At 69.0% G+C, this 112,621-nt stretch carries 103 protein-coding genes and 17 pseudogenes (1 of these 120 only partly in view); 46 read left to right on the top strand and 74 right to left on the bottom strand.

All coding sequences use genetic code 11. The features are described from left to right. Positions 1–94: 94 nt before the first annotated feature. The 10 genes and pseudogenes from OH809_RS39485 to OH809_RS39440 form a co-directional block, all read right to left on the bottom strand. Complete coding sequence (locus tag OH809_RS39485; protein ID WP_406416285.1) at positions 95–922, bottom strand: ATP-binding cassette domain-containing protein; 828 nt, start codon at positions 920–922, stop codon at positions 95–97. Next, positions 919–1,968, bottom strand: a complete 1,050-nt coding sequence (locus OH809_RS39480) for an ABC transporter ATP-binding protein (protein WP_406416287.1) — start codon at positions 1,966–1,968, stop codon at positions 919–921. Before OH809_RS39480 ends, OH809_RS39485 begins: the two co-directional genes overlap by 4 nt. Continuing rightward, positions 1,968–2,918: an ABC transporter permease gene (locus OH809_RS39475; protein ID WP_406516150.1), complete on the bottom strand. Its 951-nt coding sequence runs from the start codon at positions 2,916–2,918 to the stop codon at positions 1,968–1,970. The genes OH809_RS39480 and OH809_RS39475 overlap by 1 nt, the downstream gene beginning before the upstream one ends. Continuing rightward, entirely contained in the window at positions 2,915–3,856 is a 942-nt protein-coding gene (locus tag OH809_RS39470) for an ABC transporter permease (RefSeq protein ID WP_406416291.1), read from the bottom strand. The genes OH809_RS39475 and OH809_RS39470 overlap by 4 nt, the downstream gene beginning before the upstream one ends. Positions 3,857–3,890: 34 nt before the next feature. Further along, the gene (locus tag OH809_RS39465; protein ID WP_406416293.1) at positions 3,891–5,474 is read right to left on the bottom strand and encodes an ABC transporter substrate-binding protein; all 1,584 of its coding nucleotides are present in this window, start codon (positions 5,472–5,474) and stop codon (positions 3,891–3,893) included. A gap of 335 nt (positions 5,475–5,809) precedes the next feature. Then, positions 5,810–6,187: pseudogene (locus tag OH809_RS39460) on the bottom strand (CoA transferase subunit A); the annotation flags it as partial. A gap of 173 nt (positions 6,188–6,360) precedes the next feature. Further along, positions 6,361–7,530 (bottom strand): CaiB/BaiF CoA transferase family protein, encoded by a 1,170-nt coding sequence (locus OH809_RS39455; protein WP_406416295.1) that lies wholly within the window; start codon positions 7,528–7,530, stop codon positions 6,361–6,363. Further along, positions 7,530–9,173 (bottom strand): SMP-30/gluconolactonase/LRE family protein, encoded by a 1,644-nt coding sequence (locus OH809_RS39450; RefSeq protein ID WP_406416296.1) that lies wholly within the window; start codon positions 9,171–9,173, stop codon positions 7,530–7,532. Before OH809_RS39450 ends, OH809_RS39455 begins: the two co-directional genes overlap by 1 nt. Before the next feature lie 9 nt (positions 9,174–9,182). Continuing rightward, the gene (locus OH809_RS39445; RefSeq protein ID WP_406416297.1) at positions 9,183–9,983 is read right to left on the bottom strand and encodes an enoyl-CoA hydratase/isomerase family protein; all 801 of its coding nucleotides are present in this window, start codon (positions 9,981–9,983) and stop codon (positions 9,183–9,185) included. Then, positions 9,980–10,459: a VOC family protein gene (locus tag OH809_RS39440; protein ID WP_406416299.1), complete on the bottom strand. Its 480-nt coding sequence runs from the start codon at positions 10,457–10,459 to the stop codon at positions 9,980–9,982. The genes OH809_RS39445 and OH809_RS39440 overlap by 4 nt, the downstream gene beginning before the upstream one ends. A 6-nt stretch (positions 10,460–10,465) precedes the next feature. On the opposite strand from OH809_RS39440, the pseudogene OH809_RS39435 reads away from it, so the two are divergent. Beyond that, positions 10,466–11,345: pseudogene (locus tag OH809_RS39435) on the top strand (RNA-guided endonuclease InsQ/TnpB family protein); the annotation flags it as partial. A 54-nt stretch (positions 11,346–11,399) separates the two neighbouring features. Here the strand turns inward: OH809_RS39435 and OH809_RS39430 are convergent. Beyond that, on the bottom strand, positions 11,400–12,935 hold the full coding sequence (locus tag OH809_RS39430) for an acyl-CoA synthetase (protein ID WP_406416300.1): 1,536 nt from the start codon (positions 12,933–12,935) through the stop codon (positions 11,400–11,402). Positions 12,936–13,096: 161 nt separating this feature from the next. Between OH809_RS39430 and OH809_RS39425 the strand changes: the two are divergent. From OH809_RS39425 to OH809_RS39405, 5 genes and pseudogenes are all read left to right on the top strand, one after another. Further along, a pseudogene (locus OH809_RS39425) lies at positions 13,097–13,543 on the top strand (aspartate/glutamate racemase family protein); the annotation flags it as partial. Between the two features lie 28 nt (positions 13,544–13,571). After that, complete coding sequence (locus OH809_RS39420) at positions 13,572–13,718, top strand: hypothetical protein (RefSeq protein ID WP_406516337.1); 147 nt, start codon at positions 13,572–13,574, stop codon at positions 13,716–13,718. A gap of 78 nt (positions 13,719–13,796) precedes the next feature. Continuing rightward, positions 13,797–14,804 carry an LLM class F420-dependent oxidoreductase gene (locus OH809_RS39415; protein ID WP_406416303.1) on the top strand — a complete coding sequence of 336 codons (1,008 nt, stop codon included), beginning with the start codon at positions 13,797–13,799 and terminating at the stop codon, positions 14,802–14,804. A gap of 9 nt (positions 14,805–14,813) precedes the next feature. Next, positions 14,814–15,929, top strand: coding sequence for an acyl-CoA dehydrogenase family protein (locus OH809_RS39410; protein ID WP_406416305.1), 1,116 nt, complete (start codon positions 14,814–14,816; stop codon positions 15,927–15,929). Then, positions 15,926–17,098: an acyl-CoA dehydrogenase family protein gene (locus tag OH809_RS39405; RefSeq protein ID WP_406416306.1), complete on the top strand. Its 1,173-nt coding sequence runs from the start codon at positions 15,926–15,928 to the stop codon at positions 17,096–17,098. The genes OH809_RS39410 and OH809_RS39405 overlap by 4 nt, the downstream gene beginning before the upstream one ends. 3 nt (positions 17,099–17,101) lie before the next feature. Here the strand turns inward: OH809_RS39405 and OH809_RS39400 are convergent, their stop codons facing one another. Beyond that, positions 17,102–17,887, bottom strand: coding sequence for an IclR family transcriptional regulator (locus OH809_RS39400; RefSeq protein WP_406416307.1), 786 nt, complete (start codon positions 17,885–17,887; stop codon positions 17,102–17,104). 344 nt (positions 17,888–18,231) lie between these two features. On the opposite strand from OH809_RS39400, the gene OH809_RS39395 reads away from it, so the two are divergent. Beyond that, complete coding sequence (locus OH809_RS39395) at positions 18,232–18,372, top strand: hypothetical protein (RefSeq protein ID WP_406416309.1); 141 nt, start codon at positions 18,232–18,234, stop codon at positions 18,370–18,372. 600 nt (positions 18,373–18,972) lie between these two features. Here OH809_RS39395 and OH809_RS39390 read toward each other — a convergent pair. Then, a complete protein-coding gene (locus OH809_RS39390; protein ID WP_406416310.1) occupies positions 18,973–19,677 on the bottom strand; it encodes a TetR/AcrR family transcriptional regulator in 705 nt (234 codons plus the stop codon). A gap of 209 nt (positions 19,678–19,886) precedes the next feature. Here OH809_RS39390 and OH809_RS39385 point away from each other — a divergent pair, with 209 nt between their 5' ends. The 4 genes from OH809_RS39385 to OH809_RS39370 are packed head-to-tail and all read left to right on the top strand — an operon-like array spanning position 19,887 to position 22,570. Then, a complete protein-coding gene (locus OH809_RS39385) occupies positions 19,887–20,450 on the top strand; it encodes a VOC family protein (RefSeq protein WP_406416312.1) in 564 nt (187 codons plus the stop codon). 1 nt (position 20,451) lies between these two features. Beyond that, positions 20,452–20,823, top strand: coding sequence for a hypothetical protein (locus OH809_RS39380; RefSeq protein WP_406416313.1), 372 nt, complete (start codon positions 20,452–20,454; stop codon positions 20,821–20,823). 44 nt (positions 20,824–20,867) lie between these two features. Then, positions 20,868–21,449, top strand: coding sequence for an NADPH-dependent FMN reductase (locus OH809_RS39375; protein WP_406416315.1), 582 nt, complete (start codon positions 20,868–20,870; stop codon positions 21,447–21,449). Beyond that, the gene (locus OH809_RS39370) at positions 21,446–22,570 is read left to right on the top strand and encodes a hypothetical protein (protein WP_406416317.1); all 1,125 of its coding nucleotides are present in this window, start codon (positions 21,446–21,448) and stop codon (positions 22,568–22,570) included. Before OH809_RS39375 ends, OH809_RS39370 begins: the two co-directional genes overlap by 4 nt. 13 nt (positions 22,571–22,583) lie before the next feature. On the opposite strand, the gene OH809_RS39365 is transcribed toward OH809_RS39370, so the two are convergent. Both OH809_RS39365 and OH809_RS39360 read right to left on the bottom strand, forming a co-directional pair. Next, a complete protein-coding gene (locus tag OH809_RS39365; protein WP_406416319.1) occupies positions 22,584–22,910 on the bottom strand; it encodes a hypothetical protein in 327 nt (108 codons plus the stop codon). Positions 22,911–23,028: 118 nt separating this feature from the next. Beyond that, complete coding sequence (locus OH809_RS39360; RefSeq protein WP_406416321.1) at positions 23,029–23,814, bottom strand: IclR family transcriptional regulator; 786 nt, start codon at positions 23,812–23,814, stop codon at positions 23,029–23,031. A 260-nt stretch (positions 23,815–24,074) separates the two neighbouring features. On the opposite strand from OH809_RS39360, the gene OH809_RS39355 reads away from it, so the two are divergent. The 8 genes from OH809_RS39355 to OH809_RS39320 all read left to right on the top strand — a co-directional run bounded on the left by OH809_RS39355 (position 24,075) and on the right by OH809_RS39320 (position 30,409). Then, a complete protein-coding gene (locus tag OH809_RS39355; protein ID WP_406416323.1) occupies positions 24,075–24,632 on the top strand; it encodes a transposase domain-containing protein in 558 nt (185 codons plus the stop codon). 317 nt (positions 24,633–24,949) lie between these two features. Continuing rightward, on the top strand, positions 24,950–26,371 hold the full coding sequence (locus tag OH809_RS39350) for a Rieske 2Fe-2S domain-containing protein (RefSeq protein ID WP_406416325.1): 1,422 nt from the start codon (positions 24,950–24,952) through the stop codon (positions 26,369–26,371). Further along, positions 26,368–26,958: a 3-phenylpropionate/cinnamic acid dioxygenase subunit beta gene (locus OH809_RS39345; RefSeq protein WP_406416326.1), complete on the top strand. Its 591-nt coding sequence runs from the start codon at positions 26,368–26,370 to the stop codon at positions 26,956–26,958. Before OH809_RS39350 ends, OH809_RS39345 begins: the two co-directional genes overlap by 4 nt. Continuing rightward, the gene (locus OH809_RS39340) at positions 26,955–27,275 is read left to right on the top strand and encodes a hypothetical protein (RefSeq protein ID WP_406416328.1); all 321 of its coding nucleotides are present in this window, start codon (positions 26,955–26,957) and stop codon (positions 27,273–27,275) included. The genes OH809_RS39345 and OH809_RS39340 overlap by 4 nt, the downstream gene beginning before the upstream one ends. Positions 27,276–27,419: 144 nt before the next feature. After that, positions 27,420–28,202 carry a 3-(cis-5,6-dihydroxycyclohexa-1,3-dien-1-yl)propanoate dehydrogenase gene (gene hcaB / locus OH809_RS39335; protein WP_406416330.1) on the top strand — a complete coding sequence of 261 codons (783 nt, stop codon included), beginning with the start codon at positions 27,420–27,422 and terminating at the stop codon, positions 28,200–28,202. A 49-nt stretch (positions 28,203–28,251) separates the two neighbouring features. Further along, on the top strand, positions 28,252–28,449 hold the full coding sequence (locus OH809_RS39330) for a ferredoxin (protein WP_345680796.1): 198 nt from the start codon (positions 28,252–28,254) through the stop codon (positions 28,447–28,449). Further along, entirely contained in the window at positions 28,446–29,681 is a 1,236-nt protein-coding gene (locus OH809_RS39325) for an NAD(P)/FAD-dependent oxidoreductase (RefSeq protein ID WP_406416332.1), read from the top strand. Before OH809_RS39330 ends, OH809_RS39325 begins: the two co-directional genes overlap by 4 nt. Next, positions 29,678–30,409 carry a class II aldolase/adducin family protein gene (locus tag OH809_RS39320; protein ID WP_406416334.1) on the top strand — a complete coding sequence of 244 codons (732 nt, stop codon included), beginning with the start codon at positions 29,678–29,680 and terminating at the stop codon, positions 30,407–30,409. Before OH809_RS39325 ends, OH809_RS39320 begins: the two co-directional genes overlap by 4 nt. A gap of 111 nt (positions 30,410–30,520) precedes the next feature. Here the strand turns inward: OH809_RS39320 and OH809_RS39315 are convergent, their stop codons facing one another. The 3 genes from OH809_RS39315 to OH809_RS39305 all read right to left on the bottom strand — a co-directional run bounded on the left by OH809_RS39315 (position 30,521) and on the right by OH809_RS39305 (position 31,413). After that, positions 30,521–30,787 (bottom strand): hypothetical protein, encoded by a 267-nt coding sequence (locus OH809_RS39315; protein WP_406416336.1) that lies wholly within the window; start codon positions 30,785–30,787, stop codon positions 30,521–30,523. Continuing rightward, positions 30,784–30,984: a hypothetical protein gene (locus OH809_RS39310; RefSeq protein ID WP_406416338.1), complete on the bottom strand. Its 201-nt coding sequence runs from the start codon at positions 30,982–30,984 to the stop codon at positions 30,784–30,786. Before OH809_RS39310 ends, OH809_RS39315 begins: the two co-directional genes overlap by 4 nt. Positions 30,985–31,179: 195 nt before the next feature. After that, entirely contained in the window at positions 31,180–31,413 is a 234-nt protein-coding gene (locus OH809_RS39305; RefSeq protein ID WP_406416340.1) for a hypothetical protein, read from the bottom strand. Between OH809_RS39305 and OH809_RS39300 the strand changes: the two genes are divergently transcribed. Next, positions 31,381–31,731: a cytochrome P450 gene (locus tag OH809_RS39300; protein ID WP_406416342.1), complete on the top strand. Its 351-nt coding sequence runs from the start codon at positions 31,381–31,383 to the stop codon at positions 31,729–31,731. The two genes, OH809_RS39305 and OH809_RS39300, sit on opposite strands and share 33 nt — an antisense overlap. A 169-nt stretch (positions 31,732–31,900) precedes the next feature. On the opposite strand, the gene OH809_RS39295 is transcribed toward OH809_RS39300, so the two are convergent. The 17 genes from OH809_RS39295 to OH809_RS39215 all read right to left on the bottom strand — a co-directional run bounded on the left by OH809_RS39295 (position 31,901) and on the right by OH809_RS39215 (position 52,506). Continuing rightward, a complete protein-coding gene (locus tag OH809_RS39295) occupies positions 31,901–32,695 on the bottom strand; it encodes an enoyl-CoA hydratase (RefSeq protein WP_406416343.1) in 795 nt (264 codons plus the stop codon). Positions 32,696–32,734: 39 nt separating this feature from the next. Next, positions 32,735–34,330, bottom strand: a complete 1,596-nt coding sequence (locus OH809_RS39290) for a long-chain-fatty-acid--CoA ligase (RefSeq protein WP_406416345.1) — start codon at positions 34,328–34,330, stop codon at positions 32,735–32,737. 224 nt (positions 34,331–34,554) lie between these two features. After that, entirely contained in the window at positions 34,555–35,316 is a 762-nt protein-coding gene (locus tag OH809_RS39285) for a 3-hydroxyacyl-CoA dehydrogenase (protein WP_406416347.1), read from the bottom strand. Between the two features lie 30 nt (positions 35,317–35,346). After that, a complete protein-coding gene (locus OH809_RS39280) occupies positions 35,347–36,513 on the bottom strand; it encodes a thiolase family protein (RefSeq protein ID WP_406416349.1) in 1,167 nt (388 codons plus the stop codon). An 88-nt stretch (positions 36,514–36,601) separates the two neighbouring features. Next, positions 36,602–37,408 (bottom strand): crotonase/enoyl-CoA hydratase family protein, encoded by an 807-nt coding sequence (locus OH809_RS39275; protein ID WP_406416351.1) that lies wholly within the window; start codon positions 37,406–37,408, stop codon positions 36,602–36,604. Between the two features lie 392 nt (positions 37,409–37,800). Next, a complete protein-coding gene (locus OH809_RS39270) occupies positions 37,801–38,700 on the bottom strand; it encodes an SDR family NAD(P)-dependent oxidoreductase (protein ID WP_406416352.1) in 900 nt (299 codons plus the stop codon). 230 nt (positions 38,701–38,930) lie between these two features. Further along, positions 38,931–39,395 (bottom strand): nuclear transport factor 2 family protein, encoded by a 465-nt coding sequence (locus OH809_RS39265; protein ID WP_406516149.1) that lies wholly within the window; start codon positions 39,393–39,395, stop codon positions 38,931–38,933. 162 nt (positions 39,396–39,557) lie between these two features. Further along, a complete protein-coding gene (locus tag OH809_RS39260) occupies positions 39,558–40,238 on the bottom strand; it encodes an ABC transporter ATP-binding protein (RefSeq protein ID WP_406416355.1) in 681 nt (226 codons plus the stop codon). After that, on the bottom strand, positions 40,235–42,997 hold the full coding sequence (locus OH809_RS39255) for an ABC transporter permease subunit (protein WP_406516148.1): 2,763 nt from the start codon (positions 42,995–42,997) through the stop codon (positions 40,235–40,237). The genes OH809_RS39260 and OH809_RS39255 overlap by 4 nt, the downstream gene beginning before the upstream one ends. 182 nt (positions 42,998–43,179) lie before the next feature. Then, a complete protein-coding gene (locus OH809_RS39250; RefSeq protein WP_406416358.1) occupies positions 43,180–44,457 on the bottom strand; it encodes an ABC transporter substrate-binding protein in 1,278 nt (425 codons plus the stop codon). Between the two features lie 661 nt (positions 44,458–45,118). Further along, positions 45,119–45,955, bottom strand: coding sequence for an SDR family NAD(P)-dependent oxidoreductase (locus OH809_RS39245; RefSeq protein ID WP_406416360.1), 837 nt, complete (start codon positions 45,953–45,955; stop codon positions 45,119–45,121). 209 nt (positions 45,956–46,164) lie between these two features. Continuing rightward, the gene (locus tag OH809_RS39240) at positions 46,165–46,632 is read right to left on the bottom strand and encodes a nuclear transport factor 2 family protein (RefSeq protein WP_406416362.1); all 468 of its coding nucleotides are present in this window, start codon (positions 46,630–46,632) and stop codon (positions 46,165–46,167) included. A 124-nt stretch (positions 46,633–46,756) separates the two neighbouring features. Continuing rightward, positions 46,757–47,632 (bottom strand): aspartate/glutamate racemase family protein, encoded by an 876-nt coding sequence (locus tag OH809_RS39235; RefSeq protein WP_406416363.1) that lies wholly within the window; start codon positions 47,630–47,632, stop codon positions 46,757–46,759. Positions 47,633–47,886: 254 nt separating this feature from the next. After that, positions 47,887–48,948 carry a phosphotransferase family protein gene (locus OH809_RS39230; RefSeq protein WP_406416365.1) on the bottom strand — a complete coding sequence of 354 codons (1,062 nt, stop codon included), beginning with the start codon at positions 48,946–48,948 and terminating at the stop codon, positions 47,887–47,889. Next, complete coding sequence (locus OH809_RS39225; RefSeq protein ID WP_406416367.1) at positions 48,945–50,108, bottom strand: acyl-CoA dehydrogenase family protein; 1,164 nt, start codon at positions 50,106–50,108, stop codon at positions 48,945–48,947. The genes OH809_RS39230 and OH809_RS39225 overlap by 4 nt, the downstream gene beginning before the upstream one ends. 29 nt (positions 50,109–50,137) lie before the next feature. Continuing rightward, positions 50,138–51,316 carry a CaiB/BaiF CoA transferase family protein gene (locus tag OH809_RS39220; protein WP_406416369.1) on the bottom strand — a complete coding sequence of 393 codons (1,179 nt, stop codon included), beginning with the start codon at positions 51,314–51,316 and terminating at the stop codon, positions 50,138–50,140. After that, complete coding sequence (locus OH809_RS39215) at positions 51,313–52,506, bottom strand: acyl-CoA dehydrogenase family protein (protein ID WP_406416371.1); 1,194 nt, start codon at positions 52,504–52,506, stop codon at positions 51,313–51,315. Before OH809_RS39215 ends, OH809_RS39220 begins: the two co-directional genes overlap by 4 nt. A gap of 354 nt (positions 52,507–52,860) precedes the next feature. On the opposite strand from OH809_RS39215, the gene OH809_RS39210 reads away from it, so the two are divergent. The 4 genes from OH809_RS39210 to OH809_RS39195 all read left to right on the top strand — a co-directional run bounded on the left by OH809_RS39210 (position 52,861) and on the right by OH809_RS39195 (position 56,071). Next, complete coding sequence (locus tag OH809_RS39210; protein ID WP_406516147.1) at positions 52,861–53,619, top strand: SDR family NAD(P)-dependent oxidoreductase; 759 nt, start codon at positions 52,861–52,863, stop codon at positions 53,617–53,619. Between the two features lie 292 nt (positions 53,620–53,911). Continuing rightward, the gene (locus tag OH809_RS39205) at positions 53,912–55,555 is read left to right on the top strand and encodes a long-chain fatty acid--CoA ligase (RefSeq protein WP_406516146.1); all 1,644 of its coding nucleotides are present in this window, start codon (positions 53,912–53,914) and stop codon (positions 55,553–55,555) included. 34 nt (positions 55,556–55,589) lie between these two features. Next, positions 55,590–55,919 carry an FAD-dependent oxidoreductase gene (locus tag OH809_RS39200; protein WP_406516321.1) on the top strand — a complete coding sequence of 110 codons (330 nt, stop codon included), beginning with the start codon at positions 55,590–55,592 and terminating at the stop codon, positions 55,917–55,919. Between the two features lie 2 nt (positions 55,920–55,921). Beyond that, the gene (locus OH809_RS39195) at positions 55,922–56,071 is read left to right on the top strand and encodes a hypothetical protein (RefSeq protein ID WP_406416377.1); all 150 of its coding nucleotides are present in this window, start codon (positions 55,922–55,924) and stop codon (positions 56,069–56,071) included. 385 nt (positions 56,072–56,456) lie between these two features. Here the strand turns inward: OH809_RS39195 and OH809_RS39190 are convergent. From OH809_RS39190 to OH809_RS39175, 4 genes and pseudogenes are all read right to left on the bottom strand, one after another. Next, a pseudogene (locus OH809_RS39190) lies at positions 56,457–57,020 on the bottom strand (3'-5' exonuclease); the annotation flags it as partial. Positions 57,021–57,077: 57 nt separating this feature from the next. Beyond that, complete coding sequence (locus OH809_RS39185; RefSeq protein WP_406416378.1) at positions 57,078–58,163, bottom strand: integrase core domain-containing protein; 1,086 nt, start codon at positions 58,161–58,163, stop codon at positions 57,078–57,080. Between the two features lie 112 nt (positions 58,164–58,275). Continuing rightward, the gene (locus OH809_RS39180; RefSeq protein ID WP_406416380.1) at positions 58,276–59,268 is read right to left on the bottom strand and encodes a helix-turn-helix domain-containing protein; all 993 of its coding nucleotides are present in this window, start codon (positions 59,266–59,268) and stop codon (positions 58,276–58,278) included. Between the two features lie 137 nt (positions 59,269–59,405). After that, positions 59,406–63,140: a S8 family peptidase gene (locus OH809_RS39175; RefSeq protein ID WP_406416382.1), complete on the bottom strand. Its 3,735-nt coding sequence runs from the start codon at positions 63,138–63,140 to the stop codon at positions 59,406–59,408. A 381-nt stretch (positions 63,141–63,521) separates the two neighbouring features. Between OH809_RS39175 and OH809_RS39170 the strand changes: the two are divergent. Continuing rightward, positions 63,522–64,186, top strand: a pseudogene (locus tag OH809_RS39170) (ISL3 family transposase); the annotation flags it as partial. On the opposite strand, the pseudogene OH809_RS39165 reads toward OH809_RS39170, so the two are convergent. Beyond that, positions 64,175–64,327, bottom strand: a pseudogene (locus OH809_RS39165) (stress response protein); the annotation flags it as partial. The pseudogenes OH809_RS39170 and OH809_RS39165 overlap by 12 nt on opposite strands. A 346-nt stretch (positions 64,328–64,673) precedes the next feature. On the opposite strand from OH809_RS39165, the gene OH809_RS39160 reads away from it, so the two are divergent. Next, positions 64,674–66,551, top strand: a complete 1,878-nt coding sequence (locus OH809_RS39160; RefSeq protein ID WP_406416384.1) for a TerD family protein — start codon at positions 64,674–64,676, stop codon at positions 66,549–66,551. A gap of 109 nt (positions 66,552–66,660) precedes the next feature. On the opposite strand, the gene OH809_RS39155 is transcribed toward OH809_RS39160, so the two are convergent. Next, on the bottom strand, positions 66,661–67,344 hold the full coding sequence (locus OH809_RS39155; RefSeq protein WP_406516145.1) for a DUF6308 family protein: 684 nt from the start codon (positions 67,342–67,344) through the stop codon (positions 66,661–66,663). A gap of 118 nt (positions 67,345–67,462) precedes the next feature. On the opposite strand from OH809_RS39155, the gene OH809_RS39150 reads away from it, so the two are divergent. Further along, a complete protein-coding gene (locus OH809_RS39150) occupies positions 67,463–68,209 on the top strand; it encodes a vWA domain-containing protein (RefSeq protein WP_406416388.1) in 747 nt (248 codons plus the stop codon). A gap of 448 nt (positions 68,210–68,657) precedes the next feature. Here OH809_RS39150 and OH809_RS39145 read toward each other — a convergent pair whose 3' ends face one another. From OH809_RS39145 to OH809_RS39135, 3 genes and pseudogenes are all read right to left on the bottom strand, one after another. Then, complete coding sequence (locus OH809_RS39145; RefSeq protein WP_406416390.1) at positions 68,658–69,143, bottom strand: cupin domain-containing protein; 486 nt, start codon at positions 69,141–69,143, stop codon at positions 68,658–68,660. Between the two features lie 54 nt (positions 69,144–69,197). Beyond that, positions 69,198–70,322: an aldehyde dehydrogenase family protein gene (locus OH809_RS39140; RefSeq protein WP_406416392.1), complete on the bottom strand. Its 1,125-nt coding sequence runs from the start codon at positions 70,320–70,322 to the stop codon at positions 69,198–69,200. Between the two features lie 49 nt (positions 70,323–70,371). Next, a pseudogene (locus OH809_RS39135) lies at positions 70,372–70,740 on the bottom strand (DUF6882 domain-containing protein); the annotation flags it as partial. Positions 70,741–71,054: 314 nt separating this feature from the next. On the opposite strand from OH809_RS39135, the pseudogene OH809_RS39130 reads away from it, so the two are divergent. After that, a pseudogene (locus tag OH809_RS39130) lies at positions 71,055–71,303 on the top strand (IS6 family transposase); the annotation flags it as partial. A 75-nt stretch (positions 71,304–71,378) separates the two neighbouring features. Here OH809_RS39130 and OH809_RS39125 read toward each other — a convergent pair. The 10 genes and pseudogenes from OH809_RS39125 to OH809_RS39080 form a co-directional block, all read right to left on the bottom strand. Beyond that, positions 71,379–72,137 (bottom strand): IS6 family transposase, encoded by a 759-nt coding sequence (locus OH809_RS39125; RefSeq protein WP_406416394.1) that lies wholly within the window; start codon positions 72,135–72,137, stop codon positions 71,379–71,381. 34 nt (positions 72,138–72,171) lie between these two features. After that, positions 72,172–72,389, bottom strand: a pseudogene (locus tag OH809_RS39120) (transposase); the annotation flags it as partial. Between the two features lie 116 nt (positions 72,390–72,505). Further along, the gene (locus OH809_RS39115; RefSeq protein ID WP_406416396.1) at positions 72,506–73,537 is read right to left on the bottom strand and encodes a hypothetical protein; all 1,032 of its coding nucleotides are present in this window, start codon (positions 73,535–73,537) and stop codon (positions 72,506–72,508) included. Between the two features lie 66 nt (positions 73,538–73,603). Continuing rightward, positions 73,604–73,750 (bottom strand): hypothetical protein, encoded by a 147-nt coding sequence (locus tag OH809_RS39110; RefSeq protein WP_406416398.1) that lies wholly within the window; start codon positions 73,748–73,750, stop codon positions 73,604–73,606. Between the two features lie 48 nt (positions 73,751–73,798). Then, on the bottom strand, positions 73,799–73,933 hold the full coding sequence (locus tag OH809_RS39105; RefSeq protein WP_406516144.1) for a hypothetical protein: 135 nt from the start codon (positions 73,931–73,933) through the stop codon (positions 73,799–73,801). Positions 73,934–74,091: 158 nt separating this feature from the next. Then, a pseudogene (locus OH809_RS39100) lies at positions 74,092–74,904 on the bottom strand (IS701 family transposase); the annotation flags it as partial. Positions 74,905–74,907: 3 nt separating this feature from the next. Further along, positions 74,908–76,601: pseudogene (locus tag OH809_RS39095) on the bottom strand (ISAzo13 family transposase); the annotation flags it as partial. A gap of 73 nt (positions 76,602–76,674) precedes the next feature. Continuing rightward, positions 76,675–77,043, bottom strand: a pseudogene (locus OH809_RS39090) (transposase); the annotation flags it as partial. A 614-nt stretch (positions 77,044–77,657) separates the two neighbouring features. Then, positions 77,658–78,014 carry a hypothetical protein gene (locus OH809_RS39085; protein WP_406416401.1) on the bottom strand — a complete coding sequence of 119 codons (357 nt, stop codon included), beginning with the start codon at positions 78,012–78,014 and terminating at the stop codon, positions 77,658–77,660. 76 nt (positions 78,015–78,090) lie between these two features. After that, the gene (locus tag OH809_RS39080; RefSeq protein ID WP_406416403.1) at positions 78,091–78,678 is read right to left on the bottom strand and encodes a hypothetical protein; all 588 of its coding nucleotides are present in this window, start codon (positions 78,676–78,678) and stop codon (positions 78,091–78,093) included. A gap of 120 nt (positions 78,679–78,798) precedes the next feature. On the opposite strand from OH809_RS39080, the gene OH809_RS39075 reads away from it, so the two are divergent. The 4 genes and pseudogenes from OH809_RS39075 (at position 78,799) to OH809_RS39060 (ending at position 81,684) form a co-directional block, all read left to right on the top strand. After that, a complete protein-coding gene (locus OH809_RS39075) occupies positions 78,799–79,002 on the top strand; it encodes a hypothetical protein (RefSeq protein ID WP_406416405.1) in 204 nt (67 codons plus the stop codon). A gap of 307 nt (positions 79,003–79,309) precedes the next feature. Then, a pseudogene (locus OH809_RS39070) lies at positions 79,310–80,314 on the top strand (IS5 family transposase). Between the two features lie 187 nt (positions 80,315–80,501). Then, a complete protein-coding gene (locus OH809_RS39065; RefSeq protein ID WP_406516320.1) occupies positions 80,502–80,798 on the top strand; it encodes a transposase in 297 nt (98 codons plus the stop codon). 10 nt (positions 80,799–80,808) lie between these two features. After that, positions 80,809–81,684 (top strand): LLM class F420-dependent oxidoreductase, encoded by an 876-nt coding sequence (locus OH809_RS39060; protein WP_406416407.1) that lies wholly within the window; start codon positions 80,809–80,811, stop codon positions 81,682–81,684. Positions 81,685–81,850: 166 nt separating this feature from the next. Here the strand turns inward: OH809_RS39060 and OH809_RS39055 are convergent, their stop codons facing one another. Beyond that, a complete protein-coding gene (locus OH809_RS39055; protein ID WP_406516143.1) occupies positions 81,851–83,599 on the bottom strand; it encodes a hypothetical protein in 1,749 nt (582 codons plus the stop codon). Between the two features lie 513 nt (positions 83,600–84,112). On the opposite strand from OH809_RS39055, the gene OH809_RS39050 reads away from it, so the two are divergent. From OH809_RS39050 to OH809_RS39040, 3 genes are read left to right on the top strand one after another with little or no spacing between them, the layout of a single operon-like run. Further along, positions 84,113–84,454 carry an ArsR/SmtB family transcription factor gene (locus OH809_RS39050; RefSeq protein ID WP_406416410.1) on the top strand — a complete coding sequence of 114 codons (342 nt, stop codon included), beginning with the start codon at positions 84,113–84,115 and terminating at the stop codon, positions 84,452–84,454. A gap of 3 nt (positions 84,455–84,457) precedes the next feature. Then, a complete protein-coding gene (locus OH809_RS39045) occupies positions 84,458–84,964 on the top strand; it encodes an SRPBCC family protein (protein WP_406416412.1) in 507 nt (168 codons plus the stop codon). Continuing rightward, complete coding sequence (locus OH809_RS39040; RefSeq protein WP_406416414.1) at positions 84,964–85,584, top strand: dihydrofolate reductase family protein; 621 nt, start codon at positions 84,964–84,966, stop codon at positions 85,582–85,584. Before OH809_RS39045 ends, OH809_RS39040 begins: the two co-directional genes overlap by 1 nt. Here OH809_RS39040 and OH809_RS39035 read toward each other — a convergent pair. From OH809_RS39035 to OH809_RS39020, 4 genes are all read right to left on the bottom strand, one after another. After that, entirely contained in the window at positions 85,563–87,167 is a 1,605-nt protein-coding gene (locus OH809_RS39035; protein WP_406516142.1) for a hypothetical protein, read from the bottom strand. The two genes, OH809_RS39040 and OH809_RS39035, sit on opposite strands and share 22 nt — an antisense overlap. Positions 87,168–87,749: 582 nt before the next feature. Continuing rightward, positions 87,750–88,052, bottom strand: coding sequence for a transposase (locus OH809_RS39030; RefSeq protein ID WP_406416417.1), 303 nt, complete (start codon positions 88,050–88,052; stop codon positions 87,750–87,752). Between the two features lie 464 nt (positions 88,053–88,516). Beyond that, complete coding sequence (locus OH809_RS39025) at positions 88,517–89,536, bottom strand: hypothetical protein (RefSeq protein WP_406416419.1); 1,020 nt, start codon at positions 89,534–89,536, stop codon at positions 88,517–88,519. A gap of 651 nt (positions 89,537–90,187) precedes the next feature. Continuing rightward, positions 90,188–90,412 (bottom strand): hypothetical protein, encoded by a 225-nt coding sequence (locus OH809_RS39020; protein WP_406516141.1) that lies wholly within the window; start codon positions 90,410–90,412, stop codon positions 90,188–90,190. Between OH809_RS39020 and OH809_RS39015 the strand changes: the two genes are divergently transcribed. Continuing rightward, positions 90,411–90,797, top strand: a complete 387-nt coding sequence (locus tag OH809_RS39015; RefSeq protein ID WP_406416422.1) for a hypothetical protein — start codon at positions 90,411–90,413, stop codon at positions 90,795–90,797. The genes OH809_RS39020 and OH809_RS39015 overlap by 2 nt on opposite strands. Before the next feature lie 317 nt (positions 90,798–91,114). Here the strand turns inward: OH809_RS39015 and OH809_RS39010 are convergent, their stop codons facing one another. Genes OH809_RS39010 through OH809_RS38990 form a run of 5 tightly spaced genes read right to left on the bottom strand, consistent with a single transcriptional unit; the run spans position 91,115 to position 93,929 of the window. Beyond that, positions 91,115–91,657: a hypothetical protein gene (locus tag OH809_RS39010; RefSeq protein ID WP_406416424.1), complete on the bottom strand. Its 543-nt coding sequence runs from the start codon at positions 91,655–91,657 to the stop codon at positions 91,115–91,117. Positions 91,658–91,679: 22 nt separating this feature from the next. Then, on the bottom strand, positions 91,680–92,510 hold the full coding sequence (locus tag OH809_RS39005; RefSeq protein WP_406416426.1) for a large ATP-binding protein: 831 nt from the start codon (positions 92,508–92,510) through the stop codon (positions 91,680–91,682). Next, on the bottom strand, positions 92,507–93,175 hold the full coding sequence (locus tag OH809_RS39000; protein WP_406416427.1) for a hypothetical protein: 669 nt from the start codon (positions 93,173–93,175) through the stop codon (positions 92,507–92,509). The genes OH809_RS39005 and OH809_RS39000 overlap by 4 nt, the downstream gene beginning before the upstream one ends. Further along, positions 93,172–93,660, bottom strand: a complete 489-nt coding sequence (locus OH809_RS38995) for a hypothetical protein (protein WP_406416428.1) — start codon at positions 93,658–93,660, stop codon at positions 93,172–93,174. The genes OH809_RS39000 and OH809_RS38995 overlap by 4 nt, the downstream gene beginning before the upstream one ends. Next, the gene (locus tag OH809_RS38990) at positions 93,657–93,929 is read right to left on the bottom strand and encodes a hypothetical protein (RefSeq protein ID WP_406416430.1); all 273 of its coding nucleotides are present in this window, start codon (positions 93,927–93,929) and stop codon (positions 93,657–93,659) included. The genes OH809_RS38995 and OH809_RS38990 overlap by 4 nt, the downstream gene beginning before the upstream one ends. Before the next feature lie 77 nt (positions 93,930–94,006). Here OH809_RS38990 and OH809_RS38985 point away from each other — a divergent pair, with 77 nt between their 5' ends. Both OH809_RS38985 and OH809_RS38980 read left to right on the top strand, forming a co-directional pair. Continuing rightward, on the top strand, positions 94,007–94,603 hold the full coding sequence (locus OH809_RS38985; RefSeq protein ID WP_406416432.1) for a hypothetical protein: 597 nt from the start codon (positions 94,007–94,009) through the stop codon (positions 94,601–94,603). Next, positions 94,600–95,076, top strand: coding sequence for a hypothetical protein (locus OH809_RS38980; RefSeq protein WP_391727557.1), 477 nt, complete (start codon positions 94,600–94,602; stop codon positions 95,074–95,076). Before OH809_RS38985 ends, OH809_RS38980 begins: the two co-directional genes overlap by 4 nt. 592 nt (positions 95,077–95,668) lie before the next feature. On the opposite strand, the gene OH809_RS38975 is transcribed toward OH809_RS38980, so the two are convergent. Then, positions 95,669–96,331 carry a hypothetical protein gene (locus tag OH809_RS38975; RefSeq protein WP_406416434.1) on the bottom strand — a complete coding sequence of 221 codons (663 nt, stop codon included), beginning with the start codon at positions 96,329–96,331 and terminating at the stop codon, positions 95,669–95,671. A gap of 230 nt (positions 96,332–96,561) precedes the next feature. Here OH809_RS38975 and OH809_RS38970 point away from each other — a divergent pair, with 230 nt between their 5' ends. Further along, entirely contained in the window at positions 96,562–96,966 is a 405-nt protein-coding gene (locus OH809_RS38970) for an effector-associated constant component EACC1 (protein ID WP_406416436.1), read from the top strand. 7 nt (positions 96,967–96,973) lie between these two features. Then, on the top strand, positions 96,974–98,443 hold the full coding sequence (locus OH809_RS38965) for a caspase domain-containing protein (protein ID WP_406416438.1): 1,470 nt from the start codon (positions 96,974–96,976) through the stop codon (positions 98,441–98,443). Positions 98,444–98,447: 4 nt separating this feature from the next. Here the strand turns inward: OH809_RS38965 and OH809_RS38960 are convergent, their stop codons facing one another. The 5 genes and pseudogenes from OH809_RS38960 to OH809_RS38940 all read right to left on the bottom strand — a co-directional run bounded on the left by OH809_RS38960 (position 98,448) and on the right by OH809_RS38940 (position 103,292). Continuing rightward, entirely contained in the window at positions 98,448–98,711 is a 264-nt protein-coding gene (locus tag OH809_RS38960; RefSeq protein WP_406416440.1) for a hypothetical protein, read from the bottom strand. Positions 98,712–98,773: 62 nt separating this feature from the next. Continuing rightward, complete coding sequence (locus OH809_RS38955; protein ID WP_406416442.1) at positions 98,774–99,310, bottom strand: GNAT family N-acetyltransferase; 537 nt, start codon at positions 99,308–99,310, stop codon at positions 98,774–98,776. Positions 99,311–99,333: 23 nt separating this feature from the next. Continuing rightward, positions 99,334–99,726 (bottom strand): annotated as a pseudogene (locus OH809_RS38950) (hypothetical protein); the annotation flags it as partial. Positions 99,727–100,384: 658 nt separating this feature from the next. Further along, positions 100,385–101,623: an IS256 family transposase gene (locus OH809_RS38945; RefSeq protein WP_406416444.1), complete on the bottom strand. Its 1,239-nt coding sequence runs from the start codon at positions 101,621–101,623 to the stop codon at positions 100,385–100,387. A 270-nt stretch (positions 101,624–101,893) separates the two neighbouring features. Further along, a pseudogene (locus OH809_RS38940) lies at positions 101,894–103,292 on the bottom strand (IS1380 family transposase). A 294-nt stretch (positions 103,293–103,586) separates the two neighbouring features. Here OH809_RS38940 and OH809_RS38935 point away from each other — a divergent pair. Then, a complete protein-coding gene (locus OH809_RS38935; RefSeq protein ID WP_351201534.1) occupies positions 103,587–103,757 on the top strand; it encodes a hypothetical protein in 171 nt (56 codons plus the stop codon). Positions 103,758–103,964: 207 nt separating this feature from the next. On the opposite strand, the gene OH809_RS38930 is transcribed toward OH809_RS38935, so the two are convergent. After that, positions 103,965–106,250 (bottom strand): family 20 glycosylhydrolase, encoded by a 2,286-nt coding sequence (locus tag OH809_RS38930; RefSeq protein WP_406416447.1) that lies wholly within the window; start codon positions 106,248–106,250, stop codon positions 103,965–103,967. 502 nt (positions 106,251–106,752) lie between these two features. Here OH809_RS38930 and OH809_RS38925 point away from each other — a divergent pair. Beyond that, positions 106,753–106,896: pseudogene (locus tag OH809_RS38925) on the top strand (IS5/IS1182 family transposase); the annotation flags it as partial. A 12-nt stretch (positions 106,897–106,908) separates the two neighbouring features. Here OH809_RS38925 and OH809_RS38920 read toward each other — a convergent pair. Next, positions 106,909–107,706 (bottom strand): transposase, encoded by a 798-nt coding sequence (locus tag OH809_RS38920; protein WP_406424726.1) that lies wholly within the window; start codon positions 107,704–107,706, stop codon positions 106,909–106,911. 477 nt (positions 107,707–108,183) lie between these two features. Here OH809_RS38920 and OH809_RS38915 point away from each other — a divergent pair, with 477 nt between their 5' ends. Continuing rightward, a complete protein-coding gene (locus tag OH809_RS38915) occupies positions 108,184–109,425 on the top strand; it encodes an IS110 family transposase (protein WP_406516140.1) in 1,242 nt (413 codons plus the stop codon). A gap of 33 nt (positions 109,426–109,458) precedes the next feature. Here OH809_RS38915 and OH809_RS38910 read toward each other — a convergent pair. Then, positions 109,459–109,764, bottom strand: a pseudogene (locus OH809_RS38910) (transposase); the annotation flags it as partial. Between OH809_RS38910 and OH809_RS38905 the strand changes: the two are divergent. Further along, positions 109,646–110,182 (top strand): hypothetical protein, encoded by a 537-nt coding sequence (locus OH809_RS38905; RefSeq protein ID WP_406416450.1) that lies wholly within the window; start codon positions 109,646–109,648, stop codon positions 110,180–110,182. The pseudogene OH809_RS38910 and the gene OH809_RS38905 sit on opposite strands and share 119 nt — an antisense overlap. Here OH809_RS38905 and OH809_RS38900 read toward each other — a convergent pair. Then, on the bottom strand, positions 110,148–110,402 hold the full coding sequence (locus OH809_RS38900; protein WP_406416452.1) for a hypothetical protein: 255 nt from the start codon (positions 110,400–110,402) through the stop codon (positions 110,148–110,150). The two genes, OH809_RS38905 and OH809_RS38900, sit on opposite strands and share 35 nt — an antisense overlap. A 212-nt stretch (positions 110,403–110,614) precedes the next feature. On the opposite strand from OH809_RS38900, the gene OH809_RS38895 reads away from it, so the two are divergent. Together OH809_RS38895 and OH809_RS38890 are read left to right on the top strand one after the other, a co-directional pair. Beyond that, on the top strand, positions 110,615–111,133 hold the full coding sequence (locus OH809_RS38895; protein WP_406416454.1) for a hypothetical protein: 519 nt from the start codon (positions 110,615–110,617) through the stop codon (positions 111,131–111,133). Between the two features lie 515 nt (positions 111,134–111,648). Further along, on the top strand, positions 111,649–112,621 hold the 5' portion of the coding sequence (locus tag OH809_RS38890; protein WP_406416456.1) for a glycosyl hydrolase family 95 catalytic domain-containing protein. Its footprint extends 1,865 nt past the window's final position; only the first 973 of its 2,838 coding nucleotides appear in the window; it begins with the start codon at positions 111,649–111,651; its stop codon lies off the right edge, out of view.

Raw genomic sequence — 112,621 nt, 5'->3', positions numbered from 1 at the left:
CCCGCGCTCGCCGCGTTCTTCTTCGCCTTGGCCTTTCGTGGTCGGGGGCTTGACAGACGTCGCGGGCCCGGAGGGGGCCGAAGCGTCAACGACGTTACGTGCCCAGGTTGCCGCCCCGGCCCGCGCGCATCGACGGGGGCATCGGCACGGGTACCGCGGCGAGGAGGTCGCGGGTGTAGTCGTGACGGGGGCTGCGGTAGAGCTCGGCGGCCGTGCCGGTCTCGATGATCTCGCCCTGGCGCATCACCGCGACGCGGTCGGCGATGACTTCCACGAGTGCGAGGTCGTGGGAAATGAACAGGTAGGCCAGCCCGAGTTCGTTCTGAAGCTCGTGCATGAGGTTGAGGACCTGGGCCCGTACGGACACGTCGAGCGCGGCCACCGGCTCGTCGCAGACGATCAGCGCGGGTTCCAGGGCGAGCGCCCGGGCGATCGCGACGCGCTGCAACTGGCCGCCGGACAGCTCTCCTGGGTGGCGATGCGCCGCCGAGCGGGGCAACCCGACCCGGTCGAGGAGTTCGGCGGCACGCCGTTCCCGCTCCGCGCGGCCCGTGCCGAAGTGAACCAGCATGGGTTCGCCCACGGAGACGCCGACCGGGAGGCGTGGATCGAGTGAGCTGTGCGGGTCCTGGAAGATCATCTGCATGCGGCGGCGCAGTGTGCGCAGGTCACGTCGCCCCAGGCCCGCAACGTCGGTGCCGTCGAAGACGACCCGGCCCTCGTCGGGTTCGATCAGGCGCAGGACGAGTCGCCCCAGGGTCGACTTGCCGGCGCCGGACTCCCCGACCACCGCGAGGGTCTCCCCCGCGTCGACGTACAAGGACGCGTCGCGCACCGCGCGGTGCCGCACGACGACGCGGCCGAACGCGTCGCGCCTGCGCACGTAGGACTTCGACAGTCCGGTGACCTCCAGCAGGCTCATGCCGGCGTCACCCCCGCCAACGCCAGTTCCGCAGCGCGGTGACAACGCACGGCGGCGGCGCCGGGCAGCTCCCGCAGTACCGACGGACTGGTGCATTCCGTTTCGCGGAAATGCGTGCACCGGTTGTGGAAGCGGCAGTTCGGCGGCATCGCGTCAGGGGACGGCACCCGTCCGGGAATCGCGGCGAGCCGTCGTCCCTGGCCCACGCGGGGGATCGAGGCGATCAGGCCGGCCGTGTACGGGTGGCGCGGCCGGCGGAACAGCTCGTCGACCCCGGCCGATTCGACGACCTGCCCGGCGTACATCACGACGACCCGGTCGCACACCTCGGCGATCACGCCCAGGTCGTGGCTGATCATCAGGACCGAGATGCCGGACTCCTCGCGGATCTCGCGGAGTAGGTCGAGGATCCTTGCCTGCACGGTGACGTCGAGCGCGGTCGTCGGTTCGTCCGCGATCAGCAGTTCGGGGTCGCAGGCGAGCGCGACGGCGATCATGACGCGCTGGCACATGCCGCCGCTGAACTGGTGGGGGTAGTTGTGCAGGCGTCGCGCCGCGTCGGCGATGTGGACGCGATCGAGGAGCTCGGCCGCTCGCTGCCAGGCCGCGCGGCGGCCCAGGCCGGCGTGGCGGCGGACGGTCTCGGCAATGTGGTCGCCGACCGTGAAGGCGGGGTTCAGGCTGCGCATCGGCTGTTGGAAGATCATCCCGATGCGGTCGCCGCGGATGCGGCGCAGCGCGCGTGGGGACAGGGCGGACAGGGCGGTGTCACGCAGCTGCACGGTGCCCGCCACGCGCCGGCCGCCCTGTTGCTCGATCAGGCCCAGGGCGGCCAGGCAGGACAGGGTCTTGCCCGAGCCGGACTCGCCGACCAGGCCGACGGTCTCGTTCTCCCGCACGTGGAACGAGACGTCGTCGAGCACGCGCACCGGGGCGCGGCGGGGCCCGAACTCCACGCTGAGGCCGCTGACCGTGAGCAGCGGTGCGGCCGAGCCGGCCGGCGTCGGGGGCCGGTCCGCCGTGTTCACGTCCGTGGAAGGGCTCATCACGGGTTCCTCTCTGCGCTGTGACGGATCCGTACGGTCTTGCGGAGCCCGTCGCCGGCCAGCGTCAGGGCGAGCACGGTCAGCGTGATGGCGAGACCGGGGGCGTACACCAGGTACGGGGCGATGGTCATGTTGGCGTATGCGGTGTTGAGCATCGAGCCCCAACTCGGGTCCGGCGGGCGCACGCCGAGCCCGAGGAAGCTCAGGCTCGCCTCCGCGGTGACCGCGACGCCGAGCGTGATCGAGATCTGCACGACGAGCACCGGCAGGATGTTGGGCAGTACGTGTCGGCCGAGCACGCGGCCCGGGGTGCAGCCGATCGTCCGACTGGCCTCGATGAACGTCTCGTGCCGCAGGTCCCGCGTGGCGGCGCGTGCGACGCGGTGGAACCGGGGCACCAGGATGACGCCGACAGCCACCATGGCGGTGGTGATGTCGCGCCCCAGCACGGCCACGACGGTCAGCGCCAATACGATGCCGGGCACGCCCATCAGCACGTCCATCAGGCGACCGAGCATCGCGTCCGTGACCCCGCCCAGGTAACCGCTCAGCACCCCGGGCGGAACCCCGGCCAGGGCGCCGATGGTCACCGCCTGTGTGGCCGCGAGCAGCGACACGCGCGCCCCGTACAGCAGGCGGCTCATCTGGTCGCGGCCGAACTCGTCCGTCCCCAGCCAGTTCTCTGCGCTCGGCGGGCTCAGCCGCGACGCGAGCTGCTGGGCGTTCGGGTCGTGCGTCGCGAGCAGCGGTGCCAGGGCGGCGGCGGCGGCGAGCAGCGCCAGGTAGGTGAGGGCGACCGCGGCCGGCCGGTCGCGCATGAAGCGGCACGCGGCCGAGGGCGGTTTCGGGCCGGTCTGCTCGTCGGCCGGCGCGGCTGCGGCCAGGTCACGCGTCTTCACGCCGCCGGCGGCATCATCCGGACCGGGCCGACGAGGGGTGGGCCGGTTCATATGCGCCCCTTCGGATTGAGGTACAGCTGCGACAGGTCGGTGAGCAGGTTGAACAGCGCCACCCACAAAACGCTGACGACGACCACGCCCAGCAGCACCGGCACGTCCCCGGTCAGCACGCTGTCCACGGTCACCGGGCCGAGACCCGGCAGGGTGAACACGGCCTCGATGACGACCGCGCCGCCGATCATCTCCGCCAGCCGGAAGCCGAGCACCGTCACCGCCGGACCGGCCGCGTTCTTCAACGCGTGCTTGCCGACCACGGCCGTACGGCTCAGGCCCCGAGTGTCGGCCGCCAGCACGTAGTCGCGCCGGAGTACGTCGGTGAGCGAGGCCCGCAGTTGCAGGGCCAGCTCCGCCGCCGGTGTCGCGGCCAGGGAGATCGCCGGCAGCACGAGGTGGTGCAGCCATGGGCCGACCCCTTGGGCCGGCGGCACGTAGCCGAGCGCCGGCAACAGCTGCCAGCCGACCGCGAAGAATGTCACCAGGAGCAAGGCGAGCCAGAAGGACGGCACCGCGACCAGCAGCGAGCACAGGCCGGTGACCGCGCGGTCGACCGCACCGCCGGGGCGGATGGCCGCGGCCACCCCCGTCGCCGCACCGAAGGCCGCCATCAGCACGACGGACACCAGGATCAGGGACGCGGTGACGCCGAGCCGCTCCCGCAGCATGGCCCCGACCGGCTGCTCGGTGGTGAACGACCGTCCGAAGTCACCGGTCGCCGCGTGGGACAGCCAGGACGCGTACCGGGACAGCAGCGGGTCGTCCAGGTGCAGTTGCTCGCGCACCTGTTCCACTCGTTCGGGTGTCGGGTGCTCCCCCGCCAGCCGCAGCGCGGGATCGCCGGGCACGAAATCGATCATCAGGAAGACCAGGAACGAGACCACCAGCACCAGTGGCACCGTCGCCGCGAGCCGGCGCAGCACCAGGGTCACCACGGCACGGCTCTTCCCGCCGCGGGGGTACGCGGGTTCACCGGCCCGGGCCCGTCACCGCGAGGTAGCGCGCGTCGAAGAGCCCGGCCTTCGTCCACGGCATGGACTCGACACCGGTGACCTTGGGCGCGTACGCCCACATCTGCTTGGTCGAGCAGATGTTGAGCAGCGTCGCCTCGTCGGCGACGGTCGTCCAGATCTGCCGGTACAGATCGCCCCGCTGCTCCTGGCTCAGCGTGGGGTCCTCGGCCTTGTCGGCCAGCGGCTTCACCGTGTCGCGCACGGCCTCGGCGCCGCCGTACGGCCCGAGGTAGGACATGGCGATCAGCTGGCTGGGGTCGGCCACCGCCGAGACGGGGCCGAGGTACGCGGGGTAGCGGCCTTCGCGGTAGGCCGCGTCCGACTCGCCGGAGGGCAGCGGTGTCAGTTCGACCTTGATACCGAGCGGCGCGAGCTGGCTCTGCACCATCTGGGCGACCTGCTCGAACGCGGACGAGGCGGCGACGTCGAGCGTGAAGGACAAAGACGTCACGCCGGCTTCGGCGAGCAGCCGCCTGGCGCGCTCGGGGTCGTGGGCCAGGCGGTCCTCCAGCCCCGGGGCGTGGGCCCAGTGCCCGACCGGGAAGGGCTGCACGAGCGGCTCGCAGTTGCCGCCGAGCAGCTGAGCGGAGATCGCCTTGCGGTCGATGCCCAGGCTGATCGCCATTCGCACCCTCTTGTCGGCGAACTTCGGGTCAATGCTGCGCAGGTACAGCGCCTGTTGCGAGAGCACGGGGACCTTCAGGGCCTTGAACGCGCCCGAGTCCGCCAGCTTCTCGGCGGTCGCGATGTCCGCGCCCAGGATGTGCGCCACGTCGAGCTGGCCGGCGCGCAGCGCGTTGATCCGGGTGGAGGCCGCCGGGACGAAGGAGATCTCGACGCGCTTGGGCAGCGCGGCCTTGGTGTCCCAGTAGTTCCCGGGGGCGCGTTCGAGCACCACGAGCTCGTTGGGGCGGAATTCCTTTACCGCGTAAGGGCCGGATCCGGCGTCGCCCGGCGCCGACGCCAGGTCCCGTCCGTCGGCCAGTGCCTTGGGGCTGATGATCTCCCCGGCGTTGGAGGAGAGCACCCGTGGCAGGCCCGCCCCACGGCCGGCCTTGAGGTGGAGCCGGACCGTCGTCGGGTCGACGACCTCGACGGAGGTGATATCGGCCAGCATGGCGGCCACGGTGCTGCCGGGCAGACTCTTGTTGCGGTCCAGGCTCGCCTTCACCGCGGCCGCGTCCAGGGGCGTGCCGTCGTGGAACGTCACGTCGCCGCGGAGCTTGAACTCCAGGAAGGACCCGTCCGGGGCGAACTGCCAGGACGTGGCGAGCATCGGCTGTGCAGTGAATGTGTCGTCCAGCGCCGTCAGCCGGTCGTAGATCAGGAAGGTCGCGGGCTGCGAGGTCGGCAGCGCCTGCTTCGCCGGGTCCAGCGACTGCGTCGGTCCGGCGTAGCCGATCCGCAGTGCCGCCCCGCGGTCCGCGGGTCCCCCAGCGGCGGGGCCGCCGGGGCCCGTGCTCGGGGCGGAGCACGCGAGTGTCAGTGACGCCGCGACGCCGATCGCCGCGAGCGGACGTATCCATCTGGTACCAGCCATCGGTGTTCTCCTCGTGAGGGAAACGCACGCGAAAAGTGACGGGGGGAGCGAGATGAGCGTGTGCAGTGGGCCGATCGACTGCCCCGAAGGGGTCGGCGTCGCGCGGGCACGCCGCGTCCGGCGGGCCCTGGCGGCGCCAAAGTCCCGTCCCCACGTGATCGGGGGTGCTGACGATTCACCGCGTCGTGCGGGGAGCGTGTACGACGGCTGCGGCGTCAGCGGGTCCGCAGCGGAGATTCGGTGGCGTTGCGCACCTGGTCCTCGGTGACGCCGGGGGCGGTCTCCACCAGGAGCAGGCCGTGCGGCGCCACATCGATGACGGCAAGGTCGGTGATGTCGGCCACCGGGGTGCCCACCCCGGTCCGGGTGCAGAAGGCCGGGGTGCCCGGCCCGCCGGCACGCAGCCGTTCCGCGAGCGTGCCCTGCGGGGTCAGCTCGACCTCCAGCTCACCACTCAGGTACTGCCGCGCGAACTCCTTGTTCTTCCCGACGTAGCTCCGCTGGATACGGCGGGCCGCGAGCAACCGGCCCAGTCCCCAGTCGTCCGCGCCGCAATTGTTCGCGACGACCTCCAGTTCGTCCACCCCGGTCTCCAGGAGCGCGTCGGTCGACGTCGACGGGATCCCGCACAGACCGAAACCACCCACCGCGAGCGAGGCGCGGCCTTCGATGTCGGCCCCCGCGTACCGGGCGGACGCGACCACCTTGTCCAAATCACTTCCTCCTCGTCCGGCCGTCCCGATCAACTCCGCGTGCGCTGTGTGTCGACGACGCGTGGAGCGACCGGAGAACGGCGGGGGGTGCACTTCGCCGACGGGCCCGCATGCGGCCGTCGCGGCCCAGGTCGACGACCTGGGCGGGAGCCGTCGATCGATGGCGATGCGGTTCACACGGCGGCGGAAGCCCTGGCGATCCCGCGCGAGACCAGGTCCGCCGCCTGCGCCTCGGTGTAGCCGACGACCTGCGCCAGCACGGATACCGTGTGCTCGCCCAGCAGGGCGGGCCGCCCGGGAACGTGGCGCACTTCGCCGTCCAGCCGGATGGGCATGGCGAGTTCGGGGGCGGGGTGCGCCGGGTCACGGCGCACCATGCCGTGGGCGGCCGCGGTTTCGCGGTCCAGCGCCTCCGCCACGTCCAGGACGGGACTCACACACGCGTCGACACCGCTGAACGCCTGGAGCCACTCACTGCGGGTGCGGGCGCCCAGGACACGCGCGACGTCGTCGACGGCGCCTGTGTCGTTCTGACGTCCCACCAGGTCGGGCCGGCCGGCGACGGCACAGAACGCCTGCCAGAACTTCGGCTCCAGTGCCGCGACCGCGAGCCGCTGCCCGTCGGAACAGGGGTAGACGCGGTAGCAGGGCAAGGTCCCGCCGAGCGGGCCGTCCGAGACCGGTCGTGTCCGGTCCGTCGCCCAGTACTCGCCGATCTCGTTGGACAACCACGTCAGGACGACGTCGCGCATGGCGACCTCGACACAGCTGCCGCGGCCGGACTGCCTGGCTTGGAGCAGCGCCGCGAGGAGGCCGACCGCCGCCGTCGTCGCCCCCGCCAGGTCGGCGACCGGGACCGGCAGCGGGGTGGGGGCGCCAGTCGCTGTCCCTGGATGGAGCATGCCGGTGGCGGCGACGTAGTTCAGGTCGTGCCCCGCCTTCCGGCTGTCCTCGCCCGTGGCGCCGTACCCTGTCAGGCGCACGAACACCAGGCTCGGGTTCGCCCGGGTCAGGTCCGTGTACGCCAGCCCGAGGCGTTCGGCGACGCCCGGCCGAAAGCCCTCGACGACGACGTCGCAGGCTGCGGCGACGCGTCGGCACGCCTCCTGCCCCTCAGGGGTTTTGAGGTCGAGCGCGACCGACTGCCGGCCGCGGGTCAGCATCCACTCCGCCGCGGAGTGGTCGCCGATCCGCGGGCTCATCTGCCGCATCGGGTCTCCCCCGTCCACGGCCTCGACCTTGATGACGTCCGCGCCCATCGAAGCGAGCATCGACATCAGGTGTGCTCCGGGCAGGAGCCTGGTCAGGTCGAGGACACGGCAATCCGTGAGGGGCCCGGTCATCAGCCCACCATCCTCGTGAGGCGGCGGATGGTGCCGTCGCCGTCGCATCCCACGACCAGGGAGTGGTCGGTGTCGACGAGCAGGGACGGGCGCCGTCCGTAACTCACGCCGTCCGCGGGCAGCCCCAGGGGCAGGCCCTCCGCGATCACCTCGCGGCGCAGGTCGGTCAGGTCGACGCGGATGACACGTCCGCCGCCGCCTTGGCGCTGGGCGACGTACAGCGCCTCACCGGTGACCGCGACGGCTGCGGGTGCGTCGAATCCGTTGAGCACACGGCGCTCCCCGCCGGCGAGGAGCACGAGGGTTGCGCTCTTCTCGTCGCAGGCGACCACGGTGTCCCCGTGACCGGCCACCGCGACGATGGACGCGAGGCCCGTCTCCCAGCGGGACGTGACCGTGCCGTCCATCGCGAGGGCCACCACGCCACCGTCGACGAGTCCGGCGAGCAGGGTCCCCTGGTTGACGGCGATCGCGCTCGCGCCGTCGGCCTCCACGGAGAGGTACTGCGTGGTGGCGTCGCCGGTGGAGCCCAGCAGCTTCTCCCAGGTGTCGCGGCCGTCTTCGCGCCGGAACACGTCGCCCGCCTGGGTCAGCGCGACCAGGTTGCCGTCCACCCGCTGGGCGCCGATCGCCACGAACGGCTGGTCGAAGAACAGCCGGGACAGGCGGCTGATCTCCCCCGTGGGCGAGACGTGGCAGATGCTGTTCGAGTCGGCAGCGAGGTAGCCGTCGCCGTCGTCGGCCGCCACCTGGTAGGGGCCCATGAAGGCGCGCTCGGAGATGACCTGGTCGATGCGCTCGGTGCCCGCCGCGTACCGGACGACGCGGGTGTCGATGAAGTTCGAGACGTACAGGTTACCCGCCGCGTCGAAGGCGAAGCTGTCGATGCCCTGTCCCGGTTCGGCAAGGCGGACACGCTCGCCCGTCGCCGGGTCGATCGCGCTGACGATTCCGGTACCGGCGTCGCTGACGACCAGCCGGCCCGACGGGTCGAACTTCGCGGCGGTGGGGAAGATGAAACCTTCCGCCGCGACCTTGACGTCGCCGGTGACCGGGTCGACGGAGATGACCCGGCCGTCGAGCACCTGGGGCACGTAGAGCCGGCCGTCGTCCCCCGTCTCCAGAGCGTTCAGCCAGTCGAGTCCCTCGGCGATGACGCGGAAGGTATTGGGCCTGTGCCGGTCCACCTCGAGGATGCGCCCGCCTTCGCGCATCTCGTCCACATAGAGCGTGTCGGTGCGGGGATCGACGTAGATGCCGTTGGCGCAGGGGCAGTCGTCGAGCAGCACGAAGTATTCGCCGTTCGCGCGTCGGCCGCTCACCCGTCCGTTCATGGTCTCGGCCGTGTAGACCGTGCCCTCGGAGTCGAACGCGACGTCGTCCGGGCCGCTGAGCAGCGAGCCCATCGGCGAGGCGACCGCCCGATCACCGCTGCTGAGGTCCCACGTGCTGATCTGGTCGCCCACCAGTTCGGCGATCCACAGCCGGCCGTCGTGCACACGGATGCCGTTGGAGCCGAAGAGCCGCGACGGTTCGCGGAGGGTCGTGAGTTCCCAGCCAGCTGCGACCCGCGCCTTGACGGTGGTGTAGAGCTCGTATCGCGAAGGCCAGGTTCTTCCTTCGAATGCACCGCTGTGCGGCATGTCGACTCCTCAGATTCCGGTGAACTGGGCAGACCGCTTCTCCTGGAACGCGAGCTGGCCTTCGGCGAGGTCGGGCGTGAGTACGCACAGCACCTGCGTGCGGTCCTCCATGGTCAGCGCCGCCTCAAGGCCGCCGGCCGCCATGGAGGCGTTGAGCGCCTCCTTGGAGAAGCGCAGCGCGAGCGGCGCCTTGGTCGCGAGGACCTCGGCGGTCCCCAGCGCCGAGTCGAGCAGGTCGTCCCCGCAGGTCCGGCTGACCAGCCCGATGCGCTCGGCCTCCTCGGCCGGGACGCGGCGGCCGGTCATGAGGATCTCGGTCGCCCGGCCGCCGACGATCTTCGGCAGCAGGTAGCTGGCGCCCATCTCGGACACCGCCTGGCCGATGTTGATCTGGGCCGCCGCGAAGTACGCCGATGCGGAGGCCAGGCGGATGTCGCTGGCCATCGCGATCGAGAAGCCGCCGCCGACGCACGGGCCGTTCACGGCCGAGATCACCGGCTGCGGGATGCGCCGCAGCTTCGCGATGACGCCGGAGTACCACGACTGGACTTCCGCCCAGTGGTGCTGCGGCTGGTCCTCGACACCGGTCGGGAAGATCTCGCCGGACAGGTCCGCGCCGGAGCAGAACCCGCGGCCGGACCCGGTGATCACCACGACCCGGATGTCCTGGTTGCGCACCAGCTCGTCGAGCTGGCGCGTGAGCGCGATGATGAGGTCCGGGTTCAGCGCGTTGAGGCGCGCCGGGCGGTTGAGCGTGAGCAGCCGGACATGGGGGCGGGGCTCTTCGATGAGAAGCACCTGGTCGGTCATGCGGTTTCACCACCGGTCTCGCGGGTCTCGGCGACCCATTCGTTGATCAGTTCCAGCGCGTGCTGCGCGTCCTGCGGGCCGAGCGGCCGGCTCTGCCACGTGATTTCGAGGCGGAGGCCGTTCGGGTCGAAGAAGTAGAGGGAGTGCCAGACGCCTTCGTGGTCGACCACGCCCAGCGTCTCGATGCCGAAGGAGGCCAGGCGCTGCTTCCAGTGGTCGAGTTCCTCCGCCGAGTCGACGTTCATGGCGAAGTGACGGATCCACTTCGGCACGCCGTCGTCGCGGCCGGCGTAGTCGGCGTCGCGGACCTCGAAGAACGCCATGCAACTGCCGTCCTCCAGGGCGAAGAACGTGTGCAGGAACGGCGTTTCCTCCAGCGTGGAGGGAACCCTGTCCTCGCGCACGGCCGACACCAGCCTGAAGCCCAGGACCTCGGTGTAGAAGTCGTAGGTCGCCTTGGTGTCGTTGGTGGGCATGGCGATCACTTCGACACGGTGGTGTTCCCCCAAGGACGGGGACGGCTGCCGCTGGGATGCCACCCCGCACGATCCAGTGACCCGCGTACGCCTCCAAGGCGTCGGACATGTCCGCGTGCACCAACACCGGCCCGTACGCGGCCGGGTCAAGACCGTCAGCGTCAAGCGCGAAGGCGCGCACTGGTACGTGATCCTCGCCTGCGACAGCGTACCCGCCCAGCCGCTCCCGGCCACCGGGGCGATCGTCGGTATTGACATGGGCGTGACGCACTTCCTGATCACCAGCGAGGGTGTGCACGTCGCCCATCCACGCTTCCTCCAAGCCTGTGCCCAGGCCCTGGCCGAGGCACAACGGCACCTGGCCACCTTTCCTCAGCGCACCCGCCACCGCTCGAAGAAGCACCGGGCCGCCGCCCGCGCCGTGGCGAGGATCCACGCCAAGATCCGACGCCGGCGCACCGACCACCACCACAAGACCGCCCTCGACCTGATCCGCGACAACGACGTGATCGGACATGAGCGGCTGAACATCGCGGGCATGACCAAGACACCCGCGCCCAGGCCCGGCCCCGAGCGGCCCGGCACTTTTCTGCCGAACCAGGCTGCTGCAAAGGCCGGGCTGAACCGCGGTATCCTCGATGCGGGTTGGGGGCAGTTCGTGATGATCCTGGCGAACCAGGCTGAGAGCGCCGGTCGCCGAATGATCGCAGTGGACGCCCGCAACACCTCCCGAACGTGCCCCGACTGCGGGCACGTCACGAAGGAAAACCGCACCACACAGGCACAGCTCGAGTGCACCGCGTGCGGGTTCCTCGCGAACGCCGACCACGTAGGCGCGCTGAACGTCCATCACAGGGATGGGCTGGCCCTCTGCGCGCCGGCCTAGCCATCGACGCAGGAAGCCAGCACGTTGACCCGTGGGTGGAGTCACGTCTCGCATTCAGATCAACGTCCCGGAGCGGCCCTGCCAGTACTCGTCGCGCAGGCGGCGCTTGTAGAGCTTTCCGTTGGGGTCCCGGGGGAGGCTGCCGGCGAACTCGACCCGGCGGGGGGCCTTGAAGCCCGCCAGATGTTCGCGGCAGTAGGCGATCAGTTGCTCGCCCAGTTCACGGCTTCCCGCCCCCGGTTCGGCTGGCTGGACCACGGCCAGCACCTCTTCGCCGAACTCCTTGTTGGGGATGCCAAAGACGGCGACGTCGGCGACGGCCGGGTGACCGAGGAGGACGTCCTCGATCTCGCGCGGGTAGATGTTCACGCCGCCGGAAATAATCATGTCGCTCGACCGGTCGGTGAGGAACAGGTAGCCCTCGTCGTCGAGGTAGCCGATGTCGCCGGCGGTGACCTTGTCGCCGCGGTAGACCTCGGCCGTCTTCTCCGGATCGTTGTGGTACTCGAACCGGTGGTTGGCCATCGCCTGGAAGTAGACGAGCCCCGGCGTCCCGGCGGAGACCTCCTCGTGCGTGCCGGGGTCGAGGACATACACCTTGCCGCCCGCCCAGGCCCTGCCGACCGAACCGGGGCGCTTGAGCCATTCCCCGGACGTGATGACCGTCGAGCCGCCCTCGGTGGCGGCGTAGAACTCGACGAGAATCTCGCCCCACCACTCGATCATCCGCCGCTTGACGTCCACGGCGCAGGGCGCGGCCGCGTGGTACGCAACTCGGTGGCTCGTGAGGTCGTAACGGGTCCGGACGTCCTCGGGGAGGCTGAGCAGGCGGGTGAACATCGTCGGTACCCACTGACTGTGGGTGATCGCGTGCTTCTCGATGAGCCGCAGGGCCGACTCGGCGTCGAAGCGCGGCATGATCACGGCCGTGCCGCCGATGGTCTGCTGCCCGAACGACCACAGCGTCGGCGAGGAGTGGTACAGCGGCCCGGAGGACAGGTAGCGCGTGTTCTCCGTGAGGCCGTGCTGGTCCATGACCGAGCGCATGAGCGACGGTCCCGCGTCGGGGGCGGCCGCTGTCAGCCTCGGGCGGATCCCCTTCGGCTTTCCGGTGGTTCCCGACGAGTAGAACATCGGGGCACCCGCGTACTCGTGGACGATCCGGGTTTCCGGCCGGCCGGCGGTGAACTCGTCGAGGCCGATCACGTCCGCCGCGACGCCCGGGCGGCCGCCGACGCGGATCCGGTGCAGGTCGAGCCCTTCGGTCGCCTCCATGGCGGTCTCGGCGAAGTCGTCGTGGAAGAACAGCGCCTTCGCGCCGCAGTCCTCGACGACGAACCGGATCTCGCTGGCGGTGAGATGCCAGTTGACCGGCGTGAAGTACAGGCCGGAGCGCATCGCGGCCCACCAGATCTCGCCGAACTCGGCGATGTTGGGCAGGACGACCGCGACGCCGTCCCCGGGACCGATGCCGAGTCCGGCCAGCGCGTGGGCGATCTGGTTGGACCGCGCGTTCAGCTCCGCGTACGTCACCGTCGGCCCGAACTCCCCGACGATGAACGCCGCTCGCTCCGGATACTTTTCAGCCATCACGCCGATGTACATGCTGGCCCCCTCGCCTGAATGGGTCTTCCTGCACGTCCCGGGGGTCACCCCGCCCCGAACACCGCCCTGCGGTTTGCGCAGTCTGCCCGACCCCGTCGAGCCAAAACAAGAAGTCAGCAGAACTTTTTTCTGGAAACTAGAGAGCTATGATGCCGCTGACCGGCTACTCCGCGATCGGCCGGTCTCACACACCCAGCATTCTTGGAGGTGGCGTGACCCTTCGGATCTGGCATCAGTCGATGACGGAACTGACCAACCAGGCGGCCTACACAAAGGCGTTGGAGCGGCACATCGCGCAGGTCGTCGATGCCGACGCCATGGTGGACTTGCACGGCGTGCGGCCGGGAACATACGGCGAGGCCGCGCCCTCGCAGGCGCTCAGTTACCCCTTCGGATTCCACACCCTGCTGCGGCAGGTCCTCGACCTCGTGCTGGAGGCCGAGGAGTCCGGCTGCCACGCGGTCGCCCTCGCCTCGTTCGCCGAACCGTTCCTGCGCGAGGCACGCTCGATCGTCGACATCCCGGTCGTCTCGATGGCCGAAAGTTCACTGCTTACGGCATGCTCCGTGGCCCGACGCTCGGCCCTGGTCAGCGTGACGAAAGATCGACGGGACGAACGTCATGGACGGTGTCGCGGTCGTGCTGAACCACGCCGTGGTGCTGGCCCGCCTCCGGCAGCGCACCGGCCTGCACGCCGGAAGGCGCTGGGACTACCGCCGTCCGCCCGCGGCGCTGCTGGCCCAGCTGCGCGAACGGCATTCGGGGTGAGCACGCCGGCCGCGGCGCGCATCCCGGAATCGACACGGCCGGCCACGTCCGGCCATGAACTCCTCCGGAGGACCTGACATGAAATTGAGTCTGAACCTCGGCTACTGGGGATCAGAACGCCGCGACGACCTGGCACTGGTCCAGCTGGCCGAGGACGTCGGCTTCGACTGCGTCTGGGTGGGCGAGGCGTACGGCTCCGACGGTGTCACGCCCCTGGCGTGGCTCGCGGCCCGCACGAAGCACATCGGTCTCGGCACGGCGGTGCTCCAGATGGCCGGGCGGAGCCCCGCGCTCACCGCCATGACCGCGGCGACCATGGACGCGTTGAGCGACGGGCGGTTCCGGCTCGGCCTGGGCATGTCCGGGCCTCAGGTCGTCGAGGGCTGGCACGGCATTCCGTACGGAAAGCCGATGCGGCGCACCCGCGAGTACGTCGACGTGGTCCGGCAGGCGCTGCGGCGCGAGAAGCCCGTGGAACACCACGGCGAGTACTACGACATCCCGTACCGTGGTGCCGACGGGACCGGCCTGGGCAAGCCGCTCAAGCTGATCCTCCACCCGCGCCGCCCGGATCTGCCCATCTACCTCGCCGCGCTCGGCCCGCAGAACGTCAAACTGGCGGGCGAGATCGCGGACGGCTGGCTGCCGGTGTTCTTCTCCCCGACGCGTTTCGAGGAGGTCTTCGCGCCGACACTCGGACCGGTCGGGCCGGACTTCGACGTCTCCCCCATCGTGGAGGTGGTCGTGGGGCCCGACGTCCGCGAGTGCCGGATGCGGGTCAAGCACACGATCGCCCTGTACATGGGCGGCATGGGCGCCAAGGGGCGCAACTTCTACCAGGTCATGGCCACGCGGTACGGCTACGGCCACGCGACGGAGAAGATCCAGGAGCTCTTCCTGAGCGGGCGCAAGGACGAGGCCGCCGCCGCCGTGCCGGACGAACTCGTCGACGAGGTGGCCCTGTGCGGCCCACCCGGCAGGATCGGTGAGCTGCTGGAGCGCTGGACCAGCTCGCCGATCACCTCCATGTCCTGCATGACCCGTGACCCGGAGGCCGTCCGCCTCCTGGCGGACCTCCTCCGATAGGCGATCCCTATGCGATTTGGCTTCACCACCGAGCAGCTCGATCTGCGCGACAGCGTGCGCCGGTTCCTGGACCGGCTCACCGACAAGGCAGCTGACGGCAGCGCGCTGCCCCTCGAACCCGGCACCTCCGCCTGGACGGTGCTGAGCGAGCAGCTGGGGCTCACGGCACTCACCGTCCCCGAGGAGTTCGGCGGCTTCGGCACCGGGACGGTCGAACTGGCGGTCGTCCTCGAGGAGATGGGGCGTCACCCGCGCCCCGGCCCGTTCCTGGCCAGTTCCGGTTTCGCCGTCCCCCCGCTCACCGCGCTTCTGGGCAAGGAGGACGCCCGTAGGTATCTTCCCGACGTCTCGGCCGGTCGGCTCCTCGCGACGCTCGCGGCGGCCGACGGGGCCGGGGTCGAGGTCCGTGCGCAGGAGCGGCGTTCGGAGTACGCCCTGACGGGGGTCACCCCGCCCGTCCACGCGGTTCCGGGCCTGTTCGTGGTGACCGCCGCGTCCGCGCACGGCCCGCGGCTGTTCCTGGTGTCCCCCGACGCCGCGGGGTGGTCGCTGGTGCCCGAGGCGAGCTTCGACCTGACCGCACCCGTAGCGCGGCTGCGGCTGGAGGACGCGCCGGCGACGCTGCTGGGCGAGGTCGGCGACGAGGACACCATCCGGCGGGCGCTCGTCCGGGCCCGCATCTCGCTGGCGGCGTCGCAGCTCGGCGGGGCCCAGGCCTGTCTCGACACCGCCGTCGCGTATGCCAAGGACCGCCGTCAGTTCGGCCGCCCCATCGGGTCGTTCCAGGCCGTCAAGCACCGGCTCGCCGACGTGCTCGTGGCGATCGAGGGCGCACGCTCGCTGGTCTACCACGCCGCCTGGCTCGCGGACCGCGACGACGAGGCCGAACTCCGCACGGTGGCCGCGATGGCCAAGGCCTGGTGCTCCGACGCGTACCTCCAGGCCGCCGAGACCAACGTGCTCGTCCACGGCGGCCTCGGCTTCACCTGGGAGCACTCGGCGCACCTCCACCTGCGCCGGGCCCGCAGTCAGCACACCCTCCTCGGCCATCCCGACCAGCAGCTGGACGAGGTGGCGGCCCGCCTCGGCCTGGGGTCCGCGGCCGTCGCTCACGGAAAGGCATGACGATGGACTTCGAGAACAGCCCCGAGGAGACGTCCTTCCGGCAGCGGGCCTCCGCGTGGCTGGCCGAGCACGCGCCGCGGTTCGAGGACCCCGGGCCCGAGCGGCTCACGGTGTTCGCGCGCCACAGCCCCGAGGAATCGGCGGAACTCACGCGCCGCGCCCTGGAGTGGCAGGCCGCCAAGCACGCCGCCGGATGGGCGGGGATCGCCCTGCCGCGCGAGGTCGGCGGGGGCGGCGGGACCCTCGCCCAGTCGCTCATGTTCGCTCAGGAGGAAGGCCGCTACCGGATCCCCAAGGACGCGCTGTCGGTGACGATGGGAATGGTGGCGCCCACGCTCGCGCGGTGGGGAACCGCCGCGCAGCACACCGGCCTGCTGGGGCCGCTCCTGGCCGGGCGGCGCCTGTGGTGCCAGCTGTTCTCCGAGCCCGGTGCCGGCTCGGACCTGGCCGGCCTCCAGACCTGCGCCCGCAGGCACGGCGAGGGATGGGTGGTCAACGGGCACAAGGTGTGGACGTCGTACGCCCAGTTCGCGGACTTCGGCTACCTGCTGGCCCGCACGGGCGAGGAGCCCCGGCACCGCGGGCTCACCGCGTTCGTCGTCGACATGCGGACGCCCGGGATCACGGTGGAACCGCTGCGCCAGGCGACGGGGGCCAGCACGTTCAACGAGGTCTTCCTCGACGACGTGGTGCTGCCGGAGTCGGCCCCACTCGGCGCCGTCGGCCAGGGATGGCAGGTCGCGATGACCACGCTCATGAACGAGCGCTACGCCCTGGAGCCGTCGGACGTTCCGGCAGCCCCGCTGAAGGCGTTGGTGGAGCAGGTCGGGGCGCAGGCCGACCCGGCGGTCGGTCGCGGAACGGCGCGGACCTTCACGTACCAGACCATCCTGAACGTCCTCCAGGTCCGCCTGCTGACGGCCGCGGCGGAGGGGCGCGAACCCGGCCCCGAGGGCTCCGTCACCAAGCTGCTCACCACGCGCGGCCAGGCGGCGGCCGCCGACACGGCCTTGCTCGCGCTGGGTGAGGAGGCGCTGCTCGACAACGTCTGGACCGAGTTCGCGCTGGGCAGTCTCGGACTGCGGATCGGGGGCGGCACGGACGAGATCCTGAAGAACATCATCGCGGAGCGTGTGCTGGGGCTGCCGCGGGAGGGCGCGATCTCGTGATCGTCACACGAGTTGGGTGCGCAGCTCCTCGGCCGCGGCCTGCAACGACTGGGCGATCTCCTTGCGGAGCGCGGCCGTCATACGGTAGTTCGGCACCGACACGTTGAGGCAGAGCAGGGTACCGCTGGGACTCTCGACCGCGACCGCAACCGAGGCGACACCCTCCTCGCTCTCCTCCTGGCTGGTCGCATAGCCCCGGCGTCGTGACCGCTGGAGCGCCTGCTCCAACTCGGTCCTCGTCGCGATGGTCTTCGTGGTGACCGGCTCCAGCCGCTCGTCCAGGAAGAGCTCGCGCAGGTTCTCGACCGGCAGCCGGCTCAGCATGGCCTTGCCGCTGGAGGTCGCGTGTGCCGGCATGACCTCGCCCGCCCGGGAGGCGACACGCACCGCGTGTGTGCTCTCGACGGCGTCGAGGAACTTGACGCTGTTGCCTTCGAGCTGCGCAAGGTGGACCGTCTCCCCGAACTCCTTGTTCAACCGTTCCAGGACCGGACGCACCCGCGCACGTACGTCGACATGCCGCATGATCGCGGAGGCCACCGAGCTGAGCGCGGGGCCGGGCTCGTACGCGCGGGTCATCGGGTTCTGCATCACGAACCCGCGGTACTGGAGCATCGCCAGCAGCCGGTGGGCGGTGGACGACGCCACACCCAGGTGCGTGCTCGCGTCGGTCAGCCGGATCTGCCGGTGGTCGCCGAACCAGAGGATGAGCCGCAGCGCGTTGTCCACGGATTCGATGGGGTACTGCGGGACTTTGTTCTGCCGCGGCCCGTCCTGCTTGTCCGTCATTGGTGGTCGGGGTGCGGTGCTCGCGAGCCCGCACCCCTCCTCCTCTCGTCGAGTACGTGCGATGTCCCGAACACGCCGTGACGCCTACGCGATCTCGGGGAACGGGGGATCGCACGCAATGGTCCGGACCTTGCGGCCAAACCGGCAACCGTCCATTTACCCGTGTGATCGACCCCGTTGTCGTAAGCCGAGTTTATCGCCCCCCGCCCCGCCCCCGGCAGACGCCGCGACCGGCGCGTGGCCTGCGGGTTCACCATTCCTTCGCGGCCGCGCACACGGCCCGTCCCGCATGGAACCCACATCCCCGGGCTTGCCGGGACACTCTGTGCGCAGAAGAGCACGTCGTGCGCACGCTGGCCGACGCGGCCGGGCTGCGCCGCGACCTGGCCGCCGGCGGCTCCCTCGTGGTGATCGGCGCCGGGTTCGTCGGGGCCGAGGTCGCCTCCACGGCGCGCGGGCTCGCCCGCGTAGCCCATAGAGGTTGAGTCCGCTGACCACGAGCGAGAAGACCGCGACCAGCACCAACTGACGCTGCCAGAAAGGCTCCAGGCCGACGTAGCGCAGCAACAGGCAGCAACAGGCAGCAACAGGCAGCAACAGGCAGCAACAGGCAGCAACAGCACCAGGATCAGCCCGAGGAGCGGCCACCCGGAATGCGGCGTACCAGTCGGGCCTGCGCCTGGGCCGGGCTCGGCCGTCCGCCGTGGGATGATGGCCTCAGCTCGCGGGCTTGATCATCCCGTCCACGACGGTGCCCGGGGCGATGAACGCGTAGTCGGTGGCGCTGGGGCTCACGAAATGGCTCGCGTTCGAGTAGCCGAAGTTCTGGAATCTGACCCACGGGACCTCGGCGGGCGGCTTCAGCTGCTCAAGCGCCGACGTGACCGACTTCGTATCCGGCGCCTGGTCCGCGGCCTAGTGCAGCAGCCACAGCGAGTCGTACGCGAACGGGTACATGTGCAGCGGCATCGTGAGCGGACCCTGGCCCTTGGTCGAATCGACCATCGTGGTAAGCGACTTCGAGCGCTGCGCCGGGTCGACCCATTCCGGGTCGCGGACACGCCGGGGCGCGATCGGCTTCGACGTCAGCCGACCGAATCCCGGGCGCCGACACCGGCGTTCTCCCGGACCTGCCGCAAACCGGCGGGCTTCGCGGGTTCGCGCGGGGCGAGGTAGCCAACCGTGCCCAGGCCGAGCAGTACATGGCGCTCCGCGACGTCGGACGGGGTGAGCGCCCCGTCCGCGTGGTACCAGTTGGCGACGCCCTGGCACATCGCGAGGATCGCGCGGCTCGCATCGGCGGGGATCGGGGTCGTAAAGCTACCCTGCTCGATGCCGGCCTCGACGGCGTCGAGGAGCATGTGCTGGAGGCTATCGCGGAGCTCGACGTAGCGGGCCCGGTTCTCCGGTTCCAGGCTGCGGATCTCGGAGTCTAGGAACGCGAGCCCTCGGCGGTTGGCCATGTAGAGCACGATGCACTCGACGATGGCGGAAAAGCGGTCGACCGGGTCGTCCCCGGCCTCCGCCACGGCTGCCTGGCAGCGGCCCAGCACGTCGCGCATCGAGGTTTCGAGGAGGGTGACGAGCAGCGCCTGCTTGTTCTCGTAGTGGTAGTACAGCGCCGGCACCGTGACGCCGACGCGGCGCGCAATGTCACGCACGGTGGTGCCGTGGTAGCCGTGCTTGTTGAACGCGGCCATCGCGTGGAGGAGGACCGGGTGCAGGTCCAGCGGGGCATACGTACGCCATCCCTCAGAGTGATCGGCATCCCGGTCAGGTGTCGCGGTCAATCGACTCTCCACATCCCTACTGATCAGTCGCTCAATTGAGCGTATGGCAGGTCGATCGCGCGCGTCAAGCGCGGTGCCGAACTGGGTCAATTTTTCTGGAAACCAGAAATAATCTCTGGGATCCACTTAGCGATCGTTCACTCTTGACCCGCCGATCGGCCACGGTTAGCGTCACACCACCGGTATCGGCACAGGGAGGCTGGAAGCCCATGACCAACACTGAGTTCGAGCTCGGCGGTGTGTGTCATCTCGCGCTTGTCTGCAAGGACATGCAGCGCACGGTCGACTTCTACACGAACGTCCTCGGTATGAAACTCGGCATGACGCTCGACCTCCCGAACGGCGGCCAACACTTCTTCTTCGACATGGGAGGCGGCCAGTTCATCGCGTTCTTCTGGTTCGCCGGGGCCCCGGAGCATACCCCGGGGATCGCCTCGCCGACCGCGCTTCCCGGCAAGGGTGACATCCGCACGGCGCACGGCTCGATGAACCACGTGTCGTTCAAGATCCCGGTAGACAAGTTCGAGGAGTACAAGGCCAAGCTCGAAGCCAAGGGCGTGGTCACCGCGCCGATCCTGAACCACGACGAGAGCGAGCGCGGATGGGCCCTGGAGATCACCGAGACCACCTTCCAGCGCTCGATGTACTTCTTCGACCCCGACGGCGTCCTCCTGGAGTTCGCGGCCTGGACCCGGGAGTTGCGGGACACCGACGTGCAGCACGCCCCCGTCGACAGCAACGGCGTCCCCGCCTCGACCACTGCAGGAGCCTGAGATGACCGACATCGTCACATTCGCCGACGACTTCTTCGGTGCGGTCGCAGACGGAGACATCGACGCCGTCCGGCGCTACTACCGCGACGACGTCAAGGTCTGGCACAACTTCGACAACCTGGAGCAGGACAAGGCGACGAATGTCGCCACCCTGGCGGGCATCCCGGACCGCTACGACACCTTCGAGTACGCCGAGATCCGGCACACGCCGATCGAGGGCGGCTTCCTGCGCCAGCACGTCATCAAGGCCTCGCGCAACGGCAAGCATGCCTGCGTCCCCGCGATCCTGCGCGTCTATGTCGAAGCCGGTCAGGTGTACCGAATCGAGGAGTACTTCGACCACGGGCAGCTCAAGTCCACGTTGGGGTTGTAGGCAATTCATGTACAGCGAAGCAGTAGTCGCCTTGGAGGGCCAGCATGACCAGCGACACCTTGGTCGCCTGCGGCATTGTCGGCAGCCTTCGGCGTAACTCCTGGAACCGCAAGCTGCTGGAGGCCGCCGAGGCGCTCGCTCCGATCGATACGGAACTCCGAATAAGCAAGGCGTTCGACGACGTCCCGCTGTTCAACGAGGACCTGGTCGGCAGCGAGCCCGCGGCGGTCCTGCGGTTGCGCGAGGAGGTCGCCGCCGCGGACGCGCTCATGATCGCCACCCCCGAGTACAACGGCGGTGCGCCCGGCGTCCTGAAGAACGCCCTGGACTGGCTCTCGCTGCCCCTGGGGGGGTCGGTGCTGGAAGGCAAGCCGGTGGCCCTGATGGGGACGAGCCCGGGTCGCCTCGGCACGGCGCGCGCCCAGTTTGAGCTGCGGAACATGTTCCTCTTCTCCCGCTCCCCGGTCATGCCCGGTCCCGAGTTGCTGTTGGGATACGCGCACCAACACTTCGACGAGCACGGGAAGTTGACTGATTCCCTCGCGATCGAGCGCATCGAACTGCTCTTCCGGAACCTCCGAAAGTACGCACAATTGAATTCAACCGAGGCGGTCCCTCTCCGATGATCAGCAAGACCTTCGTCAGCAGCGAATCCCCCGGTGCCCGTCGGGCCGGTGCGGGCGGGATGCCCTGCCAGGGTGTCTACTACACCCCCGAGGGTGTCAAGCCGCGCGTGGCCATGATCGCCACGCATTACCAGATCGATTTCTCCGAGCACTACCTCGCGGAGTACATGGCCGAGCGCGGCATCGGGTTCCTGGGCTGGAACACCCGCTACCGGGGGTACGAGTCGGACTTCGTCCTCGACCGGGCCGTGGTGGACATCGGCGTCGGGGTGCGCTGGCTCAAGGAAGAGGCCGGGGCCGAGCACGTGATCCTGCTCGGCAACTCCGGCGGCGGATCGCTCACAGGTGCCTACCACGCGCAGGCGGTCGAACCGTCCCTGCGCCCGGGGATCGGCAAGGCGCCGGCCACCGGACTGGACGACCTGATCCCCGGCGACGCCTACGTATCCCTCGCCGCGCACCTCGGACGTCCCCAGGTCATCACCGGCTGGCTGGACGCCTCGGTCATCGACGAGCACGACCCGACGCTGACCGACCCGAAGCTGGACCTGTTCAACCCCGAGAACGGCCCGCCGTACTCGGCGGAGTTCCTGGAGCGCTACCGGGCGGCGCAGGTCGCTCGCAACCACCGGATCACTGCTTGGGCCAAGGCCGAGCTGGCCAGGATCGAGGCGCTGGGCTTCCAGGACCGTCCCTTCACTGTGCAGCGCGTATGGGCGGACCCGCGGATGGTCGACTCGACGGTCGACCCGTCGGACCGCCCGGACAACTGGTGCTATCGCGGCGTGCCGGCCGTGGTGAACCGCTGTGGCCGAGGCCTGGGCAGCGAAACGACACTGCGGAACTGGCTGGACATGTGGAGCCTGTCCGAGTCCCAGTGCCGGGCGGAAGAGCACCTGGGCAAAGTGACGGTTCCCGCGATCGTCATCAACCCGCACGGGGACGCCGGCGTGTACCCGAGCGACGCCGACGCGATATACGACGCCATCGCGAGTGACGACAAGAAGCGGCTCGACCTCCCCGGCGACCACTACTTCCAGGAGCCCGAGGGTGCCCGCATCCGGGTTGCCGATGTGATCACTGAGTGGATCAACGAGCACTTCCCGCAGAACCGGGCGTAGCTTCGGGGCCGGGTCAGTCCCCAGTCGGACTGGCCCTGCTCCGGTGAAAGCCGTGCTGTACGTCGCGATACCGCTCGGTGGCCGCGGACGCGGCCCGATTCGCGCGGCACGCTCCGGTCAGGTCGACGCGGATGACCCGGCCGCCACCGGCGCGGCGCTGCGCGACGAACAGCTCCTCGCCGTTCACCGCGACGGCCGCCGGCGACTCGAAGCCGTCGAGCACCCGCCGGTCGTGGGACTCGTCGACGGCGACGTGGTGGCCCTGGGACAGGCGGCCTGACGCGTCGAACTTCGCGGCCGTGGGGAAGGTGAACCCCTCGGCCACTAACGTCTGGACCAAATTCGCTATGGGCGGCCTCGGACTGCGCATCGGTGGCGGCACGGACGAGATCATGAAGAACGCCATCGCGGAGCGTGTGTTGGGGCTGCCCCAGGAACCACGGGGCTCGTGATCGCGGTCAGACGAGCTGAACGCTCACTTCCTCGGCGGCGGCCTTCAACGACTCGGCGATCTCCTTCCGGAGCGTCGCGGTCATGCGGTAGGTCGGCACCGACACGTTGAGGCAGAGCAGGGTACCGCTGGGACTCTCGATCGCCACCGCGACCGAGGCGACACCCTCCTCGCTCTCCTCCTGGCTGGTCGCATAGCCCCGCTTCCGCGACCGCTGAATCGCCTGCTCCAACTCGCTCCGCTTCGCGATGGTCCGCTTCGCGACAGGGTCCAGCTCGTCGTCCGGGTAGAGCTCGCGCAATTGCTCGGTCGGCAGCCGACTGAGCATCGCCTTCCCGCTGGAAGTCGCGTGTGCCGGAACCACTTTGCCCGCCCGGGAGCTGACGCGCACCGCGCGCGTGCCCTCGACGGCGTCGAGGAAGTTGACGTTGCTTCCTTCCAGGCGGGCAAGGTGCACGGTCTCTCCGAACTCCTTGTTCAACCCCTCAAGCACCGGGCGCACCCGCGCGCGTACGTCGACCTGCCGCATGATCGCCGAGGCCACCGAGCTCAACGCGGGGCCGGGCTCGTAGGCTCGGGTCGACGGGTTCTGCGTCACGAACCCGCGGTACTGCAACATCGCGAGCAGCCGGTGGGCGGTTGACGAGGCCACCCCCAGATGCGAGCTTGCGTCGGTCAGCCGGATCTGCCGATGGTCGCCGAACCAGAGGAGGAGCCGCAGCGCGTTGTCCACCGACTCGATCGGATACTGCGGCGCTTTGTTCTGCCGCGGCCGCTCCTGCTTGTCCGCCATACGTCGTCAGGGCCGCGGAGCTCTCGCGAGCCCGCTTCCCTTCCTCCTCTCGATTGCGTGCGATGTACCGCACACGGCCTACCGGCGATTTCCTTGACTTCAACACCGTTGCGTTTGGGTGTGAAGGCACTGGTCAAGGGGATTGAATGAGGCAACGGGACACCTGAGGATCAACTATCGGCGAAGAAAGTCGATCAAGGTCAGGGGTCCCGCTGCAGGAGCAGTCTGTCATCACGCGCACGATCGAGACAGCCGGGGGTGTGTACGCGCCCGGGTATCTGGGAGAGTTGACCCAGATCGTGGACTTCGCCCTGGTGGACGCCGTGCTGGAGGAGACCGGGACACGCGAGAAGCGGCTGCGGCTGCTGCCCTCGCGGGTCGTGGTGTATTTCGTCCTCGCGCTGGCCCTGTTCGAGCACGCCTCCTACCGGATGGCCTGGAACGCGTTGACCGCCTCGCTGCAGGGGCTGCCCTTGGTACGCCCGGCCCTCTCGTCCTTGTCCCGGGCCCGGCGGCGCATCGGTTCCGCCCCGCTCAAGGCCCTGTTCAAGGCCCTGGCCAGCCTGGTCGGCCGCCCGCGGGATGCGGGGGTCACCTGGCGGGCCCTGCGCTGTGTGGCCCTGGACGGCACCCTTCTGCACGTCCCCGACGATGAACAGCTCACCTGGCGCTACCCCAAACGCAGCGGCGAAAGGCTGGAGTTCGGCTACCCGGTGCTGCGGCTCGTCGCGCTGGTCGAGTGCGGCACCCGCGCACTGCTGGACGCCGCCTTCGGCCCGAGTCCACCGGCGAACTCGACTACGCCGCCCGGATGTTGAACGCCTTGGACTCCTCGATGCTGCTGGCCGATGCTGCCTTTGATGCGAGCATCTCCCTGAACAACGTGACTCAGCGTGACGCACAGTTCCTCATACGCTCCTCCGCCCGCCGGGTGCCCACCCCCTTCCGGTACCTCGGCAACGGTTCTGACTCGCCTCGGCTACGCCGTCCTGCCCGCCCTGCCCACCGTCCGCGTCAGGCCCCCGGCGGCATGGGGAGTCCGACGCAAAGTGCGACCCGGAGCTTGCCGGTTACACTCTAATGAGTAGAGAATGTCTCTGGCAGACAGAGCTAGTGAAACCGAGGCTGAGCCGCCATGCGAGATCACGGAACCGTCCTCGACGACGTTCGTCGCGGGATGACACCTGCGTACATCTACAACGACCGCGAGATCTTCGAACTGGAGAAGGAGCGGCTGTTCAGCCGGGCGTGGATGTTCGTGGGCCACGAATCGGAAGTGCCCGAGCCCGGCGACTACGTCGTGCGCCGCGTGCTGGAGGACTCCTTCATCATCGCCCGGGGAAACGACGGCCAGGTCCGGGCCATGTTCAACATGTGCCTGCACCGGGGCATGCAGGTGTGCCGCGCGGAGATGGGCAACGCGACCCACTTCCGGTGCCCTTACCACGGCTGGTCCTACCGGAACGACGGACGGATCGTCGGCCTGCCCTTCCACCAGGAGGCGTACGGCGGCGAGGAAGGCTTCCGCCGCAAGGGCCAAGCCCTGCTGCCGGCCCCCGCGATCGACACCTACAACGGGCTGATCTTCGTCAGCCTGGACCCCGACGCCCCGCCGCTCACCGAGTACCTCGGCGACTTCACGTTCTACCTGGACTACTACACAAAGCAGTCGGCGAGCGGCATCGAGCTCCGCGGACCGCAGCGCTGGCGGGTGAAGTCGAACTGGAAGATCGGCGTCGAGAACTTCGCCGGTGACATGTACCACACGCCGCAGACCCACACCAGCGTGGTCGAGATCGGCCTCTTCCGCGAGCCCAAGGCGGAGAAGCGCAAGGACGGTTGCACCTACTGGGCCGGACGCGGTGGCGGCACGACGTACAAGCTGCCCCCGGGCACCCTGGAGGAGCGGCTCCGGTACGTCGGCTACCCGGACGAGATGATCGAGCGGATGAAGACCACGTGGTCGGAGGAGCAGCTGTCGCTGATCGGCGACAACGGCTTCATGATCTCCGCGGCGTCGGCGTTCCCGAACATCAGTTTCGTGCACAACTGGCCCAAGGTCGAAGACTCCGACGAGGTGCTCCCCTTCATCTCGATCCGCCAGTGGCAGCCGATCAGCGAGGACGAGACCGAGGTGCTGTCCTGGTTCGCCGTCGACAAGGAGGCGCCGGAGGAGTTCAAGGCGTTGTCCTACAAGGCGTACCTCATGTGCTTCGGCAGCTCGGGCATGTTCGAGCAGGACGACGTGGAGAACTGGGTCTCGCTCACCAGCACCGCCGCCGGATCGATGGCGCGCCGACTGCTGCTCAACAACCGGATGGGCTTGCTCTCCGACAACAGCCCGGTGGTCCCGGCCCTGACGGACGACGAGTTCTCCGGCCCCGGCGTGGCCCGGATCGGTTACGGCGAGTACAACCAGCGGTTCCTTCTCGCGGACTGGGCCGACCATCTGGAGCGACCTGCGGCCACCCAACCGCCGGTCGAGGTCGGAACGCCCGATTCACCACGCGGAGCCACCACCGGCGAGGACGACGAGCTTGCGGAGGTCGGTCGATGAACGCCAACCGCATCCGGGTCGACTCCCGCAAGTCCCCGCTGGGAGCGCACGCCTCGACCACGAGCCGGGTGGGAGCCTCGCTCGCGTTCGACGACACGCGGCACCTCACCGCCCACAAGTGGCTGGTCGACGAGGCGTACATCCTGGACACGCAGGACTACACCGCGTGGCTGGACGTGCTCACCGAGGACATCCACTACTTCATGCCAGTGAAGGTGACCACCGCGCTGGGCAGCGGCTACGACACCGCACCGGGAATGGCGCATTTCGACGAGAACATGTACTCCCTCCGTCAGCGGGTGGCCCGGTTCGCGACCGAGCACGCCTGGACCGAGGACCCGCCGTCCCGGCTCCGCCACTTCGTCACCAACGTGCGAACGTTCGCCACCGATCGTGACGACGAACTCATCGTCGAATCAGCGGTGTTGCTGTTCCGCAGCCGCGGCGACGTGGTGGAGTCCGCGCTCGTCTCCGCAGGTCGCGAGGACCTGCTGCGCCGGTGCGACGGCGTGTGGAAGCTGGCCCGCCGCCTGATCGCCGCCGATGAGTCGGTGATCCGCATGCAGAACCTGGCGATCTTCCTATGAGCCAGGAGCCCATCACCTCCGGGCCGGAGCCCGAAGCGACGGAACCCGAAGCGACGGAACCAGCCGACGTCCGACGGCGGCGCTTCCTCGAAAACGCGGTCGGGGAACCGATCGTGATCGCGAACGAGTTCGCCGAGATCCGCGTCGTTTGTGTGCAGACCCGCAACGGAGCCCGTCTGCTGATCGACTCTCCGAAGTCCGGGCAATGGATCACCCTCGACCCACTGGAGCTCGAAGCCCTGACGTGGCAGGGCCCAGCGACGTTCTCCGCCATGGTGGGTCATCCCTTCGAGCCGCTGCTGAAGGAAATCCCCTGACGCCTCGCGGCCCCAGGAAGCCGTGGCAGGCACGCCACAGCGGCCCGCACACACGCGGCCGATCCAGGCCGTGACCCCCGGCTTCCGCCGAAGTCCCCTTCACCGAGAACCCGTTGCGGTTCCCTTAGCTAGGAGCGTTCCCTCATGACCGGCTGGATGGACGGCCAGCGCGCACTCGTCGTCGGCGGCGGATCCGGTATCGGACGCGCCGTTGTCGACGCCTTCCTGTCGGAGGGCGCCCGGGTCGCGGTGCTCGAACGCGACCAGGCCAAGGTCGACCGCCTCGCCGCGGAGCTTCCCGAGGTGCCGGTCGTCACCGGGGACGCGACCCTCGCCGCGGACAACCGCACCGCGGTGGACCGCGCCGTACAGCAGTTCGGCGGCCTCGACGTGCTGGTCAGCTGCGTCGGGATCTTCGACTTCTACCGGGGGCTGACGGAGCTCGGCGAGGACGAGATCGACGGCGCGTTCGACGAGATCTTCGCCGTCAACGTCAAGAGCCACCTCCACTCGGTGAAGGCCGCGCTGCCGGAGCTGCGCAAGTCGCGCGGGTCGGTGATCCTCACCGAGTCGACCTCGGCCTATTACCCCGGGCGCGGCGGCGTGATGTACGTCGCTTCCAAGCACGCCGTCCGCGGCCTCGTCACCGCGCTGGCGCACGAACTCGCCCCCGAGGTCCGGGTCAACGGGGTCGCGCCGGGCGGGACCATGAACACCGACCTGCGCGGCGCCGGCGCGCTCGGCCTGAGCGACAAGCGGCTCAACGACACGCCGGGGCGCGAGGCCGAACTCGCCGGACGGGTGCCGCTCGGCATCGCCATGTCCGGTGCGGACCACGCGTGGAGCTACGTCTTCCTGGCCTCCCGCCGGGCCCGGGGCATCACCGGGGACGTCGCTCATTCCGACGGCGGCATCCGGATCAAGTGACGGACCTTCAGAACCCGATCTTCGCAATCTTCCCGCAGGAGTGATGTACATGGCAGTCATCAGGGCCGATCTGGGGGCGTGCCAGGGCTACGCGAACTGCGTTGTCGGCGCCGACGATTACTTCGACATCGACGACGACGGCATTGTGGTCGTCCTCAAGGCCGAGGTCCCGGACGCGGACCGCAAGCGCGTCGAAGAGGCGGCGCGCAGCTGCCCGGTCTCCGCACTCAAGGTGACCGACGCATGACGCGCACGCTGATCGTCGGCGGCGCCGTCGGAGGCGTCCGCACGGCGCAGGCGCTGCGCGCGGGCGGGTACGACGGGGAGATCGTCCTCGCCGAAGCGGAGGCGGAGGCGCCGTACGACAAGCCTCCGCTCAGCAAGGGCCTGCTGACCGGGTCGTCCGGAGCGGACGACATCCGCCTGCTGACGCGGGAGCAGGCGGATGCGGCGGGCATCGGGCTGCGCCTCGGAGTGCGCGCCACCGGACTGGAACCGCGGGGCCGCATGGTCTCGTTCGACGACGGCAGCAGCATCGGGTACGACCATCTCGTGGTCGCCACCGGTGCCGCGGCTCGCCGTTCGCCCTGGGGGGACATGGACGGAGTGCACGTCGTCCGCACCCTGGCCGACGCGGCCGGGCTGCGGGCGGACCTCCTCGCCGGCGGCTCGCTCGTGGTCATCGGCGCCGGGTTCATCGGGGCCGAAGTCGCCTCCACGGGACGCCGGCTGGGCCTCGACGTGACGATGGTCGATCCGCAGCCGCTCCCGATGACCAGGTCCCTGAGCACGGACGTCGCCGGTGCGGCGATGGCCATGCACGAGGCCGCGGGGGTCCGGTGCCTGATGGGCATCGGCGTCACCGGCATCACCGGGAGCAAGGGGCAGCTGACCGTCACCCTCGACGACGGCACCGAGCTGAAGGCCGCAACCGTGGTCGTCGGTATCGGCGCGGTCCCCAACGACGGCTGGCTCGCCGGGTCCGGACTCACGCTGGAGAACGGCGTGGTCTGCGACGAGTACTGCCGGGCGGTCGGGACCACCGACGTCTACGCGGTCGGCGACATCGCCCGCTGGTTCGACCGGGCACGCGGGGCGCACGTCCGCGCCGAGCACTGGACCAACGCGGTTGACCAAGCGGCCTGCGTGGCACACAACATCCTCCACCCCGGGAACCTGCGGGCCTACGAACCCGTCGAGTTCGTCTGGAGCGACCAGCACGACTGGAAGATCCAGGTGGTCGGCGACACCTCCGGATCGGCCGCCACCACACTGTTGGGCGACCCGACGGCCGATCGACGCTTCGCCGCGCTCTACGCCGACGATCAGGGCCTGCTCCGCGGCGCCGTCGTCGTCAACTGGCCGCGCGTCATGGTGGAGTGCCGCAAGGCGCTGCGCGAGGGCACCGCCTGGAGCGACCTCGAACCCGGCCTTCGCGCCATCGCGAACGCCGCCAACCGCCCGGAGACCAAGGCATGACACCGACGCCAGCCCAGCGCGAACTGATCGCGCGCGCCTGCCGGGTGCTCGCCGTACGCGGACTCGCCGACGGAATCCTCGGTCACATCAGCCTGCGGATCGACGAGAACACCCTGCTCGTCCGCTGCCGCGGGGCGCAGGAGCGCGGGCTCGCCTTCACCACGGCCGCGGACGTCCACTGGGTCGACCTCGACGGCGCGCCAGCCGCCGTCGGCGAGCTCGCCGACGGCTACACGGTGCCCAACGAACTCCCGCTGCACACCGAGCTGCTGCGCAGGCGACCCGAGATCAACGCGGTCCTGCACGCGCACCCTCCGACCGTGGTGGCCGCCGACCTGGCGGGGTTGGGGGTCCGCCCGATCCTAGGGTCGTTCGACATCCCCGGGGCCCACCTCGCCGCCGGGGGCGTCCCGGTCTACCCGAGGGCGGTGCTGGTGCGCAGCCGCACCCTCGCCACCGAGGTGTGCGAGGCCATGGGCGACCGGCCGGTGGTGGTGATGCGCGGCCACGGCCTCACCAGCGTCGCCGACACCGTCGAACGCGCGGTCCTCCAGGCCGTCAGCGTCGACACCATCAGCCGGTTCTCCCTCCAGGTGGCGTCCGCGGGCGGCACCCTCGTCGACATCGCCGAGGAGGACTGGGCGGATCTCCCCGACCTCGGCGGATCGTTCAACGTCGCCACCTCCTGGCGCCACGAACTCGCCCGCCTCCACGACTGCGGCTGCTGAGCAGCGCGACAGCCCGCGCCCGCGGACCTTGGACCGAGACGGCACAAGGCCGCGGCGCGGGCGTTCCCCGTCGGTGCCCTGCCTGACTCCGCTGGCAAGACGCGGCTCGGGTCAGTGGCGTGGGCGGCCCAGCATGGCGAGGTAGGTGGGCATTTTGTCCACCGCTTTCCTGGCGACGCGGGTGGCCTGCACGGATCCGCGCAGGTGGTCGTGGACGACGAGCAGGTATCGGCCTTCCTGCCAACGGAGTTCGGCGCTGTACACGGTGACGGCTTCCCGGTCGCCGGCGTCGTCGTCGTCGGGGACTGCGCCAAGTTCCGCGTCCTCCGTCGGGACGGTGGGGTCATCCGGCACGGAGGTCTCCGGGACCGTGGTCACGCTGCGATCGCCTCCAGCCACGAGGACCACGATCGCGCCTCCTCGTCGGTGTCGATGCCTTCGCCGTACAGGTGATGTCCGAGCCACAGCGGCCACCGCCACGCGGCGCCGTTGAAGAAGCGGTAGAGCCCGTCCGCGGTGCGCAGCTCCAGGAAGTCCGCTTTGCGGTAATCGATCACCGCGTCCTGGGAGCGCATGCCCTGTGGGCGAAGACCACCGTTTCCCCCCGGGCCGCTTCGTCGCCGACGCCGACCGCGCGGGCCACTCGGGCGAACTGCCCGGACGGGTCCGGCGCCGGCTCGGCGCGGACGTACGCGGTCGGCCGCCGCCCGGAGTGCGCCAGGTACTTGCGCAGGGAGTGGTGGTAGACGTCGGCGTACCGCGTGGCGGCATCAGCGCGGGTGTCCCAGCCGTCGTCGGGATTCTCCTTCGTGCACCCAGTGGATCGTCATGCGCAGCCGCGTCGGCGCGCCGCCCGGGGCCGACAGGTCGTAGCTCAGCGTGTTGGAGAAGCCGGTGTCGTCGGCGTAGCGGCACGCGAAGCGGTGCGGCGGTTCCCACGCGGTGACGGTGGCGGGCCCCCGGGACACCGCATGCGCGTCGCCGCCGAGGACGTCGACCTCCACGGCACCCGCATCCGCACGGGCGACGCCGTCCAGTTCATCCTCGTCTCGGCGAACCGCGACCCGCGCCGCCACCCTGTCCCGGGATGCCTGGGCATCACGCGCGGCGCCGACGAGCAGTCCGAGGGGCACATCGGTTTCGGCCACGGCATCCACTACTGCCTCGGTGCGTCCCTCGCCCGCCTCCAATGCGAAGTGGCCCTGGGCGCCCTGCTCGCCCGCTATCCCGACCTCCCCCTTGCCGTACCGGCGGCCCGCATGGCACGGAGGGTCATCGCGGGCACGGCTCCCCGCCTCACCGAACTGCCCCTGGCGGTGTAGCGCGGAATCGTCCGGGCGTCCGCGAACCGTGCTCCCGGTATTGCCGGCAGCCGCGAGCAGGGCCGGTGTGCCGTCCCGTCCTTGTGGACGGATAGCACACCGGGCCCGCTTGCACCTCAGACCGGTCTCTTCTCGTTCTCTTCGTGGGAGAACGAGAAGAGCGTCGCCGTCACGTGCCGGAGAATCGAGGCGCCCGCTTCTGGCAGAACGCCTCGACTCCTTCAGCGAAGTCGGCGGTCCGGAACAATGCGGACTGCCCTTCGCGCTCAGCTTCCAGCGCATGGGGTAGCTGCGCCAGAACGGTGGCGTTGAAAGCTCGTTTGGATTCCGCGTACGCCACGGTCGGACCTTCCGCGAGCCGCGTCGCGAGCTGGTCGACCTCGGCTTCGAACGCATCGTCGGGGAAGGCCGCCGCGATCAGCCCCCATTCGACGGCGAGGGGGGCCGGGATGCGTTCGGCGAGCATGGCCATCCGGTTGGCCCGTGCCCGGCCGATCGCGGCCGGAATCAAGGCGGTCGCTCCCCCGTCTGGCATCAGGCCCGCGTTGGCGAAGGCCAGCAGGAAATACGCCGATTCCTTGGCGACGGTGAAGTCGGCAGCTATCGCGAACGAGCAACCCACGCCGACCGCAGGGCCGTTCACCGCGGCGACGACCGGTTTGGGAACCCGGCGCACCGCCGTGGTCAGCCGGTTGGCCGCGTCGATGATCACGGGATCGGGGGTTCCCCCCTCTCCCACCTCGCCGTTCGCGGCGAGGTCGGCGCCGGAGCTGAAGGCCCGGCCGGCCCCGGTGAGCACGATCGCACGTACGCCCGCGTCCGTGCCGCTGCTTTCGATGGCGCGAGCCGCCGTGTTCAGCATCGGCGTGGTGAGCGCGTTCAGGCTCTCGGGCCGGTTGAACGTCACCCGCAGGATCGTGCCGGTTCGGGCAACGAGTACGTCGTCGTTGTGTGGTGTGGACATCGTCGGCCTTTCTCGAAGCACCCAGGGTGTCGCGCGGAACTACCGCCCACCGAATGTGTCACGCAGCGCGCCCTTGACGACCTTGCCGCCCGCATTGCGCGGCAGTTCACGGACAATGTGGACCTCGGTCGGCAACTTGTACTTCGCAAGGCAGCCTTGGGCCCACTGCCGGATCTCCGCCACGGTGAGGTCCGCGTCGGAGTCCCTGGGGACGATCACCGCGACCGGTGTCTCGCCCCAGCGTTCGTGCGGGCGTCCGATGACGCTGACCTCAAGGACGTTCGGGTGCGCGGCGAGCGCGTTCTCGACCTCGGCGCAGTAGATGTTCTCGCCGCCGGAGATGATCATGTCCTTCTTGCGGTCCACGACGTAGAAGAAGCCCTCGTCGTCGACCCTCACCAGGTCTCCGGAGTGGAACCACCCGCCCTCGAACGCTTCCGCGGTTGCCTGGGGGTTGTTCCAGTAGCTCGTCATCATGGTCGGGCCCCGGTAGACGATCTCACCGATCTCGCCGGGAGCGACGTCGTTCATCTGGTCGTCGACCACCCGGACCGCCAGGGTGCTGATCGGCTTGCCCACCGAGCCGAGCTTGCGCAGTGCGTCCTTGCCGTCCAGCACGCAGGTGACCGGGGACATCTCGGTCTGCCCGAACAGCGCAACATTGACGGCTCCGGGGAACACCTCGGCCATCCTGTTCAGCAGCGTGTCCGTCGCGGGGGCGGCTCCCCAGCTCGTAATCCTCAGGTGCGAGAGGTCGCGCGAGGAGATCGAGGGGTCGTCACAGAGGGACTGCCAGAGGGTCGGCACCAGGAAGACGCTCGTCACCTTCTCGGATTCGAGGGTGTCGAGCACCTGGCCGGCCGAGAGCTGCCCGGTGGGCATGATGACGAGGCAGCCGCCGATCAGGATCAGCGGTATGACGCTGCCGATGGCGCCGCTGTGGAAGAGCGGTGAGGCGCACAGGCTGATCTCGCCGCCATCCCAGAGCCGCCAGGCCCGGGTGATGGTCAGGGCCTGTCCCTGGAGGTTCTGATGGGAGAGCACCGCCCCCTTGGGACGCCCGGTGGTGCCGGAGGTGTAGAGGATCAGCGCCGGTGTGGCCTCGTCGACGTCGACCGCCGGGTGCGGGTCGCCGGCTTCGTCCATGAGGTACACGTAGAGTTCGGCGTTCTCCCCGGCTGCCCCGGTGTCCGCGCCGGACACCACCAGCCGCAACGACCCGGACATGTGCGCACGAGCATCCACGGCAGTGGCGGCCAACGCGCTCTCGGCGACGAGGAGGTCGGCACCGCAGTCGTCGAGGATGGACGCCATCTCCTCCGGACTCAACCGGAAGTTGACCGGGACAGCGATCGCCCCCAGGCGGTTCGTGGCGAGCATGGTCTCGATGGACTCGGGGCGGTTGTACATCAGGATGGCGACCCGGTCGCCGTACCCGACACCGCGCCGCGACAGGGCGTCCGCCAGGGCGGCGACGCGCTCGCGCAGCTCGCCCCAGGTGGTCGTCACGCCTTCGAATCGCAGGGCGGGCCGATCCGGAATCTGGAAGGCGTGCCGTTCCAGGTGGTTCACCCAGTGGTTGCGCCGCGAACTGAGCGGCGCTTCGACGCTACGGCTCATCGACTGGTCCGACATCCGCGGTGTCCTCTCTGCGTTTTCAGGTCCGTTGCGAGCCCCGGAACGGTCACCACCACGACTCCGTGATCGCCAGTCGTCGGGCGACGGTCCGGTCAAAAGCCGTGGCGAAGTCTGGGGCAATGTCACCGCGCGGTGTGTGCCGCGGTGTCCGTGCTCCTGCCCGGACCGATGCACGCCGATGGGCGCGGGGCCCATCGGCGTGCCACCTTCGGCGGCCTCGCCTACCGGGGGGCCATCCGGATCGCGCCGTCGAGGCGGATGACCTCGCCGTTGAGCATCGGGTTCTCGGTGATGTGCTGGACCAGCGCGGCGTACTCCTCGGGACGGCCGAGGCGGCTGGGGTGCGGCACCTGGGCACCCAGGGACTGCTTGGCCTCTTCCGGGAGCGAGGCCAGCATGGGGGTCTCGAACAGACCGGGCGCGATGGTGACCACGCGGATGTGCCGGCTGGCCAGGTCGCGGGCGACCGGCAGGGTGAGGCCGACGACGCCGCCCTTGGACGCGGAGTACGCGGCCTGGCCGATCTGCCCGTCGAACGCGGCGACCGACGCGGTGTTAACAATGACCCCGCAGTCGCCGTCGACCGGCTGGTTGGCGCTCATCCGCTCGGCTGCCAGGCGGATGACGTTGAAGGTGCCGATCAGGTTGACCTGGATGACCCCGGCGAAGAGGTCCAGAGCCAGCGGCCCGTTCTTGCCCAGCACCCGGGCCGGGGTGCCGATGCCGGCGCAGTTCACCGCGATGCGCACGTCCCCAAGCCGACCGGCGGCGTCGAGGGCGGCGGCCACGTCCTGCTCGCTGGTCACGTCGGCAGCGGCGAAAACAGCCCGGTCGCCGAGCTTGGCGGCCACGGCCGCGCCATCGGAGCTCGGAAGGTCCACCAGGGCCACCGAGGCTCCGGCGTCCAGCAGCCGCTGGGCGGTGGCCAGGCCCAGGCCGGAGGCCCCGCCTGTGATGACTGCGACGCTGCCTGCGATGTTCACGATGCGTTCTCCAGGAGAGGTGATGGCGGATCAGATGCGCTCGATGATGGTGGCGTTGGCCATGCCGCCGCCCTCACACATGGTTTGCAGGCCGTAGCGTCCGCCAGTCGCCTCCAGCTGCCCCAGCAGCGTGGCCAGCAGGCGCCCGCCGGAGGCACCGAGCGGGTGGCCGAGCGCGATCGCGCCGCCGCGCGGGTTCAGCTTGTCGAGGTCGGCGCCGACCTCACGCTGCCACACCAGCGGCACGGGCGCGAACGCCTCGTTGACCTCGTACGCGTCGATGTCGTCGATCGTCAGGCCCGAGCGCGCGAGGATCTTCTCGGTGGCCGGGACGACACCGGTGAGCATCAGCAGCGGGTCCGAGCCGGTGACCGCGAAGGAGTGGAACCGGGCGCGAGGCGTGAGGCCCAGCCGCTCGGCGGTGGCGGCGCTCATGATGAGGGCGGCGGACGCGCCGTCGGTCAGCGGCGAGGAGTTGCCGGGGGTGATCCGCCAGTCGATCTCCGGGAAGCGCGCGGCCTCCGGTGCCCCGGTGAACGCGGGCTTCAGGCCCGCCAGGCCCTCCGCCGTGGTGGCCGGGCGCACGGTCTCGTCCACGGTGTGCCCGCCGATCGGGACGATCTCCCGGTCGAAGCCACCGGATGCCGCGGTGGCAGCGGCCAACTGGTGGGAGCGAGCCGAGAAGGCGTCGAGCTCCTCGCGGTCCAACTTCCAGCGGGCGGCGATCAGTTCGGCGGAGACGCCCTGCGGGATCAGTCCCTCGGTGTAGCGGCGGCCCAGCAGCGTGCCGGAGGTGTCCGCTCCCCGCGCGCTGGAGAACATCGGGACCCGGCTCATCGACTCCACGCCGCAGGCGATCACGACGTCGTAGGCGCCCGCGATGACGCCCTGGGCGGCGAAAGACGCGGCCTGCTGGCCGGAGCCGCACTGGCGGTCGATGGTGGTGGCCGGGACCGACTCCGGGAAGCCGGCGGCGAGCAGGGCGGTGCGGGTGATGTTGAGGGCCTGCTCGTCGGTCTGCGAGACGCAGCCGCCGATCACGTCGTCGACCAGCGCGAGGTCGAGGCCGTTGCGCTCGACGAGGGCCTGGAGGACCGTGGCGAGCAGGTCCACCGGGTGCACGGAGGACAGGGCGCCTCCGGGCTTGCCCTTGCCGGACGCGGTGCGCACCACGTCGACGATGACGGCGTCGTTCATTTGGTGTCCTTTCAGGGACGGATCGCGGCGGTTCAGGGAGGGGCATCCGCGGCTCGGCGGTGCGCCCGGCGGTCCGGACGCGGGGTGCTCAGCGGCCCCGCCACACCGGAGCGCGCTTCTCGGCGAACGCGCGCGAACCTTCCTGGGCGTCCTCGCTCGCGAATACGGCCTGCCATTCGCGCTCGTTCTCGTCCCACATCGCGGGTTCCCAGTCGGAGCCGAAGTCCTCACTGCGGTGGATGAGTCGCTTGCTGGCCTGGAGGGCCAGCGGGGCACCCTCGGCGACGGTCTCGGCCAGCTCCAGCGCCACCTCGACCGACGTGCCGGCCGGTGCGACCCGGTTGACCAGCCCCCACCGAGCGGCGGTGGCGGCGTCCAAGGGCTGGCCGGTGAGCGCCATCTCCAGCGCGATCTTCTTCGGCACCTGGCGCGGCAGCCGCAGCACGCCGCCCGCGGCGGCGAACAGGCCGCGACGCACCTCGGGAAGGCCGAACTGCGCGTTCTCGTCGGCCACGACGAGGTCGCAGGCGAGCGCGATCTCGGTGCCGCCGCCGAGGGCGAAGCCGTTGACCGCCCCGATGACCGGCTTGGCGATGAAGTGGTTGACCAGGCCGGCGAAGCCCCAGTCCTCATGCCCGGGAGCCATGACGGGCTCGCCGGCTGCCGCCGCCTTCAGGTCCATTCCGGCGCAGAACGCCCGCCCGGCGCCGGTGATCACGGCCACCCGCAGCTCGGGATCGGCGGCGACCTCCTCCAGCGCCTCGCCCACGGCAGCCGACAGCGCGGCGTTGACCGCGTTGAGGGCCCGGGGCCGGTTGAGGGTGATGAGCGCGACAGCGCCGCGACGCTCCAGCAGCGCCGCCGGCTCAGCGGCCTCGGGGTTCCCGTCCGTCATCGCCAACCTCCGCACTTACTTATCGATCGCTAAGCAGGGAACTTAGACCGCAGGACCCCGGGCGTCAAGCCCTGGACCAGCGGATGAAACCGGCAAGGGCCGTTCCACGAGGCGAATTGACGCGGTGCACACCGGGGCATCGTCCGCCTGGGCCAAGCGCGTGGGGGTGGTCGCGGCCCTTTCCTGGCGCCCGCCCGGCCTGACAGCGCGGCCACACGCGCCTGTCACACCCCGTCAGTCGGCGCCAGCCGCCCGACCGCACACACATCGACGGCCCGCCAGCAGTCGGCTGACGGGCCATCACAGAATGCGATGCTGCTGCGCGCGTCCGGCACCGAACCGGCCCGTTGCCGGTGGTCCAGCGCCGGTTCGGCAGGGGTGTTCGGCAGGGCCTAGATTCCGCTCAGACCGTGCATGGTCGCGGTGACGCCGACCTCGTCCATCGCGTCCAGCGGCAGGACGAAGTCGGTGTGGTCGAGTGCGGTGTCGAAGTTCTCTCGAACGTCGTCCGGAGTCAGGTCGGCATTGAAATAGCCGCGCGCGGCGCCGAAGAACACCTCACCGACCCGGCCGCCGCCGACCGAGATCACCCGGCCGGTGACCGGGCAGTCCGCGTGCGCGAGGTAGGCCACGACGGGCGACACCCGCGCCGGGTCGAGGTGCTCGTCGAGAGCGCCGAACACGGTACCGGCCATCCGGGTGGCCGCGATCGGGGCAATGGCGTTGACCTTGATCCCGCTCGCCTCACCCTCGACGGCCAACGAGCGTGTCAGGCCGACGATCCCCATCTTCGCGGCCGCGTACGCCACTCCCTTGCCCATCCCGAACAGACCGACGCCGGACGTGGTGTTCACGATCCGCCCGTACCTCTGCGCCACCATCGGTCCCCAGGCCGCGCGGGATACGTTGAAGCAGCCGATCAGGTGCGAGCCGAGCACGGACATCAGCCGCTCGTCGTCGAGGTCGCCGAAGCCGACGAGGCCGCCGGTGGTCCCGGCGTTGTTCACGACGATGTCGACGCGGCCGAACTCGCGCAGCGCCGTCCCGACGATCTCGGCGCCCCCGGCCGAGGTCGCCACATTGTCGGCGTTCGCGACCGCAGTCCCGCCCGCGACGGTGATCTCGGCGACGACCGACTCGGCGGTCTCGGCGGATCCTCCCGAGCCGTCCAGCCCACCGCCGAGGTCGTTGACGACCACTGCGGCGCCCAGGGAGGCGAGCAACAACGCGTGTGCCCGGCCCAGGCCGCGCCCGGCACCGGTGACGACCGCGACTCTCCCAGTGAGTTCCATCGTTTCCTCACCCTCCTCGTGATTTCCGAGCACGGAACCGCGCCTCGTGCTCGCCGGAGGCCCGGCCGGTCCCGGTCTGCCAAGCCCCTGCTGGGGGCCGCGCCGCCTGGCACCGCGCCTCGCCGTATTGCGGCCCTGTCACATAGGTCCGGCCACGCGCTGTGGGGCTGCGCTGCACAAGACGCGGTGCCAGGCGACGCGACCTCACCCGGCGGGGTGTTCGAAGGGACCTACTGGGCGCGTCCCAGCACCACGACCTGCCAGTTGCCGGTGGTCCAGCGGCGGGTGACCTTGATACTGCGGATCAGCCAGCGGCCGTCGACCTTCACCAGCTGCCTGTCGTACTGGCCGCCCAGCACCCACGACGAGTCGCCGGTCGTGTTGGGCAGCGCGTGGGTCGCCTGGAACTGGGAGACACACCTGGCCTGGTCGCCGGAGCCCTCGACGATGTGCGACGCCACGAGGTGCTGGGTGATCGGGTCGTTCACCAGGAGAGCCGCCGCGTGCTTCTCGTACTCGGCACGGGTGAACCGCTCCAGGCCACGGTTGCTGACATCCGTGTAGTCCAGTCCGATCTCGTCGGCCATGAGCGCGGCGAGTTCGGGCCAGCGCTTCTCGTCGACGTACAGCGCCATCCGATTGCAGGTGTCCATGATGGCGAGCCGGTCCACCACATCGAGCGAGTTGACCGTCACAGTCACTGCCCCTCTCAATCAGGCCGGCACCCGGTCGGCGCCGACGTCTAAACCTGCCCGGCGATGGAGCCCGTATCCACCGGGCACGGGGGAACTCCGCCGGGTCGGCCGGGATCTGCGGAAGCAACGCCATCGCCCCGTCTCGGGGTGGCGTCACCGGTGTCACAGGTACAGTTCCGCCACGGCCGCGCTCTGAGCGCGCAGTTCGGCGGTGGGCCCGGACAGCGCCACCTTTCCGCGCCGCAACACGTAGGCCCGCTGGGCGCTTTCCAGCGCCAGCCGGGTCTGCTGTTCGACGATGAGCACGGCCGCACCGTCGGCGGCAGCCGCGGTCAGCGCGTCGAGCAGGCGCCGGACGATCAGCGGCGCGAGGCCCAGGGCAAGCTCGTCGGCGATCAGCACATTCGGGTGGGTCGCGAGGATACGCGCCAGCGCCAGCATCTGCTGTTCGCCGCCGGAGAGCAGGCCGGCCCGCACGTCCAACCGCCGCTCCAGCTCCGGGAAGTGCGCCAGCGCGTCGTCCATGGGGCCGCGGCCGAGCCGCAGGTTCTCCTGGACCGTCAGACCCATGAACACGCACCGCGACTCGGTCAACAGCCCCATGCCGCCGCGGATGCGCTTGAACAGCGGTCCGGGCCGCTCCGAGCCGTTCAGCCGCACGTTGCCACCGAGCAACCCGATCTGGCCCGCGCACGCCCGGATGGTCGTGGTCTTGCCGGCGCCGTTGGGGCCGAGCAACGCGACGACCTCACCGGCGTGCACCTCAAGGTCGATCTCCGACACCGCCGCCACCCCGTGGTAGCCGGCCGACATGCCGAATGCCTGCAATGCCGCCTCGGTCATTGCGCACTCCGTTCCAGGGTCTCGTCGGTGCCGCGGGTGTGGCCGTCGCCGGCGGGCGCGGCTGCGTCGTCCTCTCCGAGGTAGGAGCGGATGACTTCCGGATGACGGCGGACCTCCTCCGGCGAGGCGTGTGCCGTCACGGTGCCGAAATTGAGGGCCAGGATGCGGTCCGAGACGGACATGACGAGGTCGACGTCGTGCTCGATGAGCAGGACCGCGATTCCCCAGCTCTCCGACAGCCGCCGCACCAGTGCCTTCAGGGCCTGCCGGTCGACGTCGTCGAGGCCGGCCGCCGGTTCGTCCAGCAGCAGAACGGTGGGGTTGCAGGCGACGGCGCGTGAGATCGCCAGCAGTCGGCGCTGCCCATAGCTCAGATCACCCGGCGCTCCGTCGAGCGCGTCGCCGAGCCCGAACTCCTGCACCGCCGCCGACGCGGCGACGTCCAACGCCGGTCGCCTCGGCCAGAACATCGCGCCGAGCGCCCTGCGGAAGGTGGACTTCTCCGACGCCACCAGCAGGTTCTCACCCACCGACAGGTCCTCGAACAGCTCCAGCGACTGGAAGGAGCGGATCACGCCGAGTCGGCTGCGGTGGTGCGGCGCGGTGCCTTGCAGCTGCTCGCCGTCCAGCGTGATCGAGCCCTTGGACGGGACATATCCGGTCAGCGCGTCAATGATGGTGGTCTTGCCGGCGCCGTTCGGCCCGATGACACCAAGCACCTCGCCGCTGCGCAGCTCGAAATCCACCCCGTTGACGGCGGTGACCGCGCCGAACTGCACGGTCAGGCCGCTCACCGCCAGCACCTTGGCCTCGCCGCGGCCAGGCGCGTCGCCGACCACGGACTGGACCGCGATCGAGCTGCTCGCGGCGTACGACGACGCCTTGGCCGGGAACAGCTTGCGCTTGACCACCCGCGCCTGTTCGAGGCCGCTGCCGACCATGCCGTCCGGGTTGAAGATCACCGTGAGCAGCAACAGCACACCCCCGACCAGGGTCAGCCAGTCGCCCAGACCGATGTTGTGGATCACCTTGTTGCCCAGGCCGCTCGGTTCGAGCACGCCGCCGGCCGCGGCGCCAGGCACGAAGCCGACACCGCCGATGACGGACTGCACCACGTAGTTGACCGACTGAAACGGGTCGAAGCTGGTGAACAGCGCGTTGGGGTACCGGAACGCGACCAGGATCGCGCCAAGGGTGGCGATCACCGACGACATCACGAACGCCGCAAGCTTCGCGCCGACCACGTTGACACCGAGTGAGGCCGCGGCCCGCTCGTTGCTGCGCACCGAGATCATCCGGCGGCCCAGCCCGGAACGGCGCAGGTTGCACAGGGCGATGCCCACGAGGACGAACAGCGCGAGGGCGACCAGGGCGTACCGGCGCGGGTACGTGGTCTCGTCGAACTCGAATCCGAGCAGGGACGGGAAGCCCACATCGAGGCCGACGTCCCCGCCGGTCAGCTTCACCGTGCTGAACACAAGGGAGTTGAGGGCGGCGGCCAGGCCCAACGTCACCACGGCGAGCGTTGCGCCGCGGGTGCGTACCGCCGGGAGGCCCACCAGAATCCCGACCGGCACCGCGGCGGCGAGACCGACCAACACCGCCAGCGGCAGCGGCCAGTCGGCCGAGGCGACCAGGCGGGCGGTGGCCAGCGCTCCCAGGCCGCCGATCGACAGCTGTGCGAGCGAGAGTTGGCCCGCGTAGCCGATCAGCAGGACGAGGGACAGCACGATGATCGCGGCGATGAGGGTGGACGTCGTGGCCATGACCCATTCGAGCGGCAGCATCCACTGGATCAGCAGCACCGCGACGAGCACGGTCGGCAGCAGGGTGCGCAGCCGCACGCGGCCGGAACCGAGCGCGGGCAGCCGCGACTCGATGAAGTCACGGGTGGGCAGCGTCTTTCCGCGCGCCACCAGGATCACGATGATCAGCAGGAACGGCACAGCTTCCGGCAGGTTGGGGAAGTCGCGCAGTACCGGTGCCTGCCCGTAGAACGTCAGCTCGGACTGGATGACGCCGATGAGCAGCGCGCCGAGGGTCGCCACGGGGAAGGAGCTGAGCCCGCCGAACAGGGCGGCGGCCAGCGCCGGCAGCAGCAGCGAGGTCATCGACGGCAGGCTCACCCCGGTGGTCGGGGCGAGCAGCACCCCGGAGAGCGCGGCCAGGGTTCCGGCGATCGCCCAGTTGCCGCGCGCGACCAGGGTCGAGGACCAGCCGAGCGTGCCGAGGGCTTCCTCGTTGTCCGACACAGCGGTGGTGGCCAGGCCGAAGCGGGTGCGCCGGTAGACGACCCACAGCACGGCGGCCAGCACCAGCGCGATCCCCAACATGATCAGGTAGTCGACGGTGACGTACGCGCCGAAGATGGTGACGCCGTTCTGCGGCAGGAAGCTCTTCACCAGCTGCGGCTGGGAGCCGAACTTCATCTGGCAACTGGCTTGCAGCACCACCAGGATCCCGAGGGTGGAGATCGCCTTGGTCAGGGTGCTGGCGTTCCGCAGCGGCGTCATGACCAGGAGTTGGATCAGGACACCCAGCACCAGACCGGACAGGATGCCCAACACCACCGAGACCAGGGTCGGTATCGAGTTCGACTCGCAGTAGAACAGGACGTACCCGGCCGCGACGGCGATCGCGCCGTGCGCGAAGTTGATCGCACCGGACGTGCGGTGCACAACGATGAGACCAAGTGCCATCAAGGCATATAGCCCCCCGCTGGCCATGCCGAGGATCGCGAAGTGAATCGCGTTGGACATCAGACGGTCCTTTCACTGACGGCGTGCTGGCGGGCCGCCGGCGCCATGCGCCGGCGGCCGTTTGGCGAGAGTCCGCCCGAAGTGCGGGATCCGCTCACGGGTAGCGATTCGGCCGAGCCGGGCAACGAGCCGCGGGCGGGTCTCGGCGGGATCGGTGACCGCATCGGTTGCGCGATCGGCGGTCAGGGGACGGTGATCGGGTCGCCGCTCAGCTGCAACCTCGTACCCGTCCAGGAGTAGGTGATCGCCGTGGTGGCGTGGACCTGCGGTGCTCCCTCGATCGGGCCCTTGCCGGAGAAGTCGATCGGCGTGGTGAGCCCGGTGTCGGATTTGAAGCTGCCCATCGCGTTGAGCACCTTCTCCGCCGTGATGTCCGGCAGCGTCTTGGCGAGCGCGGCGAAGAGCAGGACGCTGTTGTAGCCGTTGATCGACGGGCCGTCGATCGCCGCTGCCTGGCCGGTGGCCTTCGTCCCGGCAATATCGGCGACGTACTGCCCAAGCACCTGCTGGGTCCGGCCGGTGGCATCGGCGTCCGGCATGTAGAACAAGCCGTCGGCGGTGAGCTTGCCGGCCGGGAACTCGACCGTCTTGAGCAGCTCGGGCACGATGTTCGAAAGAATGGTGTTGATCGGCGTGATGGTGCCGCTCTTCTTCACCGCGAGCATGATCCCGGCCAGGGCCTGCGGGCCGGAGCTGATTCCGATGCACTCCGCCCCGGCCGCCTGGGCGGTGCCGACCAGCGAGCTGAAGTTGCTGGTGCTGGTCGGGAACTTGTACGGCTTGACCTCGGTCACGCCGGACTGGTTGAGACCGCGGGTGATGTTCTCGATCGCGCTGTCCACACCGGGCTGGTCGGCCGCGAAGACGGCGGCCTTCTTGCAGCCGTTGCGCGCCATCGCCTTCCCGCTGGCCAGGTAGCTGACCGCGCCCGAACTGACCGGGAACGACACCGGGTTGGTGTTTGCGATCGGCGCGCTGCCGGTCGATCCGATGTACGGGATCTTGGCGGACTCCAGGGTCGGGATGAACTGGTTATCGTACATCGACAGACCGCCGACGACGGCGGCGACCCTCTCCGAGACCGCCTTGCGGCCACACGCCTTGGCGTTGTTCGGGTTGCCCTGGTCGTCGCAGGGGATCAACTCCAGCTTGCGGCCGTTGATGCCGCCCTCGGAGTTGATCCGGTTCACTGCGGCCTGCGCGCCGGTCACCATCTCGGGCACCGTGTAGACCGGTCCGGAGATCGCGCCTTGGACCATGAGCTTGATGGGTGCGCCGCCACCGGACGACGAGCCCTTCTTGCCGTCGTCATCCGAACTACACCCCGAGGCGATGGCCGTGAAGGCCACGATCGCGGCACCGACCGCGGCGATGCGCCTGCTCTTCTTCGGCATGCGGCTGCCGGCGGCGGTGCCCGCCGTGGTCGCCGAGTCGTGAGCTGATGCTCTGTCGAGTCCCATGGGATCTCCTCGTTGGCGGTGACAGGACTGGCTGCGTCCGAGCCGCGAAAGTTCTTCATAGCAGAAGATGCCTCTGCTGAGTGCCGAGACGCTATATCACTTGAGCGAGCCGAGCAATGGTCCGGACGGAACTTCGCGATTAGATACAGAATCGAGTTCTGAAAATCAGAGAGCCGAACCAGAAAGATGTATGTCGCAAGACTCCAACCGGCTCACCGGAATTCCAGCGAAGGAAGCCAGGGAACTGCCGATTTGGTCTCTGGGGATGCGTGAACGCGCCGGATTCCGCAGCCGTCTGAGCCGAGGTCACTGGTGCGTTCCCACCGTTGGACGCACGGTGACACGGCGTTCAGACAGTGGGCGCGCTCACCAACGTGTCGGCCGAATGCCCGCCGCGCAGTTGGTTTTTGGATCCGCCGCTGGAGGATTGCGGGGCAGCGCCTCGCAGATCTCACCGCCGAAAATAATCACGCTGCCGGCGGCCGACCACAGGGAAAGAGAAATCGGAGAGGCGGGTCGTCGCGGATAAGGACGTGCCTTCATCCGGCGGGAGGCCCGCTTGTCCGGTCCGGTGCGGGTGAGGGTGCGCTCATCCGCGACGGAGGGTTAGGCCGCACTGGGGACGGCGCTTGGCCCGCATCGGACGGGACAGGCGGGATGCTCAGCCGAGGACCTTGCCGCCCGTGGCGTTGATGGCGTCGCCGGTGATGTAGCTGGCGCCGTCGCCACACAGGAAGGCGACAATCGAGGCGATCTCCTCCGCTTCGCCGAATCGCCGCAGCGGGATGCTCCCGATCACCGCGTCGGTACGTCCGCTGCGCTCGAACTGCTCGCGCACCGGGGCCGACGCCTGGGTGCCGATCATGCCCGGCGACACCGCGTTCACGTTGATCCCGTGCGGGCCCAGTTCGGCGGCGAGGTTCTGAGTGAGCGTGATGACGCCGGCCTTGGCCGCCGCGTACACCCCCATTCCGGTGTTGCCGTTGGTGCCGACGAGCGCGGCAGACGACGCGATCGTGACGATCCGGCCTCCGCGTCCAGCAGCGACCATGGCGCGCCCCGCGGCGGCGGCGGTGAGCCAGGCGCCCTTCAGGTTGACGTCGATGACCCAGTCCCAGGACGGCTCGTCCAGACTGAGCAGCGGGGCGATGCCGTTACCGAACCCGACCCCGCCGGCCATCGCGCAGCAGAGGTCGAGACTGCCCAGCTCGACCACGGTGCGATCCACCGCCTCATTGACCTGAGCGCCGTTGGTGACGTCGGCGGTGACTGCGATGGCCCGGCGTCCCTTGGCCTCGATCTCGGCGACCAGCTCCGCGAGTTCGTTCGGCGAACCGACGCCGTGCTCGGGTGCGTGCTCCGGCGGTCGCGCCACGTCCAGGCAGGCGATGTCCGCTCCGAGATCCGCAAGCAGCAGGGCGGTCGTGCGGCCGATGCCGCCGCAGCGCGCGGCGCCGGTCACGAGCGCGACCTTGCCGGTGAGTTCCTTGCTTCCCATGCACTCCTCCAGCATTTCTGTACTACAGACGTTGCTTTCCGAAGCGGTCCTTCGGACCGTAACCAATTGGCCTCACGCGGGCACGATGGCGAAGGCTGCGATGTGGTCACGACCCGCGCTGTCGTGGTCGGCTGGCGCTCCAGCCGACCACGACGGGTCTCGACCGACGTACCTGGGCGCGACGCTCGATCCCGCCGTCGGCGACCGCGTCAGCGGATGCCCAGACCCAGGCGCATGACTTCGAAGTTCCCGGTGCACCAGCGCTGCGTCGCGGTGACGGAGCTGATAAGCCAGGTGCCGTCGGTCCGCACCAGTCGCAGGTCGTACTGGCCGCCGCAGGTCCACATCGGGTCACCGGTCGTGGTCGGCAGGTAGTGCGCCGCCTGCACCTGCGACGTGCAGTTGGCCTCATCACCCGAACCCGTGACGATGTGGCCGGAGACCAGGTGCTGTGTCGCCGCGAAGTTGGGCATCCGCTTACTGGCGCGGGTGATGAAATGTTCGCGGGTCACCCGCTCCGGCTCGCCACCGAAGATGCCGGTGTAGTCGCGGTCGATGACGTCGGTGAACAGCGTGCCGAGCTCGTCCCAGCGGTGGTGGTCGATGTACAGCGCCATCCGCGTGCAGACATCAATGATGTCGAGACGGTCCTTCACGTCAAGTGCGTTGTCAGCCATGGGCGTTCCCTTCCGATATCTCCGTCGACCCGTCGGGGTCCACGTCGTGCACCGAGCCGGTCCGGTCGGCCGGCCTTCCGGCTGCCGCGCGAAAAGCTCGTGGCATCACCGGACTTCGCGATCACTACGCCATACCGTCGGCGGACGCGGGTGCGGCCTCGCGGCTGGGGACCTCGCAGGAGGCGTTGCCGTATTCGTCGAGCACGCAGACCGGGCACTCCTCGGGCTCGTCGAACGCGCCCACCACGGCCGCGACCGCCTCGGCGAAGGCGGGACCCCGCTCGGACACCGCGGGCAGCCGCGGGTCCTTGGCGTGCGTCAGGCCGAGGGCCAGCATCGACTCCATGGACCGGTAACCCGCCGCCGTCGGGTCGATCACCGGCACCGAGGAGCCCGCGGCGAGGATGCCGGCGACCGGGCTCATGCAGTTGCAGCCGAGCACGATCGACTGCGCGCCCTCGGCGACCGCGGCCTCGATCTCGGCGAGAATGCGGAGCATCATGCCTTCCCGCCCGGCCTGCATCTGCTGGTAGAAGCCGTCTTCGTCGGCAATCTCAGCCTGCTCGGCGACGGTGCTCACGTAGCGGACCGACACGCACTGGCGTCCGACCGGGTTGTCGCGCAGGATCCGGTCGTACGTGAACGCCGTGGTCTCCGGCCAAATGGTGACGATGCCGAACTTGTCGCCGATGCCGGCCGCGGTCAGCAGGCTGGCCTGCCCGCAGCCGAAGACCGGGATGTCGACGGAGGCGCGTATCGTGCCGAGGCCGTAGTCGGCGACCGCCCCGATCACGATGCCGTCGAACCCTTGCTGCTGCGCGCGCATGGCGGCTTCGACATACGCCAGGTCGGTGATCATCAAGTCGGCCGGATCGTTCACCAGCGTCGGGGTGCCGATCTGCACGAACTCCATCTGGAAACCGGGGGTGACGATCTCGGGCGCGACGCCGCGCCGGTCCGTCGGACCCGGCGAGGTGAGGTACGCGATGCGCTTGGTCATCAGGTGCTCCTAGGGTTGCGCGCGTTGCGAGGCTGCGGATGGATTCGGTCGGCTCGGAAACTCGATCAAGGAGCGCGCCGTGCGTGACGCCGGGAACCGGACTGAAGCTCCTATTCTGCTATCCAGATCTTTGCTCTATCAGACAGAGAATTTACCCCTGTTATCGCATCCGCGTCGAGGGGTTCGTCGAGCCTCTCTCGCGCCGTTCCGAGGAGGCGGCCCGCCGGGGGTACCCGACCGCCTCCGAGGTGTCGTCAGGGCTCCGGTGATCGCTCCGCCCCCGTTCCGCCGATCGCGGCGAGACCCGCGTCGATGAGTTGCGAAACCGACGCGCCGGCGCGGTCGAAACCGGAGCCCACCGTAATGCCCTGGGTGTACCGGGAGTGAACGCCCTCGGCGATGACGGCGACCTTGAAATACGCCAGCGCGAGGTAGAACGGCAGCTGCGTGATGTCCCGCCCACTCGACTGGGCATACTGCTCCGCCAGTTGCGACTGGGTCGGGAATCCGGGGGCGGTGGCCGCGGGACCGTCCAGGAGCGCGTCGACGGCCGGGTCGCGGTAGACGAGGAACGTGGCGAGGTCCGCGAGCGGGTCGCCGAGGGTGGACAGCTCCCAGTCGACGACCGCGCGGACCCTGGACAGGTCGTCGGGGTCGAGGATGGTGTTGTCCACGCGGAAGTCGCCGTGGACGATCGACGATTCGCCGGTTTCGGGCATCGCCGCTTCCAACGCCGCGAAGAGGGTGCCGACCGTGGGCAGCGGGCGGGTGGCGACCAGGTCCCATTGACCACGCCAGCGGGTGAGCTGCCGCCGCAGGTAGCCGTCCGGGCGGCCGAGGGTCTCCAGGCCGAACTCGCAGTACGGGACGGCGTGGAGGCGTACCAGCTGGTCCACCAGGCCGTCCGAGCACCGCGCGAGGTCGTTGGCGGTCAGCGCGTCGGCGTCGGCGCGGGTGCGCAGGACGCGGCCGTCCACCCACGCCGCGACGCTGAACGGCGCGCCGATGACGTCAGTGTCGTCGCAGTACGCGACGGCCTCGGCGACCGCGACGCCGCTGCCGCGTAGTCCGGAGGTCACCCGGTGTTCGCGGCCGATGTCGTGCGCCGACGGGGTGAGACCGCCCAGGGGCGGGCGGCGGACGGCCCAGGTGCTGCCGCCGCCCGTCACCCGGTAGGTGAGGTTGGATCGGCCGCCCGCGACGACTTCGGCGCGCAGCGATCCCCGGTAGCCGGGGACGTGTACCTGGAAGTACGCCTCCAGAGCGCCGAGTTCGAGCCCGGGCGGGCTGGTGGCGGGGCCGGGGACGGTGGTCATCGCGCAGCCTTTCGCTTCGCCAAGTCGCGGCCGATGATCTCTTTCATGATCTCGGTCGTGCCGCCATAGATGGTCTGGATGCGGGAGTCGAGGAAGGCCCGCGCGATGGGGTACTCCAGCATGTAGCCGTAGCCGCCGTGCAGTTGCAGGCAGCGGTCGACGACCTTGGTCTGGAGTTCAGTGGCCCACCACTTGGCCTTGGCGGCGTCGACCGCCGTGAGCGTCCCGGCGTTCAACGCGAGGATCGCGGAGTCCAGGTACGCCCTGGTCACCTCCGCCTCGGTGACCAGTTCGGCGAGCAGGAACCTGCTGTGCTGGAAGTCCCGGATCGGCTGGCCGAACGCGGTTCGCTCAGCGCAGTAGTCCAGGGTCCAGTCCAGCGCCGCCTCGATGGCGCACTGCGCGGCCACGGCGATGGACAGGCGTTCGCGCGGGAGCCGTTCCACGAGGTGGAAGAAGCCTTGGCCCTCGGTCCCGATGAGGTTCGCGGCCGGGACCCGAACCCCATCGAAGAAGAGTTCCGCGGTGTCCTGCGCGTGCAGGCCCACCTTGTCGAGCTTGCGCCCCCGCGTGAAGCCCGGGGTGTCGCGTTCGACCGCGAACAGGCTCATGCCCTTCGCCCCGGCGTCGGGGTCGGTGCGGGCGAACACGATGACGAGGTCGGCGTGGATGCCGTTGGTGATGAACGTCTTCGCGCCGTCGATGATCCAGCCGTCGCCGTCCCGCCGGGCGGTGGCCCGAATGCCTTGCAGGTCGCTGCCGGCTCCGGGCTCGGTCATGGCGATCGCCGTGACCACCTCGCCCGCGCAGATGCCGGGAAGCCAGCGCTGCTTCTGCTCGTCGGTGGCGAGGTCGAGCAGGTAGGGCAGGACGATGTCGTCCTGGATGGCGAAGCCGGCCGCCAGCGACGCGGCGCCTACCCGGGCCAGTTCCTCCTTCACGACCGAGCGGTAGCGGAAGTCGTCCTGGCCCGCGCCGCCGTACTCGTCGGGCACGGCGATGCCGAGCAGGCCCTGCCGCCCGGCGGCCGTCCATACCGACCGGTCGATGAGGCGTTCCTGCTCCCACCGTTGTTGGTTCGGGACGACCTCACAGGCGACGAACTGCCGGACCATCGCCCGGAATTCCTGGTGGTCTCGGTCGTAGAGCGTGCGTTGCACGGGTGGTGCTCCTTAGGACGGTGCGCAGATCAGGGACGTTCGGCGACGGCGCCGCGCGCGGTCAGGTCAGCGACGGCGTCGGCGTCGACGCCCCAGGCGAGCAGGGCGGCCGCCGTGTCCTGGCCGGGCGCCGGGGCGGGGGTACCGGTCGTGCCCGCGGTGCGCGCGAGTCGCGGCGCGGGTGCGGGCTGGCGCGAGCCGACGAGGTCGGTGAAGACGCCGCGCGCCGCGTTGTGCGGGTGCAGGTGGGCTTCCCAGGGACTGAGGACGGGTGTCACGCAGGCGTCGGTGCCGTCGAAGACCGCCGTCCACTCGTCGCGGGTACGCGTCGCGAACGCGGCGGTGAAGCGGGCCCGTAGTTCGGACCACCGGTCGCGGTCGTCCTGCTCGGGCAGGTCCGCGTCGGCGAGCCCGAGCCCGGCCAGCAGTTGCGCATAGAACTGCGGTTCGAGCGCGCCCACCGCCATGTACCGGCCGTCGGCCGTCTCGTACGTGTCGTAGAAGGGCGCACCGCCGTCCAGCAGGTTGTGCCCGCGAGGGCCGTCCCATTGGTCGGTGGCGCGCAGCCCGTGCAGGGGTGCGGTCAGCAGCGCGGCGCCGTCGACCATGGCCGCGTCGACCACCTGGCCCAGGCCGGAGTGCTCGCGTTCATAGAGCGCGGCGAGGATGCCGACGGCGAGCAGCATGCCGCCGCCGCCGCAGTCGCCGACCAGGTTCAGCGGCGGCACCGGACGTTCGCCGGCGCGGCCGATGGGTTCGAGGGCGCCCGCGAGCCCGATGTAGTTGATGTCGTGGCCCGCGCGGTGGGCGAGGGGGCCGGTCTGGCCCCAGCCGGTCATGCGTCCGTACACCAGGCGCCGGTTGGCGGCCTGGAGGTCGGCGGGCCCAATCCCGAGGCGTTCCGCCACACCGGGACGGAAACCTTCGACGAACACGTCCGCCGTGGCCGCGAGTCGGCGCACGAGTGCGGCGCCGTCTGGGTGTTTGAGGTCCACCGCCACCGAGCGTCGGCCGCGGTGGAGCGGGTCGCCGGTCGGCTGCGGACGGTCGTCGACGTCGGTGACCCGGTCGATGCGCAGGATGTCCGCTCCGAGGTCCGCGAGGACCATGCACGCGAACGGCGCGGGCGCGAGGCTCGCGATCTCCAGGACGCGGACGCCGTGCAGCGGTCCCGGCCCGGATGCCGGCTGCGCGGCCCACCCGGTCATGCGCCGCCCTGCTCTGCGGCGCGGATGGCCCGCCGGGCGAGCGACCAGCGGTGCACCTCGGAGGGCCCGTCGTAGATGCGGAAGGCACGGACTTCGCGCAGGTACGCGGCGAGCGGGAGATCGCCGGAGACGCCGAGCCCGCCGCAGATCTGGATCGAGCGGTCGACGATCCGCCCGACAGCTTCGGCCACGAACGTCTTCGCGATGGACGTCTCGCGCTTGCAGGAAGCGCCGGTGTCGAGCACCCAGGCGGCCTCGCGGATCAGCGCGCGGCTCGCCGCCAAGTCGATCTCGCTGTCCGCGATGTGACTCTGCGTCATACCCAGGTCGCCGAGGCGACTGCCGAACGCGGTGCGGTTCGCGGCGTAGCGGACGGCGATGTCGTGGGCGTGCCGTGCGACGCCGAGCCAGCGCATGCAGTGGGTCAACCGCGCCGGGGCGAGCCGTATCTGAGCGTACGCGAAGCCCTTGCCCGGCTCCCCCAGTACCGCGTCGTCGCCGACGCGCAGGCAAGCGAACCGGAGTTCGCAGTGCCCGCCGACGAAGCCGTTGTCCAGCGTGGGCATGTGGCGTTCCAGCGTGTACCCGGGGGTGTCCGTCGGGACGAGGAACATCGTCGCCTCGGGCGAGCGGTCGTCGCCTCCGGTGCGTGCCATGACGATGGCGAACGCCGCGCCGTCGGCGCCGGTGATGAAGCGCTTGAGTCCGTCGATGACCCACTCGTCACCATCCCGGCGGGCGGTGGTAGCGAGCTGCACCGGGTCGGACCCGGCGCCCGGGGCCGGCTCGGTCATGCCGAAGCACGAGCGCACCTGCCCGGCCGCCAGCGGGCGCAGGAACCGCTCGCGCTGCGCGGGCGTGGTGGCCTTCTCCAGCAGGTGCATGTTGCCCTCGTCGGGCGCCGCGCAGTTCAGGGCGAGCGGGCCGAGCAGGCTGTATCCGGCCTCCTCCAGGACGACCGACTGGCCGCGCATGTCCAGGCCGAGCCCGCCCAGTTCCGCGGCGACGGTCGGGGCGAACAAACCGGCCTCGCGGGCGGCCTGCTGGAGCCTGGCGCGCAAGCCGTCGTCCGGCGCGGCCTGGCTGGCGAGCAGGGCCTCCTCCGCGGGCAGTACGGTCTCGCGGACGAACGCTGCGGTGCGTTCGCGCAGGTCCGCGAGGTGCGGTTCCAGAGTGAAGTCGATCGCCATCACGGTCCTCGGATCTCTGCGGCGAGTTTACTGATCGCTCGCTCAGTGGGAATGTGCAGGAAGGTAGGTGATTGGCTTCCTCTGGTCAACCCTTTGCCGACCAGGCTTGACGGGCGCACGCACGACTCCTAGTGTCGCCGCTGAGCGAGCGATAAGTAAGCCCTTACGGGAGTTCCATGCCCGGCCGGTCGGGAGCAGGCCGCGACCTTGAAAGGCGACGGCGGCCTGGCGATGATCACGATCACGAGGTCGCCCCCGGTCGGCGCGGTCCCGGACGCGGAGCTCACCACCGCCGCGAGCGCATGCCACGTTGACCGCGCGCAGGAACCGGCCGTCTCGAAGAGAGGTACCACCGTGGACACCGCACCCACCCCCGAAACGCGCCCGGCAGCCCTGGTGACGGGAGCTTCGCGCGGCATCGGCTACGCGATCGCCCACCGGTTGGCGTCCGAAGGCTACGACCTGACCCTCAGCTCCCGTGACGCGGCCACGCTCGACGAGGCCGCCAAGCGCCTGACTGAGCTGGGCGTCCGGGTCGAGACGGCGCCGGGGGATATGGCGGCTGAGGAGGACGTACGGCGGGTCGCCGCGGCGCACGCCGAGTACTTCGGCCGCCTGGACGCCCTGGTGATCAGCGCCGGAGTGGGCTCCGCCGCGCCGGTGGCGGGCTATCCGCTCAAGCGCTTCGACAAGCAGTTCGCGGTGAACATCCGGTCCCCGTTCCTGCTCATCGGCGAATCCCTCGACCTGCTGCGGGCGACCGCCGCGCAGCAGCCGGTGACCGGAACCAAGATCATCGCGGTGTCCTCGGTGACGGCGCTCGCACCCGAGCCCGGCCTGGCCGCGTACGCCGCCAGCAAGGCCGCACTGGTCGCTCTGTGTGCGTCCGTCAACACCGAGGAGTCCGCGCACGGCGTCTCGGCCACCGCGATCTGCCCAGGCTACGTCGACACCGACATGAGCGCCTGGACGCACGACCGGGTCGCGCCCGAGGAGATGATCTCGGCCGCCGACATCGCCGAACTCAGCTTCGCCGTCACGAGGTTGTCCCGGCACGCGGTCGTGCCCGAGCTGCCAGTGGTCCGGGCGGGCGCCGAACTCTGGCGCGCCTGACCCCCGAGCCGCTCCATACCCCCCGTCGGGTAAGTCGCCCCGTCTGATGCCGCACATCGCACGGGCGGAAGAGGCATCCTCCGCAAAGACGTTCACTCGGCGCTTATTGACCGGGCAAATTCCTCAAGACAGAATTAAGTTCTGCTGTTCGCCTCGTGGAAATGCTCAACGTCCGCTGTCCCTCGTCCAGCCAACGACCGCCGAGCAGTTAACCGCCCCCGGACGTCGCACCGATCGCTGTCGCTACAGGTGCCACAGCCGGATCAGCCGGATCATGCGAAGGAGAACATCTGTGAGCCACCCGTCGAGCCACACCCTGGGCAACATCGGCGATGGCGACCTCACCGTCGCCAACATCCTCCGGCACGGCTCGACCTGGCATTCCCGGCGGTCGGTCCGGACGGTCGGTGCCGACGCCTCCGAAATGCTCTACGGCGACGTGGCCGGGCAGGTGGCGGCCCTCGCCCGTGGCCTCCAGGCGCTGGGGGTCCGGGCCGGTTCCGTCGTGGGCTCGTTCCTGTGGAATACCCGCGAGCACCTTGAGGCGTACTTCGCGGTCCCGGCCATGGGCGCGCTGCTGCACACGATCAACCCGCGCCTGTCCGCGGAACAGCTCGTGTTCACCATCAACCACGCCGCCGACGAAGTCGTGATCGCGGACGCCTCGTTCCTCGACCGCCTCGCGGAGGTCGCCGACCGACTGCCCACCGTCCGCGCCGTCGTCGTGGTCGGCGAGTTCGAGGATGGTGCCCTGGGTGCCTGGCCCGGCGAGGTACTGCGCTACCGCGACGTCGTCGCCGGGCAGCCGACCGACTTCCCGTGGCCCGAGGTCCACGAGAAGGCCCCCGCGACCCTGTGCTTCACGACCGGGACCACCGGCGACCCCAAGGGCGTCGCCTACAGTCACCGGTCGATCTGGCTCCACGCGATGTCGCTGTGCACGGCCAACGCCGTCGCGCTCAACTCGCGGGACTGCGGCTACATCATCACGCCGATGTTCCACGCCAACGCGTGGGGCTACCCGTTCGCGACGTTCTGGGCCGGCGGCGACCTGCTGCTGTGCAACCGCCACGTGGACCCCGCAACCGTGGTCGAGGCGGTCAAGCGCTACCAGCCGACGTTCTCCAACGGTGTGCCCACCGTCTGGAACGAGATCCTCAACTACGCGGACGCGGACCCGTCGCGCGACCTGGGGACGCTCAACCGCGTCATCCTCGGAGGCGCGCCCATCCCGCGCACGCTGCACGCCGGATTGGACCGCTACGGGGTGGCGGCGCTGCAAGGCTGGGGCATGACGGAGACCTCGCCGCTCATCACGATGAACCGGCCTCCACGGGCCGAGGAGGACACCGACCCGGAGCGCCGCGCTGACGGCCAGGGCCGCGTCCTCGCCGGCGTGGAGATCCGCCTCGTCCAGCCGGACACCGGCGAGATCCTGCCCGCAGACGGGCACGCGGTCGGCGAGTTCGAACTCCGCGGGCCCTGGATCGCCGACTCGTACTACGGCCTCGAATCCGACGACAAGTTCCGGGACGGCTGGCTGCGCACCGGGGACGTCGGCACGCTCGACCCGCTCGGGTACACGACCCTCACCGACCGGGCCAAGGACGTCATCAAGTCCGGCGGCGAGTGGATCTCCTCCAACGAGCTGGAACTCACCATCGCCCGGCACCCCGATGTCCTCCAGGCGGCGGTGATCGGCGTGCCCGACGACCGCTGGGACGAACGCCCGTGCGTCCTGGTCGTGATGCGCGATGGTGCCCAGACGCCCCTGGCCGACCTGCGCGACACCCTGCTCGGCTCGGTGCCCAAGTGGTGGGTCCCCGAGCGCTGGGTGGAGCTCGACGAGCTGCCGCTGACCAGCGTCGGCAAGTTCGACAAGAAGCGGATGCGCGCGATCTACGCGGAGGGGAAGCTGGACGTCCAGCGCCCGTGAATCGGCCGCGCCGACCGCAGGGAGCCCCGTCGACATCCGCCTGCTCGCCAGGGAACAGGGCGACGCGGCCCGGATCGAGCTGCGCCCCGGTCTGCGCGCCACCGGACTGGACCCGTGGCGCCGGGTGGCCTCGTTCCACGACGGCAGCGACGTCGACTGGGACCATCTGGTGGTCGCCACCGGCGCCGCGGCCCGCCGCTCGCCCTGGGGCGAGACCGACGGGGTGCACGTCGTGCGCACGCTGGCCGACGCGGCCGGGCTGCGCCGCGACCTGGCCGCCGGCGGCTCCCTCGTGGTGATCGGCGCCGGGTTCGTCGGGGCCGAGGTCTCCTCCACGGCGCGCGCGGGCTCGGCCTGGAGATGACCATGGTCGACCCGCAGCCGCTCCTGATGACCAGGTCCCTGAGCGCCGACGTCGCCAGGGCCGTGCTGGACATGCACGAGGCCGCGGGCGTCCGGTGCCTGATGGGCGTGGGGTGTCCGGAATGTCAGGGCGGCTACACGGCCGGGTGGTAATGAACGACTGCGTCTGCGCACGGGCCCTCGGTGAACGCTTTCAGCGCAACTTCGTGCACGACTCGGCGACGCTGATGGTGGCCTTCGACCGGGCCGCGGACAACCGGGAAGCTCGGGCTCCCGGCGTCGACGACCTGACGGCCACCGATGTCGAGGAATCCATAGGTGTTCCCGGGTTCCTGAACGACCTGCGGGCCGCTCTCAAGGACAACTCGTTCGGCAGCTGGTCAAGGACGGTGCCGGCGCCTGCTGCGGTGGTGACTGAGTCCTCTTCTGTCAAGGAGCTGTCGTCCACGAGGCCTGATCGATCTCGTGCGCACCGTCCCGCAGCGCTGTCGCGCATGAGTGAGGGGTGCAGCGCCGACCTTGGGAACGCCCCTCTCGGTCACACGGGGCAGCCGTCAGGGTGATGCTCGATCCATGAGAGGCCGCCAAGGTCGAGTTGATTGCGCGCACGGGTGACGGCCACGTAGGCCAGACGCGCTTCAGCATCGTCGATGGGACCGGGCACTGGGTGACCGTTGTCGTCTCTTTGGTCGCTGTCCCTGGGTGGGGTGAAGTCACGGCAGATCTGCACACGCGGCCATTCACGGCCTTTGGCTTTGTGCGCTGTGGAGACGGTCACGTCGGCCGCGGATTCATCGTCGAGTCGGTCAACGGCGGCGAGGATGGCGCCGGTGCCATGGGTGTCGACGAGGTCGATCAGTGGCTGAAGGTCACGGCCGGCTGGGTCGTGTTCGGCGTAGTCCTGCAGGTCACCCCAGGTAGGGAACAGAACCAGCTCGGGGTGGGAGGTACGGCGGCCTTCTTTGAGGTCGTTGGCCGAGCGGGCCAGTGCACGCAGCGTGTCCCCTCCCCCGACCAGAGCTACGCGATGCCCTGCTGCCAGCTGTTGCATGACTTCGTTCATGGCGCCCACGTTGGTGCGGCACAGGATGGCATCCGGCCGATCCTGTCCCGCTCGAAAATACGATTCGGTGCTGTGAGCTGCGGTGGTGTCGTTTGGTCAGGCGGCGCGGTGATACTGGTTGATCAATCCTCCGAGGATGGGTTGTCGCCGGATCCGGTGGGCCTGGAGGTCGGTGATGGCGGCCGGGTTGGACGGTTGGTCGCTGTCCGGGGGTAACTGCTGGCGGGATTGGTGGGGACGGTGTCCGTTGTAGTGCTGGATGTACTCGGTCAGTACTTTCACGGCGTGGGCCTCGTTGTAGATCAGCATGCGGTCGAGGAGCTCGCGGCGGAGGGTGCCCACGACTCGCTCGCAGATCGCGTTCGCTTTGGGTGCCCGTGGTGGGCTGAGCAGAATCTCCACGCCGTCGGCCTCGAAGACGGCGTCGAAGGCACGGGTGTACTTGCTGTCCCGGTCCCGGAGGAGGAAACGCAGCGAGTCGATGCGGCGGTCCAGGATCACGGCGAGGTTCCTGGCCTGCTGGACGGTCCATTGCGCGGTGGGATGGGCGGTGACGCCGGCGAGGTGGAGGCGCCGGGTGCCGTGCTCGATGACGACCAGGGCGTAGAGGCGCTTGAGTGACACGGTGTCGAGGTGGAGGAAGTCGGCGGCGATGATGCCGTGGGCCTGGGCGGTGAGGAACTGGCGCCAGGTCGGCCCGGAGCGCTGCGGGGCGGGGTCGATGCCGGCGGCATGCAGGATCTCCCAGACTGTGGACGGGGCGATCGCGTAGCCCAGGCGGGCGAGTTCGCCCTGAATCCGGCGGTGGCCCCAGGTGCTGTTCTCGCGGGCCAGGCGCAGAATGAGCTGCTTGACGGCGGGCGCGGTGGAGGGTCGGCCGGGGCGGCGGCGTTGGGTGAACGCCCACTTGCGGGCGAGGAGTTGACGGTGCCAGGCCAGCAGTGTGGTGGGGGTGACCGCGAAGACCTGGCGCCAGCGTTCGCGCGGGATCAGCCGGGAGAGTGCGGCGAGCCAGATCCGGTCGGCGGGCTCGTAGCAGACCCGGGCGATCTGCCGGCGCAGTACCGCGTTCTCATGCCGGAGCGCGAGAACTTCCACACCTTTGGCCATACGGCTGCGCAGTACGGCAGCGGGCACGGTGATCAGATTCCGGACGAGCATGGCGACGACCGACAGCGACATCCGCAGATCGTCGCAGGCCAGTCGAGGCCTTGTCGCCAGGATCAGCAAACGTGCAGGCCACAGCCGCTAAATCGTATTTTCGAGCGGGACAAGTTCCGGCAGCAACTTGACTTCAGTGTGGCTCTACCCAGCCGTGTCGGACGGCGTAACCGCCAAGCTGCATCCGGGTCCGAACTCCGGCTATGTCCATGAGGTGGCGCAGGCGTCGGTGCAGCGTGCGCGGTGACAGACCAAGCTGTGTCGCGGCCGTCGGGTCGGTCAAACCGGCCAGCAGTAGCGCAAGGATCCTTCGGTCGAGGTCGGTCGGGCCTTCCGCACCGACCTCGACGGTGGTTTCGGCTTCTCCGCCGGTGCCCGACAGCTCGAGCGGATGGGCGGTGCGCCACACCGTCTCGAACAGCGCGTCCAGCGCATCCAACAGGCCGCTGCGGTGCAGCAGCACGGCGCCGGGCTCTCCGGCTGGTGTGACCGCAAGCGGGACAAGGCCGAGATCGGCGTCGGCCAGCACGAGTTTCATCGGCAACCCGTCGGCGACACGCAGTTGCACGCCGTTGCGCAGTGAATCGATCGCATCGGTGATGATTCCCGGCTCTGCCAGCACGGCCCGGTCCAATACCACCCGGAAGTGCACCCCGCGGCCGATGGCCGCAGGTTCGGCCGTGTTCTCGTCGGGCGGCACGGCGACGAACGGTGCGGTGATGAAGCTGCGGACCTGCGTGCGGGCTGCCTGCTGCACCTGTAAGAAGCGATGACGGATGGCGTCGACGCCCGTGACGACCTCGATCAGATCATTGATGCTGCTCCCGGTCATCGCCGCCCGGTGTTCCTCGGCAAAGGTCACCAGTGCCTGCTCAGCCATGCGCAGCCCGTCTCGGCGCTGGCTGATGAGAGCGCCGAGCGCCATGGCCGGCGGCGCGGCGGTGAACTGCTCATCCGCCGACCTGATCACCAGTCCCCACCCGACCAGGCGGGACAAGGCCTTGTCGACGTCGGCCTGCGATACGACGAGCAGATCCGACAGCAGCATCGCGGTGGAGTTCGGCCGTCCGAGCAGCGCCCGGTAGACGCGCTCGTCATCGGGTTCGAGACCCAGCACATCCAGCATCGGCGACCGACTCCCTTCCGCTTGCCGCAGCGGGGAGAGTATGCGCCATGGCGGCAGACCCTGAATAGTTCCCGCTGGGAGCAGGTGTGACGAGAAGGGCCCCGGGGAGTCGCCTCCCCGGGGCCCGACAGTGCGGCTCATCGCAGGCCGTACGCCCGGATGATCTCGTTCTTGACGCTGAAGCCGCTGTCCGTCGCGGCGCTCGCGCGGACCGAGATGAAGCCGCCGGGCTTCTTCGCCGTCCTGAACGAACCCGTCCAGTAGCCGTCGGCGCCCTTGGCCAGGGTCACCTTCTGCCAGGTGGCGCCGTCGTCGTACGAGACGTCCAGCGTCACCGTGGTGACGGTGCCCGGCACGGTGCCGCCATCCATCGACACCGGCTTGAGCGCGATCTTCTGGGTCGCATTGGCCTTCACGTCGCCGTGCAGGTCCGACTCCAGCTTGTAGTTCAGGTTCGGCACCGAGAACCGCTCGGCGGAGTCCGAGTCGACGGTGTCGGACATGAACGTCCACTCCGTGTGGGTGCGCGTCGACAGCCGGAAGACGTCAGCGGGCCGCTCCGCGTCGAGGACGGCGCGGTAGGGCAGGTTGCCCGCCGGCACCTTGATCCACTGCCCGTCCGTGCTGCGCGGGTTGTCGCGGATCAGCGTGTCGCCCTGGAAGATCTGCAGGTGGGCCGGCGTCTTACCCCACGGCAGGTAGCCGCCCAGCCGCATGTTGTCGCTGGAGGAGGCCCACGCCTGCACGTTCCAGGTCATGTAGTTCTGCCAACGGGAGTTGTACACGCCGAAGGACTTGCTCTGGCCGGGCCGGGTCGTCGGAGCGAACCAGTCCAGACGGGTGGTGCTGCCCTTGGCATACGTGTTGTCGTCCGACACCATCGACCACGGCAGGGCTCCGTCGACGCCCTGCGTGTGGAACTCCCTCCAGACCTGGCCCGGGGTCACCCATTCGGTGCGGGTGCCCGGGTGCCACTCGAGCTCGGGAAAGCCGACCGCCGGGCTGAGGGTGAAGTCGGACCGGTAACCTGCTGCCAACTTGCCGTCCGTGGCCGAGTAGTAGCGGGCATCGATCCGGGCGAGGTCACCCTTGGTCGGCTTGTAGACCAGGGCCCGGTCCGGCACCCGGCCGGGGTAGTCCCGGGTCAGGTCGTAGACGAACGGCGTGTACTCGGTCTGCTGTGCGGTCAGCTTCAAGATGCCGGCCTTGGCCATCGAGACAAGGGTCTTGCCCGCGTCGCGGTGCACGGTGGCGACCGGGATGGTCGACTTGCCGACGGACTCCATCAGGGCACCGACACCGTCGTTGACCACGATCAGCGCCTTCGCACCGGCCGCGACCGCGGCCTTGGTGCGCTCCTGCGGCGAGACCTCGTCGCTGCGCTCGACGACGACGACCTTGCCCTTGGCCCTGACCTTCTCGTATTCGGCCGCCGCGCCGTTGCCCGCGTAGACGGCGTCCAGCTTGTCCGTGGCGGTGCCCAGGGCGCTGCCCGCCTGCACCAGTGCCTCGAAGTCGAGCCGGCCGCCCAACGTGCTCAGGCTGAGCCGCGGCTCGCCCTTGCGCCAGCGGGTGGTCAGCATGAACTCGCCCTGCGTCATCGGCTTCGTCGGCGCGACGTAGACGTCGTCGGACGTCGGCGGCAGCACGTACGCGCTGCGGTAGTCCATGAACGGGTCGAGGCCTTTGTAGTGGACGTTGAAGTCGACCTTGCGCTGGCGGTCCTCGGTGCGCTGCGGCGCCTCGGTCTGCAGCAGGCGTGCCTTGCTCGCGTCCAGCACCACGTCCGCGGAGCCGCCCTTGAGCACGGTCTCCGGGGCGACCAGCACGGCCAGACCCGAGCGGTCCGCCTTCTCGCCGGCCACGTCGAGGTACCCCGCGACGGAGTACAGGCCGGGTGGCATGCGCATCGTGGTCGAGCCGTCGACGTAGACCGTCCACGGCCCGAGGTCGCCGGCCAGGTTGATGTCGACCCAGCCGGCGGCGGGCTTGCCGTCCCGGCCGACCAGCTTGATGTTCAGGTCGTAGCGCTCCTCCTCCTTGAGCAGCGCCACCGAGGTGCGGGTCACCGGCTTCCCGGTGGCCGCGTCGGTGGCTATCACGTAGCCGACGTGTCGGCCTACCGAGGCGGTTTGCGGGTCACCGGCCACCGGGACGGCGGCGGTGCCGCCCGCCGGGACGGTCACCGTGGTGGCTCCCAGCGTGAACGGGCCGCCGGCGTTGGTCAGCGCCAGGTTCAGCGTGACGTCGGCGGAACCGGAGTTGGTGAAGGTCAGGTCCTTCGTGACGGCGACGTCGCTCGGCTCGTGCGGCCACGTGTAGTTGCCGAAGAAGAGCGATCCGGTGCCGCGGACCGTCGTGCGCACGGCGGCGGCCACGTCGAGACGGCCGGTGCCGACCTCGTACGGCGAGTACCCGTCGGCCAGGCCCTTCGCGGTGCTCATCAGGTGTTCCTTGAGCTGCGCGCCGGTCCAGGCCGGGTGCTGCTGGGCCAGTATCGCCGCCGCGCCGGCCACGTGCGGGGTGGCCATCGAGGTGCCGCTGAGGGTGCGGTAAAGGCCCGCGCCACCGCCGGTCATCTCCTGCGAGCGGGCCGCGGTGATGTTCACGCCGGGCGCCGCGATGTCCGGCTTCATGCCGCCGGAGTGGGCCAGCGGGCCGGTGCTGGAGAAGGACGCGAGCCGGTCTTGCTTGTCCGTGGCGGCCACGGTCAGCGCCGAGGTGGCCGCGCCCGGGGAGGAGATGCTCTCCGGGCCCGCGTTGCCGGCGGCGATGACGAACAGCGTGCCGTACTGCGCGGACAGCGCGTCGACCATCTTCGACATCGGGTCGCTGCCGTCCGTCGGGTAGGAGTCGCCGAGGCTCATGTTGACGACGTCCGCACCGGACTCGGCGGCCCACTGCATGCCGGCCATGACCCAGGAGTCCTGGCCGTAGCCCCCCGCGCCGCCGAGCACCTTGCCGACGAACAGGTCGGCGCCGGGGGCGACGCCCTTGTAGTCACCGCCGGAGGCGGCGCCCGAGCCGACGATCGTGCTGGCCACATGCGTGCCGTGCCCGTTGACGTCGGTGACGGCCTCACCCGGCACGAAGCTGACCGTGCCGTCGATCAGGCCGGCGAAGTCGGGGTGGTTGACGTCGATGCCGGTGTCGAGCAGCGCGACCTTGACGCCCTTGCCGGTGTAGCCGGCCGCCCAGGCCTCGGGCGCGCCGATCAGCGGAACGCTTTCTTTCAGGTTGGCCTTCACACGACCGTCGAGCCACAGCTTCGCCACACCCGCGCCCAACTTCGCGCTGCCCTGCGGCGCGACGTTGGTCCAGAAGGTGCGGGCCTGCCGCTTCTCGGTGCTGAGCGCGGCACCGCGGATGCCCTTGAGCTTTCGGGTCAGCTTGCTGCCGCGGGGGGCCGTCGGCTCGACGGCCGCGCGGGACTTCGGCTGGGCGTACGCCGCGATCAGCGGCACCGCGGCCGACTTCGCGTCGTCGTAGCCCATCTCGATCAGGTCGGTGACGTTGAACAGCCGCCGGTCCAGCTTGTCCGTGCCCAGCAGCGGCGCCGCCTCGTCCGGGATGACGAACAGGTCACCCTTGATCTCCTGGATCTTCACGCCGCCGACGGCGCTGTCCGGCCGGTCGACGTCGGCGGTCTGCTTGCCGTCGGCCATCGTGGTGACTGTGACAACGTCGCCGGTGACCAGGGTGACCTTGTGGGTAGCCGAGGGCTTGGCGGGAACGGTGGGTTTACTCGGAGCGGCTTGTGCGGGCGCTTGCAGAACTGCGAGCCCCGACGCCAGCAGCGGCACCGCGGTGGCGGCCGAGAGCAGCTGCCAGCGTCTGCGCCGGAAGGCGGAAGCCTGAGAGGGAGAGAACATGCCATGGGTCTATCGGCCGGTAACGCCGACGTGAAGGCCTTGCCACGGCAAGTCCTTGCCGTGGCAAGGACTTGCCAGCAGCAAACAGCGCGAATCCGGGCAAGGTTGCTCTTTTCGCACGTAGCCATTCAGTCGGCGGTTGCAGCGCGAAGCCCTTGTCGACCGCTCGCCGCCCGGCGACGGTCTTGACTCCACCAGGGCCTGTCCGAAGTGTGATCAATTCTGTCGGTTCCGGGTCGGTATGGCCTCCGGGCCGGTGGAACGTCTGCGTGGCGCGACGGGGTGTGTCAAGTTAACGGCTCTGTCCCGTAATCGGTGGTGACCGTACGTCACTGTGTGTCAGGCTGGGGCGTGCTTGAGGTCAACGCCCTTGTGGGTGTGGTGTTTTCGGATATGTCTACCCTGGTCATCGAGGGTGTGGCGGATGAGGGTGAGCTGGTCCGGGTGGTGGCGAGTACCCGCGATGATCCGGTGCCGTGTCCGGTGTGCGGGACGCCGACTGGGCGGGTGCACGGCTTTCACGGCCGGACGTTGGCGGACGTGGCGGTGGACGGCAGGCGGGTGGTGGGGTCGGTGAGGGTGCGGCGCCTGGTGTGCCCGGTGCTGGGCTGTCCGCGGCAGACGTTCGTGAGCAGGTGCCCGGCCTGCTGGGGCGCTACCAGCGCCGGACGAACCGGCTCACCGACCAACTCGGCAGCGTAGTCAAGGAGTTAGCGGGCCGGGCGGGCGCCCGCCTCTCCCGGGCTCTGGCCACCGCGGTGTCGCGCTCGACCGCTCTGCGGATGCTCATGCGACTGCCGCTGCCTCCGCGCTGGGTGCCGCGGGTGCTGGGCGTGGACAACTTCGCGCTCAAGCGCCGCCACCGGTACGCCACCATCGTGATCAACGCCGAGACCGGCGAGCGGATCGACGTACTCCCCGACCGCAGCGCGGACACCCTTGAGGCGTGGCTGCGCGAGCATCCCGGCGCTGAGATCGTCTGCCGGGACGGCTCAGGCGCCTACGGCGAGGCCATACGCCGGGCTCTGCCCGCCGAAATCGCCATCGGAGCCAACCCGCCCGCTGCCGGTCAGCAGCAGCGCGGAAGCGTCCACGTACGGCACACCGGGCCCAGCCAACCAGCTGAGCACTGCTCTGACGGCGGATACCGCCACCGGCATGTTCGCACCCTTACTCAGTGTCGTCACAAAGGACAGTCTGCCTGCCGGTGAACCGCAAGGTCCCCAGACCGCAGGAACAGGCAGGTACTTCCGGCCCTCGCAGAGAAGGCCGTGGCGGGCCGGGGGCGAACCAAAAGGTCGTGCGCTGCCTCCGCCAGCGCCTCGTCCTCGCCGACCAGGGTCAGAGCGCAGCTTCTGACCCGGTCATACCCGGCGCGGGCGCGTTGGACTGTGCTGTCGCGGCCGACGCGTACCCATAGATGTTCCGTCTCGGCTGGTCCTGGCTGCCCCGCACCTCCGCCTGGCCTTACGGCGTTCCCAGTCGGTGCGGGCGGGTTCGGTGGCAGACTCCTTGAGGAGAGAAGGAGTTGCCATGGGGTTTGGCTTCCGGGTCGGTGTGCCGGGAATGAGTGTGCGGGTCTCCACACGGGGTGTACGTACGTCGGTCGGTCCCCGCGCGGCACGCATCAGCGTCGGCAGCGGCGGAGCCCGTATCTCGTCCGGCCTCGGCCCCTTCTACGCCTCCAGCTCGCTGCGCGGCGGAGGCAGCCGACGTGGCACGAGTACCCGCCGCACGGCCTCGCGCCCCAGGTCCGTGGCGCCTTCGGCGGCGCAGCTCGACCGGGCACGTCGGCAGGCGGAGCGGGCACAGCAGGATGCCCAGCGCGATGCAGCTATTGCCCAGTTGACGGAGCTTCGCCGGCAGATGACCAGCGTGCATCTGCAGTCGTTCCCGATGGCGCACCAGCCCGTCGTGCCTGGGCCTCCCCCACTGGGCCTGCCCTGGGCGCAAGCCGAGGCTCAGGCGTTCCACCTGCAGGGGGTGGGCCGTTTCGCCCGCGCCGAACGCAGCGCGGCCAAGTCCCGTGCGGCCTTGGAGGCGCCCTCCTTCCTGTCCGCCGAACAGGGACGTCTGCATGGCGCGCACGCATCGCTGTGCGCCGAGGCGGAACACTGGTGGCAGGCGCTCGCGGCGAACGATGAGGAGACCGTCTGCGAGGCGGTGAACACCGCGTTCTCCGACAATCCGGCCGCTGGGTGCGCGGTCGGTGTCGACGGCTCGGTGCTGTCGGTCGTCATGCGCCAGCAGGATCTCGACGCGATGCCCACCCAGACCCCGGGCCTCACGCCCAGCGGGCGCCCCACCCTCAAGAACCTCACCAAACGAGACCGGACCCTGTGGTGGCTCACCTCCATGGGCTCCAACATCATCGCCACCCTCAAGGAAGGATTCGCCACCGCACCCGGCATCACTGCCATCGATCTCGCTGTTCTCACCCGCCTCCCTGACACCCAGCTCCTCGGCTTCGTGGCCTACGGGCGCTGGACCCGCCAGGCCGTCGAGTCGGCACCCTGGCACGAACCCGAGGACGCCCTGCGGTTCCTGGACATCGGACAGGACGTGGCGTGTTCGGTCACCACGACGGCCTCCGGGACTTTCTCCAGCACGATCAAGCCGCTCGACATCAGCCGCACTGCCGGACTCCAGGACCTCCTCGACCACGCCCAAGAGGACCCGGACACACCGGAACCTTCCCTGGCCGACCTGGACATCGGCCTCGGTGCCAACAGCACGCCAGGTGGCCGTACGCCGGCCACCGGATCTGATCCGTACCGGATCCGCACCTTCGCGGAATGGCACAGCGACACGGCGACTTCACCGAGCTCGCCCCGTCCTGCGAACCCGGCCCCGCAACCGCACCGCGAGCCGCCCACGTCTCTCATCCCCGGCCAGACAGTGGTACTGCCGGAAGAAGCCTGGCAAGGAATGCTGATCGCCTTCACCTTCGCCGGAGCGGACGCCGACCTGACCCTCTTCCTGACGGGCACGGACAGTCGCGTGTCCGACGACCAGGACTTCGTCTTCTACAACCAGCCCTCTGCCGCCAACGGGGCGGCCCGCCTCCTGGGCAAGCAGGACGAAGGCCCTCACGTCACCGAGAAGGCCGCCGTACACCTCACCGCCCTGCCCGAGCACGTCCAACGCGTCGTCGTCTCCATCAACATGGACGTGGACACCGGCCTGACCTGCGCCGCCCTCACCCACGCAGCGCTCCACATGGACTGTGTCACCGGCGCCGCCTGGACATTCCAGCCCCCAGCAGACCCCCACATCCGCGCCATGGTCATCGCCGAGCTCTACCGCCACCACACCGACGGCCAACCCGTCTGGAAACTACGGGCCATCGGCCAGGGCTGGGCTGACGGCCTCGACGGACTCGCCCGCGCACACGGAGTCGACATCGAGTAACCACCCCCGCTCGACCGTCGCGACGCCCGAAGCCGTCCTCCCCGACGCCCAAGCGGAGAATCGACGACACCCGGTAGGTCCTCACCGCGCCACCACTCCCTTGGCGAGATCACTCCCAGGCGCAGCCAGCGTCTTGGTGATCGGTGTGATGCCGCATCCAGACCACGACGTCGCAGACCCGCAGCACGCTGACCGTTTCGGGTAGTCCGGCAGCCTGCCGCAGGGTCAGCAGTTCGCGTTGGAGGGCGTAGTCGTCGGCGCGTAGGGCGCTGTGCAGGGCGTGCCAGAAGGAGCGTGGTTGGCCGACGGCGCAGCGTACGACGCGGTCGTAGACGGGCAGTAGTCGGGGTCGCTTGCGGGCGAGGAGTTTTCCGGCGGTGACCCATCCGATGCCTGGCTGGTCACGGAGGAGGTGCCACGCTTTGTGTGCCGGTGAACCGGGAGCCAGGTCGGCTTCCGTGGCGTCGGCCATGTCCATGTCCCGGGGAATGGCACGAAGCAGTGTGGAAAGTTGTGTCCCGGCGTGGCCTTCCAGGAGATCCAGTGCGGCAGCCGCGGGAACGGTGACTGACAGGGTTTGCACTGCGATGAGGTCCTCAGCAGTTACCGCGTCGGCGACTGCTGGGTGGTCGCCTCCACCGCCCAGAGCCTCGAATCGGCTTCCTGTGAACGCAGCGGCCCCTGGAGGTCGGTCCATGCCGAAGTAGCGGCGCAGGTCCGCGACGGAGCCCGCGTCGGTGACGAGGGCATGGAGCCGTTCCGCAAAAGGATGGGGAAGATCGGGCAAGGACACCAGCGGCTCCAGGTCAGGCAGGTCGACAGGCAGTGCTCGGAGCCACTCCATCTCTTTCGCATCGGTCGCATTGGGTAAACGCTGCTCTTGGTCAGCAGCGAGGCGTCACCATGAGGGGATGACCGCGACGAACGGCATGCAGCGAGCACCCGCCATCAGCCTGTCCAAGGTGCAAGAACGTGCGCCCGACCTGGTCAGCCTGTACAAGGTCGCGGGCGACAGTATCCGCGGGCATGGGCTGGAGGGCGTGCGGGCCGCGGTGTACCTCGTGCTGGACCGGTCCGGGTCGATGCGGCCCTACTACCGGGACGGGACCATGCAGCATCTGGCCGAGCAGGTCCTGTCGCTGTCGGCTCATCTCGACGACGACGGGATCGTGCCGGTGGTGTTCTTCTCCACGGATGTCGACGGGTCCACTGACCTGACGCTCGGCAGGCACCGCGGCCGCATCAACAAGCTGCACGAGAACCTCGGTCATATGGGGCGCACGAACTACCACTGGGCCATGGACGAGGTCATCGACCACTACATGGAGTCCGGCAGCCGCTCGCCCGCCCTGGTCATCTTCCAAACCGACGGCGGGCCCACCAGCAAGCTCGCCGCCGAACGCTACCTATGCAAAGCGGCACGGCTCCCCCTGTTCTGGCAGTTCGTCGGTTTCGGCGACCCTGGCAGTAGCGAGTTCGCGTTCTTGCGGAGGCTGGATACCCTTGCTGTACCAGCCTGCCGCGTCGTCGACAACGCCGGCTTTTTCCACGCCGGCCGCACCCCGAAGGCCACTGGCGACGACCAGCTCTTCGACCGGCTGCTCCACGAATTCCCCGAGTGGCTGGCCGCCGCCCACACCGCCCACATCGTGCAGTGAAGTCTCAGGACGGCGCCAGCCCGTACCGGCTGGCCTCAGTTCACAGCCACGCCAAAGAACCCGTTGACGCGATCGCCCGTCCGGCAGGAGGCAGCCAGCCCCGGCGACGGTGCGCCCCCGAAAGCGGCTTACGGGTTCATCCAGCGGCCGAACGCGTCGACCAGGCCCGCATAGAACCTGTCGCCCGGGACAGATCCCGGATTCTTGCTCGCGTCGTAGAAGGCAACGTTGGTGAAGGTCGCCGAGGCGGAGGCATTCAGGTTCTTGTAGAAGGCCAGCTTGCCGCGGCCGAAGCCGACGAACAGCCCCGTTCACCGTACAGACCCCGACATCGCACCAGCCACTTCGCAGCACTTCGCCCCGCCAAGCAGCAGCTCGACGGAGCGAAGTGATCAGGACCCCGAATTAACCAACAGCATTCGTTCGCGCCCCGGGGCGGGACGGCCGGTCATCTGCCGGTGGCCTCCGCGATGTCCCAGTAGTCGAGGTAGTCCGAGGTCTCCCCTTCGGGGTTGGAACCGTAGACGGCGAACATGCGGGCGTACTCTGGTGCCCAGTACTGACCGGTCTCGCCCTTGGCGACCAGGGCCGCATCGCCGGGGTGCAGGACTACCGTCGTCCCCCTACTCTCGATGTGCAGTTCGCCTTCGATGACGTAGTTCAGCTCGTCGTGCGGGTGGCGGTCGGACCAGCCCGCTCGGGTCAGGCTCCACTCGGAGACCGAGTAGTCGCCGCCGCCGACGACCGGTGGAATGATCCAGCGGCTGCGCATCCCGCCCGTCGTCGCGTCGAGGGGGCGCAGTTCGCTCGGCCTCCAGACCGCGATGCCGTCGTTCTCCGTCGCGGTGGCCAGCCGGTCCTCGCGTGCCGCACGGGGTTCGCGCAGCGTGGTGCCGGGAAAGCCGTCCGGCCGCGCGCTGTCTTGATCGGTCACGGGTGTGCCTCCTTCTCTCGTGCCTCTGCGCTGGTGCGCCGGATCGTCGTCAGCTCAGCCCGCGAGGGAGGCCATCACGTGCTTGACTCGGGTGTAGTCCTCGAACCCGTACTGCGACAGGTCCTTGCCGTAACCGGAGTGCTTGAAGCCGCCGTGCGGCATCTCGGCGACGAGCGGGATGTGGGTGTTGATCCAGACGCAGCCGAAGTCCAGGTCGCGGCTGAACCGCAGGGCGCGGCCGACGTCCGAGGTCCACACCGAGGACGCCAGGCCGTACGGCACGCCGTTGGCCAGCGTCAGCGCGGACTCCTCGTCGGGGAACTCCTGCACGGTGATGACCGGTCCGAAGATCTCGTGCTGGACCAGCTCGTCGTCCTGCCGCAGCCCGGAGACCAGGGTCGGCGCGTAGTGGAAGCCCTCCTCGCCCAGCCGGTGGCCGCCGGTGTGCAGGGTGGCGTGGTCGGGGAGCCGGTCGAGGAAGCCGCTGACCCGCTCGAAGTGGCGGGCGCTGTTGAGCGCCGGCATCAGGGCGTCCTCGCTGTGCACGCCGGCCGCGTGTGTCGTGACGATGCCCTTGGCCTGTTCGGTGAGGGCGGCCACGAGGTCGGCGCGGACGGACGGCGCGGCCAGGACCCGGGTGGCGGCCGTGCAGTCCTGCCCTGCGTTGAAGAACGCCGCGATGGCGATGGCCTCGGCCGCCGCCGCGATGTCGGCGTCGCCGAACACGACGACCGGTGCCTTGCCGCCGAGTTCGAGGTGGACGCGCTTGACGTCCCTGGCCGCCGCCGCGGCCACCTGCTGCCCGGCGCCGACCGAGCCGGTGATGGCGACCATCTCGGGGCGCGGGTGGGACACCAGCGCGCGGCCCGTGTCGCGATCACCGCACACCACGTTGAGCACGCCCGGCGGCAGGAACTCGGCGGCGATCTCGGCGAGCAGCAGCGTGGACGCCGGTGTCGTGTCGCTGGGCTTGAGAACGACCGTGTTCCCGGCGGCGATCGCGGGCGCGAACTTCCAGACGGCCATCATCATCGGGTAGTTCCAGGGCGCGACCTGGCCGATGACGCCGACCGGTTCCCGGCGGATCCACGAGGTGTGGTCGGCCATGTACTCGCCTGCCGCCTTGCCTTCGAGCTGGCGGGCGGCCCCGGCGAAGAACCGCAGGGAAGCTGGAGACACTGCCGTCTGCGGCGGTCAGGGTGACCGGACCGAACGTGATGATTACGGCGGAGTTACCTCCCGGGCCCTTGTAGTAGCCGACCGCCTTGGTCACCCGAACAGCCAAGGCCACGAGCGTCGAAGCGGCCTTCTCATCGGCCTCGATCTTCGGCTGGGCGAGGGCGTGATGCCCATGGGCTTCTGCCCAGTCCCGGAAGACGCGGGCGTCGCCGCTCATGTCCGGGAGGATGCTCTTATTGGCCCAGGCCCACAGCCATGATCCCGAGGCGGGGCTGAAGCTGCCGAGTATCTGCGCCGGTGCCGTCGCTGTCTTATCGGGGAAGGTCCACGTGATGAGGCCGGTCGTCTGGTCGAGATCCCAGCGATCCGCCGATCCCAGCCCCCAGGACATGTGCGCACGAGCCAGCTGTTCGATCATGTCCTCGCCCTGCAGCAGCAACGCGCTCAGGTCGGCTCGCTCCCCAGCCTCACCAGCACTCTCCGCCTCGTTGGCCCGCTTGAAGAATCCCATCTGCGGGAGTCTGCCAGAGGCCGCTGACCAGTCGACGACGCCCCCTCACACCGGACACGTCGCCACCGACAAGGTGGGGAATTACGTGACCGAACGGCTGGGGAATTACGTGATCGTCCACAGGCGTACAGGCGCTCACCCAGTACATCGCACGGGAAGGGAAGACTGTCGTCGGAAGGCAGCATGTCGAAGGGCACTGTCACGTTGGCTGACCGGGTGGGATGATCTTCGTGTTGATCACGCTGGGGAGGGGATCGCTGGTGTCGTCTGTGCTGCCGCCGTACAGGGGTCACCGGTACCCGGTCGAGGTGATCTCGCACTGCGTGTGGCTGTACTTCCGCTTCCCTCTGTCCTACCGCGAGGTCGAAGAGCTGATGCTCCAGCGCGGCGTCATCGTCTCCTACGAGACGGTGCGGCGGTGGTGTCTGAAGTTCGGACAGGCCTACGCCGCCGGACTGCGCCGCCGACGGCGTTGTCACGTTGTTGGGTGTGTGAGTGTCTGATGGCGCGTCGGGGCGTGGTGGGCTTGCGCTTCGGGCCTGGGGTCAGGCCGTGGTGGACCGGCCGGCAGCGTCGGCGATCTGGTCCCAGTTGGCGAAGCGGACGGTCATCTCGGCGCGGTGGTCGGGGGCTGTCATCAGGTGGCGGCAGGGCCGGAAGTGAGGTGAGATGCCACTGAACGCAGCCAGGAACCGCTGAGCTCCGCCGACACTACGGAAGCCCTTCATGGCGCGTTCGCGCTGCCGGGTGGGCTGATGACTGTTCTCGGCCCGGTTGTTCAGGCCCTTGTGGGCACGGTGCTCGACGGAGGGCATGACCTCGCGGTGGGCCGCGCCGTAGGAGCGCAGCTTGTCGGTGACGACCACCCGCGGCACCGAGCAGGTCTTCTTGAGCAGTTTGCGGAAGAACCGCCTGGCCGCAGCGGTGTCCCGCCGGTTCTGTACGAGGATGTCCAGGACGGTGCCGTCGGCGTCCACGGCCCGCCACAGGTACTTCTGCTCTCCGTTGATCTTGATGAAGACCTCGTCCAGGTGCCATTTGTCCCCGGGCCGGGGCCGGCGGCGGCGCAGTCCGGTGGCGTAGACCTGCCCGAACTTCGCACACCAGCGCCGGACGGTCTCGTGGGAGACGAGCACGCCGCGCTCAAGCATCAGCTCCTCGACCTCGCGGAACGACAGCGGGAAACGGAAGTACAGCCACACGCAGTGCGCGATGATCTCCACCGGGTACCGGTGCCCCTTGTACGACGGCAATGCGGACGACACGAGCGAATCCCTCCCCGGCACGATCAACTCCAAGATCATCCCAGACCGGTCAGCCAACGTGACAATGCCCTTCGAAGACACCGGCATCCCGCCATTGGCGGAAGCGGTTGTGAACGGTAGGCCAGGAGCCGAACTCCTGCGGCATCTCACGCCACTGTCCGCCCGTCTTGAACCGCCAGATCACACCCTCGAACTTTGCCGCAGTCGCTCGGGATACGGGCCGTACCTGCCTACGGGCAGGTACGGCCCGATGAACTCCCATTCAGCACAAGTCAGTTGCGCCCGCGTCATGCAGCACGATCTACCACACTACAAAGCACGGCCGAGACCAACAAGATTGATCAAGTTTCGATACGCGCTCCAGAACCTGCTTCTGCTCCATGAGCGCCCCCTCGCCGTACTCACCACTATTCCCCGGCCCAGTATGCGGCCCGCACCTCCCCCTCCGCGAAGTCCCGGCGCGGCAGACGCAGGCCGAGGGACTCCTCCAAGGCGTGGAAGTACAGCTCGAACGTGTTAGTCAGTTCGGGGTGGTCCAGCTCGGCACGGCGCACGGCACGGTTGAGGAAGTCCAGCTCGCCGCCCCGCAGATAGGGGGCACGGCCACGCTCGTACCAGATCAGCTCCAGCGCGCCCCAGTCGTCGTCGACGCGGCGACCGTCCCTCATGTAGTCGAAGGTGTAGATGGCCTTCGCGGAGGTGGCGGTCAGCCACACGCTCTCCTTAATCCCGAGCGCCGCGTATGCCTCCTTGTCAGCGAAGGACCCCGGCGGCGTTTCGTGGTGCAGCAGGAATGTCCACTCGCCTGCTTGCCCGAAACAGCAGCTCTCCCACTGGCGGTCCCAGTAGGCCCGGCCGCTGTCCACGGCCTGCAGGTCCTTCAGGCGCGTGCCAGCCGCGACCTGTGCGGGATCGGCCCCGTACAGCAGAGCCAGCCGCTCGGCGTCAACGGTTTGCCCGGGCGCCGCGCGGAAGAAGGCAAGGGTCGTGTATGGGTCCTGCTCACGCCAGGACCCCGCTATCCAGGCAAGTCCCTCCAGTGGGTCGCGCCCGCACGCCTCGACCGTCCCCGCGTCGTCCAGGCCGCCACTGCGGAACCGTCTGCCCCACACCGGATCGATCCACTCCAGCGCGGCGGCCACCTCCTCGAGGCTGCCGCCGCGCCGACGCATCGCGGCCTCGGTGATCAGGTAAAGCGCCTGTTCGAGGTCGCGGGTGGCAAAGACCTCCCGGTAGGGACCGTCATGGCCGCGCACTGCGCCGTCCTCATCCAGCAGCAGACACAGGCCGCCGTCCTCCGCCTCCTCAGCGCGCTCGGCCCACCCCTCCAGCTCGTCGTCCGAGAGCGCCACGGGGGGCAGCCCGACCTCGTGGAGCAGGGCGTGTCCGGCCACCATCCGCTGCCAGGCCTCCGCAAGTGTCCGCTTGGTGATCTCCATGGCGTCAGCATAAGAAGGGTCACTGACAGCCAGCCGACCCTCGCGGCCGGTTCAGCACTCGGCCGCTCAAGACCGGTACGGGGCCCGGCCCGTAGCCACGAGCAGCCGCGCGAACGCCGACGCCTTCGCCCCGATCGCCACCGGCTCCCCGAACACACCAATCTTCCCGGCCGTCGGCGACAGCTCGGCCAACACGTCCGCGAGCGGTGCCACGACCTCCGGAACCGCCTCGTATGCCTGCTCCGTCGTCCGCGCCCGGTCTCACGCGTGCACCGTCAGATCGACCAGCGCCATGGAGCCGACCCGCCGTGCCGCCATGTTCATCGCCTCGCTCGTCCCGTCCTCGGCACCGGGCCTCAGATCTGGATCGAAGACCTCACCCGTCCACATGATCACGACTTAATACGCGCCCTAATACTGCAACCGCATTTGGGGGTTGTGGCCTCGACGTTTGTAGTGGGAGCGGCGGGCTCGGGCCTGGCTGCGTCGTCGAAAGCGTGACCAGTGCAGATGGTGCTCGTTGGTCTGGTGACGGGGCTTGACGAGGTGGCCCATCAACCGGCGGATCTCCGGGACGCTGAGGGGTATGAGGTCTTGCTCGTCGTCTGCGGTGCCCCTTTTGCGGCTTCTGCGGCGCGGACGGCAGCCAGGTAGGCGAGTGCGGCCATGGCCAGGGTGATGTGCCGGTACCACGCCCGGTAGAGCCTGACCTGGTAGTGGTCCAGGCCGCACTCGCCCTTCGCGGTCTGGAAGCACTCCTCCACTGCCCACCTCGTGGCGGCCACCCTGACCAGGTCTTTCAGCCGGGAGATGGCCGGTCCGTAGCAGACGTAGTAAGCGATCTCGGTGGGGTCGCTGACACTGCGGCGGGCCAGGACCCAGTGCCCGAATCCCTCTTCCCAGCAGGGGCGGATTGCGACGCGGGCCCAGTCGTAGATCCGTTCCCCGTGCGCGCCCTGCCCGCCCGACAGACGCTTCCAGCGTTGCCGTGGCAGCGCGGCGATGAGGTCGTCGACGCGCGACTCGGCCCAACTGGTGGTGATCACGGTGTCGTTGACCTTGGTGGCCAGGACATGCGCGATCTTGCGTTCCTCCAGCCAGGCCCGTGTGTGCTTGACCTGCCCGTACGCCTCGTCCGCGGTCACCCAGGAGAACGGAACGCCGGCGTCGATGGCACGTTGCAGCATCTGCCGGAAATGCTCGTTCTTGGTCGCGAAGGGCACCTCGTCGTCGATCCCGGCAGCGCGGCAGCGGTCCCGGTCATCGGTCCAGGAAGACGGCAGGTAGAGCTCCCGGTCGATCAGGGCTCGCCCCTTCGCCGAGGCGTAGGCCAGGAAGGTCCCGATCTGGCAGTTCTCGGTCCGGCCCGGGGCTTGTAATTGAATAACTGTCAGATTTGATCTGTGGGGTGTCTTTCGATAGGCGTCCCACGGGCCTTCAGTTGCTCCAGGGTGCGGGCGGGCGCTCCGGGCAATGGCTTGACGGTGATTTTGTGCAGGTCCAGGAGACGGTGCCCGTCCTGGAACTGATTGGACAGGTTGGTGCGGGTGACGCCCAGCAAGTGGGCCAGGAGCGTACTCGTCGATGCTCTGCGGCGGCGTAACAACGCTGTCAGCAGTCGGTGGTAGTGGTCCAGGCTGCTGGTCTGCGGGTGGAGATAGCTGCGCGGACGGTGAAAGCGTCGTTGGAATGCTGCCTCGGCCAAGGCGTCCCAGTACGGCTCCGAGACCGCCACCAAGTGGTCGAAGTCGGAGCGGGCCATGCCCGTCAGGGCCGGGTCGGTGAGCAGTTCGGTCAGGGCCGGGTCGATCCGGCGACGAGTCCGTGGCGCCTCGGGAGGCTTGGGCGGGGCAGGTGCGAGGGTGTAGTTCCAGTCGCCGTGGAACGTGCTCGGTGTGATCGGCAGAGCGTGGAACTCGGCTGGCGTGACGGTCGTGCCAAGGTGGTAGCTACCGGTGTCGAGTTCGGCCCCGATCGAAAGCCCGGTCGTGGTGGTCGTTGCGGCGATGGTCTCGAGGGCGACCTCGTAGCTGGTCAGCGGCCGTCCTCGCCAGTTCGCGGTGATGTGGCAGAACATTCGGTGTTCTATCTTGTTCCACTTTGATGTGCCAGGTGGGAAGTGGCAGACCGTGATCTCGAGCCCACTCTCCTGCGCGAAGGCGTGCAGGTGCTTCTTCCATGTCCAGCGGCGGGGATCGTTGGAGCCGCCGGAGTCGGCGGTGATCAGCAGCCGGGTGGCGTCCGGGTGGTCAGCTTGTCCGCGGTGCTGCCACCAGCGGCGGATGGACTCCACCGCGAACTCGGAGGTGTCATGGTCGGTTCCGACGTTGACCCAGCCGCTGTTGTGGGCGATGTCGTAGATCCCGAAGGGGATGACTACCGGCTGGTCGCTTGTGATGAAGGTGTGGCAGTCCACTTTGATCGGGTTTCCGCCCGGTCGCCAGGTGCGGCCGGGCCGGTCGCGGTCGCCGAGCCACTCTTTGGCCTTGGTGTCGATACTGATCACCGGCTGGTTGTCGTTGAGGAAGGCGGCGGCGGTGCGGTTCAGGTGGGCGAACTGGGCGTCGCGGTCCGGATGGCCGACGCCCTCGTGGGTCTTCGCGGTGCCCTGCAGGCTGTAGCCCAGGTTGTGCAGCAGGTGCCCGACGGTCGTGGCGCTGACCGGGTGGCCCTGGTCGGTCAAGGACGATGCCAAGGCGCGCAGCGACAGCGTGGTCCAGCGCAGCGGGGAGACGGGATCGCCGCGAGTGTGCGGCTCGATCAACGCCTCGAGTGCCGGCAGTAGACCGGAATCGGTGGCCGTCAAAGGCTTGCGGCCGCCTCCCGGAACCCGGATCCGACGGGTCGGTGCAGGCTGCCCGGCCAGTTCGACGATGCCGCGTGCGATGGTGGCGGTGCTGGTACCGGAGGCCGTCGCCACCAGAGCGATGCCGCCGTGGCCGATCGCGGTGGCCTCGCTGGCCAGATAGAGCCGACGACGGCGCTCATCAAGGTGCGGCAGGATCTGGTCGAACTTTGTCTGCAGGGCTTCGGCCGCTGTACGGGGTTGCGGATGCGTAGCCATGCCACAGCCTCCCACCGGCACCCTGACGATGACGATGCTTCAGATCAAATCTGACAGTTATTCAATTGCAAGTCCCCGCGGTGCCCGAGTACTGCCGCTGGACACCGGCGGACTTGGTGCCCTTCTTCAAAAAGCCGGTGTCGTCGCAGATCAGGACGCCGTCCGCACTGCCGATGGTCTCCACGACGAAGTCGCGGATGTCGTCGCGGACGGCGTTCTCGTCCCAGTCGGAGTGGTTGAGCAGGCGCTGGACCGAGTCCGGGCGCAGCTGCCCGACCTGCTCCGACAGCGTCCACCCGTTCTTCATCTCCAGCGGCGCGAGCAACCCGGTCAGATAGTCAAGCGCCCGCTCACGCGGCTCCGACCTGCCGAAACGGTGGGCGAACCGGGCATGGAGCCCGGCTACCCCCTCGGACCACGACTCGACCTGCTCAACCGTCAGCACATCAGCACACAGTCACACCAACGAGACACAACGCCGTCCGTCACGCCAGATGCGGTTGCAGTACTAATCCCGCCATGTGCGCACCTTCGCCGCCGCCCAAGCGGACCCGCAGCTGGCCATGGCCGGACTCAGCCCGGACCTGTGGGCCATCGGCCACTCCACCCCCACCACGGCCGCCGTCCTCCAGCAGGAGGGCGCGATCCTCGCCGACCGCCCCGACTCCCCATCCCTCGCGGTCCTGCGCGACTGGCTCACCGCCTGGGAGAACGCCGGACGGCCGACACCCGAGACGTACGTCCCTGTCCTGGTACGACGGGCCGGATATGGCCGGGTGGAACCTCCGTCTGAGCCGCGCGGGGCGCGCTCCTGGACCTCGATGAGGCCATCGCTGCGGCCGCCCGGTCCGGACCAACCTCACCCGGCGGCACGTTCTCCCGCTGAGGAACTCGTATGGCCCTCAGGGCGTGCTGCCACGGTGCCCGGCTCGTACGGTCGCCCCATGGTGAGCCCCGCTTGTGACAGGACAAGTGCGGGCCGGTGGCCCCGTGCTTCATTCGCACGTATCACGGGGCCACCCCATCCACTCGTCCGAAACGACCGGGCCCGGCGGGTCAGCCGCGGTTGGAGTCGTAGCCCCAGCGTGCCCGACCGTCCTTGCGCATGAAGCACTTGGCAGGGCGTCCGTCTCCGGCGTTTCCGAGGGCGCCGACTGGGGTGCAGGCGTAGCCGAACTGGATGCCGTCCTGCGCGCCGGTGTCGCTGCCGCTGGTGCGCTCCGGTGCTGGCTCGGGGCGGGGAGTCTCGGTTTCGGTCACCGTCGGGAGCGGTTCTGGGGTCTGCCGCTGCAGGTCAGTTGCATAGTGGAGCATCTTGCGGAGCAGGAGGCCGCCGAGGATGAGCAAGACGATGACGACTATGCAGCCCATGCAGGCCGTGAAGCCGTTGGAGGAGTTGTTGCGTCTGCTCACGGCGTGCGGGTCTCCTATGTGCTGGGAAGCGGGTCCTGGTCTACGTGGTGCTCGGCCGCGGCCCGCAGGCGGCTTACTAGTCGATGGTGCTCGTGCCGAGCGCGTCGCGGGCGGCAATGATCAAGTCCCGGCGGGCGCCCCGGTATAGCGAGTCCTTCGCCTGACGGGTGGCGACGAAGTCCACGCGAAGTATTCCGGGGATGGCGGGCGCAGTGGCCGGGTGGGCGAGCTCGCGAGCTGCGTCCCGGGCGGCGTCATCGACGGACATGACAGCGATGAAGAACATATCCACCGGCCGTTCCAGGTCGGTAGGGGCGGACAGTTCGACTTCAGCCTGGAGGAGCGTAAACGCGCTCATAGCCCGGTCGATGTCCTCGAAGGACGAGTCAGGGCCCGCTGCTGCGTGGACGGGAAGCGTGTAAAGCCGGTCGGCGGCCGCGACAACTTCGTGGGCGGCCCGCAGGTAGCCGGTCAGCGCCGTCCAGCGGCGTTCAGTGATCGCCTGCCGGTTCGTGGCGGACGCGGCCGTGGCGGCAGCGTCCCGGGCGGCTTCGGCCTGGGCGTGCCCGCCGGCAGCTTGGATGTGGGCGCCGATCAGGGTTCCGGCGATGGTTCCGGTCACGGCAGCCGCGCCAATCAGGGCGGCGGTGGTCTGGGCGTCCATCAGTGGGTGCTCCTTGGGCGGGTTAGTTGCTCCCTGGTGTCCGCGCTAGGACTACCAGGCCGGGATGAGTCGGTCGTCCGTCGTGCGTACGCTGCAACAACCACGAGGAAGGGACTGAACGTGGCAAGACGCATCTTCACGCTGAACAGATCGCTCACCAACGAACAGATCACCGCCATGTACGCGCTCGCCGAGAAGCTCAAAGTTGGCATCAATCTCTGGGGCAACACACCCTCGCCCGCGCGCGACTCCTTCACCTGGAGCATCGTGGGCAATGTCTTCCGGAGGGCCCGGTTCATGCGGCACCTGAAGGCAATGCTCTGACCGAGCCGCCCACCCCGCACCCTCCCCGGCCAGGCCGTGCCACACATGACCCCCCAGAACCCGGGCACCAGACCCTATGACCCGAGCTCCAGCAGGCGCATCCCCCGACCTGCCCGAGCCCCGCGGCCCCACCAGCAGCCCCCGCCGGTGGGGCCGATTCACGTACCGGGGTATCGCCGAGATGCGCGTCAACGCGACACATACCGCGACGGCGTCGAACTGGTGGCGGGCTAGGGCGCGTATCGAGTCATGATCAATCTGCGGGATTCGCCCTCGCGGCGGGGCCTGGACCGGTAGATGTTCTTGCGTGACGCGAGTGCAACTGAGGGACACGGAGTGGGAGTTCATCGAGCCGTACCTGCCCATCGGCGAGTACGGCCCGTACCCCGAGCGGCTGCGGCAGCAGTTCGAGGGGGTGATCTGGCGGTTCAAGACGGGCGGGCAGTGGCGGGAGATGCCGCAGGAGTTCGGTGCCTGGTCGACCGTCCACAACCGCTTCCGGCAGTGGCGTGACGCCTGCGTCTTCGAGGCCCTGCTGGAGGGGGCTGATCGCGGAGGCCGCGAAGCGGGGCGAGGTGGACCTGTCCCTGGTCAGCGTCGACTCCACCACCGCGCGGGCTCACCACGACGCCGCCGGGATGCATCTGGACCAGGACGTCATCACCACGCTGGAGAAGGCCGCCGCCGAGGAGGAGAAGGCCAGGTCAAAGGGGGCGGCCTCGAAGAACAAACCAGGCAGGACGCCGAAAACGATCCCGAGCGGGAAGAACGACGACGCATCCGGCGTCGCCGAAAACTCCGGCTGAAGGCCGCCCTCCTCGGACGCTCCAGAGGTGGGCAGACCAGCAAGGTCCACCTCGCCGCCGACCGCAAGTGCCGCCCGCTGGCGTTCGTCCTGACCGCGGGACAGGCCGCCGACAGCCCGCAGTTCATCCCCGTGCTGGGGAAGATACGGGTCCGCGGGCCCGTCGGCCGCCCCCGCACCCGGCCGGACGCGGTCGCTGGGGACAAGGCCTACTCATCCCGCGGTAACCGGGCCCACCTGCGCAGACGCGGCATCAAGGCAGTCATCCCGGAGAAGAAGGACCAAGCCGCCAATCGGACGAAGAAGGGCAGCAGGGGCGGCCGGCCCGTCAGTCACGACGCGGACCTCTACAAAGAGCGGAACACCGTCGAACGCCTGATCAACAAGCTCAAGGCCTGGCGAGGCATCGCCACCCGCTACGACAAGACCCCGGACAGCTACCTCGCCGGCCTCCACCTGCGCGCCTCGATGATCTGGATCAAAGACCTCACCCGGACCACCCATTGATCACGACCCGATACGCGCCCTAGCTAGGGCGCGTATCGGGTCGTGATCAATCTGCGGGATTCGCCCTCGTAGTGAGGCCTGAACCGGTAGATCTTCTTCCATGACGCGAGTGCAACTGACGGACGAAGAATGGGAGTTCATCGGGCCGTATCTGCCGATCGGCAAGTAAGGCCCATACCCCGAGCGGCTGCGGCAGCAGTTCGAGGGTGTGATCTGGCGGTTCAAGACCGGCGGACAGTGGCGGGAGATGCCGCAGGAGTTCGGTGCCTGGTCGACCGTTCACAACCGCCGGCCTTCGCCTCGTGGCGCACCACGGGATGTCGCACACACGCACGAGCCCGCCACCACAGTGGCGGGCTCGTGCGTGTCCGACGTCTTATGGGCCGTTCGACCAACTGAGGGAACGGCGGGAATCGACCCGGGACGCCCTCCGGTCGGCAGTGGCTGGAGACGTGATGATCACGGCACAGCCCACCACCCGTAGGGAACACCCGATGAGCGACACCACAGTCCCCCTGAAGCAGCGAGTCGGCCGGTACGGCGCCTGGAGCGTCGAACTGCGCTCGGAGGACCCGGCCCGGCGCGGCGAACTGGACGAGGCCGCGGCCGAGCTGGAGGAACTCGGGTACGGCGCCATCTGGCTCGGCAACAACAGCACCGCCGACCATGCCGCCCCGCTGATCGGGGCGACGCGCCGCATCCTCGTCGGCACCAGCGTCCTGAACATCTGGCAGCAGGAGGCCGCCACGACCGCGGCCGGCTTCGCCGAGGTGGCATCGGCGCACCCCGGCCGCTACCTGGTGGGTCTCGGCGTGAGCCACGGCCCGCTGGTGAAGGACTACAGCCGCCCGTACGCGGCGATGACCGGCTACCTCGACGAGCTGGACGAGGCCGGCGTCGCCGCCGACAGCAGGGTGCTGGCCGCGCTGGGCCCTAAGATGCTGAAGCTGTCCGGCGAGCGGGCGGCCGGCGCCATCCCCTACCTGGTCACGCCCGAACACACCGCCCAGGCCCGCGAGATCCTCGGCGAGGGCCCGCTGCTCGCCCCGGAGCTGAAGGTGGTTCTGGAGACCGACTCGGCCCGGGCCCGCGCGCTGGCCCGCGGCGCCCTCGCCATGTACCTCACCCTGCCGAACTACACCAACAACTTCCTGCGGCACGGCTTCACCGAGGCCGACCTGGCCGAGGGCGGCAGCGACCGCCTGATCGACGCGGTCTTCGCCTGGGGCGACGAGGACCGCATCCGCGACCGCATCGACACCTTCCATCAGGCAGGCGGGGACCACGTGGCCCTCCAGGTGCTCACCGGCACCCACAGGGACAAGCTCCCGAGGGAAGAATGGCGCAGGCTCGCTTCTCTATTGGGATAACGGCCTCGGTACTGGTGAGCTCGCGTATCCAACTGTCGCCAGTTGACCTGTCTGGCTCCGGAACAACTACTGACCCTCACGGGCCCCGGGTTGCCGGGATGAGGTAATAGGGGGCGTTCCAGAGGTTCCGGCACAGCTCGGGTGACGTTCGGTGCACGTTTCATGCTCACGTGATGAGCACGGCCGTGACGGCGAGGCCGACAAGAAGGAGCAGGACGGGACCCAGTGGCAGGCCGTGGTCGCTCGGTGGGCTCGGTTCCGCGGGCCGCAGTTCCGGGTGGGCGTGCAGGGCTGTGACCTCCTCGGCCATGCGGACGTACGACGGGCGCAGTCGCAGTCGTCGTTCGAGGCGCGGCTCCCCCAGCCCCGTCAGATGCCAGGTGCCGCCGTCCGACCGGCGTATCTCTACGCTGCCCTCGTCGGTGTACTCGGCTGCCCGCAGCCGTTCCCATGGGACGTGCCGTACGGTCCAGGCTCCGGTCAGCCACAGACCGGTGCTGTCCGCGGTGGCACGCCAGTTGAGGAGGACGGCCGCGAGGTGGATCCACATCGGCAGTGAAAGCAGGGGGAGGAGGAGGTGCCAGTCGAAGCCGTCCGTCGCGAGGGAGTGTGCGGTGAAGGAGATTCCGGCCGCCACGCCCGCGGTGAGGGCCAGTCCGGCGGTTCGGGCCACAGGGCCCGGCCCCCAGCGCACCGGGCGACCGGTGGGCGCCAGGGTGGCGGCGATGCGGTCGATCCGGGCCCGCCGCTGCGGATCCGAGGTGTCGGGGTCGGTACCCGTGAGGGCAGTGGCTCCCAGAAGGGGCTTCTTGCCGGTTCGGGGGAGCCGGACCGGGCCGGCGGTGCGGATCACGATCGGGTCCCCCGCCCGGTCCGTCGTGACGAGGACCAGTTCGCCGCCTTCGTAGGGGGCGCCGAGCAGGACCGCTTCGTGCAACCACGTGTCGACGGGCAATTCCTCCTCGTCCTCGTCCTCGGCTTCGTCTTCGATGCGGTCCACCAGCTCGTCGTCATCGGGGAGCGTCCCCGTGCAGAGACAGGTGAAGAGCGCGCTCTGGCCGGCGGTGTCGTCGGCCGCGTAGACCCAGGTACGTCCTTCATAGTCCGTGCGTTCCAGCACGCGCAGGGCCGGCACCGGTGCGCGGCGCAGCGCCACGGCACGGCGGCGGGCGAGGACGCCCACCGTGAGGAAAGAGAGCCCGGGCAGCCCGGCCGCCAGGACCAGCAGCTGCCAGCCGAAGGCGTCGTACGGCTCCGCCACCAGGCGCCGCCACGAGCCGTCCTCCAGCACGGTCACCGTGCTGCCGACGCCGTAGTCCTCGGGGTAGAACGCGTCGACGGTGATGCGCCGTTCGTCATCGGTGCGGACGCGCACCGTCTCCTCGCCGCGGCGGATCACCGTCGCCGTGATGTGCACGGCCCGGTCCGCGTGCCGCTCGTCCGCGCGGATGCCGCTCAGCCCCAAGAGGACCGCACCGGCGGCCACGGCGCACAGGACCAGCCCGGCGGCGAGCGGGAGCCTGCCTCGCACGAGTGGGCTGGCGGGCTCCGGCAACCGATGCCGCACTCCGGCGGCCCGTTCCACGAGCCGCCGCTGCCTGGACCGGGCCGCCAGCCGCTCGCGGGCCGCGGCCCAGCCGAAGCCCAGGGCCCCGATCACGGCGAAGTTCGCGACCTGGGACATCCGGCCGGCGCCCGGCAGCTCTCCCCACGCCACCATGGCCGCCAGCGCGGGCGCTGCGATCAGCGTGAGCTCCGGAAGCCGGGCGAGCCAGTACAACAGCCCGACGGCCAGACCCACTTCCGCCATGCCGCCCCAGTCCGGGCCGCAGGGCGCCGCATCGCTGCACGACGGCACCGGTTCCACCGCGATCGCCCATACAACGGTGATCAGCAGCGCCGGCACTGACCACATGGGCCTGGCCCAGGATGCGGGGCGGGCCCGGGCCCATAGGGCGGCATCGGTGGACGACCAGGCGGGCGTACCTGCCGGAACAGAGCCCGACGGTATCGGGACGGGAGTTTCGGACACCTGAGGATTATGCGGCAGGAGACCGCCCCCACCGGACCGGTTCCGCGCCGTACCGCCTTCGCCCCGGAGTCACAGCGTTAGGCACGGGCTGGCAAGAACCCCCACGACCACCCGATGATCCACGACAGCGACTCATCGTCACAACCCTATGAGCCCACAGTGTCCTGTCGAAGTGCGTCTGTCAGCTGGCGGGCCGATGACCTGCTGGGATGCCAGATCGTTTGAGAAGGCGGAGGCTCGGGATTCCCAGACGACCTGGCTTTCGCGGAAGGTCCTGGGTTCCGAGGGTGGTGTAGATCCGCGCGAATCGTCGGCTCAGCTCGGCCGTCATCGCCAGACAGGGCTCCTGGCTTCCTCCGGTTTGACGCATGCCGATATCGGAATATGATGGCGGTCATGGCACGAGCAGCGACGACGTCGGATGTCTTCAACGCGATCGCCGAGCCGCAGCGCCGGGAGATCCTGGTGCTGCTGCGGGCGGGTGAGCGGCCGGTGACCGAGTTGGCCCAGGAGTTGGGGATGACCCAGCCGGGGGCGTCCAAACACCTGCGGGTGCTCCGGGAGGTCGGGCTGGTGCGGGACCGCAAGGCAGGCAAGCAGCGCCTGTACGGCCTTGACGCCCGCGGGCTGCGACCGGTCCACGAGTGGACCGGCGGGTTCGAGCGGTTCTGGAACGAGAGCTTCGACCGGCTGGACGAGTACGTGCAGGACCTCAAGCAGGCAAAACAGGAGGAGTGACCGATGGCAGCGACAGGACGGGATGCGCCGGCGCAGTCAGCGACGGCCTACCGCGAGATCGTGATCTCCCGGGCCATCGACGCCCCACGGGAGCTGGTGTTCGAGGCGTTCACCAATGTCCGGCACCTGTCGCGGTGGTGGGGACCGGAGGGGTTCACCACCACCACGCGGGCGTTCGAGTTCCGCGTCGGCGGGGAGTGGGACTTCGTGATGCACGGACCGGACGGGACGGACTACCAGGAGTGGATCTCCTGGACCGAGATCGCCCCGCCGGAGCGGATCGCGTTGCTCCACGGTGAGTCCCGCGGCGACCCGAACGCCTTCGAGTCGGTCCTGACGTTCGCGCCCGACGGTGCGGCGACCCGGATCGAGATGCGCACGGTGTTCCCCACCAAGGAACTGCGAGACGAGGCGGTCGAGAAGTACCACGCGATCGAGGGCGGCCGGCAGACTCTGAGCAACCTGGCCGCCTACGTCACCGGGATCGTTCGGAAGGGAGCGGAGGGCTGATGGCCGGGAAGGTGTTCTTCAGCGTGTCGATGTCGCTGGACGGGTTCATCGCGCCCGAGTCCCCCGAGGACTTGATGGGGCAGCAGTGGATGGAACTACAGCAGTGGATCTTCCCGCAGCGGTTCTTCCGGGAGAACCTGAAGCTCGGCGAGGGCGGCGAGGAAGGGCGCGACAACGACATCGTGCGGGAGACGTTCGAGCGCACTGGCGCGAGCGTTATGGGCAAGCGCATGTTCGACGCCGGCGAGCAGGCCTGGCCGCAGGAGGCTCCGTTCCGCACCCCGGTCTTCGTCGTGACGCACGAGAAGCGTGACCCGTGGGAGCGGCCGGGCGGGACCACCTTCCACTTCGTCAACGACGGCATCGAGACCGCGCTCGACCAGGCCCGCGAGGCCGCCGGCGACCGCGACGTCCGCATCGCGGGCGGCGGCGCGACGATCCTGGAATACGTGAACGCCGGCCTGATCGACGAGTTCTCGATTGCGCTGGCACCCGTGCTGTTCGGCTCCGGGATCCGCCTGTTCGAGGGCGTGGACGCGGGCCGCGTGGCCCTGGAGCCGGTCCGCACGGAGCCCTCCCCGAGGGTGACGCACCTGACCTACACCGTCCGGGAGCGGTAGCCGGAGAGCCGGATGTGAGCGGCACCCCGGCGGCGCCTCAGCCCTCCGGGGTCAGTACGGCGGTCAGCGCGTCCACGCCCCCGGCGTCGGGGAGGGCGAGTGTCCGGGCCGATCTCGGTCGCGCCACTCCAGCCACGACTCGAACTCCACCAGCGACTCCGTTGTGGCCGCCCATGAAGCCGAGGGTTTGTGGGGACTGGTGGACGGCCCGAATTGGACGCCGTGGTGGCGGGCGAATTCGGAGAGACAGACTCCCGCAGCTGCATGGCGTCATCGCGGATCCGCTCGGCGTGCGTGCGCGCGAAGTCGGCAATGGACGTGACGTACTGCGTGTACAGGGAGCGCACCGAGGCTGACAGGCCCAGTACCAGCAAGGCGGCAGCGGGTGCCGCGAAGGAACTCCACCGCCCGAGCCGCTTGGCCTGTACTTTCGCTCGCCGCAGCAGCTTGCACGTCGGGGACAGCCGCGTGAACTCGGGGACGCCATAGCCCTCGTCACGCAGGTACTTTTCGCACAGCTGCACTGACAGCGACAGCAGGAAGTCATGCGGGGTGTACGTGGCCGGCGCCTGGATGATCAAACCGAATCCGGCCTTCTTGACGGACTGCTCCAGCAGCGTCGTCTTACCCGCGCCCCGTGGGCCGCAGACTGCGATGGTGCCGTCCGCGATGTGCGAGAGTTTGCGCTCCAACTGTCGCCGGGCCCCGTTCTCGACGACGAAGAGGGGTTCCCGCGGCGCACGCAGGCCCCACTCGAAGTGGTCAGGGATGAACAGGGAATCGGGGTCGTCGCCCAGCATGTGACGGACAAGTTGGGCCACCACCGGCCCCGTCCCATTGTTCTGGAGAACTTCGCCCCATTGAGCGGCCCACACCCCTACCTTGATGCGCTGCACCAGCCAGGAGATACGCAGCCTTCCGGCTACCAGGCACAGGACCAGATTCGACCCAGCCTGCGAACCGCGCCAGAACAGAATGAACACCACCGCTGCGGCAACTAGAACAGCCCCAAGGAGGGCGAGCGCTCCGCCGAAGATGAGAACCGACAGGGCCCCGAGCACTGTCAGAAAACAGATTCCGCGCCAGTTCCAGTCTGTCTCTCTGGCTGCCCTCCCGCACAGCGGGGGAACCTCAAACCCGTAGGAACACGGGAGGAAATCCGCCTCGAAGATCGGCTCCAGAACCAGTTTCAAGGAAGCCTGGACCACCCGGTCACGGATCGTGTTGATCCCCAGATAGCGGACCTTGCCGCCAGCCTTGGGAATCCCACGCTGCCGCACCGGCAAGGGCCGGAAGGTGCGGGCCTTCAACTCCGCCCGCAGCTCCGAAAGGAAGCCCTCCAGCCCACGCACGTCCTCAACGTAGTGGGCGGTCACGCCGTCCACTCCAGCCGTGCGCGCACCCTTGTTGCTCCGCACCCGCATCCACCCCGCAAGCAGGAAGGCCGGGTCACAGACGAGGTTGAACAGGTCATCAAACCGGCGAAGAGGATCCTCCGCCGCCCAACGGTGCAGCTTGGCCTGGATCTTCAGTACCCGGCGTTCGGCCACATACGCGACGTCCTCCAGCTCGTCGGTATTCACCAACGACCTCCTGACATTCCAGCTTCCGCACTGCCGACTTGCTGGCCCCCTTCGCCATGTACGTGCCTTTCGCGCGCTCGGACTACTACGGGGCCTCCGCCCCACCACGAGACCATCAGCCGGCGACGGGCCTGCCCCCACTCCCGGCCTGGAAGGACGGTGCCTGGGCGGTCTCGGATGGTTCCCACGTTCCCTGTGTGCCGATCGGCCAGGATGGGTGCCCTGCTTTGCCCCGACAGCCTCGCCGTGCCTACGCCGCAGTCCTTCGGCACGGCCCCCGGACCCGAAGACTTCTCGGGCTCCGGAGTCGGCGGCCCGCATGTAGGGCAGCCGCGTACTGCATCCCGGCCCAGATCCACCAGGTTGGAGCCGGTACAACGCTTACGGAGCTTTAACCGCAGGTTCCTCACGTACACCTTCTGGCCTCGCTTGCCGGACCCGCACCGTCTGGCAGTACCGGCGCGTCCCGTCGTTGTCGGGGCTGCTTCCCGCCCTTCCCGGCATCCCCCGGGTCGGACTGCCCCCAGCTTCTACCGAACCGCTGCGACGGCCCGGCGGTGGTGGTCTTGCACCACCACTCGGTCACACAGAACTTCGTGGCGCACCCATGCAGCGTTTGAGGACGTCACGCTCCATTTCGAGCTCCCTGATCCGCTTGTTCTTCTCCGCGTCCTGCCTGCGCAGCCGGGCCAGTTCCTCGCGCTCGGGCACGCTCAGCGTCCCGTCCCCGCCGGCCTTTTTCGCCCTCGACACCCAGGTGCTCAGGGTGGTCTCGTTGATCCCCAGGTCCTTCGCGACCTGCGCGATCGGCCGACCGGTCTCGGAGACGATCCGCACAGCCCCCTCACGGAACTCCGCGTCGAACTTCCGTCGCTTCTCTGCCATGACCCCCAACTTCCCCTGCAGTCACGGCCTCTACGCTACGAGGGGATGGTCAGGTTCGTTCACCTCCCGTGCCCGTAGCCTCACCACCAGAACGTCAAGAACCGGGCAAGTCGCCCTCGCACATCAGCGGTCCCCGAGCTCAGACGAATTGAGCAACAGAGTCGTTGGGGCCCATGCTCGTGGATTTTTGGGGCCATGTGTACCTCGGGCAGGGAGGCTATGAGCTGGGATTGAACATCAGCGAACATGCTCAGGATGTTGGCTGGTGCCGCCATGGCGTCACTCGATCCTGTGCTGGTCGGGTGCTCCAGCCTGGATCTGCTGCAGGACCTGGGGGCGCGAGGTGATCCGCTTCGTTGATGAAGACGCCCCGGCCGACCACCCGGACCGGAGCCGGGCGGCGGCCAACCGGACTTCGACCGCGCCGCCCTGGTGAGGGTCGACTGGCCGTTCTCCTTCACCTGCTAGCCTTGAGGGTCGTCGGGCTCGTCCACCAACCGATCCCGTCCCGCGGCCGTACCGGTGCGGCCATTGCCCGACGGCCTGGTCAGTGCCTCGCGCAGTGCGTCGATCCCCGGATAGGGGTTCGCGCGTCGGCCAACATCGGTTGAGTAGACCCAGCGGGTGATCTGGCACCGCCCCATCATGTCCCGGCCGTGAATGGTGGAGAGCCTGCCGGCGCCGAGTCGGAAAGTGCCATCGAGCTCGTCGCGGATCGCGTCGCAGACGTGGTTGCCCGCGGCAGTCAGCTCGAACCACAAGTCTAGAAACAGTTCGATGTTCTGGAGGTATTCGCGCTCCGCCTGGCGGCGCTCGGGCCCGTAGTCGAACACAAGCGAGTGGTCCCTGAGCTCGTAGAAGTCGTCGACCCTGGTGGAGAATGTGCTGGTTGTGGTAAAGAAGTCCAGCAGGTCCGACAGTGCGCGGTGGAAGTTGTTCATCGCGCTGGTGACCTTGCTGAACGGCTTCGGCCATTCGGTCTCGACCATCCAAAGCCGCAGCGCGGTCAGGCGGTCCTGAACCGTGAAGGGCAGGCCGAGCGGCGGGATCAGCGCCGCTTCGGAGGTCTTGCGCCACGTGTCCAGGCTGGCCAGCTCGGACCAGCGCATCACGAGATCGAGGGCCGATAGGCGGGCGGTCTCCTTGATCTCCTCACCCACCGCGGCCAGGAGATCCAGCCAGCCTTCGGCGTCACGCTCGGCCTCGGTGAGCTCGATCCCGTGCTGGTCCGCATACTGGGTGCACCGCTCCACGAAACGACGCGTGAAGTCGACGGTCGGCAGGCTCTGAGTCGATGGGCTCAGGGCCCGGCTGATCGTCGCGTGGGAGAAGACTTCCTTCTCGGTCGGCTGGTTCTTCTTCTTCCTGCCCCCGAGCCGGGTCGCAGTCCCGGCTCCGCAGGCGGTCATCAGCTGCCGGAGCAGACCAATGAACCACTGCGGATCCGCCTGCGCGTCGAGGTCCCGCACCGATTCCATCACCATGTCCGCGAGGCTAGCGAGTAACGCCTGGGCAGGGACGCCAGAACGCTGGCCAGCGGTGTCCAGGAGTGTCTCACCCGGCCAAGAACCCTGGAAGTCAGCCCTGTTGATGCCGTTCGCTGTGATCGCCGGAACTCGCCGGCCTGGTCAAGCAGAGGCAACAGATGGTCATTGCATCGGATGTGCTCCAACTCTTGCGGGAAGCGCTCGGCAGCTGGCCGGCGACCGCCCGGTTCTGCCTGCTCGCCGTCGTGCTCACGCTCGGGTGGATGGCCGTCACCTGGTGGCGGGACGGCCGCCACCCGCGTGGTCGACACAATGTCCGCCCTCGTGGATCGGGGGCTGGCCGGTCCCGGCCCGTGCGGCCGGGGCGGCGGACTTCGGCGCCCCACCGCAGGCGCTAAAAGTAACGTGGCACCCGGTGACTCGGCCTGGTGGGAGGGCTGCCGAAGCCGCCTCGAGCAGGCAGCAAGGGAGGCGGAATCAGCTCCGTGAAGAACAAGCGCTTGCCGGCCTCGCTCAGTCACCTCTACCTTGGCGGACTTCCACGATGGGCAGCATGGTCACGGTGGTGGGGAGGCCGAGTTCCCGTGGTGTGAGGCTGGCGGGTGTGGGGACGTCGGTAAGCCGGGCGAGGAGCGCGTCGATGGCGGCCTAGCCGTCGTCGACTGCGGCGTGTTCATCCTCGGTTAGCGGGATCGAGGCGAACATGCGCTGCAAGTTCTCCTTGGCTTCGAGGAGTTGGGCCTTGCTGGAGCCCTTGGGGGTGTAGAAGTCGCAGCGGGCGCAGGCCATCCTTTTCCGGACTACGGGTGCCAGTGATCGTGTGAGGTAGTCGCCTCTGGCGTATGGAGTCTTGATCAGCAATTCTGTGCCCATGCTGCTGCCGCTTGCCCATGTGAAGACTGAGTTGATCGAGGTCGTCCGCACCACCGACCCGATGCGTCATCTCAGTGCGGAGGACTTGGCCGGCGACGACGTCGCGATCTGGGAGGCGACTCAAGCCAATCAGGTCCTGGCACTGATCAAGGACCTGCCGGGAAGCGAGCTGCATCGCTGTTTCATCCCGGGCTGGGGCATCCGAGCTCACAGCGCGACGGATCTGCTCTTCCAAGTGGCCTTCTGTTTCCGATGCCATGGTGCCCGCCTGTGGGGACCCAGCGTCCCCGCTGCTCAGGCGGGAATCCACAGCTTCGATCCGGACAGCCCTCCTGCCCGGGAGCTGCTTGAACGGTTCCGCGGCTCCCAGTGCCGAACCTGCTGAGCTGGTACAGGGCACCGTGGCGAGCACCGGCTCGGGTCACCAGCCCGTCCGCGTGCATCTGGGCCAGCCGCTTGCCGACGAGTTGCTCGCTGAGGAAGGGGAGGCGGGCGGCGACGTCACGCACACGCATGGGGCCGCCGCCCTGCTGGGCCAGGGTCTGCGCTGACCAGGTGGTCCACTTCGGCGCTATCAGAGACAGCGCGTCCTCGACGCGCTGCGCGTCGACGGAGCCGATCTGGGAGGTTGCGGCTTGTACCGGGGTGGACATGGCGGTAACTCCGTTATGGCGAAGGGTGAATCGGGCTGCGGGGCGCGGGTCAGTGAGGGTCGCGCTCGGCGCGTAGGCGCTGGAGCACCGTGCCGAGGCGGCGGTTGCTGACATGGATGCCTCGGTCGCGCAGGCCCTGGCGCAGGGCGTCGCGGTTGAGCCGGGGCAGACGGGCGGCGACCTGGCGGGCGATGGCCATGAGGTCCTCATCGCCCGGCGCGGGTCCGGTTCGCCGAGCCGAAGGCTGGCGAGCGGCAGGCTGGTCCAACAGGAGGCGGACGTCCAGCAGGTCCCACACCGCCTCGGCTTCCGACTCTTCCTGGCGTTCGTGGTCCCCGACTTCCGCCGCGTACCGCAGCACGATGTTGTCGAGGGCGTGCTCGCCGGAGCGGCAGCGCTGCCAGGCCGCGTCGAGGTTGCGGCGGGCGGCACGGGCATGAGCGATCGTCTCGGCCAGACCGCCGAGCCGCCGCAGCACGATCGGCAGAACGGGATCGCCCGAACCGCCATGCGCGCCGTCGCGCTGAAGGTCCTCCAGCGGGCGGCCGTACCGGTGCTCGACCAGGTGGCGGGTGTAGATCACGGTGGACATGGGGGTCTTCCTTCCTGGGGTTTCAGCGAGAGCGGGAGGGCTTGGTGGTCGTGCTGGCGGGGGAAGCGTGAGTGGGGTCGGTTACTGCACTGCCAGGAGCCGAGGCGGGGTTGCTGCGGCTGAGGGCAGCGGACACACGCGGCGTTGTCGTCCGGGAGACCTGGAGTGCCTCCTCGCCCTGCGGTGTGAGCGACAGGAGCTGCCCCGGCCGATACCGCGACGTGCTGGTGTCCTTCTCCAGCAGCCCGTCCGCGAGCAGCCGCTCGGCGGTCTCGGCCAGCACCTTCGGCCGGTTGCCGTCCCCGTCGGAGAGCCAGGTGTGGCCGTAGACCGCGCTCTGGTGGAAGCGCAGGCCGCCCGCCTCGACTGCCTCAAGGGCCGCGACTTGGCGACCATCCGCGATGGCCCAGTCGTCGTCCCGCCCGGGCGCTTGCTCCGGGGCCAGGCCCAGGCTCTGGCGCGGTGCCTTCGAGGCCAGCTCGGCGTCGGACTCGGGCAGAAGGCGGTGGTACGTGGACACGGCCCGGGTCAGTTGCTCGTAAGCCGCACCCCGGCGGGCGACGAGCAGCTCGATCTGCGGACCCGTGGTGCGCAGGATGCCGTGCCAGCCGCGCATGCTGGCGTGATCGCCCCGCCCGATGGGCTCAAGAACCTCGATCGCGGACTGGGCGGCGCGGGTCAGTTCGCCGTGCAACTCGTCGACCCCGTGGGCGGCCTCAGCGACCATCCTGCCGACGAGGTAAAGCGGGTCGCGGGGCGGATGGTCGTCGCTCAGCGCCCAGGGGTCCTCGACACCGAACTTCTTGGCGACCAAGTGCGCGCCGGGCCGCTTCGCCATGTCATGGGGGTTCATTCGGCCGCCTCCATCCGGGCGAGCAGGGAGCGCACCAGAGTGGGCAGGCTGTCGGGGCCCTCACCGATCCAGACATGATCGGTCGCCTCGCCGAGGACGTACGCGGCGTCTTCGAGCAGGCCGCTGGAGATCTCCAGGCAGGCGTCGGTGATCCGGGAGGCAGCGAGGAGGGACTGCGAGAGCACCTCGACGTAGTCGCCGGGGCTGAGGCCGGCAGCCTCAGCGGCTGTGCGGATGGCGGCCAGTTCCAGCGCGCTGAACGCGAAGTCGAACTCGTCGTCCTGCTCCGCCGGTGAGTGCGCGGTGAAGGCCGGGTCCGGCGGCTCGGTGGGGATGCCGAGGCGCGTGCAGATCTGGTCCACGGAGGCGGTCAGCTCGGCGAGGGACTCGGTGAGCCAGCCGAGTGCGGAAGCGTAGGAAGCCAGGGTGAACAGACCGCCGGGGGTGGAGGGAAGCGGCTCCCCGATGACGAACTCTTCGAGCCGGTCGTTCAACTCGCAGACCACCCGGGGGCCGGCGGACAGCGCGCCGAGGACGGGATGCAGGTAGGAGCGGCTGGCGGAGGTGGGGTACTCGGTGGTCAGGACCCCGGAGACGCTCTGCGCGGCGTCGGTGAGCAGCCCGGCCAGTTCGGTGCGGGCCAGGGGGGCGCGGTCGGTGGTCATCGCAGGCGGGTCTTTCGGGAGGCAGCGGGAGCGGAGGGGCTGGCTACCGCCGGTGCGGTGGCCGGGAGGGACGCGGTCTGGTCCACCGCGTGGGGGGATCGGGATCGTGCTGCCTGGACTCGCGCCTCGGCCACCGGGTCGGTGTCGGCGGGCTGGTTGAGGTCCGTGCCGTTGGTGCGGCGTTGGGCCGTGCGGTAGACCGCGTAGTCCTCCCGGGCACCGGCCGCGACGAGGTAGATCTCGCGCTTGTGGGTCGAGGTGGGAGGGGCCGGGCGGAACTGGATGACCATCCGGTAGGAGACGGCCGGGTCGACGTAGACCTTGTGGAAGCCCGCGAGGCGGCCGGTCAGCGGCAGGCAGTCGTCGCTGCCGTGGACCAGGTTCTGCAGTTCCAGCAGCGCCAGGTCGCGGATTTCGTCGGGGAGTTCACGTAGGTCCGCGATGGCATCCGGGTGCGCGGCGAAGGCGAAGCGGGCGCGGCTCACATCGACCTCCGAGGGTTCGGTCGCTGGGCGGTGTTCACGGACGGCGCGGTGCTGGTGCCGAGGCCGGCGTTGGGGATCGCGGAAGGGCTGGTGGAGCGGGTGAGGGCAGCGCGGGTCCGCAGAGCGGCGCCGTCGCCGCGGTATTCCGGCGGCTCAGGCAGAGGGCCGTCGCGGTTGTCCAGCCAGTCCTGGGCGGCGTCCTCGTCGGCGAAGGCGCCCTCGCGAACCGTGTAGGTGAGGGAATCCGTGGCCACCTCTTCGAGGAACACGCGGATCGGGACCTGGGCCGCGCCGGAGGCCGGCCCCGCCCAACGCTCCCCCGCCGCCTCCCCCGAGCGCCTTCCGGATGCCCGGGGCGCTGAAGCAGGCGAACGTGGTCAACCTGCCGGACGGCTACCGGGCCTCGGTGGAGCCGCCGGTCACCAGCGACGGGTTCCTGGACGAGGACTTCGTCATGGACAGCCAGACGTTCCTGTGCTGGCTTGCCGACTACTACCGCGACGACATCGTCACCCTGCGCCTGATCGTGCGGATGATGGGCATGCAGAAGCCCGGCGGAACCGTGGATGCCACCCAGATCCAGCTCGCGGAGCTCCTGAAGGTGAAGCAGTCGCAGATCTCGCGGTCACTCAAGGACGCCGGGCAGAACGGAGTCGTCGTCAAGCTCAAGGCGGGGACGTACCAGCTGCACCCGAGGTTGACGCTCAAGGGCGGCAGGGTACCCATCGAGCCGAAGCCCGGTCTGCGCGTGGCGGGCACCATGAAGGTCGACCAGCTCTCGTTGCTGGACGCGATCGAAGACAATGAGGACCTGCCAGACGCTTTCCGCCAGCTGCGGAAGCTGCCGGACCCGGAGGAGAAGCCGCCCCGGGAGGACAAGGCCCGAGCGCGGGCCCGTGCCGCAGCCGGACAGGCGCGGCCGGAGGAGGATGGGACGTCATGACGATCGCCGTGGAAAGCATGGTTCCCGAGTACGTCTGGACGGCCAACAACGCCCTCGCGTTCACGCCCAGGAACATGCCGCCGGCCGCGTACCCGATCCTGCTGCACCTTCTGGGCCGTCAGGAGCCCGGCGGGCGCTGCGTGGCCACCCAGGACACCATCGCCCAGTTCGTCGGGCTGAGCCGCTCGATGGTCACCCGCGGCCTTCAGCACCTCGGCTTCGCGCAGATGGTGTGGAAGGAAGGCAACGGCGTTTACCGGCTCAGCCCGCTCATCGCCGGCTTCCGCACACCTGCGGACCAGCTGGCGGCGATCGGGACGATGGACGACGACGACCGGTTCGACCACCCGGACTTCCAGGAGCGGTACGAGCGCCGGGTTGCACAGCACGAGAAGGAGCGCCAGGAGAAGGCGGCCCGCCGCCAGCGGCCAGCCGAACCTCCCATCGACCTCGCCTCCCGTCGGAAACGCTGATCTCGTGCCGGTCCCGCGGCGTCGCACCTTCGGTGCGGCGCCGTTCTCGTGCACGCCGGGCGGTACATCGTTCCCCTCTGCGGGAAAGCCGCAGTGCAGTCGTCCCGCATGGTGACGCTGGATGCAGCAGCCGTGCATGGATCTCCTGCGGAACATTGCAGATCTGCGATGTTATGCAGCCGCCGGGACGGGCCCGTGGTCCTGCTGCCTGCCCCTGGAGCAGCGGGCGCGGGCTTGTTGCAGCAGGTCCCGAGCAGCGTGCAGCAGCTGACCGTGCTGCACCGGCCGGGGCCGGCCTGCTACCCGTGCAGCACCCGTGTGCCGCCTGGCCCATGCAAATGCTGCGCTGCACCCGCGACACCACCCGGCTGCAACCTGAGGACCACCACCAGGGACCACGAGCAGCACACCGGCAACGACCGCTGCTGCCCGCCGGGTGACAACCTGCTGCACACCACGGCGAGCAGCACGACCAGGAGCAGCGGGACCTCATGGCCGCAGGCCCTCGGCTCACACCTCACACCCTCACACGCACCGCGCCCACCTGGGGAAACGGGGCGTGTGCCTTACAGGAGCAGCCGGGACCGGCGCTCTACAGGACGGTGCCGTGCAGGGCGCGGCGGTCGCCGGACAACGCGTAGCGGCGGGCCGCGAGGCCATGTTCGAGGGGCTCGCCGATCTGCTCGCACAGCAACGCCAGGACGTCGGCGGCCTCGGTGTCGGAGAGGTAGGCCGGCGCGACTTCGAGCATCAGCTCACCGATCGCGTGGGTGCTGGCCGCGAGGTCGTCGACGACGCGGCGCAGCGCGGCGACGGTCGGGTCCGCCGGCGGATCGGCGGGCGGCGGAGGCGGTGTCGTGCGGATGTCGCGGGCGGCCTGGCGGACCACCGCGCGCACCGTGGGCTCATCGAGGGCCTGGAGGCCGCTGTGGGCGAGCGTGGCGAGTCGGCGGGTGATCAGCTCCGCGACGTCGCTGCTGCGGCTGGAGACGGCGATCAGGGCGTGCTGGGACAGGCCGTAGTCGAGCGCGGCCGTGGCGGCCGGGTCGCTGTCTCGCGTGCGAGACGTCTCGGTGCCAGCGGCGACGGCGCCGTGGATCGCGGCGAGGGAACGGGAGACGTCCAGGAGCCGGTACGCCTGGGCGCGGCTGATGCCGAACTCCGCGTCGCAGTACGACTCCCAGCTGCCGTGCCCGAGAGGGAGCCAGACACGGGCGGCGTGCGCGTCGCGGACCCGGGCGGCGAGCACCGCCACGGAGCGCCGGACGTCCGTCCATCGCCTCGCGCAGCCCGACCGTCATCTCCCGGGCCTGGGAGGTCGACAGCGGCAGCCGCGCCGGTTCGACGCCGTGCTCTTGGGCCTCGTTGTGCTCGCCCACGACTCCATCGTCATTCTCGCCGACGACGTCCCCTCTATCTTCATTCCCTCAACTGGGTGCCCGTAAAGACCTGTTGACTTCCTTGGTCCCTGGCATAGTGGATGACATGCCGATACCCGAGTCTGCCGCTCCGGTCACCGCAGTGTTCGACGGTCCCTTCGATGAACTGGCTTCACTGTATTCTTGGCTCGGGCAGGAGGAGGAGTTGCGCGGTCACCTCACCTTGGATCCCGGAGCAGCGGAGCCCGGTTCCATGGGTGGAGGGACGACATCCCTCGTGGTGATGCTGGTGTCCAGCGGAGCCGTCTCCGCACTTGCCCGTACCGCGCGCCATTGGCTCAGCGTGCGCACGGCCGACGTCAGAATTTCGATCAGCCAGAGCCGTGACGGAACGACCAAGGTGATCCTGGACGGCAAGCGCATTGAGCGTGACTCCGTGGCCGGGCTGGTGGACCAGGCTATCCAGGGGACTTCCCTCCACCCCACGGACTCCGACGACGAACGGCAGTGACGGCGCTATGACCGGCGTGGACCAGATCCAGCCACGGTTCCCCGACCCGTCCAAGTCGACGGCCGTACTGATCGGCACCTCCACCTACCGCAGTCCCCGCCTGCCCGACATGCCGCAGGTGGAGCACAACCTCTCTGATCTGTGCAAGGAACTGACCGACCCGGTGACCGGGGTATTCCACCCGCGCCGTTGCACGGTGCTCCAAGACCCGGCCGACCCCGAAACGGTGGGAAGAACCTTGGAAGAGGTCGCTCACGCGGCGTCCGACGTGCTGCTGGTCTACTTCGCGGGCCACGGCCTGGTGTCCAGGGACAACAAACTGCGCCTGACGGTTCCGGGTACCACGCCGGAGCGGTGCCGCTACGACGGCGTCCCCTTCGACTGGGTCCGCGAGATCCTAAACGAGACGACGGCGAAGGTGAAGATACTGGTCCTGGACTGCTGCTATGCGGGACGCGCTATCGCGTCCATGTCCCCGACTGACGCGGTGGAACTCGTCATCTCCCAGATGGAAGTGTCCGGCACCTACATCCTCACCTCCACCACCGCCACCGAGACGTCCCACTGCCCGCCGGGTGAACGGCACACCGCGTTCACGGGCGAACTGCTCTCCCTCATGCGGCAGTCTGCGGCTGCAGGCCGGGCCCCGCTCACCCTGGACCACCTGTACCGCGGCACCGCCGCCGCCCTGCACCAACGGGCCCTCCCTCGCCCTCAAAGGCGTGCCGTGGACACCGCCGCCGACCTGGCTCTGATCCGCCCGCCTAGAGTTCCCGCCGCCCCGCGTGAGGCGCTGGCAACCGCACCACCGGCGACGGCACCGACGCCGCAGGTGTCGAAGCCTGGAGAGGTGGAAGTCTTCCGCAAGTCGAGAAGCGCGAGCGGCATGTTTCTCTGCATAATCTTGCCGCCCGTGCTTGCCCTCATCGCAGGCATGGCCTTTTCCAAAACCCAGTCGAAGGCTGTCTGTTTGATTGTCGCCGAGGGCGTGCTGTTGTTCTCCTGTCTGCTTATCATCGGCATCCTGCTCGCACGCCGCCCGTTGCCCCTGCTGGTTCTCGACCATAACGGCGTCGAGCTCTACGGCCCGGGAGAGTCCGCCCGCGTCCAGTGGCGCGACGTGCGCCGGGTCTCGCTCCTTGAGAGCTCAAGGGTAAATGCCAAAAGTAGGTCGGTCAGCTGGTCCTACAGCCTCAATCTCTGGCTCAGCCCCGACGCCGCGGCGCCGGACACGCGGCATCTGGACTGGCAGAGCAAGGGGGAAAACCACTGTTTCATCCGCGACATCGAGAGCTATCTGCTGCTGTCCACGTTGGAACAGCTCCTTCCTCACTATGCCGGTCCCCTCTGGCACCCGGAGAGCGAGAACAAGGAGAGTGACAAACGGATCATCGGGTACACCATGATCTCCACCGAACGCGTCACTGCCGACGACACCCAACCCGTTCACCCGCCCACAACGCCCGACCAGCAGTAGCGGCTCACGACACCAGCATCAGTTTCCCGGTCAAGAGCCCCTCGTCGCCCATCTGACAGGTCCTCGCAAACCGGCGCCAGCAGTCCCCCAGGTAGTCCCGCATCCGCCATCGCAGATCAGCCCTCAGGGGCTCGCCCAGGCCCTCACCGATCTCGCCGACCGTCTGGATGTCGCCTGCATCGAGCACAGCACCCGCAACGCGATCCTTGACAAGAAGAAGGCGGAACAGCGCTGGCAGGAGTGGCAGGCGAGCAAACAACTCGTGCACGTCACCACGACGATCGCCTGCCCGCCCGACCGGGCCGGAGACGTCGCAAAAGCTGTCTCCAGCTACACGCGAAAGCTCGCCGCGCGCTTTGCTATCCGGCAGGACGCGGGGTTAGCCACCGAGTGCCCGAGTTCGAGGCGGTGGAAGCCGGCTTCTCCAAGAGCCCAGTCAGTTGCCGCAGTCACAGCGCGGGAACAGACACCGGCACCTCGTGCTGACGGGGCGGTCCAGTACGAAATCTCGGCTTGACCACCCATCAGGATCAACGACGAGAGAGAGACCCGACCGAGCAGCATGTCGTGGTCGTCCACGACAGCCCAGTGCACGCCTGTCTCGTCCTGCCAGCCTCGCTGCCACTGGGTGATCCACTCACGAGCCTCTTCTTCGGAATCAGCCCGCCGCAGGTGCCAACGCTGAATCGCCGGGTCCTGGAAAGCCTTCACCACGGCAGCGGTGTCCTTGAGTAGCCATGGCCTCAACAGCAGCCCACCCTCCACCGGCAAAGACGGCTGAGCAGACGCAGCGAGACAACCAACGGGCATCAGCGGAGCAACCAAGGCAGGCATGAGCAACATGATCTCAAATACACCCACCTCCATCAGTGGACAGTCCTGGGGATCAGAAACTGGTTGAGCTTGGATGCGGTCTGCGTCCAGGTCGATCCGCTGCCCGTCTCCACCTTCCAGGAACGGAAGCGCAGGGCCGCGTCGAGCTGCCAGGTCTGGCGCTTTCCGCCGGAGATCTGCTGGTACGCAAGGTCGTTGGCGTAGTAGCCGATGGTGCTGCCCGGCAGGGCGGTCGTACGGCCGAACGCGTCGTAGGTGTACCCGGAGTTCACCAGCCGGTCGGCGCTGTCGTACGTGGAGTTGGCGGCCGTGCCTCCGCTTGTGGGGCAGTCGGCGCCGGGCGTGCCCGTCGCCGTGGTAAGGGACTTGCGGTTGGTGCGCGCGTCGTAGGCGTAGCTGCGGCGCGCGCAGACCGTCTCGGTGGTGTCCTCGACGGTGGTGTGGCGGCCCGGCCGAGTTGGTGATGTTTGTCAAGACCGCGTGTAGAAGCTGCCATCAGCCTTGACACCAACATGCGCGAACAGCAGCGGTCAGCGCTGAACCTCAGCAGACAAGTAAGCCAAGCACGGCGCTGGTTGGCCGACGCCGAAGAGTTGCCGTGATCGACCTGATATGGATGAGGCCAGACCTCAAGACCAGAAGAACTAGCCAATGCGTGAACCAACACGGAGTTCCTGCTGCAGTGTTGACTTACCGGGCAAAGGTGATCACCATACGCTTGTGACCAGCATCATCCTGCGATGACACAGGGCCATCATGGCAGTTGAACCACGACACGATGTGCGTCGGCTGCGTGTGCGTCTGCGCGGCTACCTCCTCGCCGTGCTGATCAGCGCTGGGTGGGCGGTCATAGGTCACTGGTGGGTGGCTGAACCGTGGTCAGCGAGCATAGAGACCATGCTCTTCTTACTTGCGGCAGCCGTGCTCTACAGCGAGATCCGCGCCTGGCGACTCCGTCGCATCCACCGTATGCCCGGTTGAGCGGAAATCAACGGGTAGCAGCAGTGAGTGTCTAAGCCTGAATCCACCGCCTTGGATTGAAAAGGATCTTCTGGTCACGTCCGGTGGCGTGGTGTATCGACGGCCACTCGGTGATCCATTGTGAGGTTAGGCAGTGAGGGCTGCTGGTTCGGTTGTCTCGGCGGGGTTTCCTTCGATCAGGTGAAGGCGGCAGCGGCCGAGGATTTCGGGTCCCATGTAGCGGCGTTGTTCGGCCCATTCGTCGCTCTGCTCGGCCAGGACGGCGCCGATCAGGCGGACGATGGCGCCTCGGTCGGGGAAGATGCCGACGACGTCGGTCCGGCGCCTGATCTCCTTGTTCAGGCGTTCCTGGGGGTTGTTGGACCAGATCTGCTTCCATACTTCGCGGGGGAACGCGGCGAAGGCCAGGAGATCTTCGCGGGCGGCTTCGAGGTGCTCGGCGGCCTTGGGGTACTTCTCGTCCAGGCCGGCGATGGCGGCGGCCATCTGCTTGCGGACGGCGGCTGCGTCGGGCTGTTCGAAGACGGTCCGCAGCAGGGTCGCCACCCACGGTTGGGCGGATTTGGGGACCTGGGAGAGCAGATTGCGGGCGTAGTGGGTGCGGCAGCGCTGCCAGGCGGCGCCGGGCAGGGCGGCGCCGATGGCGCCCACCAGGCCGACGTGGGCGTCTGAGACGACGAGCTCCACGCCGGTCAAGCCACGGGTGGTCAGGGAGCGCAGGAACGCCAGCCAGCCGGCGCCGTCCTCGCTGGAGGCGACGTCGATGCCGAGGACCTCGCGTTTGCCCTCGTTGTTGACGCCGACGGCGACCAGGCAGTGGACGTTGACGACGCGGCCTCCTTCGCGGACTTTCTGGGTCAGGGCGTCGACCCATACGAAGGTGTAGGGGCCGGCGTCCAATGGCCGGTTGCGGAACTCGGCGACCCGGGCGTCGAGGACCTTGGCCATCTCGCTGACCTGGGACTTGCTCAGCTGGGTGACGCCGAGGGTGGCGGCGAGTTTCTCGACCCGGCGGGTGCTGACGCCGAGCAGGTAGCAGGTGGCGACCACGGAGATCAGGGCCTGTTCGGAGCGGTGGCGGCGCTCGAGCAGCCAGTCGGGGAAGTAGGAACCGGAGCGGATCTTAGGGATGGCCAGGTCGATGCTGCCGGCCCGGGTGTCCCACTGGCGGTGCCGGTAGCCGTTGCGGGAGTTGACGCGTTCCTCACTCGGCATGCCGTAGGACGCGCCGCAAGCGGCGTCGACGTCGGCGGACATCATGGCGTCGGCGAAGGTCTTCACCATCTGCCGCAGCAGATCGGGACTCGCCGAGGCGAGGTTCTCCTCCAACAGGGCGGCAAACGGCAGACTGTCTGGTGCGGTCATCGTGCTGTTCTCCTTCAAGAGCTTGGTCGTTCTCGAAGGATCAGCCGGTGGCCGTCTTACGTTCAGGCTTCTCACCCAACTACGGGCTCAAACCCCCGATTTAGGTGGAAACCCGTACACCACTTCCCTGGACGCAACCGATCTTCTAACGGTTTTCTGAGCTGGTGCCGGGTCGGTGCTCGGTTTGGGGCAGGCGGTATCTGCTGGTCTGCCCAGCTTTTCCACGGGTTCGGTTCCGGTCGGGCCTTGAGGGCGGGGTGGACAGGGGTGTCAGATCAGTCCCGGTGGGGCCGTGCGTGATGGCGAACATATGCGTTCAGGCGTGCTGCCAGGGCCAGTTGTGGGGCAGGTGCAGGGTGATGCGCCGTGCGGAGCGGGCGATCCGGGCCGGGACGTGGACCAGGTGGGCCCGGAGTGTGGCGGTGGTTGCCTTCGCGTGGAAGGCCGAGGTGTGTGCTCCGACGGCCCGCAGCAGGTTGTAGGCCATCGCCCACAAGATGAGCCAGGCCGAGTTGGCGTGGAAGTGCCCGGAGGGCGGGTGGGCCAGAGCGCCGGCTTTGCTGTCCGCGATGACCTGTTCCACCACCGCGTGGTGGCGGTGTTCCCGTTCGGCCTGGAGTGTCCCGGCGGGGTTGTCGGTGAAGAAGGGGTGGTAGCGCCAGACGGGAAACAGCTCGCCCTGTTCTCCCACGACGGCAAGTTTGGCCAGGTCACGGACCCGGCGCACGATCAGCCGGGCCGTGACGCGCTCACTCTTGTTGCGGCTGGCGAACGCGGTGTATGCGGGTATCTCGGCGACCTCGGCGTCCGAGATGAGATCACCGGTGTCTGGATCTTCCACCGCGTTCGGGTAACTAATCTTCTGCCATGCCTGGTTGGGGATGCTGAGGACGGCCCGTTTGATGGACGGGTTCATGCCGGTGGTGATGGAGAAGCGGGCTCCGGCCCGGCGGCACGCGGCGATCACACCGGCGTTGTAGAACTGTGAGTCCGCCCGCAGGATCCGCATGCCGGTACAGCCCGCCTCGACGGCGGTGGCCAGGGCCTCGCTCACGAATTTCGGGGCGCCGCGGGCGTCGGCTGCCTTGCCGCGTCGCATCCGAACCGCGGCGATCACCGGCCGGGAGTGCGGGGTGCAGATCGTGGCGAGCAACGGGTGCAGAGTGCGGATGCCCTTGAACCGGCCGTACTCCGCGCCCTGCTTGGCCCGCCCGTAAACCCGTTCATGAGTGGAGTCGACGTCGATGAACGCCATCACACCGGCGCCCGGCAGCAGCGGCGTGTGTGCGGCCAACGCGCCCAGGAACCTGCGGTGCACGGCGTGGAGTTGGAGCGCATGACCGTGGGTGAACGCGCGCAGGAACGTGCCCAGCGTGGACGGGGCACGGATACCGTCGAACACGGCCGGCATCGCACCGTGCCGCAGCAGGTGAAGGTCGTCGATGCTGTCCGCGCCTGCGGCCATACCGCCCACGATGCTGGTGACCTTGGCGTCCGCCGCCGCACCCGCGCCGTTGCCCGCCCCGGGCAGCTTCACCTTCTCGGCCACCAGGCGCGAAAGACCGCACCGCTCGGCCAGCCGCATCACCGGGACCAGCCCCGCATACGCGATCAGATTCCGGTCATCGAACGCAGCAGAGACCGCCGCCGGGGTGTGGGAAACTTTCATCTACGAGGTGCCTTGCTGATAGTGCGTGATGGTGGTGTGGTAACTCCCATCTTCGCAGGTCAGCAGGCACCTCTCTTCATTTCTCTATCCACAGGACCCGGTTCAGCCGGTGGATCCAGGCTTAGTGCGGATCAAAACGTTGAGCGACACCCTGAAGTTGGGCCTCCGCGCCCAGGATCATTAGAGATGAGGCCTCGTCAGAGGGGTCTCGGCGGCTCGCCGTTCGCCGCTGACGCGAACGGCCCCGGGGTGCAACCCGGGGCCGTCTCAGTTCAGACCTCACCAAGGAGACTAGTGGAACCCAACACCAACCAGAACGGCCCCGAGCCCCTGCCCCAGCGATGGGCCATCATCCTCATCGCCGGCTTCGTAGCCGGTGCTGCCGTCCTCCCCCTCGGCGGCCCGCTGGCCGCCCTCGGAGCCGCCGGCGCGACCACCATGGGACTGAACCAGCTCATGGCGTAGAGCGGAACGGAGACACGCCGGAGCGCCCGCCCCGTGTGCACGAGCAGCCCCTCGGAGAATCCTTCTCCGAGGGGCTGGAGTCATCAGCGCTTCGGCATACCGATGCGGACTCAGGAGATGTTCACGCTCGTGGCTCGTCGTCGCGATCTTCGTTGCGGGACTGTCGAGGACGGGCGAGATCCTGAGCGATGAGCAGTAGGGCCCTCCTCAGCTACGTGTCGGTGGTCCGGCAGGTCGAGGCGCGGGTAGTGTCGGCGCCGCGGGGTAGGTCGCGCAAACAGCCTCGGGACGCTGCGTCCGCACGGAGGACACCTGGTCGGCCGTGAGGCGCTGTGCGTAGATGTCCAGGGCGGCGAGAGTCGTGCCGGACGCGCCGTAGAGCATCCGCGAGCGGGGCAGCGTCAGCTCACTGGTGACGGTGCCGACGAGCTCACCGTCGAGATACAGCGTGACGGTCGAACCGTCGCTGGTGAGAGCGAAGTCGGCCCACTGCCCTGACCCGAGGCCACGACCAAAGCTCTGGGTCACACCGTTCCAGCGCACGGTGACGTCGGTCGGGCTCAGGGTGACCCGGTTCGTGGAGTCGACCTGGCCGAGCAGAGTCACCGTTCCGCTCACCTTGACGGTGCCGGTGACCGACCAGGGTCCGGTCAGGTTGGAGGCCCCGAGCCAGTAGCCGCCGGAGTCGATGACCTTCACCTGGCCCTTGTCCGGGTCGGTGGCTGAGCGCGTCGAGACGAACAGCGGGGTCATCCCGCTGAGGTCGCATCGGTCGATGATTCCGCGTCGGTTGTTCGACGTGTGCGCGTCATAGGTGCCACGGGGGAACTCCGGATCCATGACGTATTGGTGGATCGGTCGGGCGTTCGTAGTGGCGTTGGGCTGCTGGACACCCGTGTATCCCGGTGCGGTGCCGATGGTCTGCATGGTGGCCTCGTATGCCGCGTACTCCGTCTGGGTGCGCGGGCGGGTGTTCCACTGCCGGTCTGCGACCCGACCTCTCGGCATGATCGACAGCGACTCGAGCCACTGGCCTTCAGCCCAGCCCAAATCGTCACCCCAGACGTGCATGCCCCACCCGAGGATCTTCGGGTCGGTGGGTGTGGTCCAGGTCTGGGCGATGCGCTGCTGGTTGGGGCGGCCTGAACGGGCCGGCACCAGGTAGAGGAAGCTGCCGTCAGCGACGATCTTGTCGTAGGGCTTCAGGTGGGCGGCGGTTCCACTGCCGGTCCAGTCCATGACGATGACGTTGGTGTCGAGCGGGATGTTGCGCGCCGACGCCTCGGAGCCGTTGTAGACCACCGAGGTGCGGCCCTTGGCTCGAACGTGGTCATTCACCTCATTGATGAACTCCATCTCGACATCGGCCGTCGTGGCGTACTTGCCGTTCGAGTTGGCCACGTAGTCCCGCAGGGCGGGGCAGCGGTTCATGTTCGGGGGCATCTCGTCACCACCGAGGTGGACCCATGGCGAGGAGAACCAGGGGAGGAACTCGTCGAGCATCTCCTGGGAGACCTTGAGGGCCTTCGGGTTCATGAGGTTGAACGTGAAGTCGTCGGTCAGGTGGCTGTAGCTGTAGCCCTGGCAGGTGTTCTGCGGAGTCGCGCCCGTGTCGCGCTCACCGAACCCCGGTTCGACCTCACGCGGGCCGTCTGCCATGCCGACGTGGAAGTAGGCCGACTTGGGTGAGACGTGGGCCGGCAGCTCGAAACCTGGAACGAGGGTCACGTTGTTCTCCCGGGCGATCCGGTCGAGACTCTCGATGTCAGCCCGGTCGTAGCTGAAGCCTGGCTCGGCCAGCCCGGGGTACTTGGGGCTGTTGAGTCGGAAACCCTCGGCGTCATCGACGTGAAGAACCAGGTAGTTCTGTTTGAGGTACCCCATCTGTCGGATGACGTCGGCCACGGCGCGAGGCTCCCAGTACTCACGGGACACGTCGATCGTGTTCATGCGCACGGTGGTGTTGGCGCGGTCAGTGAGGACACCGGTGGGCAGGGTGCGTTGGTCGGCGCTCCCGACCAGCAGCTGGATCAGGCTGCGCGACCCGTAATAGATACCACTGGCCGTGGGCGCGGTGAGCCGCACCGTCCGACCGATCTCCAGCCGGTACCCCTCGGGGCCGACCTCGGGCGCGAGAGCCGCATCGAGGGCCACCTGGATGCCGTTGTCGTTCGCACTGTTCGCTTGGGTGAGGGGCAAGCGGACACCCGTGCGGGCCTCGATGTCTCGAGCGGCATACCGTGCGACCTCGCGCAGCGGCCGGGTCGACACAATGGGGTCGGATTCTGTCGTCATGCCCGAGACAACGGTCCAGCGGCCGGCAGTGGCCGGATCGATCACGACCCTGGTCGTGTTCGCCAGGGTGAGCTTCCCCCCTGCGGGCTCCCAGTTCTGCGGAACCGGCAGCAGGGTCGTGCGTGGGTCGGCGACGTCGCTTTGGGCCCCCCCAGGCGTCGTCCGAACAGTAGGTTTCGCGCCTGCCTCACTCGCCATTGCGGGCGACACCAGCACCGAGCATGCCGTCAGGGCTGCGAGGCAGCCAGCGAGTCCCGATACTCGCAACTTCGCCGACCCCTGGTGACGAGGGACGGCACGACGACCAGATTTTGACATGATGCCTCCATCAACTGGTCTAGACCGGTCTAGAGTTCATGGGAGTGTGGCCCGTGCGAGCGCCACGGTCAAGAGGGGGCCAACGTGCAGGACTGACAAGAGGGGCCAGCGTGCAGGACTGACACACCGCCCAAGCCCCTTGGGGGTCACTACTTTGAGAGGGCGTTTACTTAGGTTTGGCCGGAAAAATCACTTCTGCCGTCACCCTGGTTTGCCCTGTTCTGTGCAACTGGCGAGCAATGCCCCCTCTCGATCCCTGCGATCGAGTGTCCGTTTCACTCGTTTCTGGAGTCGTAAGTCCGTCTGGTTTGAGAATCTGGTGGAACCGCCCACCTCGGAGCGGAACGCCACCGTCCGTCGCGCTCGTGTTAACGCTACGCGCGTGAGCCAGCGGAAGCCGTACCCCAGCGACTTGTCCAACGCCCGATGGGCCTTGATCGAGCCGACGCTGACGGCGTGGCGGAATGCCCGGCTCGACCGCCGGCCGACCGGTACTCCAGTCGCACTTTGTGATCTGAGGGGAATTCGAGCGTGGAGGTCATGCGAGCGCGGCAAGGCGTCTCTTGTAGTGGTGCCAGCGGGAGCGGGCTTGGTGGCGGCGTCGCCAGACGGACCATTGCAGGTGGAAGGCCATGCGGCGGGCCGCGAGGGTGGTGGGCAGGTCCCGCAGAACGGCTGTGAAGAGCTGGAACAGGCGGCGGGCCTCCGGGACGGTCAGGGCGATGTGGCCGAAGTCCTCGGGTGGTTCAGCCTCGCCGTCGGCGGGCAGGACCGGGGCCGTGTGCTCGCGACGGTCCAGGCTGGAGATCACGGCGAGCAGAGCGGGCGCGGCCATGGCGAGCACGATGTGCCGACGCCAGGAGCGGTAGCGCCGGGCCTGGGTGTGGTCCAGTCCGACCGCGTCCTTCCCGTCGGCGAAGTCTTCTTCCACCGCCCATCTGATTCCGGCGATCTTGACCAGGTCAGACAGCGCCATCGACCGGCCCTCGGGCACATACGCGTAGAAGAAGGCCAGGTCGGTGAGGTCGGCGAGGGAGCGTCGGACTAGCAGATGATGCCGGGGGCTGCTGGTGGCGACCTGGGCCCAGTCGTAGACACGCGGGCCCTTGGCGCCCTGTCCGCACGAGATTCGGTTCCACGCCCGCTTGGGGATCTTCTTCGCCGCGAGCAGGTCGGCCCGGATCGGCCGACGCTGGTGGGTACCTGGAAGTTGACGCCGACGGCGAAGACGTAGCCGATGCCGTGTTCCTCGAAGAAGCCCCGCAGCTTGGTGCTGCGGCCGTAGATCTAATGGGCAATGAAGAGAGGCCCGCTCCCCGCATAACCGGCCCGCCAGACTTGGACCGAGAGAGCGGAGTCACGCTTCGACGCAGGGAAGGCAGAGGACGGTACTGGGGGAACCGCACCGTAGACCAGGGGCTCGACCCCTGAGATGAGACTCGGTCCCTCGTATCGCCGTCTGCCCTCGCCCTCTCGGCCGCGGTGCCGGACGCCGACGTCGGCGCGACGCCTACCGAACACCTGGGCTCAAGCCTCGAAGAAGACCGGCGGGTGCCGACGCTCGCGGCCGGCACCGTGACCGAGCACATGATCGGACCGTTGATGCTTGTGGTCCGAGCCGCCCGCAGGGAGCACCTCTTCCGTGTTCGGGAGCCGCCGAGCTCTCGCCAAGACCGAGGACCCTGCGGGTCGCTGGGGTCACGAACGGCTAATCGGATGACGGGCCATCGAGCCCTGCCATTAGGGAGACGCGTGCCCCGCACGGCTGTGACCAGCCACGACAGGCAATTCGACCGAGAGGACGTGAACCGCTTTGAAGGTGTCCTGCGGCATCGACTGGGCCAGCGACCACCACGACGCCGCCATAGTCGACAACACCGGATCGTTACTGGCCAAGGCCCGGATCGACGACACCGCCGAGGGACTCGCCGAGCTCCTGCAGCTCCTCGCCGAGCACGGCGACACCGCCGAGGCCCCCGTCCCGGTGGCCATCGAGACCTCCCGCGGTCTGCTGGTCGCCTGCCTGCGCGCGGCCGGCCGCCCTGTCTACGCGATCAACCCGATGGCCGCCGCCCGCTACCGCGACCGCCACGCGGTCTCCCGCAAGAAGTCCGACCACCTCGACGCCATGGTGCTGGCGAACATCCTGCGCACGGATGCCGCCGCCCACCGCCAGCTGCCCGCCGACACCGAACTCGCCCAGGCCGTCGCGGTCCTCGCCCGCGCCCAGCAGAATGCCGTGTGGGACCGCACCCAGGCCGCCAACAAGCTCACCTCGCACTTGCGCGAGTACTTCCCCGGCTTCCTCGCCGCGGTCGGCGTCCGCCGCGAGGGGGTGTGCCACCCAATCGCCCGCACCCTGCTGGCCGCCGCCCCCACCCCCGTACAGGCCGCCCGACTCACCCGCGCCCAGCTGCGGTCCCTGTTGAAGAAGGCCGGCCGAAAGAACACCCTCGACGCCGAGGCCGACCGCCTCCATGCCGCACTCCGCCTGCCCCAGATGCGCCAACTCCCCCTGGTCGAACAGGCGATGGGACGTCAGACGCTCGCGCTGCTGCGGCAGATGGAGGCCGCCTGCACCAGCGCCGACGACCTCGCCGAGGCCGCGGTGGAGTCTTTTGAGAAACACCCGGACGCCGAGATCATCACCAGCTTCCCAGGGCTCGGCACTCTCAGCGGCGCCCGGGTGCTCGCCGAGATCGGCGACGACCGATCCCGCTTCGCCGACGCCAAGGGCCTGAAGGCCTACGCCGGGTCGGCCCCGATCACCAGGGCCTCGGGCAAGAGCGTGGCCGTCCTGGCCCGCCGGGTCAAGAACCAGCGGCTGGCCGGCGTCGGCTACATGTGGGCCTTCGCCGCTATGTCCCACTCCGACGGCGCCCGAGCCCACTACGACCGCCGCCGCGAGGCCGGAGACCGCCACACCGCCGCCCAGCGCAACCTCTTCAACCGCATGCTCGGCTGCCTCCACCACTGCCTCACCCGCCGCGTCTGCTACAGCGAGACAGTCGCCTTCCCTGCACCCTCTGACGCTCAACTCACGGAGGCCGCTTGACAGATCTTCCGCATCGGATGTCTCGTCCCCGGCTGCCCAGTCGATGATCAGCCCCGCGGGCACCGTGCGGTGGGCCTGTTCCAGGGCGATGGCGGTCTTGGTGCGGAAGGTGAAGTCCCGTCCTAATCCCGCGCGTTCGCATCGGTCGGGGTCCTTGGTCCAGTGCTCCTGGACGTACAGGTCTCCGTCGATCAGGCAGTGCCCCAGGGCGCTGGCGTAGGTGCAGTACACCGCGACCACCGCGTTGCTGACCTGCCCGGTCGTGCCGGTGTACTGGCGGCCGACGCTGGCGGTGGCGCTGCCCTTCTTCTCCTGGCCGGTCTCGTCGAAGACCAGCACCGCGCCGGGGCGCGGCCAGGTGGCGCACGGCGAAGCGCCGCACCGCGTCGCGGGCGGCTTCCTCGTCCCACACCGCCTGGTAGAGCGGTCGTTGCATCCCGAACGCGGGTGCCGCTCCGGCCTGTTCGGACAGGGTCCAGCAGTTCTTGCGTGGCAGATCGGCCAGCAGGCCGCGCACGTACGCCGAGGCGTGCGCCCGCGGCTCACGGCGGGCGAACAGCGGTGCCAGTTCGGCGGCGAGCTCGTCGAACTTCTCCTGGAACAGCGAGGGATCTATGCTGACGGCAGAGGCCGCCTGATCTTCATGTTGCGTCACAACACCATGATCAACAGGTGGCCTCGCCCATGCCCGGGCGCCCCACGTCAACCGGCGCCCCGTCAGATCACGAAGTGCGACTGGAGTACCGGCACGCCTTGACCGAGGCGGAGGCGTGGAGCGGGTCGACGATGGCGCCGATCTTCCGGGCCTCGGCCTCCGCGCGGTCGGCGGCCTCGGCGTACTGGCCCTTGCGGAACTCGCAGATCGAGACGGTCAGGTCGAGGAGGTGGCCGCGCTCGGCGGTGATGGCGATCACGGCGGTGCGGACGACGACCGCGACGACCCGCTCGGACTCGACGACGACGTCCCCGTCCCGCACGCCGGTACCGTTGATCGTCGAGGCGGCAGCCTGGAGGGTATTCTCGAACCGCCAGACCGGGCGGGCGGCGGCGACGGCCTTGACCGGACCGGACTTCGAGCACTGCTTGTACGTGACGCCGGAGCCCTCGACGAGCTCGGCCGCCTTGCGGCGGGCGTCGGCGATGCGCGATGGTCGGGGTCTGTTCCCTGCGTGCCGAGGAGAGCGACGGCGTGCCCTGCACGACCGACCCTGAGGAACTGGTCGCCTGGGCAACCGGCTTGGACACCGTGACGGTATTCGCCACGTACGCGGCCGGGGGGCTAGGCGTCCTACAGCGGGCGCACGAGGGCGGCCTGGCGGTGTGGGACCTGATGGTCGTAGACGAGGCGCACAGGGTCAGTGGTGATGCTGGGAAGCCGTGGGCTGTGGTGCATGACCAGCAGCAGTTCCCGGCGGTGCGGCGGCTGTACATGACCGCCACAGCGCGTATCTGGGAGGTGGAGGGCGAGGCGCCGCGGCTGGTGGCGAGCATGGACGAGGACTCCCCCGTCTTCGGGCCGGTGGCCTACAAGCTGCGGTTGTCGGAGGCGATCCGGCTGGGGCTGGTGGCGCCGTATCAGGTGCTGTGCCTGGACATTCGCGACCCCGAGCTGCACGCGGCGCTCACAAGCGAGGACACCAGTTCCGCGGCCGTACGCGGCGCGCGGCTTGCCGCCGTTCAGACAGGGGCTGATGCGTGCCGCGGTTGAGGAGCGCTTCCGGCGAGTGCTGTCGTTCCATAGCCGGATCGGGGAGGCGGAGGCGATGGCGGCCGGGGTGCCGACGGTCGTGGCCCGGCTCGCCGAGGACGCCCCCGACACCTTCCCACCGGCGGAGCGGATCTGGGCCAACTGGCCGTCACTGGGGAGATCACATGTCCGCCAGCAGGGGTTATGTCCGCCACCGGGGACCTTTCCAGGTCCGCTGACACCACACACATCGGATCTCTTAGCGGTCCCCCGCCGCAGATTCGTTGACTCTTCTTCTATAGGTCGTGCATACTTCCGGCCAAGTCGCCAGTCGACCAAGCGATTCATCCGATCTCTTTGTCCCCAATTCCCAGTCGCTCAACGACGAGACCACTCGAGGAGGAGGCAGTTGCCGGGCGTTGCCGGTGCCCGCTTGAACGGGTCGGGCGGTCCCAAAGGTGGTGGGGTCGTCGCTCCAGCCCAACGGGGCCAATCACGTCGGTCATCCCGTGCTCGCCGCTCTGATAGAGGTCAACATGAACATGCGAAGTAAACTTCGACGCCGCAGCGTGCTGGTGGCGTTGCCATGGCTGGCCTCCGCCATCATGGCACCCGGCGCTCTTGGGGCGCCCCGTAACCAGACGGCGGCCACCGCGCAACTCGCGGACTCCAAGGGCAATCCCCTGCGTATGTGGTACACCACCCCGGTGTCTGACTGGGAGAACCAGGCGCTGGTGCAGGGCAACGGCACGACTGGCCTGATGGCATTCGGCAACCCCGGGCGAGACCGCCTCCACTTCAATGAGAAGACCCTGTGGACAGGCGGGCCTGCTAATGGGCGCACCTACCTCGGTGGCAACAAGGCGACAGCGATCACGCCTCAGCAACTGAACAACTACCGCCTCGCTCTCGACAACAAGGCCACCAACGTCTTCGGCCTCCCGCCCACCGGCGCCGGCGGCGCCAACCCGCAACTCACCAGCCTGATGTTCGGCAACACAGGTGGAATGGGCATGTACCAGGACTTTGGTGACCTCTACCTGGACTTCAGCGCCACCGGCATCACCGACGCATCGGCATCGAACTACGTCCGCGACCTAGACATGAGCACCGCCGTCTCGACTGTGAACTTCGACCACGGCGGCGTGCACTACCAGCGTGAGTACTTCGTGAGCTATCCCGACCAGGTCGCCGTGGTGCGCCTGAGTGCCTCCGGGCCGGGCAAGCTCACCTTCACGACGTCGACGACGGCGGCGAGCGGACTGACCACCACTGCCACCGCAGATCCGAACGAGAAGCGGATCACCCTCGCCGGCCAGGTGAGCGACAACCAGATGCGGGCCGAGATGCAGCTCAAGCTGCAGAACGAGGGCGGAGCTGTCTCGAGCAGCGATGGCCGCACGCTGACGGTCACCGCCGCCGACACCGTCACGCTCGTCTACTCGACGGGCACGAACTACAAGAACGATTACCCGACGTACCGAGGCGAGGACCCGCACGGCAAACTCA

This window comes from Streptomyces sp. NBC_00873 (assembly GCF_045207415.1).
Taxonomy (GTDB): Bacteria; Actinomycetota; Actinomycetes; order Streptomycetales; family Streptomycetaceae; genus Streptomyces.
The sequence above is the reverse complement of the archived record's forward strand: the minus strand, read 5'-3'. Positions and strand labels throughout refer to the sequence as shown.

Excerpts from the sequence above, each read along its gene's own strand:
- OH809_RS39300 (WP_406416342.1), top strand. The coding sequence starts at position 31,381 with ATGCGCGTCGCCGCCGAGGACGTCGACCTCCACGGCACCCGCATCCGC.
- OH809_RS39475 (WP_406516150.1), bottom strand. The coding sequence starts at position 2,918 with ATGAACCGGCCCACCCCTCGTCGGCCCGGTCCGGATGATGCCGCCGGC.
- OH809_RS39330 (WP_345680796.1), top strand. The coding sequence starts at position 28,252 with ATGGCAGTCATCAGGGCCGATCTGGGGGCGTGCCAGGGCTACGCGAAC.
- OH809_RS39310 (WP_406416338.1), bottom strand. The coding sequence starts at position 30,984 with ATGCGCTCCCAGGACGCGGTGATCGATTACCGCAAAGCGGACTTCCTG.
- OH809_RS39325 (WP_406416332.1), top strand. The coding sequence starts at position 28,446 with ATGACGCGCACGCTGATCGTCGGCGGCGCCGTCGGAGGCGTCCGCACG.
- OH809_RS39235 (WP_406416363.1), bottom strand. The coding sequence starts at position 47,632 with ATGACCAAGCGCATCGCGTACCTCACCTCGCCGGGTCCGACGGACCGG.
- OH809_RS39410 (WP_406416305.1), top strand. The coding sequence starts at position 14,814 with ATGCGATTTGGCTTCACCACCGAGCAGCTCGATCTGCGCGACAGCGTG.
- OH809_RS39420 (WP_406516337.1), top strand. The coding sequence starts at position 13,572 with ATGGACGGTGTCGCGGTCGTGCTGAACCACGCCGTGGTGCTGGCCCGC.
- OH809_RS39380 (WP_406416313.1), top strand. The coding sequence starts at position 20,452 with ATGACCGACATCGTCACATTCGCCGACGACTTCTTCGGTGCGGTCGCA.
- OH809_RS39350 (WP_406416325.1), top strand. The coding sequence starts at position 24,950 with ATGCGAGATCACGGAACCGTCCTCGACGACGTTCGTCGCGGGATGACA.
- OH809_RS39160 (WP_406416384.1), top strand. The coding sequence starts at position 64,674 with ATGGGGTTTGGCTTCCGGGTCGGTGTGCCGGGAATGAGTGTGCGGGTC.
- OH809_RS39020 (WP_406516141.1), bottom strand. The coding sequence starts at position 90,412 with ATGGGCACAGAATTGCTGATCAAGACTCCATACGCCAGAGGCGACTAC.
- OH809_RS39370 (WP_406416317.1), top strand. The coding sequence starts at position 21,446 with ATGATCAGCAAGACCTTCGTCAGCAGCGAATCCCCCGGTGCCCGTCGG.
- OH809_RS39290 (WP_406416345.1), bottom strand. The coding sequence starts at position 34,330 with ATGTCGGACCAGTCGATGAGCCGTAGCGTCGAAGCGCCGCTCAGTTCG.
- OH809_RS39175 (WP_406416382.1), bottom strand. The coding sequence starts at position 63,140 with ATGTTCTCTCCCTCTCAGGCTTCCGCCTTCCGGCGCAGACGCTGGCAG.
- OH809_RS39345 (WP_406416326.1), top strand. The coding sequence starts at position 26,368 with ATGAACGCCAACCGCATCCGGGTCGACTCCCGCAAGTCCCCGCTGGGA.
- OH809_RS39255 (WP_406516148.1), bottom strand. The coding sequence starts at position 42,997 with ATGTCCAACGCGATTCACTTCGCGATCCTCGGCATGGCCAGCGGGGGG.
- OH809_RS38930 (WP_406416447.1), bottom strand. The coding sequence starts at position 106,250 with ATGGCGAGTGAGGCAGGCGCGAAACCTACTGTTCGGACGACGCCTGGG.
- OH809_RS38955 (WP_406416442.1), bottom strand. The coding sequence starts at position 99,310 with ATGGAGGTGGGTGTATTTGAGATCATGTTGCTCATGCCTGCCTTGGTT.
- OH809_RS39240 (WP_406416362.1), bottom strand. The coding sequence starts at position 46,632 with ATGGCTGACAACGCACTTGACGTGAAGGACCGTCTCGACATCATTGAT.
- OH809_RS39320 (WP_406416334.1), top strand. The coding sequence starts at position 29,678 with ATGACACCGACGCCAGCCCAGCGCGAACTGATCGCGCGCGCCTGCCGG.
- OH809_RS39480 (WP_406416287.1), bottom strand. The coding sequence starts at position 1,968 with ATGAGCCCTTCCACGGACGTGAACACGGCGGACCGGCCCCCGACGCCG.
- OH809_RS38965 (WP_406416438.1), top strand. The coding sequence starts at position 96,974 with ATGACCGGCGTGGACCAGATCCAGCCACGGTTCCCCGACCCGTCCAAG.
- OH809_RS39230 (WP_406416365.1), bottom strand. The coding sequence starts at position 48,948 with ATGACCACCGTCCCCGGCCCCGCCACCAGCCCGCCCGGGCTCGAACTC.
- OH809_RS39385 (WP_406416312.1), top strand. The coding sequence starts at position 19,887 with ATGACCAACACTGAGTTCGAGCTCGGCGGTGTGTGTCATCTCGCGCTT.
- OH809_RS39220 (WP_406416369.1), bottom strand. The coding sequence starts at position 51,316 with ATGACCGGGTGGGCCGCGCAGCCGGCATCCGGGCCGGGACCGCTGCAC.
- OH809_RS39150 (WP_406416388.1), top strand. The coding sequence starts at position 67,463 with ATGACCGCGACGAACGGCATGCAGCGAGCACCCGCCATCAGCCTGTCC.
- OH809_RS38945 (WP_406416444.1), bottom strand. The coding sequence starts at position 101,623 with ATGACCGCACCAGACAGTCTGCCGTTTGCCGCCCTGTTGGAGGAGAAC.
- OH809_RS39450 (WP_406416296.1), bottom strand. The coding sequence starts at position 9,173 with ATGCCGCACAGCGGTGCATTCGAAGGAAGAACCTGGCCTTCGCGATAC.
- OH809_RS39405 (WP_406416306.1), top strand. The coding sequence starts at position 15,926 with ATGACGATGGACTTCGAGAACAGCCCCGAGGAGACGTCCTTCCGGCAG.
- OH809_RS39115 (WP_406416396.1), bottom strand. The coding sequence starts at position 73,537 with ATGGAGATCACCAAGCGGACACTTGCGGAGGCCTGGCAGCGGATGGTG.
- OH809_RS39280 (WP_406416349.1), bottom strand. The coding sequence starts at position 36,513 with ATGAACGACGCCGTCATCGTCGACGTGGTGCGCACCGCGTCCGGCAAG.
- OH809_RS39485 (WP_406416285.1), bottom strand. The coding sequence starts at position 922 with ATGAGCCTGCTGGAGGTCACCGGACTGTCGAAGTCCTACGTGCGCAGG.
- OH809_RS38985 (WP_406416432.1), top strand. The coding sequence starts at position 94,007 with ATGCCCGGGGCGCTGAAGCAGGCGAACGTGGTCAACCTGCCGGACGGC.
- OH809_RS39215 (WP_406416371.1), bottom strand. The coding sequence starts at position 52,506 with ATGGCGATCGACTTCACTCTGGAACCGCACCTCGCGGACCTGCGCGAA.
- OH809_RS39445 (WP_406416297.1), bottom strand. The coding sequence starts at position 9,983 with ATGACCGACCAGGTGCTTCTCATCGAAGAGCCCCGCCCCCATGTCCGG.
- OH809_RS39295 (WP_406416343.1), bottom strand. The coding sequence starts at position 32,695 with ATGTCCACACCACACAACGACGACGTACTCGTTGCCCGAACCGGCACG.
- OH809_RS39465 (WP_406416293.1), bottom strand. The coding sequence starts at position 5,474 with ATGGCTGGTACCAGATGGATACGTCCGCTCGCGGCGATCGGCGTCGCG.
- OH809_RS39010 (WP_406416424.1), bottom strand. The coding sequence starts at position 91,657 with ATGTCCACCGTGATCTACACCCGCCACCTGGTCGAGCACCGGTACGGC.
- OH809_RS39245 (WP_406416360.1), bottom strand. The coding sequence starts at position 45,955 with ATGGGAAGCAAGGAACTCACCGGCAAGGTCGCGCTCGTGACCGGCGCC.
- OH809_RS39430 (WP_406416300.1), bottom strand. The coding sequence starts at position 12,935 with ATGGCTGAAAAGTATCCGGAGCGAGCGGCGTTCATCGTCGGGGAGTTC.
- OH809_RS39015 (WP_406416422.1), top strand. The coding sequence starts at position 90,411 with ATGCTGCTGCCGCTTGCCCATGTGAAGACTGAGTTGATCGAGGTCGTC.
- OH809_RS39415 (WP_406416303.1), top strand. The coding sequence starts at position 13,797 with ATGAAATTGAGTCTGAACCTCGGCTACTGGGGATCAGAACGCCGCGAC.
- OH809_RS39275 (WP_406416351.1), bottom strand. The coding sequence starts at position 37,408 with ATGACGGACGGGAACCCCGAGGCCGCTGAGCCGGCGGCGCTGCTGGAG.
- OH809_RS39250 (WP_406416358.1), bottom strand. The coding sequence starts at position 44,457 with ATGGGACTCGACAGAGCATCAGCTCACGACTCGGCGACCACGGCGGGC.
- OH809_RS39040 (WP_406416414.1), top strand. The coding sequence starts at position 84,964 with ATGGCCGGGAAGGTGTTCTTCAGCGTGTCGATGTCGCTGGACGGGTTC.
- OH809_RS39005 (WP_406416426.1), bottom strand. The coding sequence starts at position 92,510 with ATGAACCCCCATGACATGGCGAAGCGGCCCGGCGCGCACTTGGTCGCC.
- OH809_RS39125 (WP_406416394.1), bottom strand. The coding sequence starts at position 72,137 with ATGATCTTGGAGTTGATCGTGCCGGGGAGGGATTCGCTCGTGTCGTCC.
- OH809_RS39375 (WP_406416315.1), top strand. The coding sequence starts at position 20,868 with ATGACCAGCGACACCTTGGTCGCCTGCGGCATTGTCGGCAGCCTTCGG.
- OH809_RS39360 (WP_406416321.1), bottom strand. The coding sequence starts at position 23,814 with ATGGCGGACAAGCAGGAGCGGCCGCGGCAGAACAAAGCGCCGCAGTAT.
- OH809_RS39180 (WP_406416380.1), bottom strand. The coding sequence starts at position 59,268 with ATGCTGGATGTGCTGGGTCTCGAACCCGATGACGAGCGCGTCTACCGG.
- hcaB (WP_406416330.1), top strand. The coding sequence starts at position 27,420 with ATGACCGGCTGGATGGACGGCCAGCGCGCACTCGTCGTCGGCGGCGGA.
- OH809_RS39025 (WP_406416419.1), bottom strand. The coding sequence starts at position 89,536 with ATGGTGATGGAATCGGTGCGGGACCTCGACGCGCAGGCGGATCCGCAG.
- OH809_RS39060 (WP_406416407.1), top strand. The coding sequence starts at position 80,809 with ATGAGCGACACCACAGTCCCCCTGAAGCAGCGAGTCGGCCGGTACGGC.
- OH809_RS38970 (WP_406416436.1), top strand. The coding sequence starts at position 96,562 with ATGCCGATACCCGAGTCTGCCGCTCCGGTCACCGCAGTGTTCGACGGT.
- OH809_RS39055 (WP_406516143.1), bottom strand. The coding sequence starts at position 83,599 with ATGTGGTCAGTGCCGGCGCTGCTGATCACCGTTGTATGGGCGATCGCG.
- OH809_RS39045 (WP_406416412.1), top strand. The coding sequence starts at position 84,458 with ATGGCAGCGACAGGACGGGATGCGCCGGCGCAGTCAGCGACGGCCTAC.
- OH809_RS39270 (WP_406416352.1), bottom strand. The coding sequence starts at position 38,700 with ATGGAACTCACTGGGAGAGTCGCGGTCGTCACCGGTGCCGGGCGCGGC.
- OH809_RS39185 (WP_406416378.1), bottom strand. The coding sequence starts at position 58,163 with ATGTCGCTGTCGGTCGTCGCCATGCTCGTCCGGAATCTGATCACCGTG.
- OH809_RS38980 (WP_391727557.1), top strand. The coding sequence starts at position 94,600 with ATGACGATCGCCGTGGAAAGCATGGTTCCCGAGTACGTCTGGACGGCC.
- OH809_RS39440 (WP_406416299.1), bottom strand. The coding sequence starts at position 10,459 with ATGCCCACCAACGACACCAAGGCGACCTACGACTTCTACACCGAGGTC.
- OH809_RS39260 (WP_406416355.1), bottom strand. The coding sequence starts at position 40,238 with ATGACCGAGGCGGCATTGCAGGCATTCGGCATGTCGGCCGGCTACCAC.
- OH809_RS39340 (WP_406416328.1), top strand. The coding sequence starts at position 26,955 with ATGAGCCAGGAGCCCATCACCTCCGGGCCGGAGCCCGAAGCGACGGAA.
- OH809_RS39030 (WP_406416417.1), bottom strand. The coding sequence starts at position 88,052 with ATGGCAGAGAAGCGACGGAAGTTCGACGCGGAGTTCCGTGAGGGGGCT.
- OH809_RS39400 (WP_406416307.1), bottom strand. The coding sequence starts at position 17,887 with ATGACGGACAAGCAGGACGGGCCGCGGCAGAACAAAGTCCCGCAGTAC.
- OH809_RS39080 (WP_406416403.1), bottom strand. The coding sequence starts at position 78,678 with ATGGACGCCCAGACCACCGCCGCCCTGATTGGCGCGGCTGCCGTGACC.
- OH809_RS39000 (WP_406416427.1), bottom strand. The coding sequence starts at position 93,175 with ATGACCACCGACCGCGCCCCCCTGGCCCGCACCGAACTGGCCGGGCTG.
- OH809_RS39455 (WP_406416295.1), bottom strand. The coding sequence starts at position 7,530 with ATGACCGGGCCCCTCACGGATTGCCGTGTCCTCGACCTGACCAGGCTC.
- OH809_RS39195 (WP_406416377.1), top strand. The coding sequence starts at position 55,922 with ATGGTCGACCCGCAGCCGCTCCTGATGACCAGGTCCCTGAGCGCCGAC.
- OH809_RS39050 (WP_406416410.1), top strand. The coding sequence starts at position 84,113 with ATGGCACGAGCAGCGACGACGTCGGATGTCTTCAACGCGATCGCCGAG.